Below are 113,110 nucleotides of genomic sequence, written 5' to 3'. Positions count from 1 at the left end.
AACTGCCCCGGGTCAAAGCCTGGCTGAGCGAACAGGAGCTGGATGAGCAGGGCGAATGCATTCTGCGCCGTACTCTGAGCCGCGAAGGGCGGTCCCGCGGCTATATCAACGGCACCCCGGTTCCCCTGTCTCAACTCAAGGCCCTGGGTGCCTTGCTTATCAACATTCATGGTCAGCATGCCCATCAGGCATTGCAAAAATCCGACTATCAGCGTGGCCTGCTGGATGCCTATGCCGGCCATCATCAGCTGATACAACAGGTCAGCAAGCAATATCAACAATGGCGCCAGCTCAGCAACGAACGCAAGCAACTGCAAAACGAGCAGGCCCAGTGGCAGGCCCAGCGCCAATTGCTGGAATACCAAGTGGCAGAGCTCGACGAGCTGGCCCTGGCCGAGGATGAATTCCCGACTCTGGAAGCCGAGCACAAACGCCTGGCCAACGGGGCCGAGCTGCTCAACGACTGCCAGCTGGCGTTGAACGTGCTGGCCGATGGTGAAGAAACCAACGCGCTGCAGCTGCTGCGCCAGGGGCTGAAAGTCGTTGCCGAGCTGACTCAGATGGACAACCGGCTCGGCCCGGTACAGGAAATGATAGAAAGCAGCCTGATCCAGCTGGAAGAAGGCCACGGCGAGCTGAGCCGTTACCTGGACCGGCTGGAACTGGATCCGGAACGGCTGCATGAGGTGGAAGCCCGGCTCGGCAAGGTGATGGAGCTGGCACGCAAGCATCACGTACAGCCGGTTGCACTGCATGAATTTCATCAGGAGATAAAAACCCGGCTGGCGGAGATGGATCATAACGACAGCCGCCTGCAAGAACTGGATGATGAAGTCGAACAGACCAAAGAACAATTTCTGCAGGCGGCCGAACGGCTCAGTCAGAGCCGACAGCGCTATGCCCAGTCATTGAATCAGCAGATCACCCAAAGCCTGCATCAACTGAGCATGGATCATGGCCGCTTTGAAATTACCGTGACCGCAGATAACGGTGCCGGTTATTCCCCGCTGGGTATCGACCGGGTCGAATTTCTGGTCAGCACCAACCCGGGCCAGCCCATGAGTCCGCTGGCCAAGGTGGCCTCGGGTGGCGAACTGTCGCGTATCAGTCTGGCCATTCAGGTGATCACCGCCCAGAAGGTCGAGACCCCTACCCTTATCTTCGACGAGGTGGACGTGGGTGTCAGCGGCCCGACTGCGGCTGTGGTCGGCAAGCTACTGCGTCAGCTGGGCGACTCCACCCAGGTACTGGTGATCACCCACCTGCCCCAGGTGGCCGGCAATGGCCACCAGCATTATTTCGTCAGCAAAGACAGCGCCGACAACGATACCCAGACTCGTATGCAGGAATTGGATGAGCACAGCCGGCTGCAGGAACTGGCCCGCCTGCTGGGCGGCGACAAAATCACCGCCAACACCCTGGCCAACGCCCGAGAGCTGCTGGTTGATTAAACGTGTGGGGGGTAGCTTGTAGCTTGTAGCTTGTAGCTTGTAGCTTGTAGCTTGTAGCTTGTAGCTTGTAGCTTGTAGCTTGTAAATTATAAGCCCGGTTTTAACCGGGTTACTTGAACTTTAAACGGTCCTAAACCAGACGGCGAGCGGCACCGATGACGATATCTATCGCCTGCTGCTCGGCCTGCTGCATGGTGACGTCGTCTGGAGTTTCCTGCTGGGTACGGTTGACGATCACCCCGGCGACACAACCCGCCTTCAGCCCCTGGCTGGAACACATGGTAAAGAGGGTAGCCGACTCCATTTCGTAGTTCAGCACCCCCATGCCCTGCCATTCTTTCATGCTGCCCTGAAACTTGCGCAACATACGGGCCGAATGAGTATCGTAACGCTCCTGGCCGGGGTAAAAAGTATCCGACGAGGCGGTGATCCCGACATGGGGCGTAATACCCAGATCCCGAGCCGCATCGACCAGTGCACAGGTGCAGTCAAAATCGGCGACCGCCGGAAACTCCATGGGGGCGAAGTGGCTGCTGGCGCCATCCAGCCGGACCGAACCCTGGGTTACTATCATGTCGCCAACATTGATATGTTTCTGAATTGCTCCCGTGGTCCCGATACGCAAGAAGGTCCTCACTCCCAGCTGAGCCAGTTCTTCCACCGCGATCGAAGTCGAAGGACCACCGATGCCGGTAGAACAGACCACCACCGGCTTGCCGTCCAGCTCTCCCAACCATGACGTGAACTCCCGTTTGCTGGCCAGGTGCCGGGCATTCGCCAGCTGGCTGGCGATACGCTCTACCCGTTCCGGATCCCCCGGAATAATGGCAAGCGTTGCGCCGTGCAGATCCTCATCGGTTATCCCTAAGTGAAAAACGTGCTTTGCCATTGGCTTACTCCCGAAAGAAAACGTTAAAAACGAAGATGATAGGACAGTGGTTGCCGGATGACCATCGCTGGCAGCACTGAACCTATGGCCTGTTGGAGGGTCAGACTCCCGTCGTCGGAATCTTGAGATGGTGTCGGCTTTTACAAGCCCATCGTCAGCAGCTATCATGCCCAACAAGGCACACAGGATATAATGCAGCCATGCAACTCAAAACCTTGATTTTACCCTTGTTGTTCACTATTCCTCTGGCCGGTTGTGGCCTGGTGTACAAGGTCGACATTCCCCAGGGCAACTACATTGAAGCCAAGCAGGTTGCCCAGCTGCGCCAGGGCATGAGCCAGGAACAGGTCCGCTTTCTGCTGGGCAATCCCATGAGCCTCGACGGTTTCAACCATGACCGCTGGGTATATCTTTATTACCTGAAGCCGGGTCGGGGTAAAGTGGAACAGAAACAACTGATCCTGGACTTTACCAATGATGCGCTGATCTCGGTCACTGGCGACTATCCGGCTCCCGCTGCCTTCGAGCAGGGTCTGTAACAGACCCGATGGCCATGTTGTTCACACCGCATGGCCTGTTACTTTTTGGCTCTCTTGGGATCGGGACGACCACCGGTGACCTTGTCCGCTCGTCCCTCTTCCTTGGCTTGCTCGGCGCGGCGCCGCCGAATTTCCTTGGGGTCGGCCAATAAAGGACGATAGATTTCGATTCTGTCGCCATCAAGCAAAGGTTGATCCAGCTTAACCTGCCGCCCGAATACCCCGACCATATTGCTATCAAGGTCAATTTCGGGATATTGCTGCAGAATACCGCATTGCTCTATTACCTGTCTGACGCTATCCCCCGCCGATACTTTCATGCTCAGCACCGTCTGTTGCTGTGGCAGCGCATACACTATTTCAACCCGAATAAGATTCACGGCCGTATACCTCTCTTGCCCGCTCGCTGAATGAATGCACCATGGCATTGGCCAGTTCTTTGAATACACCGCCAAAAGCCATTTCCACCAAACGGGAGGTAAACTCGAAATGCAGCTTCAGCTCGACTTTGCAGGCATCCACATCGAGCGGGGTGAAGGTCCATCCGCCGTTGAGCGTCTTGAAGGGGCCATCCACCAGCTCTACGCTGATATGCCGATGAGGTTGTAGTTCATTGCGCGTGGTAAAAGTCTTGCGGATCCCTACCTTGGCCACGTCCAACGCCGCCGTGATGGACGTGGCCGACTCGGACACAATACGACTGGCCACACATCCGGGCAAAAACTGCGGGTACGAGTCTATATCGTTTACCAATTCATACATCTGTTGTGCGCTGAACATCACCAACGCACTGCGGGTAATACTGGGCATAACCTCTCCTGGCAACAGAACGGCCTGATTTTAACATTAATCCAAGCTGGGCTCACCGTTACTATCGTACGAAAAACAAGCAGTTGCCGTATCGGCAATTCCAAACTTCCGACTGGGCCCGTATAATGGCGTCACTATGACAAAAAACAAAGCCAAGAAAAAAGTCGGTTCCAGCACCATCGCCCTCAACAAGAAGGCGAGACACGAATACTTTGTAGAAGAAAAATACGAAGTCGGGCTGGAACTGCAAGGATGGGAAGTAAAATCGATGCGTGCCGGCAAGGTAGACATCGGTGACGCTTACGTATTCATGAGAAACGGTGAAGCCTTTTTATTTGCTGCCACCGTTGTGCCACTCAACGTAGCCTCCACTCATGTGGTATGCGACCCACACCGCTCTCGCAAGCTGCTGATGAAGCGGCGCGAGCTAGATCGCCTGTCTGGCCTGCTTGACCGCGAAGGTTATACCTTGGTGCCCTTGGCGCTTTACTGGTCTAAGTCCTGGGTTAAGGCCGAGATCGGTCTGGTGAAAGGTAAAAAGCACCACGACAAACGCCAGGACGTGAAGGAACGCGACTGGAAGCGAGAAAAAGATCGGATGATGAAGCATAAGAATCGTTAACACTTGTGATTTGGCAGCAATTGCCATACCATAAGCGTACTTGGGGCTGATTCTGGATTCGACGAGATTCTCGAACTCCTAGGTGCATGCCGAGGTGCGATAGGCCTCGTTAAAAAATCGCAAAAAAATAGTCGCAAACGACGAAAACTACGCACTAGCAGCTTAATAACCTGTTAGAGCCCTTCTACCCTAGCTTGTCTGTGACTTAGGGAATTGGAAGGTCATCTTTCACAGAATCGCGTGGACGCCGTGCCTAACGGTTGAAGCGTTAAAACTAATTTAGGCTAGTCATTCTGTGGCGTGTCTGTCCGCAGCAGGTGGCGAATTCAATGACTGACTAAGCATGTAGTACCGACGATGTAGGTTTTTCGGACGCGGGTTCAAATCCCGCCAGCTCCACCAATCGATTGGAAAGGCCCCGCAAGGGGCCTTTTTATTGGGTAATCAACAGGTTAGTAAACCTTAGAAAAGCCTGAAATACTGAAAGAAATTCCTTAATTGTCACCCCTGTGCAACGGCAGAAGCACTTATCCTCACCCTATACTTAAATAAAACCATTGCAGTATAATTACAGTGCTAGATAGCAGCTATCCACTGCTCTGCTACACTGGGTTTCATTTGGTTACTATTGGGATATGGATATGGCAAGGAAGCGCCGTCAGTCCGCCGCAGAGGATATGATCGATATCGCGTCAAAACTGCCCTATTGGGTCAGCCTCAGTCTGGCACTCGTCAGCTACCTGATTCTTCACCATTATGCCGACCGCCCATTTCAGTTAGAAAAAGCACCAGGCTCCACTGTGCCTGCCAATCTGACTGAATTAATGCTCCATCCTCTGCTCTCGGCAATGCAGTACCTGATCCCTATGATCTTCGTCTTTGGCGCTGCCATCTCGGCTTTCAAGGCGTTTAGAGGGCGTAAACTGGCTCAAAAGTATGTTGCCACTTCCATTCAGAATCCCAGAACCGGAGCAGCAGCCAAGCCAACCGATGATATGAGCTGGCAGCAGTTTGAACTGCTGGTGGGACAAGCGTTCCGGCAGCAGGGTTATCGAGTCATAGATGGTGGTGAGGAAGGTGCAGACGGTGGTGTCGATGTTCATCTGAAAAAAGATGGTCTGACTTTCTTCGTGCAGTGCAAGCACTGGAAGGCGAAGAGCGTGGGTGTGTCCGTGGTTCGGGAACTATATGGCGTTATCGCTGGCGCTGGAGTAGAAGGAGGCTTTGTCGTCACCTCCGGGAATTTTACGGAAGAGGCCGAAGCGTTTGCCAGAGATAAACGCATCAGCCTGCTCGATGGCAAGGCACTGGATAATATGCTGCTTCACGCGAAGATGTCTCTGGCCGAAGACGCACTGAGAGCCTCCCAGCACACCGCAACAGCCGCGAAAGTTCCGCCAGCCACTACTACACCTACAGTAAGCTGCCCCAACTGTTCATCCTCCATGGTGAAACGCAAGGCCCGTCGAGGAGCCAATACAGGTCAGGAGTTCTGGGGCTGCTCGCAGTTTCCCAAATGCCGAGGAATACGCTCAATATAGAGGCACCACTGCATAAGCTATAGCCCCAGAAGCATCCGACGCCTATACGGATTCACGCAAGGTGGCATTACGTAAAAAGTTTCTCTAGAATATTTTTAAATAAAAACATCACCGTGTTCGGCTGCTTACTTACAGGCTTTTTCGTTCTAATACCCCTTACTTCCCTTCCGAAACTCAATCTCCGTAGCCTGATTCTGGCTCTGGCAGTGTTCAGTGTCCTGATCACCCTGGGCAACAGTTTTTATGCCACCTACAAGGTTCAGCGGGACCTGCTGATCAACAATACCCTCGAATCCAATCGGGACTATGCGGCCAAACTGGCCGAAATGACGGACGTATTCCTCAAGACCACTCAGGGCCAGCTTGCCTACAGCGCAAGTTTGCTCGGTTCGCAGATGGATGATAAAACCGCCTTGCTGAGCGAAGTCCGCCGCCTGCAGCAACAACCCGACACCTTCAACTCGGTGGGGGTCGTCGATGCAAAAGCGGTGATTATCGCTACTTCACCAGAGACACTTTCGGTTAAAGGCATGACACTGTCCGCTCCCGGTGCCCGACAATCCATTGAAGCCAAGAAGCCGCTGATCACCGACCCTTTTGTCTCGCCTGGCGGCAACTATCTTGTCAGCCTATCGCATCCTATTTTTTCCGACGATAGCCGGTATCTCGGCTACATCTCCGGCACCATCTACCTGCAGCAGGACAATATACTGGGTACCATCCTCGGCAGGCTTTATTACCATCTCGCTCGGCATATCTCACTGGCCCGGCTCTCCGGTTGTGATCAACGAGGCGCTAAAGCAGGCCGACAGGGCGCTTTATCTGGCCAAACAACAGGGCCGAAACCGCTCAATAGTGGCAGAGCAGGCCTGAACAGACCCCGCTCGCCGTTAATTCATAGAATGACAGGAATACGCCCGCTCAAAACGTCACCTATAATCGCCTACACTAGGGTCTGTTGACCTTTCGAGGTTAAATTTTGTTCGAGTTAAACGCGTTTTTATCGCGACGAGAGGGGTGTAGCCTAGTCATTCCAAGCAAAGCCCTCTCAACAAAGAGAAAAACGCGTTTAGCCGAACCCGCAGGGCAGCGCTTGTGGGGGCTTGCTACTGCGTTATCGCTTATTTATGTAGAGTGACTACATGCATAAGCGCTGCCTTGTATCAAGACCCCACAAACTACTGCAAAAATCATCTCGAAAGGTCAACAGACCCTAAGGCTGATTATTCTGCTAGCGGATAATTCATGGCGCTGCCATTACTGCAACTCGGCAGTCGTACAAAGTATGCTCCTGTGCTACCCGACTTAAAACAGAGCACACTGTTACTGCAGGAGGAGAGCCCCTTTGGTTCAACCCGCCAGCGTATCCGGCACCGTGCCCCTGATGCCCCGAGAGCAAGGCTGTGCCACTAGCTGGATATGCCTGCGCGGCCTGATGCGAGAACAACGCCACTGGGGAGCCTTTCCCGCGCTATTCCGGCAGCAGTTTCCACAAGACACGCTGATACTGGCGGATCTTCCCGGTTTCGGTACCGAGTATGCCAGCGGCAGTCCTGCAACCATCAAAGGCATCACCGAACGTCTGCGGCGACGATGGCAATCGTCATTACTGCAGCAACCTGTCTATCTGTTGACGCTGTCACTGGGTGGTATGGTAGCCATTGACTGGGCCAGCCGTTATCCACAGCAAATCGCCGGTATCGTGTTGATGAACAGCAGTCTAAGCAACTTCAGTCCTTTCTATCGTCGGCTTTCTCCTGCCGCCTACCTGCCCCTGTTGAAGTTGCTGTTGTGGCCACGTGACCCATGGCATCAGGAGGCTGCTATTCTTTCGCTCACCAGCCATCTTCATCCAGACGATCCCGAATTGCTGGCACACTGGGTACATTATGCCCGCCAGTATCCGGCCCGCCGGCTCGATATATTGCGCCAGTTACTGGCCGCACTGAGCTATCGCGCACCGAAACTTCCTCCTCCCGTACCCATAATGATGCTCGGCGGGCTACAAGACCGGCTGGTCAGCCCCTCTTGCAGTGAGTCCATCGCCACTCACTGGCTGCTACCCTTGCACTGCCACGCGCTGGCCGGTCACGATCTGACCCTGGATGCGGGTGACTGGGTCTGCGAGCAAATAGCAGCCTGGCTGAATGAAGCCTTACCTTCAACCGCTGGCTGAATGTTGATCTGGGCTGCAAACCTGTGGTTAATACGTAGACAAACTTGACGGCAGTGGGTCTCTGGCCAATAACTAGTTAGAGGAAAACACGGGCATAACCCGTTTTGACTCTTTGTTCGGCCACCTGGCAGGAGCCACCTGGCGCTGGAGATGTTTGAGGGGATCACGCTATGATTTTAAACCATATATGGGGTCTTTATGCACACCCCAAAGAAGAATGGCATACCATAGACCACCACCACGAGAGCCTGAGCTATAGCCTGGTACACCTGATGTTTATCGCGCTGATACCGACAATATCGGCCTATGTATCCGCAACCATGATTGGCTGGAACTTCGGATCCAGCACCAGCAGCACCATAATGCTGACCACCGAGAGTGCCCTTGTGATGTCGGTCGGTATGTACTTCACCCTGATCGGCGGTGTCTTTGCTCTCTCTTACCTGACGTTCTGGATGGCCAAAACCTTCGGTGCCAATCCGAGTTTTACCCAAAGCATGGAACTTGCCGCCTATACCGCCACCCCTCTGTTCATGACCGGATTGGCCCTGTTTTATCCCGAGCCTATCTTTCTGATGATGGTAGGGCTGGCGGGGCTGAGCTATTCGGTCTATCTGCTGTATTCCGGCGTACCCATCATCATGCATATTCCCGAAGAACGCGGTTTTATCTACGCCAGCTCGGTGGTGACCTGTGGCCTGGTGTTGCTGGTTTGTATCATGGTCGGCTCCGTTATCGTCTGGAGCTTCGGCTTCGGGCCCATTTACACACACTGAATCATGTTGTCGCAGCATTGAAAAAGGGGTCCGCAGACCCCTTTTTTTTGCTTTATTGTCCGGTCGTTATTACTACTGGCCTTCGTTATAGATTTCCAGATGACTGCTGTCGATGCTGTCATTCTGCTTGCTATTGTCGTTACGCAACGCATTCAGTTCATCCAGATATTCCTGGTTCACGTCCTGAGTAACGTATTCACCGGTAAACACCGAGGTCTCGAAGCGACGCAGCTCCGGGTTGAAGTGACGCACCGCATCTTCCAGATCTTCCAGTTCCTGGTAGATAAGGCCGTCGGCACCAATCAGCTGACAGATTTCTTCTACTTCCCGGCCGTAGGCAATCAGCTCGTTCACGGAAGGCATGTCAATGCCATAGACGTTGGGGAAGCGAATTTCGGGGGCTGCGGAAGCAAAATATACCTTCTTGGCACCCGCATCCCGCGCCATCTGAATAATCTGCTCGGAGGTGGTGCCGCGTACGATAGAATCATCTACCAGCAGTACATTCTTGCCGGCAAATTCCGACGGAATGGCATTGAGCTTGCGGCGCACCGATTGCCGACGCTGCTGCTGGCCGGGCATGATGAAGGTACGGCCGATATAGCGGTTCTTCACAAAACCCTGGCGATAAGGCAGTTTCAGGTTGTGGGCAATTTCCAGCGCTATGTCACAGGACGTTTCGGGAATCGGGATCACCACGTCGATATCCAGGTCTTCCCACTCCCGGGCGATTTTGGCACCCAGCTTCTGACCCATGCGTACCCGGGCACCATAGACAGAGACCTTGTCGATAAAGGAATCGGGGCGCGCAAAATACACATATTCAAAGATACAGGAGTGGTACTGCGGCTCGGCGGCACATTGCTGGCTGAACAGCTCACCCTGTTTGGTGATATATACAGCTTCACCCGGAGCCACATCACGGATCAGACTGAAGCCCACCGCATCCAGCGCCACGCTTTCGGACGCCACCATGTATTCGGTGCTGCCGTCTTCGGCTTCACGCTTGCCCAGTACCAACGGACGAATACCGTTGGGATCCCGGAATGCCACCATGCCATGGCCGATAATGACCGCCACGGCAGCGTAGGCACCACGCACCTGTTCATGCACCTTGCTCACGGCAGCAAACACATGGCCCGGCTCGAGGTGCAGGGTTTGCGTCTGCTGATCCAGCTCGTGCGCCAGCACGTTCAGCAGCACTTCGGAGTCGGAAGTGGTATTGATATGGCGACGGGCTACCCGGAACTGTTCTTCTTTCAGCTCCCGGGCATTAGTCAGGTTGCCGTTGTGGGCCAGAGCAATACCGAACGGTGAGTTCACGTAAAAAGGCTGCGCCTGGGCCACGCTGCTGCTGCCGGCGGTGGGATAGCGTACATGGCCAATCCCCACATTCCCGTTCAGGCGTTCCATATGACGCTCTTCAAACACGTCCCGTACCAGACCATTGGCCTTGCGCTGGCGTAAGGTATCCCCCGAAATGGTAACGATACCGGCCGCATCCTGACCTCTGTGTTGCAGTACCGTCAGGCCGTCATACAGCGCCTGATTTACCGGGGTCGTACCTTGAATACCGACAATCCCACACATGTCCTAATTTCCTCAATTCATTATGGCTTGGGGGGTAAAAAGCTGGATGAATTCTGCACCAGGCTGAAAAACCACTGGATCACGATACCAAACTCCGGGATCAACCGGGATTCGCGCCACCACAGACTCTGCGAGAAGGCGGTCATGGTATCGATGAATAACAGCAGGGCCGCTACGATAAGCACGCCCCGCACAGCCCCGAAACAGACGCCCAGTACCCGGTCGGTACCAGAAAGTCCGGTTTTGGTCACCAGCTCACCGATAACGTAATTAATCAGTGCGCCCAGAATCAGGGTTAATACAAACAGGATGGCAATGGCTGCGCCGTTGCGGAATAAGGGATCGGAGATATCGAGATGAATGGCCAGATCGGCGTAGAAACGACTGGCAACGAAGAAAGCGGCCAACCAGGTAGCGAGTGACATCGCCTCTTTCACAAATCCCCTGACCAGACTGATGAGTGCAGAGAGGCCGATAATGCCGAGAATTACGTAGTCTATCCAAACCATCATGTATTGCCGGTACCTCTTGAATGCCGCGCATTCTACCAAAGGAGTGCGGTAAAAGGCGAAGAAAAAGCGGATAAATTTCATTCAATATAAAACTAACTTCTGTCTGAATACCCCGTAAACAAACAAGCCGGGGCATAGCCCCGGCTTGTTTGGCTCAGGTCACCAGACTCAACCGATGAACTTCAGACCGCCCATGTAGGGCTGCAGGATCTCGGGCACCGCGATGCGGCCGTCTGCCTGCTGGTAGTTTTCCAGTACCGCCACCAGGGTGCGACCCACTGCCAGGCCGGAGCCGTTGAGGGTGTGCAGCAGCTGAGGCTTGCCGTCTGCACCACGTACCCGCGCCTGCATCCGACGGGCCTGGAAGTCGCCGCAGTTGGACACAGAGGAAATTTCCCGGTAGGTGTTCTGGGCCGGAAGCCACACTTCCAGATCGTAGGTCTTGGCGGCGCCAAAGCCCATGTCGCCGGTGCACAGTGCCATCACCCGATAGGGCAGATTCAGGCCCTGCAGTACTTTTTCGGCGTGGCCGACCATCTCTTCCAGGGTATCCCAGGAGTGATCCGGGTGAACCAGCTGCACCATTTCCACCTTGTCGAACTGATGCATACGCACCAGACCACGGGTATCCCGACCATAAGAACCCGCTTCGGAGCGGAAGCAGGGAGTATGGGCGGTGAATTTCAGCGGCAGCTCTTTGGCATCGAAGATCTCGTCACGGCCGATGTTGGTCAGCGGCACCTCCGAGGTGGGGATCAGCGAGAAACGACGCGTCTTGCCGGCTTCGTCCCCTTCGCCTTCGATAGCGGTATGGAACAGATCGGCAGAAAACTTGGGCAGCTGACCGGTGCCATACAGGCTGTCGCTGTTCACCAGATAAGGCACATAGCATTCGATGTAACCGTGCTCATTGGTGTGCAGATCCAGCATATATTGCGCCAGGGCCCGGTGCATGCGGGCAATCTGGCCCTGCATGATCACGAAGCGGGAGCCGGAAATCTTGACCGCACCCTTGAAGTCCAGACCGGCCAGGGCTTCGCCCAGCGCCACGTGATCGCGCGGTTCAAAATCGAAAGAGGTGGGCTCACCCCAGACGCGAACCTGCTGATTGTCGTCTTCGTTTTTACCGACCGGTACCGACTCGTCGGGCAGGTTGGGGATGGCGGAACAGAAGGCTTCAATCTCGTTCAGTAACTGGTCCAGATCGACCTTGCAACCGTCCAGCTCGTCGTTAATGGCCGTCACCGCCGCCTTCAGCGGGGCTATGTCTTCACCGCTGCGTGCCGCCTGGCCGATGGCCTTGGAGCGGGCATTGCGCTCGGCCTGCAGTTCCTGAGTACGGGATTGCAGAGACTTCCGCTTTTCTTCGAGGCTGTTGAACAAGGCAGTATCGAGTGTAAAACCACGGCTTGCCAGCCGCGCCGCCGTATCGGCGATATCGCCGCGCAGGTATTTGGAGTCCAGCATGAGTTACCTTATTTGATGCTTGTACTGCGTGTCACACGCAGGGTCGGAAGTCACTAAATCGACATCAAGTTTATCAGCTTAGCGGGCCGGGAGCCAACTAGCCACCGGCCTGCTCGTCCAGGCTTTTCAGGTAATCGAGCTTGGCCCCGACCTTCAGCTCGAAGCCCCGCTCGCTGGGCTGATAATAGCGCCGCTCAGCCAGGGCTTCCGGCATATAAGTTTCACCGGCAGCATAGGCACCCGGCTCGTTGTGGGCATAACGATATTCGGCGCCGTGGCCCAGCTCTTTCATCAGCTTGGTGGGTGCGTTGCGCAGGTGTACCGGCACCTCATAATCGGGCAGCTCACGGGCATCCTTCAGCGCCGCCTTCCAGGCGGTATAAAGGGCGTTGCTCTTGGGCGCGCAGGCCAGATAAACGATGGCCTGCGCGATGGCACGCTCCCCTTCCGCCGGGCCGACCCGGGTAAAGCAATCCCAGGCGGCCAGTGCCACGTCCATCGCCTTGGGGTCGGCCAGGCCCACGTCTTCCGAGGCAATGGCCAGCAGGCGACGGGCGATATAGAGCGGATCGCAGCCGGCACTGATCATGCGTGCATACCAATACAGGCCGGCGTCCGGGTTGGAGCCGCGAATCGACTTGTGTATCGCCGAGATCAGGTCGTAATAGAGATCGCCCTGATTATCGAACCGGGCCAGTCGCTCACCGGTCACTTCCGCCAGCAACGTCTTGTCGATGCGGCGAACCCCATCATGCTGCTCGGCCATGTCCGACAGCAGCTCCAGGTAATTCAGGGCCTTGCGACCGTCGCCGTCCACCAGTTCGGCCAGTGCCCGCTGCACGCCGTCGACCAGTGCAATGCCCTGCCCGACCAGCCCGCGTTCGTCGGTCAGCGCCTGGGCAATCATCTGCTCTATCTCCGCCGACTCCAGCCGCTTGAGCAGATAGACACGGGCCCGGGACAGCAATGCGTTGTTCAGCTCGAAGGAAGGGTTTTCGGTGGTGGCGCCGATAAAGGTAACGGTGCCATCCTCGATATGGGGCAGAAAGGCATCCTGCTGGGATTTGTTGAAGCGGTGTACTTCGTCCACAAACAGTATGGTGCGCCGACCGGCCAGCTTGTGCTCCCGCGCCCGCTCGATGGCGGCGCGGATCTCCTTGACCCCGGAGGTGACCGCCGATACCCGTTCTACCTGGGCATCACAATAATGGGCAATCAACTCGGCCAGGGTGGTCTTACCGGTGCCCGGAGGCCCCCACAGGATCATGGAATGACAGTGCCCGGCTTCCAGCGCCCGGCGCAGTGGCTTGCCCGGCCCCAGAATGTGCGCCTGGCCCAGGTATTGTTCCAGCCGTTGGGGTCGCATCCGCGCCGCCAGCGGGCGAAAGTCGTCCTGTTCGAAGTCCAGGCTCAGGGTGCTCATGTCATTTCATCCCCATAAAAACAAAGCCGTAAGCTTTAAGCGCTAAGCTGTCCGAATATTTCGCGAGTGCCGTTTCTCATGCGATTCTGCATCCGCGATGGTTTAGCCCCCTCCCCTTAGCCGCTTACTTGTCAGAATAACAGCGGGGAGCAACGCAAGGGGAGGGTTGGGGAGGGGTTACTGCCCCCCCCCAGCCTCCCCCTGGCCAAAATCCGCAGCGATGCCTGCTTCCCCGCTGCCAAGGGTGAGGAGCCGTTCGGTGTCAATGTGTCAACGCGGCGCCGTGTTTGCGCGATAACTACGATTCACTCAGCGTTGGTCGTCGACCATCACCCCGGCCGGGGGGGTAAAGGTAAAGGTATCGGCACCGGTGGCGGGCTTGGTATTCACCTGCTTCAGGGTAAATTCGCTGCGCTGACCGCCGGACTCGATTACCGTGAACCGCTTGATACGGTTGTTGCGGTCGAAGCTCAGGCTGAACTGACTGATCAGCTCACCCGGATCCTTGCTGGTCACCACATAATCGGCGCCCTTGCGGGCCACATCGTATTGCTGCCAGCGCCGCCCGTCACCGCCGGCAATCAGAAGAAAGGGTGTGTTCTGTATCGCCTGCTCCAGCGGCGCTATACTGACCTGCTCCACGAAGGGGTCGTACACCCAGACATCATTGCCGTTGGACACAATCAGACTCTCGTCCGGCGATACCGTATGCCAGCGAAAACGGTCGGGCCGGGCCAGCTGCATGGTGCCCTCGGCACTTTGCATCGGCGCACCCTGCTCATCGAATACCTGCTGGCTGAACCTGGCAGAAAATCGGTCGAAGGATGCCAGCTTCTGCTGCAGTTCGGCGCGCGCATCGGCCAGAGCCACGGCACTCACCGACCACAGCAGTATTCCTAAAGTTGCCAGTTTTTTCATGGTTACTCCCTGGCTGGCGGAGGTGCCAGCACTTCACGTTGACCGTTGCCGCCTGCGGAACTGACGATACCCTGGTATTCCATCTGTTCGATCATGCGGGCGGCCCTGTTGTAGCCTATTTTTAACTTACGCTGCACGCTGGAGGTAGAGCCACGACGACTCTCTACGACAAAAGCCACCGCTTCGTCGAACAGCGGGTCCAGCTCTTCATCGCCCCCTTCCGGCGCCTCGCCGGGCAGCAGGCCATCGGCGCCCACGTCGCCGCTTAGAATATCCTCGATATAGTTGGGCTCGCCCCGCTCTTTCCAGGCCGCCACCACCCGGTGCACTTCATGGTCATCCACAAAGGCGCCATGTACCCGGGTCGGGTTGCTGTCTCCAGCAGGCAGATAAAGCATGTCGCCCATGCCCAGCAGCGATTCGGCCCCCTGCTGGTCGAGAATGGTACGCGAGTCTATTTTGCTCGATACTTGGAACGACATCCGGGTCGGGATATTAGCCTTGATAAGGCCGGTGATCACATCCACCGAGGGCCGCTGGGTGGCCAGAATCAAATGAATACCAGCCGCCCGCGCCTTCTGGGCGATACGGGCAATCAGCTCTTCCACCTTCTTGCCGACGATCATCATCATGTCGGCAAATTCGTCGATCACCACCACAATATGGGGCAGTTTTTCCAGCGCCGGCGGATAGGTGTCCATCGACTGAGTCGGTTCCCACAAGGGATCCCGCAGCGGCTCGCCGGCATCTATCGCATCCTGCACCTTGGTATTGAAGCCCTTGAGGTTACGCACCCCCATGGCGGACATCAGTTTGTAGCGTCGTTCCATCTCGCCCACACACCAGCGCAGGGCATTGGCGGCTTCTTTCATGTCGGTGACCACTTCGGTCAACAGGTGCGGTATACCTTCGTAGACCGACAATTCCAGCATCTTGGGATCGATCATGATGAAGCGCACCTCGTCCGGCGTGGCCTTGTACAGCATCGACAAGATCATGACGTTGACCCCCACCGACTTACCGGAGCCGGTAGTACCGGCTACCAGCACATGGGGCATCTTGGCCAGATTGACGATCACCGGCTCGCCGGCGATATCCTGCCCCAGCACCAGGGTCAACGGATGCTCGTTGCGGGCGAAGGCTTCGCTGTCCATCACCTCGCGCAGATAGACGGTTTCGCGCCGGGTGTTGGGCAACTCCAGTCCCACGTAGGGCTTGCCGGGGATCACTTCCACCACTCGCACACTGATGGCGGACAGAGAGCGGGCCAGATCACGCGCCAGGTTGGTGATTTTGCTGACCTTGACCCCGGGGGCCAGATCCAGCTCGAAGCGGGTGATCACCGGGCCCGGATAGACTCCGACCACGTTGGCTTGCACGTTGTAATCCGCCAGCTTGGCTTCCACCAGCCGGGCAATGCGGTCGAGTTCCGCCTCGCTGACCGTATGTTGCCGGGGTTTGGGCAGATCAAGCAGTTCGACCGAGGGCAAGGGAGACAAGTCTCTGCGCTTCGAGGCCACCGGGACCGGTGCCGGCGTTCGTGGCGCCGGTACGGGGGCGGCCGGGGCTTCGCCCTCACTCAACCAGGGCAAATCCAGTTCCTCATCATCGTCATCATCCAGGGTCCAGCCGTTCGCCTCGGCGATCGTGCTCATGGCCATGTCGGGCGCGGAGGTCTCCCCCATCACCGGTTCTTTGCGTACCGGCGGGGTTTTCTTCTGTATCGGTGCCCGTTTTTCTGGCTTGGCGGTAACCGGAGCCAACAGGGGATCGTCCTGCTCGGCTTCCCACTCCGGCTCCAGATCCGCGTCTGACTCCAACTGACCACCGAGCCGATCCTTGAACCGGCGCCAGCCCACGAACCCCGCTTCGGACGGGATCGACTCAACCTCGGTCTCGGGTGCTGGGGGGGGCGGCATTTCACCGATCCCCTGACGGCGACGTCCGATGCCGCTCTGCCAGTCGACCAGTCGTTGCGGTATCTGACTGAACCAATGGGGAGTATTCAGCACAGCCGCGCCCAGACGCTCCACGATCAACAACCAGGACCAGCCGCTGAAGAAGGTGACACCGGTAGCAAAACCGCACAGCAGCACCAGGGTGGTGCCAAGGGAGCCAAACATCGAGTTCAGGGCCGACGCCAAAATATCGCCGATGAGGCCGCCGGAAGAAAAGTAATAAATATTGCCCACGTTCATGCTGGCCAGCGCCAGCAGGCTGAGTAACAACATCAGAAAACCGATAATGCGCAGGCTCAGGGTCAGATAACAGATATCGCTCAATGCCCTCGGCCGCCACAAGGTGACCCAGCCGATCAGCACCATGAAAAATGGCACCAGATACGCCGAGAAGCCGAAGGCGAACAGCAGTATGTCTGCCAGCCAGGCTCCCGCAGGCCCGGCGGCATTACGAATGTCTCCGCCCCATGCGGTTTGCGACCAGCCCGGATCCGAGGCATGGTAAGAAACCAGCGATAACATCATGAAGATCGCCAGCAAGATAATGGTGATCAATCCGGCCTCAAACAGACGCTGTAAACCAGACATGGGAGTAAACAGCTTTTTCTCCGCCAAACGCCCGCTCCTCGTTCTTATATGTTGTGTCACGCAATAGAAATAAATGCTGCGACAGGGAAAGTCGTCAGCCATCAAACGACAAACGAGCGGCCGGGGCCGCTCGCAGAGTCAGGTTCATCTCGGTCCCCGCCCGGCATAAAAATACCAGAGCCGGGCAGATTAGCACAGCTTATCGGGTATTTATCACCAGACGGTTGCTCTGCTTCACTTCTTCCATCACCACATAGGTGCGGGTGTCGTTCACCCCAGGCAGCCGCAGCAGGGTTTCGCCCAACAACTTGCGATAGGCAGACATGTCCGCCACCCGTGTCTTGAGCAGGTAGTCGAAATCACCGGACACCAGATGGCATTCCTGAATTTCTTCGAGCTTCTGCACCGCGTCGTTGAATTCGTCAAACACGTCCGGTGTGCCGCGGTTAAGAGTAATTTCGACAAAAACCAGCAGCGACGCATCCAGAAACTGTGGGTTGAGAATGGCAGTATAACCTTCGATATAACCCTGACGTTCCAGACGTCGTACCCGCTCGAGGCACGGCGTGGGGCTTAACCCTACGCGCTTGGACAGCTCTACGTTGGAAATACGGCCGTCTTGCTGCAGCTCATTGAGTATGTTGCGATCGATACGGTCGAGCTCTTTGGCCGGCCTGCTGTTCAAATCCAACACTTCATCCATCCTTTGACTCATTTTCGATACATTCCACTATGAACATTAAACCTATATGGCATAAAACCATACATCCATGCAATAGACCTTTAGCAAGAAGCACATTTTTCGACCGGGTGCCGATACTACGGCAGAGTCCAGCCTTGCATCCTTCAGGCTAAAAACTAAATAAAAAAACACAAAAAACGATTATATATACAATCGAGCTATTCAGTAGCTTAACATGTCAAATAGCAAACAGATAGCACATACGTTTGATATTCATATGAAATAACCATCATTGCCAAATTTTTATGCCTGCGGCTGGCTATTTTAACTATCAAGACACTAGTCCTGATTATTTTCGCCACAAAACAGGTTAAGTATCCGCCAACCACCACCACTACCGATTCTGCGCCTGTTAATTGACATAAAAAACCTATTTTATGTTGATTTACTCCCCTAACCAAGTTTCACTATGAAAAGGGCTATATTGCATAACTATTCGTTATAACCTTTCGTTTCCATAGTAATCCTCTCAAACGAAACCTTTCAGCATCATGCCGGTGGCGACAATCGCCTTGTTACGCTTTATTCCCTCAAGCCTATCCCCTACAATCGAGGCCACTTTTTATCTGCCTATTTGCCAAGGTTGGAGAGACAAATGAGCCAAGCCAAACACGCCAAACTGCTTATTCTGGGTTCTGGCCCTGCAGGGTATACCGCCGCCGTTTATGCGGCCCGCGCCAACCTTAATCCGGTACTGGTAACCGGTATTCAGCAAGGTGGTCAGCTGACCACCACCACAGAAGTGGAAAACTGGCCGGGTGACGCCGAAGGACTGACCGGTCCGGCGTTGATGGATCGCATGAAAGAACACGCCGAACGCTTTGAAACCGAGATCCTGTTTGACCATGTCAACAGCGTGGATCTGCAGCAGCGTCCGTTTCGGCTGAAAGGCGACGACGGCGAATACAGCTGTGATGCCCTGGTGATCGCCACCGGCGCCTCTGCCAAATACCTGGGCCTGCCTTCCGAAGATGCCTATCAGGGCCGCGGCGTGTCGGCCTGCGCCACCTGCGACGGTTTTTTCTATCGCAACCAGAAAGTCGCCGTGGTCGGTGGGGGCAATACCGCAGTGGAAGAAGCGCTGTATCTGTCCAACATCGCCGCCGAGGTACATCTGGTACACAGACGCGAGCAGTTCCGCTCCGAAAAAATCCTGATCGACCGGCTGATGGACAAGGTGGAGAACGGCAACATCACCCTGCATGTCAACCGTACCCTGGACGAAGTGCTGGGCGACGAAATGGGCGTGACCGGTGTTCGTCTGAGAGACACCCAGACCGATGAAACCGAACAGCTGGAGCTGGCCGGCGTTTTCATCGCCATCGGCCATCAACCAAACACCCAGATCTTCGAAGGCCAGCTGGAGATGGAAAACGGCTACCTCAAGGTGCAGTCCGGCCTGCATGGTAACGCCACCCAGACCAGCATCGAAGGCGTGTTCGCCGCCGGTGATGTCATGGATCACGTTTATCGTCAGGCCATTACCTCCGCCGGCACCGGCTGCATGGCGGCATTGGATGCCGAACGCTACCTCGACGGTCTGAAGTAAAACATCCAGCCATAAGCGATAAGCAAAAACGGCGCTGTTGATACAGCGCCGTTTTTATTGCTATCGGTAGCACCAACGGAAAGTAAAGCCAGCTTATCCGACTGCAGTCAGTGGTGCCTTGGCTACCTTCTCCACCGCCTCTTGCAGTGTGGAGTAAAAGGCCATCTCACCGGGAACAGGTTTTACCCCGGCTCTGGCCAGGGTCTTGAGCGGCTGATATTGCAGATCCGCCACTACTACTTCAATCTGTCGCTGTCGGCATTGATCCACGAAGCGGTTCAGGGCCGCCAGTCCGCCGGCATCCAGAATAGAAACCGCATCCATATACAGAATGATGCCCCCTTGTTGCCGACATAACCCCGCCAGTTCGCCGAACACCCGGTCGGCGGCGGCAAAAAACAAGGGGCCGTTGATTTTGAATACCGACCAGCCCTCCGGCAGCTCTGCACCCAGCAGTCGCCGATGGCCGGAAATATCCGTTACCCGGGTCATCTCGGCAATATCGCGCACGAACAGCACCGCCGCCACCAGCATGCCGACGGTAATCGCCAGCACCATGTCGAACAGTATGGTGAGCGAAAAACAGGTCAGAAACACCAGCACGTCACCCATAGGTGCGGTTTTCAGCAGCCGGACCGCCTTGTGGGCCTCACTCATGTTCCAGGCCACCACCATCAGCAGGGCGGCCATGGCCGGCATTGGCAGGTAGGCAAGCATGGGTGCCAGCAGCACCAACCCGGCCAGTACCACCAGCGCATGCACCATGCCCGCCACCGGCGACTCGGCCCCGGCCTTGAAGTTGGCGGCCGAGCGGGCAATAGCGGCAGTCGCAGTAATACCACCGAAAAACGGCGCCATTATGTTACCGATGCCCTGCCCCAGCAGCTCGCTGTTGGCGCTGTGGCGCCTGCCGGTCATGCCATCCAGCACCACGGCACACAGCAGCGACTCTATGGCTCCCAGCATGGCGATGGCGAAGGCCGCCGGCAGCAGATCACGCAACAAGTCCCAGTTCAGCGTCAACGCAGTACCATCTGGCCCCGGCTGTAGCCAGGGCCAGACCCACTGCGGCCACACAGAGGGAATACCTTGGCCAATACTGCCGTCTGGTAACAGGTAGCTGAACTGGCTGCTGATGGTGGCGATGTCCATGCCCTGCCGGTTCAGCAACAAGGTGATGAGACTGGCCAGGATCACCGCCGGCAAATGCGCCGGCACCCCGATTTTCAGCCGGGGCCAGAGTAGCATGATGGCCAGGGTGAGCAGCGCAATGGCCAGGCTGGGCCAGTGCATGTGAGGAAAGGCCGTCACCAGCGCCGTCACCTTGCCCACATAGTGCTCGGGCAGGCTGTTCAGCTCCAACCCGAGAAAATCCTTCAGTTGCAGGGTGGCAATCACTACCCCTATGCCGCCGGTAAACCCAAGGATGACCGGCTCGGGAATATACTCGATCAAGCGGCCCAGTCGCACTAGCGCCATGCCTACCAGGATCACCCCCGACATGACGGTCGCCAGCAGCAGACCACCCAGACCATATTGCTGGGCGATGGGATAGAGAATCACCACAAAGGCGGCTGTGGGCCCGGAAATGCTGAGCCGGGAGCCACCGGTCAGGGCGATGACAAAACCAGCGATGATGGCGGTATAGAGCCCATACTGAGGGGCCACCCCGCTGGCAATGGCCAGCGCCATGGCCAGGGGAATGGCAATAATCCCCACCGTGATCCCGGCCAGTACATCCTTAAGCAAGCGCCGACTATCGTACCGTTCCTGCAGGCAGCTTTCGCGAAGGGCATGGCCGATACGCAACGAAAACAGGTGGGCCCGATGCGGCATGCTTCTCTCCCGATGACAGATAATATTGGTATTATTCAATCGATTATATGCTCATCAATTAATCATTCAATGGTAATATGATTAACATGTTTTAGTGACTATCGGAGTCGTTATGGAACAAAGAACCGCTCGCCTGACCCTGCTGATCGATCCCAGAAAAAAGGCCCTGTTCGAACAACTTTGCGCCCAGGAAGACGTGACCCCGTCCCAGAAGGTACGCCAGTTTATTCGCGACTATATCGAGCAACAGACCGGCAGGGACTGGCTCGATGTGAGTCAGGACTGACGAAGGCGCCCCATGCTGACCCTACTCGACAAGAGGCTCTGGTTTCCGGATCCCACACTGGCGTTAACCGAACCCGATGGCCTGCTGGCCGTGGGCGGCGACTTGAGCCCGGAACGGCTCTTGCTGGCCTACCACATGGGCATATTCCCCTGGTTCGATCAAAGCCAGCCCCTGCTGTGGTGGTCGCCTGACCCTCGTGCCGTACTGGAACCAGATGCCCTGTATGTCAGTCGCAGCCTGGCCAAACTGGCTCGTCGTGGACTATATCGGCTGACCATCAACATCGCCTTCGAACAGGTCATCCGCGCTTGCCGCCAGCTGCGTGAAACCCGGGAAGGCACCTGGATCACCCCCGGCATAGAGCAGGCCTATTGTCGACTGCATCAACAAGGCCACGCCCACTCGGTCGAGGTCTGGCAGGGGGAACAGCTGGTGGCCGGGCTCTATGGCATCGGCCTTGGCAAGTTGTTTTGTGGCGAGTCGATGTTTCATCGGGTCGACAACGGCTCCAAGCTCGCCATGCTCGGCCTGTGCCGGCATCTGCACCGTCATGGCGGCGAACTGATAGACTGCCAGTTACCCAACCCGCATCTGATGAGTCTGGGGGTCACAAGTTGGCCACGCTCGCGTTTTTTACATAAACTCAAAGAGCTGCAACAGCAGTCGCTAGCACAAGGGTGCTGGCAACCGGATGAGCTGACGTTATGAGGGAAGTGAATCTCAAGGTGGGGCTGACGCCCAAACACCCCTGCAGTTACCTGCCCGAACGGCTGGAACAGCTGCTGGTTTTGCTCGACAAGGAATTGTTGTGCCTGGAAGGGTACGAACAATTGCTCAGTGCGGGCTTTCGTCGCAGCGGCTCGGACATTTATCGACCGCACTGCCAGCTATGTCGCGCCTGCGAGTCACTGCGCATCGACGTCGCCCATTTCACCCCTAGCCGCAGCCAGAAGCGCATCATCCGGCAGAACCGGGATCTGAGCATCAGCCTGAGTGAGCAGGAAAAGCCGGAGTATTTTCGGCTGTATCAGCGTTATATCAACGAACGGCACCAGGATGGCGCCATGTATCCCGCCAGCCGCCAGCAGTATGACGGTTTTCTGCTGTGCGACTGGTTACCGCCGGTATTTATGGAGTTCTGGCTGGATCAACAGCTGGTGGCGGTGGCGGTAACCGACCTGCTAGGTCAGGCGCTAAGCGCCATGTACACCTTTTACGACCCCGACCTGGAGCACAGATCTCTGGGGACTTTCGCTATTCTGAGCCAACTGGAACTGGCGGCCAGATTGAACAAGAGCTGGGTTTATCTGGGTTACCAGGTGGATGGTTGTAAAAAAATGAATTATAAACAACACTTCCGCCCACATCAGCGACTCGTAGCCGGACACTGGCAGGCGATGAAAGACTGAGCGGAAACTTTACACTCGAGGCGAAATCCGGCATGATCGATGCCGTTTTTATTGCCTGCGTTAACAAGAGGACTCAATGGCTAAAGAAGACAGTATTGAAATGCAAGGGACCATTCTGGACACCCTGCCGAACACCATGTTTCGCGTTGAGCTGGAAAATGGCCACGTGGTCACCGCTCATATCTCCGGCAAGATGCGCAAGAACTACATCCGTATCCTTACCGGTGACAAGGTCACTGTTCAACTGACTCCTTACGATCTGTCAAAAGGACGCATCGTCTTCCGCGCTCGCTAATCCGTTCGCCAGTCACTCCGAATGTTACATGGCGGCGTCAGCCCCCAATAGCTGTACCTTTGGGTGGTTTTTCGCGCCCCTGTTCCGTCAGGCATGCACCTCTTGGATAATAAAATGCCCGGCACCATCATGGTGCCGGGCATTGTAGTGCTGATTATGGTGCTATGCCCTGAGGCCTGAACTCAATGGGCCAGAGAGGCTTCCGACTGATAGTCAAAATGCAGTTTGTCGTCCTCTAGAGTGACTTTGACCGAGCCGCCACCGACCAGTTCGCCGAACAGCAACTCGTTGGCCAGCGGCTTTTTCAGTTTTTCCTGAATCACCCGCCCCATGGGCCGTGCGCCCATCGACTTGTCGTAGCCTTTCTCTGCCAACCAGTGACGCGCCTGCTCGCTGACCTCCATCGATACCCCTTTGGCATCCAGCTGTGCCTGCAGTTCAACGATAAACTTGTCCACCACCCGGTGAATCACTTCCATATTCAGGTGGTTGAACCAGATGATATGGTCGAGCCGGTTACGAAATTCCGGTGCAAAAGTCCGGTTGATTTCGGTCATGGCGTCATGGCTGTGATCCTGCTGCTGGAAGCCGATAGACTTGCGTATCGTCTCCTGCACCCCGGCATTAGTGGTCATCACCAGTATCACGTTACGGAAGTCCGCCTTGCGGCCGTTGTTATCGGTCAGGGTACCATTGTCCATTACCTGCAACAGCAGATTGAACACGTCCTGGTGCGCCTTCTCGATTTCATCGAGCAGCACCACCGCATGAGGATGCTTGATCACCGCATCGGTAAGCAAACCACCCTGATCGTATCCCACATAGCCCGGCGGGGCCCCTATGAGGCGTGACACCGTATGGGACTCCATGTACTCGGACATGTCGAAGCGAACCAGCTCGATACCGAGCACCCGCGCCAGCTGCTGGGTCACCTCGGTCTTGCCCACCCCGGTCGGGCCGGCAAACAGGAAGGAGCCGATGGGCCGCTTCTCGTTGCCAAGGCCGGAACGACTAAGCCGGATGGAGTCGGTCAGCACCTCTATCGCCTTGTCCTGACCGAAGACCACCATCTTGAGCTTGGGCTCCAGATTCTTCAGTGCCTCCTTGTCGGAGCTGGACACCGATTTCTCGGGAATACGGGCAATCTTGGCCACGATGGCCTCGATGTCGCCCACCCCTATGGTCTTCTTGCGCTTGGAGGGGGGCATCATGCGGATTTGCGCGCCCGCCTCGTCGATGACGTCGATTGCCTTGTCAGGCAGATGACGGTCGTTGATGTATTTGGCAGACAGCTCGGCCGCCGCCCGAATAGCCTTGCTGGTGTAGCGCACATCGTGATGTGACTCGTAGCGGCTCTTCAGCCCCAGCAGTATCTTGGTGGTGTCTTCCACCGAAGGCTCCAGAATGTCGATTTTCTGGAAACGCCGTGCCAGGGCCCGGTCTTTTTCGAAAATCTGGCTGTATTCCTGATAGGTGGTGGATCCCACACAGCGGATTTGACCGCTCGACAACATAGGTTTCAGCAGGTTGGCCGCATCCAGCTGGCCACCCGAGGCGGCGCCGGCACCAATGATGGTGTGAATTTCATCGATAAACAGGATGGCGCCTTTCTGCTTCTCGAACTGTTTGAGCAACGCCTTGAAGCGCTTCTCGAAATCACCGCGATACTTGGTACCCGCCAGCAGCGAGCCCATATCCAGCGAATAGATGGTGCTGTCAGCGATAATCTCCGGCACATCCTGATGCACGATGCGATAAGCCAAGCCTTCGGCGATGGCCGTTTTACCAACCCCGGCCTCCCCTACCAGCAACGGGTTGTTCTTGCGCCGACGACACAATACCTGGATGGCACGATTGACCTCATGATCCCGGCCGATCAGTGGATCGATACGGCCTTCCTTCACCCATTGGTTGAGGTTGATGATAAAGCCTTCGGTCTGGCTGCTTGCCGCCTCGTCGGTGTTTTCTTCCAACTGGGCGGGTGGCGCCTCTTCCTGCTGGCCGTCTTTGCGCACGCCATGAGACAGGAAGTTGACCACGTCCAGCCGGCCGATCTGGATCTTTTTCAGCAGGTAGGCGGCCTGCGATTCCTGCTCACTGAAAATGGCGACCAGTACATTGGCACCGGTTACCTCGGCGTTACCGGAAGATTGAACATGAAATACCGCCCGCTGCAGCACACGCTGAAAGCCGAGGGTGGGTTGCGTTTCTATTTCATCGTCCCCCGCCGGTATCAGCGGCGTGGTCTGCTCGATAAACAGGTGGGTTTCACGGCGTAGCTGTTCGAGGTCTGCGCCACAGGCCGTCAGGGCCTCTTTGGCAGACGGGTTGTCCAACAGCGCGAGTAACAGGTGCTCCACCGTCATAAACTCGTGGCGAGCACGGCGCGCTTCGTTGAAAGCGTCGTTCAATGTGCTCTCAAGGTCTTTGTTCAACATAGGCACCTCCCCTAAAAAACTGCGGTGTCCCGTTGCGGCGGGTACTTACTCATTCCTGCTCCATGGTGCACAACAGCGGATGTTCATGCATACGGGCAAACTTGTTCACTTGCGCTACCTTGGTTTCTGCAATCTCTGCGGTAAACAGGCCACAGACTCCTTTCCCCTGATAATGAACCGCCATCATCACCTGCGTGGCCTTATCCACATCCATTACAAAGAATTTTTGCAGTACCTCCACCACAAACTCCATGGGGGTGTAATCGTCATTGTTCAGGATGACCTTGTACATAGGAGGGGGCTGCAGCGCAGTTTCTTCCACCTCTTTTAACTGATCACCATCTGCCTGCTGTGTTCTCCTGCCCATATATTTACTCTAAATCACTGTTCCGGATCTCGCTACAGCAGTCGGCTCCGGATTTGGTGCCGCTGCCTGGCGTCGCTTTCAAGCCAGGGACTGACTCTTTTTGTCAGGATATCAGGAACGCTTTAGCTAGTCTTTCCTTCACACTACCGCTTACATCGACGCTGTCAACCGTCTTTCTGTGGCGGAATGCGATAACAAACAAACGCTTGACTCGCCCAGATGATTGGCTAGAGTGATTGATTGGTGACCATTGAATCAAGTGTCGTATGGCGCTTGCATTTCGGGTCGCCGCATCCGGCGGGGTTCACCTGTCGTAAAAATTGGCAGCTGCCAGTTACTCAATGTTGTTTTGGATGTTTGAGCAAAAGGATGCAGATGTATGACGACCGGTACGGTGAAGTGGTTTAATAATGCTAAGGGATTTGGCTTTATCTGCCCACAGGAAGGCGGTGATGATGTGTTCGCACATTTTTCCACCATCCAGATGGACGGATACAGAACCCTGAAAGCGGGCCAGTTGGTACAGTACAAGATACAAGAAGGACCCAAAGGTAACCATGCGATAAGTATAGTACCTGCGGCAGATAATAATTAAGCACGGATACACGATATCCATACATAAAGGCGCTTCGGCGCCTTTATTGTATCTGCCACACCGGCAGCAGCCGACGGTGTGGCATCGAGGCGAACAAAGGGATCTCCTTTCCCGCCGGAGCCGACTTTGCTAACGTAGTCGTACTTCCGACTGCAAGGATATCGCCGCCTCATGGACGCCAGCCTGCTCGCTCCGGCCCTGCTCGACCCCACAGAACTGACCCTGCCCAAGTGCAAGGAAATACTGGCTCGCCTGCAAGACTGGCTGGAACAACGCTTCAACGCCGGCGACGATATCATGGAGCTGGTGGTCACCCGCTCCCAGCACATGGACCAACTGCTGACCGGGCTGTGGCAGCGCCATGGGCTGGATAAGGATCAGCAACTGGCGCTGGTGGCGGTCGGCGGTTACGGCCGGGGCGAGCTGCATCCCTATTCGGATATCGACTTGCTGATATTGAGCAATGGCACGCCGGAGCCGGCCCTGAACGACCGTATCGGCAGCTTTGTCACCCTGCTGTGGGATCTGCGCCTGGAAGTAGGCCACAGCGTGCGTTCGGTGGCGGAATGCATCCGCCAGGGAAAAAAAGATATCACCATCGCCACCAACCTGATCGAAGCCCGGCTGATCACGGGCTGCTACGACACCTTTGCCGCCCTTACCCAGGCCACCCAACCCGATAAATTCTGGCCCAGCCAGGCCTTTTTCGAGGCCAAGCGAGAGGAGCAGGAAAGTCGCCACCGCCAGTTTCAGGACACCAGCTACAAGCTGGAGCCGGACATAAAGAGCAGCCCCGGCGGCCTTCGCGATATCCAGACCATCAGCTGGGTCGCCCGTCGCCACTTCGGTGCCGCCACCCTGAGTGAAATGGTCAGCCACGGCTTTCTGACCCGGGCCGAGTACCGTGAGCTGCTCGACTGTCAGAACTTCTTGTGGAAGCTGCGTTTTGCCCTGCACATGGCCATTCACCGCCCCGATAACCGCTTGCTGTTCGACCGCCAGCGGGCGGTGGCCACTGCACTGGGCTTTGCCGGCGAAGGTAACGAGCCGATAGAGCAGATGATGAAGCGCTTCTATCAGACGGTGCGGCGGGTAGCCGAGCTTAACGAAATGCTGCTGCAGCTGTTCGATGAGGCCATTCTTGGCCATATTGCCATGGACGTGAAGATGCTCACCCCCGAGTTTCGCCTGCGCGGCCGCCTGATCGACGTCATCAATCCCGAGCTGTTCAGAGCAGAACCTGCCGCCATCTTGCGGCTCTTCTACCAGATTGCCGCTCATCCCCAGATCACTGGCATTTATTCCACCACGCTGCGCCAGTTGCGGGATGCCCGCCGCCGCCTGCCCGTTTTTCTGTGCGAACGGGCCGACTGCCGACGGCTGTTCATGATGCTGATGCGCCATCCCCGTGCCTGTGGCCTGGCGCTGACCCTGATGCACCGCTACGGCATTCTCGCCGCCTATTTTCCCCAGTGGAGCAAAATCGTCGGTCAGATGCAGTTCGACATGTTTCACGCTTACCCGGTCGACGAACACACGCACCGGCTGCTCAAAAACATCTACCGGTTCCGCAAACCCGCCGCCAAACGCAGTCATCCATTGTGTTTTGAAATCTGCGGCCGCTTGCGCAAGCCCGAGCTGCTCAACCTCGCCGCGCTGTTTCACGATATCGCCAAGGGCCGGGGCGGCGATCACTCCGAGCTTGGGGCGGAAGACGCGCTGGCGTTTTGCCTGCAGCACGATCTCGACAAATCCGACGCCCGCCTCGTATCCTGGCTGGTGCGCCATCACCTCTTGATGTCGGTCACCGCCCAACGCCGTGACATCTACGATCCGGATGTGATCAGCGAATTCGCCGGCCTGGTCAGAGACGAGCTGCGTCTGGACTTTCTCTATAGTCTGACGGTGGCCGATATCTGTGCCACCAACGATCACCTGTGGAACGACTGGAAAGGCACCCTGTTGCGAGAGCTCTACTTCGCCACCCAGAAGGCGCTGCGCCGGGGCCTGGAAAATCCGCCGGATCTGCGCCTGCGCATCCGAGAGAATCAGCGCCAAGCCCGCCAGATCCTGGAACAGCTGGATACCCCCGTCGAGCAGATAAAGCCCCTGTGGGCCCGCTTTACCGCCGATTACTTTCTGCGCCATACACCGGAGCAAATCGCCTGGCACAGCCGCCATATTCTGGCCCACTGTGACAGCCGGCGGCCACTGGTACAAATCAGCCAGCAGCCGGGCCGGGGCGGCAGCGAACTGTTTATCTACAACCCCGACTCCCCAAACCTGTTCGGTCGGGTGGCGGCGGCGCTGGATCAGAAAAACCTCAACATCCACGATGCCCAGATCATGACCTCGAAAGACGGCTATGCCCTGGATACCTTTATCGTGCTCGAACCCGACGGCCAGCCGGTAAGTGGTGACCGGCTCAGCGATCTGTGCCACAGCCTGGGCGAGGTGCTGCTGATCCAAACGCCGCCCATGGTGCGCATTCGCCCGCCTTCGCGGCGGCACAGGGAATTTACCGTCACGACCCAGGTGAACTTTCTACAGCCCCAACGGCTGACCAAGCGCACCCTGATGGAGCTGGTGGCGCTAGATACCCCCGGCCTGCTGGCCCGCATTGGCTCCGTATTCAGTCGGTTGGGGCTGAACCTGCACGCCGCCAAGATCACCACCATAGGCGAACGGGTAGAAGATTTTTTTAGCCTCACCAACAGCGAAGATCGGCCATTAAACGAACAAGAACAGATATTGTTACGAGAAAAAGTGATCGAGGAGCTCAACCAGGGCGGCAAAATATGATAAAAGATGCACCAGAATTGAATCAAGAAACAGGGAAGTCGTTTTAGATGTCTGCACTGCAAGCCATTCTCGAAGCCGCTTTCGAGCGTCGCGACACCATTCGCCACTGAACTGTTCAACACACAGCAAGGCTCGGCCTGCAACTGATTAACACCCGGTTGGCCGCTATGCGCGCGCCGGCCGATTACGAATTCAAACCAAATTAACGGAGTTACCAAGATGGCAAACTTTGCTTTCGGTCTGGGTGTGGGCACCAAGTCCGCCAAAGGTGAATGGCTGGAGGTTTACTACAACCTGCCGCTGCACAACGCTGATGACACACTGGTTAACGCAGTTGCTGCGAAGACCGGTTACGAAGGCGGCAACGCTGTAATCGAAATCAGCGCCGCACAGCTGAACGATCTGGAAGCGGCTTTCCTGTCTGTCGGCGCCGAAGCTCAGGCCGAAATCGTTACGGCTCTGGAAGGCACCAGCCAGCCACTGGTTGTGACCATTCTGGACACCGACGCCGCACCTGCCAGCACCGCCGAGGTTTACCTGAAGCTGGCACTGCTGTCCCACCGACTGGTCAAGCCACACGGTCTGGACTTGTCCGGCATGTTCGGCCTGCTGCCAAACGTGGCCTGGACCTCCGAAGGCGCTATCGCGGTAGACGAACTGGCCAAACGCCAGCTGGCAGCGCGCGCCCAGGGTCGCACCATCAGCGTTAACTCTGTCGACAAGTTCCCGAAAATGACCGACTACGTGGTACCGGCTGGCGTGCGTATCGGTGATGCATCCCGCATCCGTCTGGGTGCGCACGTGGGCGAAGGCACCACCGTCATGCACGAAGGTTTCATCAACTTCAATGCCGGTACTCTGGGCGTCAGCATGGTTGAAGGGCGCATCTCTGCCGGTGTTGTGGTCGGCAACGGTTCCGACCTGGGTGGTGGTTGCTCCACCATGGGTACCCTGTCCGGTGGCGGCAACATCGTCATCTCCGTTGGCGAAGGCAGCCTGCTGGGCGCAAACGCCGGTCTGGGCATCCCGCTGGGCGACCGCTGCACCATCGAATCCGGTCTGTACATCACCGCCGGCGCAAAGGTGACCGTTCTGGATGATAAGAACCAGGAAGTGCAGACGGTTAAAGCCGCCGATCTGGCAGGCAAATCCGACCTACTGTTCCGTCGTAACTCCCAGACCGGCCGCATCGAGGTGAAAACCAACAAGTCTGCCGTCGAGCTGAACGCCGAGCTGCACAAGCACAACTAAGTCTGTGTCCATCTGATGGCGGCATCAGAACGCAACAAAGCCCTCGCATGCGAGGGCTTTTTGTTTAACTTATGGCCAAAAGACACCGCCCTTGCCGCTTTTCTGCTATGATGCGGCCCCGCCTTAGGGTCTGTTGGCCTTAGTGCGCCCCTATTTATCTGATATCAAGAGTTTCCCCGTGACCAACACCGAATTTTCCACCCTGTCCCTGGACCAGTCCCTGATCGCTAACCTGACCAGCCTGGAATACACCCGGATGACCCCTATTCAGGCCCAGAGCCTGCCGCTGATGCTGGAAGGCAAAGACGTGATCGCCCAGGCCAGTACCGGCAGCGGTAAAACCGTCGCCTTTGGCCTGGCGCTGCTGGCTCGTCTCGACGTCAACCGAATGGGCGTGCAGACCATGGTGCTCTGCCCTACCCGCGAGCTGGCCGATCAGGTCGCCCGCGAGCTGCGTCGTCTGGCCCGGGCCATGGCCAACGTCAAGCTGGTCGCGCTCTGCGGTGGCTCTCCGACTGCGGCACAAACCGCCTCGCTCGAATTCGGAGCGCACATAGTAGTAGGCACCCCGGGCCGTATACTCAAGCACCTGGAACAGGGCAGCCTGGTGCTGGACTCGCTCAATACCCTGGTACTGGACGAAGCGGATCGCATGCTGGACATGGGCTTTGTCGACGACATCGAGCGGGTGGTTGCCTTCGCCCCCAAGCAACGCCAGACCCTGCTGTTTTCGGCGACCTATCCCGAGGGCATCGCCGAACTGAGCCAGGGCCTGCAACAGCAGCCCGTGCGGGTATCGGTAGCCGATGAACTGCGGGCAGACACCATAGTCCAGCTGCTGTTCGAAGTGGTGCCCAACTTACGCAAGCAGGCATTGGCTACTCTACTCGCCCACTATGCGCCGCGCTCGGCGGTGGTGTTCTGCAATACCAAACGCGCCTGTCAGGAAGTGGCCGAGCACCTGACCACCCTGGGCTTTTCCGCCCTGGCGCTGAACGGTGATCTGGAACAACGAGAGCGGGATCAGGTGTTGATCCGCTTCGCCAACGGCAGCGCCAATATTCTGGTGGCCACCGATGTGGCGGCCCGCGGCCTGGATATCAAGGAGCTGGCTGCGGTGATCAACTACGACATCACCCAGGATCCGGAAGTGCATGTGCACCGTGTCGGCCGCACCGGTCGTGCCGGCCAGCAGGGCCTGGCACTGAGCCTCTACAGCCCGCAGGAAGCCTACCGGGTAAACATGATTGAACAATATCAGCAGGCTCCTATCGTGCAGGGGTCGCTGGCCGATCTGAACGGCAACACGGCGCCGCTGCAGCCGGAGATGGTGACTCTGAATATTGCCGGCGGCCGCAAAAGCAAGATTCGCGCCGGCGATATTCTGGGCGCCCTCACCGGTGAAGCCGGCATTGCCGGTGCTCAGGTGGGCAAGATTGATATCTCGGAAATGCAGTCTTATGTGGCGGTACACAGAGATGTGGCCAGGCAGGCGCTGAAGCACCTGCAGCAGGGTAAAATCAAGGGCCGTACCGTCAGGGCTCGCATGGTAGGCTAAGTCGATTCAATCCAACCCGATTGCTCTTTTGGGTGATCGGGTTGGATTTTTGCTGTGCGATATCGGCACAGGAGCGATAGCAGGACTCAATTACCTTGCTGGCGCTCGTTGTAATGGTGATGGATATAATCAATCTTCGCCATGAACTGCTCCTTCAGCGTGTCACTGGCGTAATCGAAACGATAACTCTGGTGGAAATTCAACTGCAAGGTAACCCCACTGCCAGACAATACGACGCTATAACCGTCAAAATCGCTGCTCGCCACTACTCCATCCAGAATATGCCCATCTTCATGGGGTTCACCAAAGCGCTGAATCTTGTCAAAGACCTCCAGCACGATTTTATTATTCAATTCGTTCTGCATCGTTAGCTCCTTCCGTACCCATTCTGTCCCGTTTACAACGGCCATACCCACAGTAACATGGGGATACTAATCACTACCACCAACAGCTCCAATGGCAGCCCCAGACGCCAGTAGTCGCCGAAACGAAAGCCCCCCGGCCCCAGGATCAGTGTGTTGTTCTGATGCCCAATCGGCGTCAGAAAGGCGCAGGAACCACCAATAGCCACCGCCATCAGGAAGGGATCCATGCTCACTCCCAGCTGAGCTGCGGTACCGATGGCGATAGGGCACATGACCGCCGCCGTCGCCGCGTTATTCATCAAATCCGACAGAGTCATGGTCACCACCAGGATCAACACCAGAGCGACAATGGCATGCCCCTGGGCCACTCCGTTCAACAACAGATTGGCGATCAGCTTGGCAGTACCGGTGGACTCCATCGCCTCAGCTACCGGGATCAGGGCGCCCAGTAGCACCACCACTGGCCAGTCAACGGCGGTATAAACCGAGCGGGGCGGCACGGTGCGCAGCACCATGGACGCTAGCACACCGGCGGCAAACGCCACTGCAGCCGGCAGCAGTCCGAAGGCGGCGGCGGCGACCGAGGCCGCCATGATGCCGGTGGCCATCAGCGCCTTGCGTTTATCGGGAATACGCAAGTCACGCTCGGCCAGGGGCACGCAGCCGGTGTTGGAGGCAAACTCGGCGATCGCCTCGGGCCCACCCTGCATCATCAGCAAGTCGCCGGCTCTGAAGGCCTGGGCCCGCAGTCGCTTGACCGAACGCTGTCCCTGGCGTGATACCGCCAGCAGGTTGACGCCGTAGCGGGTGCGCAGCTGAATGCCTCTTGCCGTGCGCCCCAGCAGCTCGGAGCTCGGCAGTATCACCAGCTCCATCAGCACCACTTCATCTGATGCATCTGATCCGCTTCCCTCGGCGTTGTCTTGTGCATCGGCCTTGGCAGCAACAGGGGTGACCGGGGCCTCGTTGCTGCCGTTTTCTTTGGTTTTCTCTTTTTCTTTCTCTTTTTCTTTCTCTTTTTCTTCTCGGGTCGCCTTGGCTTCTTCCAGTTTAAGACCCAGGCTGGAGAGGGCATGAGACAGGGTTTCCGCTTCCGCCTCCAGCATTAGAATATCGCCGGCCCGGGCCCGCCGGCGCGGACTGGGCGGCGCCATCCGCACTTCGTTGCGTACCAGTCCCAGCACCTGAGCATCCGCCTCCACCAATGCCTGCTCTATTTCTCTCAGGGTCATGCCTTCGGCCTTGCAGCCGTCCGGCACGCGCGCCTCTGTGATATAGGCGCCGGAATCGAAGCCCTCGACTCCAGACTGCTTACGTTCCGGCACGATACGCCAACCGATCAGGGCCACAAAACCCACCCCCAGCGCCGCCACCGCCAGACCGACCGGGGTGTAATCGAACATGCCGAACACGCCCTCACCGCTGGCCTGACGAAAGCCGGAGACAATCAGGTTGGGCGGTGTACCAATCAGGGTGGTCATGCCGCCCAGTATGGTACCGAAGGCCAACGGCATCAGTACCTTGCCGGGCGGCAATTGCTGGCGTCGGGCCATCTGAATTGCCACTGGCATCAGCAGCGCCAGGGCGCCGACGTTATTCATGAAGGCCGACAGTATGGCACCAAGCCCGGTGAGGGCGGCAATGGACAGAGTAGGTCCGGCCTGGGATGGCAGCAGCAGCCGGGTCAGCACGTCGACGGCGCCGGAGCTCTGCAAACCTTTGCTCAGCACCAGCACGCAGGCCACTGTGATCACCGCCGGATGACTCAGCCCGTCGAAGGCGGCGTCGGCGGGCACCAGGCCGGTCAGAACACAGGCTAGCAGAGCGCCCGCCGCCACCATATCGTGACGCCAGCGGCCCCACAGAAACATCAGTACGGTGGCAATCAGAATAGCAACGATGGTGATCTGTGATGGCGTCATACTATTTTCGGCTCCTGATCATAGCGGGAGTAGCTATCTGGAAGTGTGTACTGTAGCCCTGTCAGAATCACGCATTATCTTTATCCATCAACGCGGCCGCTCAGCCTCAGGAGTGTAGCAGTATTTTTATTGGCCTCGGCAACAAATAATTTATAATTGATTGAATTTAAAGGTTTAACCTCTAATCCAGGCGCCGAATACCGTGGTTAACAACGGTGGTCTTTATCGCCCGGTCAGGCTAAGATCGGTTTTTTTGCGAATACGGTAATTCTCATGATCAAGCTTGGCGATAATAACACCCTGCCCCTGTTGCGACTGGACGATAAAGGCGGCTGGCTGGATGCCGGAGAATACGGCGAGGCCTTCATGCCCCGTCGCCAGTTACCTGCCGGTTGTCAGCCCGGTGATGAGATAACGGTATTTATCTATCTGGACTCGGATCAGGAGCCAGTGATCACCACCGACACACCCAAGGCACGGGTCGGCCAGTTTGCCTCGCTGAAAGTCGTCACCATTAACCGCCTGGGTGCCTTTCTCGACTGGGGCATGAAAAAAGACATCTTCGTTCCTCAGCGTAGTCAGTCTCAGCCCATGCAGGAAGGCAGAAACTATGTCGTCTACCTGTATCTGGACCATGAGGGCCGCATGGTGGCCAGCAGCAAGCTGGACAGTTTCCTCAGCCGGGAACTGCCACCCTACCGCCCCGATCAGGAAGTGGACCTGCTCATTGCCGAGCATACTCCGCTTGGTTTCAAGGCCGTGGTCGAAAACCGTTTCTGGGGGCTGGTATTCAAGTCCGATATTGCGGGCCGGGTACCGACGGGACTGGCCACCAAGGGCTATATCAAACAGGTACGTGAAGACGGAAAAATCGATCTGACCCTGTTCAAGCCCGGTGCTGGCAAGGTGGACGATGCCGCCCAGGCGGTACTCGACAAGCTGGAGATGGCCGGTGGCTTCATGAAGGTCAACGACAAGACAGATCCCGACACCATCTTCCGCCTGTTCGGCATCAGCAAGGGTACCTTCAAGAAGGCCATCGGTGGTTTGTACAAGCAGGGCAAGATCCTGATTGAGGCAGACGGTATCCGAAAGCTGTAAACGGTAAACCTCTCCATACAAAAAAACACGGCGCCGTCTCTCTGACAGCGCCGTGTTTTTTTATCGCTTGCCGCTTATCGCTGACGGCTTTTTATACCAAACTGATTAAATAACTGATCTATTTGGTTGCTCTGTAAAGGTCGGACAAAGGGCCCGCTCCGCCGACACGCCGTGAATACCTCCATGTAGGCTCAGCCGCACCATCCTTGGTGCGGATGGTCGGCTGAGCAGATCCCTTTGTCCTCCCTGATGCCGCAGAGTCATCTGTTGGCACTGTCTACAGGCAACTCGAAGCTCAGGAAGAGGCAACAGAGACGACCTCCCACGACCGTGAAATGCCATGGATGGCATTTCCGAGCCCTCAGGGATGAGTTTATGGCGTGTCGTGGGAGGCGGCTGTGTTGCCTCTGAGTTCGGACTTTAGAAAGATCAGATTTTTATTCAGATTGGTATTAGATCTTCGCCATCCAGCCTTTGAGCCAGGCCAGTGCCGGCTCTTCCGGCTCCAGGGTTTCGGTGGCGTCCACCTGCAGCCGCTCGACCACCGCCTGAGCCTGCAGTTCTTGCAGCAGTTCGTCAAGCTGACGACCGGCACCACAGAAGTTGTCGTAACTGCTGTCGCCCAGCGCCACCAGCGCATAACGCAACTGCGGCATGGGTGGACAGCTTTCACGCATTTCTTCAAACAGCGGCAACAGATTGGGCGGCAAGTCGCCCTGACCCGTGGTCGAGGTGACGAACAACCAGAAATGCCCGGTATCCAGATCCGCCAGCACGGCGTCTTCATGCAACTGCACCTGATGCCCCGCGTCGGTCAACGTCTGCTCCAGAGTCTCGGCCACCAGCACCGCCGAGCCATACACACTGCCGATAATGATATCTACTGCCGCCATTTTCACTCCTGTTCATGCATCGATTGCGAAGAGATCATACACCTAAGCTACTGAAAACTGATGATAACCCGAGTTGTTCCCGTTAATCGAGTGCCGTTTGCCAGTCAAATTCATCCGCCAGCCGCTGCCAGTGCGCATCCAGCCCGGCTTCCAGCTGCAGGGGCGCGCCGCTGACCGGATGGGTCAGCACCAGCCGGTTGGCGTGCAGCATCATGCGCTCACAGCCGTATTGCTGGCGAAAGAAGCGATTATGACGACCGTCTCCGTGACTGGTATCGCCGACGATGGGATGAAACAGGTGCGCCATGTGCCGCCTCAGCTGGTGCTTGCGCCCCGTTTCCGGTTTAAGCCGCACCAGGCTGTAGCGGCTGGTGTCGTGTTTCTTCGACACCGCAAAGGGCAGCTCAATCTGCGCCAGCGCCTGCCAGTGCGTTACCGCCGGCTGCGGGGGCTTGTCGGTATCGGCAAACTTGTCGGCGATATCGTCCAGCTGGTGGCTCAGGGCATAATCGAGTGTGCCCTGCTCCGGCATGTAACCGCGCACCACCGCCAGATAATGCTTGTCGACCCGGCGTTCACCGAAGGCCTCTGTCAGGGTGCGGGCCACCTCTGCGCTCTTGGCAAACAGCAAGACGCCCGACGTCGGTCGGTCGAGCCGGTGCACCGGAAACACATGGCAACCCACGGCGTCCCGGGTCAGCTGCATGGCAAAACGGGTTTCGCCCTTGTCCAGCCAACTGCGGTGCACCAGCAAACCGGCATCCTTGTTGATGGCCACCAGCGACTCGTCTTCATAGATAAGTTCGACACTCATGCTTCGCGCCGCACCGGCTGGCCGGACAGGGCTTCATCCAGACGGGCGATGGCCTCCACCAGCGCGCCCGTGTCTTCGGGCAGCGACTTGAAGGTTTCGGTCGCCATCGGATAGAGGGAAATCCGGTTCGGCAGCGGCGCGCCGGCGTCAATCATCGCCTGCATCCGCGGCAGCAACACAAATTGCAGCCACTGGGCAAAACTCAGGGTATCCAGACAAAACGGCTCGGTACTGGCCAGCGCCCGGGCGGATGGGGGCGCACTTTCCCACCAGGACAGGGCTTTCAGTTCCCGTTCAATGGCATACAACAACTTTTGGGGTTCGGCAGGCATGGATAACATCCTCTTAAACAGCGCGCTACTATACCATCTTGGTCTGCGACTCCCTATAATTCGCCCCGGTTCGACAGGAGAAGCCGATGCAAATAGATACCTTGAGTGAATTTTTAACCCAGGCAGGCACCGAGTTTCGCCTTTACGATCTGGGCCGCCGCCTGCAACCCCTTGACCGGGACGACTTTGCCGCCATCGAAGCGGGCCAACGGCCCTACCCCTGGCCATTGCAGCGCCATGCCTGGCTGGCGGTCTGCTACTGGCAACGCCAGAGCCAGCCCCAGCCCTATGTCTGGTTTCTCAAGCTGCCGCTGGACGAACGAGGCCTGTTCAACAATGCCGCGGTCAAACACTTCCTCGCGGCACTGGTCGAGCAACTGGGTCAGGATCCGAGCGCACCGCTCAGCGACGAGCAACAAGAACGACTGGCCCAGACGCCCTTTACCTTTCAGCCAGCTCAGGACAAGCTGGCCGCCTTTCATGCCCGGTTACATCTGGAGCTGGAACTGCCGCCGTCCGCCTTCTATCAGGGTGTGCTCGACTACCTGGCCGCGCCCGATCAGCACGACTGGCAACAACTGGGCCTGCAGGGGCTGGCCGATGTGGCGGCACGCCTGAATAAGGACACCCCGTTAAGCGAGCAACTGGCATCCCGGCTGTTCAACCTGCCACAACCGGTGCAGCTGGCGCTGCTGAACCAGTGTGAGCATCATCCCCAGTCCACCGCCCTGACCGACCGCCTGCTTGACGGCATCAGCACCGAGCTGGAACACCAGAGTGCGGATCAGGAGCGCATCGCCCTGTTGCTGCGGGCCACCGCCGGCTGTGCGCCTTTTGAAGCGCGCCGCCAGAAAATCGCCACCCTGCTCACCCTGACACCGAGCCAACCGCTGATGCTGAGCCTGGCGGCGCGGCTGTGGCAGGAGCTGACCGACGAAACCCTGCTGCTGAACTATCTGGAGCAGCTGGCCGAACACCACGGCGAACTGTTCAACGGCCTGTTCGCCGAGCTGGTCTCGATCCCGGCCTTGCGCCCGCTAATCCTGACCAACCTGCATAATCCGGCGCTGTCTGTGCCGCTGAAAAACGCCATCGGCACCTTGTTTTCGGATTCAGCATCTTCCAGTTCACCACTGGCGAGCGATCGTGACTGAGCTGTTGGGGCTACTGGCCATCTGCCTGCTGGGGGCCGGATACTGGCATGTTCGTCGTCAGAGCGAGTTCGCCCGCCACTGGCTGGAGCGGTACTGTCGTCGGCAGCAGTTTCAGCTGCTGAGCGTCTATCGCTACCGTTATGTCTGGAAAAAAGGCCGGCTGCTGGCACAGTTTCGGTTCGAGTTCAGCCACGATGGCCTGCAGCACAACGAAGGTGATCTCTGGCTGCATGGCCTGAAGGTGCTGGATGTGTCGGTACCGGTGTTGCGCGAGCCCCCGTCACCTATGCTGTAATGCATGGGCGGTCGTTTCTTGTTGACTGCAAGAGTTACCCGCAGGCCACCACCCATGTAGTCTGTAAACAGCAGGTCTATAAACACCAAGTCAGTAAAAAAGGAGACGATAATGGAACATATCACTCACCCTTTCAGCGAACTGTTCGAACAACTGGGGTTGGACGCCAGCCATGAAGGCATAGATCATTTTCTCTCTTCTCATCGCCTGCCGCCCGAGGTAGAGCTGGTGGAGGCTCCCTTCTGGAGCAAATCCCAGGCCGGCTTTTTGAAAGAAGGTCTGCAAGACGACTCGGACTGGGCCGAAATCATCGATCAGCTGAACGTCAGCCTGAGATAACGCAACCGGAGCCATCATGCCCCAACAGGATATTATCAACGCCATTCACAGCCTGGTGCGAGAAGGCAAGGCCATCACCACCGCCGCCGTCAAGGCACGGGTCAGCGGCTCGGTCAACATGGCTCAGCTGCTGCAGCTGGTCAGCCGCTACAAATCCTCGCCCGGGCAATTGCCTGCGGCGACGGTAACGGCCGCCGCAACCGAACAGAACGCGGCACCGGATTTCGTGCAGCGCATCGCCGAGTTAGAGGCCCGAGTCGCCCGGCTGGAACAACTCTTGTCGCAGTCACCTGTCCAGCAAGCGGAGCAACTGGGCTGATGTGGGTTTGTGAGCTGAACTTCGATTGTTATCAGGACATAGAGCTGGCGGACGCCGAGCCGGCCATTCGCCAGTTTATCGATGCCCTGCGCTATAACGGCCAGATCCTGGGCCGGGAGTTTCCCACTTCAATGCATCAGGGCTGGCTAAGCGCCCGGGTGGTCTGTCCGGAAAAAGACAGCCTGCACCCGCGCTATCACAGCCGTCAGGTGGAGCTTGCCATAGAGCAGTTGCATCGGGCGGGGCTAACCAGCCCCAAGGTACAATTCAGGGGGCAGGATCTCAATTCTGATACCACGGATCATTGCGACCAGCGCCGCTGGCAGCTGCTGTATACCACCTACCTGCACAGTTGCTCGCCGCTACGCTGTGGCGACCATTTCACCCCGGTGCCGCTGTATCGGATACCGCCGGTGGCCAATGGCGACAGCAAGCAGATACTCAAGTGGCAGGAAGACTGGGAGGCCTGTGATCAGCTGCAGATGAACGGCTCCATTCTGGAGCACGGGGCCGTGACCGAGCTGAGCGAGCCAGACAGTCGCCTGAGCCGTCGCGGTCGGGATCTGGCCAAGCGTATCGAATATCTGACCGAGGTGCCGACCTTCTACTACCTGTATCGGGTGGGTGGCGACAGCCTGGAGGCAGAGCTCAACCGCACGTGTCCGGGCTGTGGCGAAGACTGGCGGCTGGCCGAGCCTGTACACGAGATTTTCGACTTCGTCTGCGAACCCTGCCGGCTGGTGTCCAACCTGTCCTGGGATTTCAAGAATTAATACCGTGTGAGGTGTGAGGCTCCTAACACTTCACTCCTCACTTGCCCTTGTTTCAGCCGCACGGTTTCAGCCGCACGGCTCCATCCGGCGCAGAAAGTGGGCCAGGTTTGGCGCCAGCACACCGATGCGGCCCTTGCCCAGGCGTTCCAGCAATACTTCGCCACTGGCGTTATCCAGGGTCACCAGCCGCTGCTCGTCGCGGCAACTGGCCAGAAACCAGCTGGCCGGCAACTTCAGCTTCTGCAACATCAGCTGATGGCCTATCTGGTTTTGCTGCAGCCGCTCGAAGTCCTGCTCATTCCAGGGTTGCAGCAGGGTCAGAAACAGCCCCTTGAAGCAGCCCGGCACATTGCCCGCATAATAATGACCGAAGAACGCGCCGAGATCCGGGTGTACCGGCATCGCCAGGGCGGTGGCTATATTGTCGAAACTGCCGGGCTCGGGCCGCTGCCAGGGCTGCCAGCCAACCCGGCCGGCCTGTGCCGGTAATTGCTCGGCCGGAGAAGCAAAATCGGCGTCGTGATCCACCAGCGGTATCCCCCCCAGCCGCCGCTGGCGTTCAAACAGCACAGCCAGCGCCATCACCACTTGATCTTGCATATTAAAGTCTCACAATAGGCTCAGTGACTCGCATTCTACCAACTGGATCCCGAAATGACACCAGAGCAGAAATACCAGGCTAGCAAGGCGCTGGATGACCTCCCCCTGGGCAAGCAAAGCAGCTACGTCTGTGAATACGATGCCGGCCAACTTCAGCCCGTGCCCCGCAGCCTGAACCGGGACGAGCTTGGGCTCAGCGCCGATGCCCTGCCCTTCGCCGGTGAAGACCTGTGGAATCTCTATGAGCTGTCCTGGCTGAACCGCAAGGGTAAACCCATGGTCGCCATGGGTGAGGTACGTGTGGCTGCCACCAGTGTCAACCTGATCGAGTCCAAGTCATTCAAGCTGTATCTGAACAGTTTCAATCAAAGCCACTTCGACAGCCTGGAAGAAGTAGAAGATATTCTGACCCGGGATCTGACCCTCTGTGCCCAAGGGCCGGTCAAGGTCAAGCTGTACGAACTGCAGGCAGCTCCGACCCAGTTTGGCATGCTGCCCGGTGATTGCATCGATGGACTCGATATAGAGATCCGGCATTACCAGCCCCAGGCCAATCTGCTCAATAACGCCACCGACCCCGAAGAAGTGAACGAGACCCTGCACTCCAATCTGCTCAAGTCCAACTGTCTGGTCACCGGCCAACCGGACTGGGGCAGCCTGATGATCCGCTATCAGGGTCCGCGTATCCGCCGCGAGGCACTGCTGCGCTACCTGGTGTCTTTTCGCCAGCACAACGAATTTCATGAACAGTGTGTAGAGCGGATCTTCATGGATTTGATGCAGCACTGCCACCCGAAAGAGCTGACCGTCTATGCCCGTTACACTCGTCGTGGCGGCCTGGATATCAACCCCTATCGCAGTAATGTGGCCGGCAAGGCCGCCAACGTCCGCCTGCAGCGTCAGTAACAAGCGAGTCCAGACTATCAATAGGGCCGGATCGCGTCAGAAGCTGGACTCCCTTCGGCCCGCTACGTAAACTGACGCCTCATCCGCATATTATATCGGTATTCATTATTGTGATTTTGTCTGCTGCCGTTCTGGTCTCGCATCTGGCGGGCGCTCCCGCGCTGTCGCCGTACCAACCCGAACCCGTTGAATTGCAACGGGCGCGGCAGCTGATGCTGAGCCGACCTAGCGAGTGTGTCGCCCTGACCAACTTTTTTCTGCAACGCAAAGAAGTCGACCCGGCGAAGATGGTCAACTCGCGTCAGGACTTCGATCACCAGGAACTGGCCAAACGCTATCGCACCCGGGAGCAGAGTCAGGCCGCCTGGCAAATTCAGGCCCTGTGTCAGGCCAATGAAGGGCTGTCGCTACCGGCCGATACCAGCATCAATCAGGCCATCAAGCTCGCCAAACGCTATCGTCAGCCCGACGCCGAGGCGGCCAGCCTTATCATCAAAGCCAAACTGGTGCTGGCACAGCAAGATACCGAGCAGGCCAACAGCCTGCTCGAAGAAGCCGGCCTCCTGCTGACGGTCAATGCCCCACCCTCACTGAAGGCGGCCTTACCTCTGTTTCAGGCCAGCGTGCTCTTGTATCAACATCGCTTCGATGAAGCCCGGCTGGCGTTCGAGCAAATCCGGGTTCAGGCCCAGCAACAAGGAGAATACATTCAGCAGGCCTGGGCCAACTATCTGCTGGGGGAATATTACCTCTTGCTGCAACAGGATGAGCTGGCCCTGTCACACTATGTGGAAACCCTGAACCTGCTGGGCAAACGTCGTCAGTACTATCTCAAGGCCATGGCCGCCGATAAGGCGGCCACCTTGCATGCCTCACTGGGCAAGGGCGAACAGGCGATGCATTACGCCAATCAGGCCACTACCGAATTCGAATTGCTGGGTAACCCGACCCTGCTGATAAGCTCGCTGCTTAACCTGGGTCGGGTCACCCGAGCCGGTAACGACGCCAGTCTGGCGCTGGTCTATTTTTTCAATGCGCTCGATCTGGTCAAAATTCAGGGCGATGCCAACCTGATGGCCCGGCTTTATCTGGAGATCGGCCATTCCTACCGGCTGCTGAAGACCTATGCCGAAGCACGCCACTATCTGACCCTGGCCCGGGCCAGCTTCAAGCGCAATCAGGATATTCCCCACCAGGTAGACACGCTGCTGCAACTGGGTCAACTGCACTTGGAACAGCAGGAACACGGCCTGGCCCTGATCCAGCTCGACCAGGCCCGGAAACTGGCCGAACTACAGGATGATGTGCCCCGCCTGATTGAAAGCCACCGACTGCTGGCGCTGTTGTTTGAAACCAGCGGGAGTCCGACCCAGGCGCTGGTGCATCACAAGGCCTTTCATGCCTATTACGAGAGAGCCAGCCAGCTTAACCGGCTGCTGACCCAGAGTCTGGTACAAGAAAGCGATCAACAGCTGCAGCAAGAACGAGAGCTGAGCGGACTACGCCGGCAGAATGAACAACTGCAGCAGGACAAACAGCGCTTTACCCTGCTCGCCTTCAGCCTGGGGCTGATTGCACCGCTGCTGCTTTACGGCTGGTTGCGTAATCATATTCGCAGCCGCCGCCTGCTGCAGAGTAATACCGAATTACAGCAGTCGTTGTTGCTCGAACCCAGAACCGGTTTACCCAACTGGCGCCAGCTGATGCTGCGTTTACCGCAGGAAATGGCCAAGCGCCAGCAGCGCTCCGAACAGTGGTATCTCAACGAAGCACAGGCTGAGCCATTCAACGATAAAATCTATTATTTGCTGCTGCACGTGCCCTTTATGGTCGACCTGAGCGAGCGGATAGGTCTGGCCCATGCGGCCACCCTGCAGAAAGAGCTGGGCGAGTACCTGCAAGGTCGCATTCACCCCAAGGCGCGACTTTATGACTTGCGCGAGGGGCAGTTCATTTACGTCATCTCGCAACGTCAGGTCAACTCACTGCAACAGACGGTCGCCAGCCTCGAGCGCATGTTTGCCGAGTTCCCCAGCCACTTTCACCTGGATCGCCGCCTGGCCATCGGCATTATCGGGCATCCGTTCCTGCCCAAGGCTCCCCATACTCTGGATGATATGCGCCTGGGAAATATTCTGTATCTGGCCATGGCCGCCGCCCACCAGCTGGTAGAACAAACCGGAGAAAGTGCCTGGGTGAAACTGCTGGCGGTCGACTGTCAGCAAGCCGCTTTTTTTAATGGCGATATTCGCCACTGTTGTATTCAGGCTATTCTGAAAGGACTGGTCAAGGTCAATAGTTCACATAAAAAACAACAGATTGACTGGAGTGCCTTGGCCTCTGAGCCGGCAATCTCGATATAATTTTACAGGCCCCCTGCGCTAGGGTGTTATGGTGAACCATGGACAATATCGACGATAATCTGATGTTAAAGGAACTGACATCCGTTATTGACAGGCTGGAAGACATTCTGAGCAGCCTGCAACAACAAGAGCAACAGTCGCCAACCAGCGCCTCCTGTGACACAGACTCAGAACCGACCGGTCGTTTCATCAGCCACTGGCAGAAACTGCTTGTCGAACAACCCGACTCAACTTCATTCGAGCCGGCGATGCCCGTTACGGCTCGGCTTTCGATCGAACTGGAGCAACAGCTTGCCCGCCTGCGGCAGGGGTGTATCCGGCTGTATTGTGCGCAACAACTGACCGGAAAGAAGCTGCAACAGGCGGTTACACTGCTACAACAATCCGCATTCCGCCCCTCTCAGACCGATACCCTGCTGGCAGAGCTGGAACCTAACAATGAGGGCCACGATAAAAAGATGTGGCTGTTGCTGGACTACTACCAGAGCGCCCTGAGCCTCTGCACCGAACAGCACAACCAACACCAGGCCCACTATCACGAATTATGTTCCCGGCTACAACAGCTGATCGAGGAGTTCAACTTCTCCGGAGAGGTGGCTACCGATCTGGTCAAGATACGGCGTCAGCTGTCACAACTGGCGGATGCCAGCCTGATGCCGGGGATCTGTCTGCGCCTGATAGAGCGCACCATCGAAGGCTGCCGGTTTGAGCGCAAAAACTCCACCCTGTTTCTGAGCAAACTCCACGGCAACCTGGGAGAGATGCAACATCACTTCGCTATCTCCCTGAGTGAAGGTCAGGCGTTATTCGATGCCCGCACCCACCATGGCCATCATATCGCCAGCGAGCTCAGGGCCATTGGCGAGCATCTGAGCAGCCAGGACAGCGAACATCTGAAAGAAGAAATTGAACTGCGCATGCGCGGCATCAACCACATTTTGGTGCAGCATGAACGACTGCAGGACCGAGAACAGTCATTGCTCAAACGAATGGGTGAGATGGACCAACAGATACAGTCACTCAAAAGCGACACTGAGCATTTCAAACAACAACTCAATGCGCAGAATGACAAACTGTTTATCGACAGCCTGACCCAGATCCATAATCGAGCCGGCATGGATGAACGGCTGGAAGTAGAATATCGCCGTTGGCTTCGTTATCAGAGTCCCTTGTGCATCGCCCTGATCGATATTGATTATTTCAAGGCAATCAACGACAAATACGGTCATCAGGCCGGAGACAAGGCATTGTGCCTGATTGCCAAAACCGTCCAGCAATCATTGCGGGACAGCGACTTCGTCGCTCGTTTCGGAGGCGAAGAGTTTATTATTCTGCTGAGCAACATCAGCCCGGAACACCTCAACACACCACTGGAAAAACTGCGCGAGCAAATCAAAAATATTCCATTTCGTTTTAAAGCAGAGCGCGTGACCATCACCGCATCCATCGGTGCCACCCTGTTTCGACAGGGCGACAGCATCACATCAGCCCTGGAGCGCGCCGATCAGGCCCTGTATCGTGCCAAGCACGCCGAGCGTGATCAGATAGTCATGGATTGACCTATAACAATATTCACGGGAGTGACTATGATCACCCATATTAATCCGGTCGGCAGCATGAACCTGCTGTCGCAAGTCGAAGTCGATAACCTCAAACAGTCTGCCTCCGGCGCCCTGTACCAGCTGTTTCGCAACTGTGCCTTGGCGGTACTGAACTCCGGTAGCAAAACCGACAGTTCCAAAGAAATTCTCGAGCGTTACAAATCCTTCGAGATCAACGTGATCCGCCGGGAGCGCGGGGTCAAGCTGGAGCTGTTCAACCCGCCGGATCATGCCTTCGTGGACGGTGAAATTATCCGCGGTATTCAGGACCATCTGTTTTCGGTGCTTCGTGACATCATCTACGTCAACAGCAAGCTGCAAAACGAAAATCAACTGAATCTGACCTCATCGCTGCACCTGACCGATCTGGTCTTCTCCATTCTGCGCAATGCCCGAGCCGTCAACCCCGGCGCCGAGCCCAACCTGGCCGTGTGCTGGGGCGGCCACTCCATCAACGCAGTGGAATATCAGTACACCCGCGAGGTCGGCAACGAGCTGGGTCTGCGCGAAATGAACATCTGCACCGGCTGTGGCCCTGGCGCCATGGAAGGACCGATGAAAGGCGCCGCCGTCGGCCACGCCAAGCAACGAGTAACCGGTAGCCGCTATATCGGCCTGACCGAGCCCTCCATCATCGCCGCCGAGCCGCCCAACCCCATCGTCAACGAGCTGGTGATACTGCCGGATATCGAGAAACGACTGGAAGCCTTCGTACGCCTGGGCCACGGTATCATCGTCTTCCCCGGCGGCGCCGGTACCGCCGAAGAAATTCTCTATATTCTCGGCATCATGATGCATCCGGAAAATCGGCATCAGCCCATTCCCATAATTCTGACCGGCCCCAAGGAAAGCGCCGACTACTTCCGCAGCGTGGACGAGTTTATCGGCAACACCCTGGGTCCCGATGCCCAGTCGCTGTACCAGATCATTATCGATGATCCGGCCGAGGTGGCGCGACGAGTCAAAAACGCCATGCCGCTGGTACGGGATTATCGCAAGTCGGTGGGTGACGCCTACTCCTTCAACTGGTCGCTGAAGATAGAGCCGGAATTTCAACTGCCCTTTACACCGGATCACGAAGGCATGGCCAACCTGAACCTGAGCAGCGATCAGCCACCTCAGCAACTGGCGGCCAACCTGCGCCGGGCCTTCTCCGGTATAGTGGCCGGTAACGTCAAGGAAGGCGGCATCAGAGCCATCGAGAAAGAAGGGCCCTTCCTGCTCAATGGCGAGCCAAAAATGATGCAAATGATGGACAAGCTGCTGCAGGAATTTGTGGAGCAGCAGCGCATGAAGCTCCCCGGTTCGGCCTATGTGCCCTGCTACCGTATCAAACGCTAGGGTCTGTTGGCCTTTCGCGATGATTTTTGCAGCAGTTTGTGGGGGCTTGATACAAGGCATCGCTTATGCCATGTAGTCACTCTACATAAATAAGCGATAACGCAGTAGCAAGACCCCACAAGCGCTGCCCTGCGGGTTCGGCTAAACGCGTTTTACTCGAACAAAATTTAACCGTGAAAGGTCAACAGACCCTAATAAGATGTACGCTGAATGCAATTACTGATCATCGATGCCCTGAACCTGATCCGCCGGCTGCACGCTGTGCAGGCCCAGCGGCATCAACATGAAGCAACGGCGCTGGCTGCCACCGGCGCCGCCCTCACTAATGCCACCAACCGCTTGCTCGCCCAGTTCAAACCCAGCCATGTGGTGGCGGTGTTCGACGGCGCGCCGGTCGGCTTTCGCCATCATCTGTATCCGGAATACAAAGCCGGGCGCAAGCCCATGCCCGAGGCTCTGGCCAATTACCTCGGTGAGCTGCAACAGCTGCTGTGGCAACAGGGTATCGACGCCTTGCTGTCCGACACCGACGAGGCGGACGACCTCATCGCTACCCTCGCCACCACCCTGGGTCGCCACGGCAAGAACAGCATCATCGTCTCTACCGATCAGGGATTTTGTCAGCTGCTGAGCCCGCATATCCGATTATGGGATCATTTCAATCAACGATGGCTTGATGACGATTTCGTGCAGCAACACTATGGGCTGAAAGTCGATCAGCTGGTCGATTACTGGGCGCTGACCGGAGTGTCAGGCAGCCAGATCAAGGGCGTACCCGGCATAGGTCCCAAGCGAGCCAAAGCGCTGTTGAAACAGAATAATACTCTGGACGAATTGCTTGCCACCGACCCTCAGGCAAAAGACGAAAATACCGTACATGCTCACCAGAACCATGCCTTGCTGTCGAGGCAGCTGGTCAAACTGGTGGATGATATAGAGCTGGGTTTCAACCTTCAGGATCTGCGTTATCCACCCTCGACTAAAGGGTCATAGGAAAATCACGGCGAAAATGCTATAAATACGGGGCAATAATACTTCCCCTCGACCTATAACTAAAAACGGAACGCTGCCCATGAACAAACGCAGTATTACCGTGATCCCGGGTGATGGTATCGGCCCAAGCATTATCGATGCCGCCCTGAAAATACTGGATCACGCTGGTTGTAACTTTCATTACGACTATGCCGACGCCGGCCTGATGGCCCTGGAAAAACACGGCGAACTTCTCCCCCAGTCCACCCTTGATCTGATAGCTCAAAACAAAATCACCCTCAAAGGTCCTCTGACTACCCCCGTCGGCGGCGGTTTCACCTCCATCAACGTCTCTCTGCGCAAACACTTCAGCCTGTACGCCAACGTGCGCCCGGTCGTGTCGTTTGAAGGCACCAAGAGCCGGTTTGAAAACATCGACATCATCACCATTCGGGAAAACACCGAAGGCATGTATTCCGGTGCCGGTCAGAAACGCTCCGACGACAATAGCAGTGCCGAGGCGATGAGCATCATCACCCGCGAAGGTGCCGAGCGTATTACCGTGTTTGCCTATGAGTTGGCCCGTAACGAAGGCCGCAAAAAAGTCACCATAGTCCACAAGGCCAACATCCTGAAGTCCACTTCAGGCCTGTTTCTGGAAGTGGCCCGGGAAGTGGCTTTACGCTATCCGGACATCGAAACCAACGAAATGATAGTGGACGCCGCCTGCATGAATCTGGTGATGTATCCCGAGCGTTTCGACGTGATCGTGACCACCAACCTGTTTGGCGACATTCTGTCGGATCTCTGTGCCGGCCTGATCGGTGGGCTGGGCATGGCTCCGGGCGCCAATATCGGTAAAGAAGCGGCTATCTTCGAGGCGGTACACGGTTCGGCGCCGGACATTGCCGGTCAGAACATCGCCAACCCCTGTTCGGTGATCCTCGCTTCCATTCAGATGCTGGAGCATCTCGGCATGCAGGACAAGGCCCGGCAGATCCGTGAAGCGGTACGCAAGACCATCGCCGAAGGCAAGACGGTTACCCGGGATCTGGGCGGTAACGCCAGCACCACCGAGTTTACCCAGGCGATCATCGCCAACCTGTAAGCGACTGACAAATCAGTTAAAGGGCCGAAAGGCCCTTTTTTAATGGGCGTTCGCCGACAAGACATCAGACCTGAACCCGGCAAAAATGTGCCCTTGATCACAAACAGCCGTCTATAGTTACTGTTACAGACGGGGGGAACAGGCTCATGGACGTTCGACCAATACAGCTGCTGGCACTCCTCTCTCTGCTATCGTTAGTCTATGCAACACCTAGCTCAGCCTACGAACAACCCGGCCCAAACTACCAGCTACCAACCGCCACTATCGAACAGCCTCTGCGCTTTACCCTGACACCCCCCAAGATACTCACAGATACCCCCAAGCCTTACGGGCTCGATATCGAGTTACATCCCACAGCGGATGGCAGTCGGCGCCTGGCCGCCTATCCCAGCCTGAAGCTGACGCCGCAAAGCTCGGTCAGCCTGTCACTGAAAAACTTCCGCCCCCGCCTGAATTTCGAACGGGGCGGTTTCAAAACCTCGCTGCGCCTGCGGGGAGACGGCATCAAGCTGAACATTCGCCCTTCCGACCCCGAAATCCGGCTGGAATTCGACATCAAGATCACCGACGACGAATCCAGACTGGATTGTAAATATCGGTTTTAAACGAAAGATGACCACAGAAAGTCGGACAAAGGGCACGACTCTGCCGACACGCCGTATGACATGACACTCGCGGTTTCAGCCTGCTGCGAATATTCACTGGATATTCGGTCAGGCGGAAACGATTCGTCACGGCGAGCAAGCTCGCCCCCTAGGGGCTCAGCCGCGCCATCCATGGCACAGATGGTCGGCTAAGAGACACCCTTTATCCTTCTCAAGGCCGCAGTCTCGTCTGATTGCATCTCCAACAGACAGCTCCGAGTCATGAAAAAGGCAACCTGCTGCTTATTTATTCAGCAAGCCCAGAACCACTACAAAGCCATTTTATCTTTCTCTTGTTCCATTTTACTTACCGCTACTTTAAGCTTGCGGTAACGAAGAAAGGGCCCTAAGGCCCTTTCTTTAATAGTTCACTATCGCGAACCCAGGTTGGCCAAACAGGCCGGTTTATTCCTTGGGTTTCAGCTTGGCGACCTTGCGCGGCTGATACACGTGTACGGTAATTTCTTCCCGGTCGTGATACAGCTGCTTGGCCTGCACCTGAAAACCGCCCAGCTCTGCCAGCTTGTCCTTGAGCTGCTGCAGATTATACACCGCCTCGCCATAGCGCTTCTTCATCGGCAATTTCAGGTTGAACATCGCTTCCTGACAGTCTTCATTCACCAGCCAGTCTGCCATGGTCGCCACCACGCGCGCCGGCTTTTCGACCATGTCGCAGACCAGCCAGTAGGTATTCTTGCGGGCCGGACGCCAGGTAAAACCGTCTTCCCGGTAATGCTTCACCTGTCCGGTGTCCATCAAGGCCTGGCTCATGGGGCCATTATCGATGGCCGTGACCATCATGCCACGGCTGACCAGCTGATGAGTCCAGCCACCGGGGGCGGCGCCCAGATCGACCGCACGCAAACCCGAAGTCAGCCGCAAATCCCACTCATGTCGGGGGACAAACACATGGAATGCCTCTTCCAGCTTCAGAGTAGAACGGCTGGGCGCATCGGCAGGGAAACGTAAACGCGGGATCCCCATGTGAAAAGGCGAGTTATTAAAGGTATAGGAATAGCCCAATATGGCGTGATTATTGGCCATAAAAAACAAGTGCAACACGGGCTTGGTGTCCGACTCGTTACGGGTTAGCAAACCTTTGCCACGTAAAGCCTGCCGCATGGGCACGGTAAACTTGCGGCAAAAACGCGACAGCTCCTTGCCGTCGTTGGTATCCGGGGTTTCTACCCGGATATCACCACACAGCTCCATGCCCTCGGCCGCAGCCAGCAAGGGGCTGATGCGATCGTCCAGCGGCAAGTCTTTTATTTCGGCACAGACAACCAGCATCTGGCGGGCAAAAATCAGCTCTCTAAACCACAACTTGCGCGCCATTAAATCGGCGTCGTCCGGCTGAAAGCATTCGTAAATAACAAAGCCGCTGTCGTCCTTGGTGCGAGCAAATCCAGGGCAGCCAAACTGCCCTGCTCTGTCCTGAATTTCCGCTGCCGCCTCTTTCTCAAACCCGGGGCGACAATATATTAATAAGTGTTTCATCAAGACCTCAACCAAGTGTGACCGGCCAGCAACAAGCTTAACCATCCAGCCATAAAACAAACTCCCCCAAGGGGAGTAATAAAGCCAATACCCTTGGTGCCAAAAAGCACCAAGGCATAAATACTGCCACTGAACAACAGGGTGCCCAGTGCAAAAAAAGCGGCCGCCACATGCAGCGCCCCGGCCGGCTTGAACCGCCAGGCCAACACCACCAGCAATAATGCCAGGGCATGATAGAACTGATATTGCACACCGGTGTTAAAGGCACTCACCAGGGGTGCAGACAAGCCACTGGCGGCCAGGCCATGAGCGCCGTAGGCACCTAGAGCCGTGGCACTCAGCCCGAACAGAGCCGCCAGATAAAACCAGAGATTAACAAGCAAGAACAAACCTCCTCATGCCGGCCACGATTGCCGCCAGATTGCGTTCCAGCGTGGTGCCCGACGACTTGCGCGGGCTGAAGCCGTGATCGCCGTCCTTCACCCATTGGGTGTTCACACCCGGTGCCAGATCATAAGCGGCCACCGCCGCCCGGTTACCGAAGTTGTCCCGCTCGCCTTGCGCCAGCAGGGTCGGCGTCGCGAGCGTGGCCAGATGCTGACCGCGAAAGCGGTCCGGCTTGCCCGGCGGCGTAAAGGGAAACCCCAGCAGGACAAGACCAGCCGGTGCCAGCTCATCGGCCACCAGGGATGCCATGCGCCCGCCCATCGACTTGCCCGCCAGAAACAATCGGGGATGGGCAAACTCGGCCGCCATCTCTCGCCAGCAGTTCAGCAGCGCCGGCTCCCGATCTGGTGGCCGTTTACGCCCGTCTGCCCGGGTTTTCTGCATAAAGGGAAACTCGAAGCGGATCACCTGAATTTGTTCATCGGCCAGCCCCAAAGCCAGGCTGTTCATCACCGAATGCTCCATGCCGGCCCCGGCACCGTGGGTCAGCAGCACCCGGTTGGGGGCATTGTCGGCTCCGTTTATCAACACATGACTCATCCGTTCAGCGCCTTTTGCTGCTCTTCTTTAATCACCAACGCCAGCATCCATTCCCGAAAGGCGGCAATCTTGCCCAGGGCCGCCTGGGATTCGTGGCACACCAGATAATAGGCATTCTTGGACATCAGCACCTGCTCGAAGGGGCATACCAGCCGGCCCGCATCAATCTCAGGCTGGGTCAGCACACTGTGCCCCAGAGCCACGCCCTGACCGTGAATCGCCGCCTGGATCACCATGGACGAATGGCTGAAGATGGGCCCCTGATTGACATTGGCCGCCTGAATGTCGAGTTGCTTGAACCAGGCTTTCCAGTCCCGCCGCGAGGTGTCGTGCAGCAGGGTATGTCGCGTCAGATCTTCGGGGGTCTTCAACGGCTTGGTGCCCATCAGCAGCATCGGAGAACACACCGGGATCAGGTATTCCGCGTGCAGCTTGTCGGCCCGCAGGCCCGGCCAGTTGTCCCGGCCATAATAAATCGCCACATCCACGTCGTCGGTGAGCGAACCTTCATCCAGATCCACCGCCTTGATGCGCACGTCTATGTCCGGATGCACCTCGCTGAAGCGCACCAACCGGGGCACCAGCCACTGAATGGCAAAGCTCGGTTGCAGGCTCACCGTCAGCGCACCCTTGGCGCTGCGCGCCAGCAGCCGCTCGGTGGCATCGGAAATACCGGAGAAAATATCCTTAATGTCCAGGAAATAGCTCTGGCCTTCTTCGCTCAACAGCAGGGAACGGTTGCGCCTGCGAAACAGCTTGATGCCCAGGTATTCCTCCAATCCCTTGATTTGATGGCTTATCGCCGCCTGGGTAACGAACAATTCTTCCGCCGCCCGGGTAAAACTCAAATTGCGGGCGGCGGCTTCAAATGCCTTGAGGGCATTGAGCGGGGGGAGTCGCCGGGACATCCATACCTCGATAAGCTTTTCTAATGGCGGGATTATAGGGGGCCGGCGAACGACAAGCCAGCGCCGCCACCATAATGCAGAACAATTATCGCCCACCCATAGCGTAGCCAGAACCAGCCGCCGAACATGCCGGTGCCGATATTCATTTTATGTCGCCGCCTCTGTTACACTGGGTGCCGATTTCTCTTATCTCTTTTCAGGCAGACCATGACCGACATGCTCCCCGTTTCCCTGCTCGACTGGCTGATGTTCAGCCTGGTCCTGCTGCTGATTTTGCTGGTTCTGTTCGTCCTGCTGCGGCGACTGTGGCGAGGTGCGCCCAAACAGCCCTATCAGCAGAAGTTACTGTTCAGCCCCGAGTCCACCGCCGCCCTGCAATTACTGGACGAGGCCATTGGAGCGCAACTGCGCGTCTTTGCCGCCGTCAGCCTGAGCGAACTGCTGGGACTCAATCCCAAACTGAAAAAGGCCCAGCGGGAGCAGGCCTGGCACGACATCTACGGCGAAAAAATGGACTTTGTGCTCTGCTCGCCCAAGGATCTCCGGGTCAGAGCCGTGGTTGCCCTGATCGACGACAGCCTGAGCAAGACCGACGGTCGCCAACGCCAGTTGCTGCTGCAACATATTCAGGACACCGGCCTGCCGGTTATCCATTTGTCGCCCAAAGAATGGCCGACGCCCGATGCCCTGCACGACGAGATACTGGCCACCCTCAAGCAGCAGCCCCCCGCCATCCCGGTCCCCGCCGCCGGACAAGGCCGCGTAGAGCCGGTACTCAGCCTGCCGGACGAGGAACAAGCCATTGATCACGACGAACCACGCTTTCGGTTGTGAGGCTGTTTTTCGTTCATCAATCGGCTTCCTGCGCAAAGAGGCAACAGGGTTGCCTCTTCCGACCCGCTTCAAGCACATCCATGTGACGCTCAGCACATGACATCCCTGTCATGTGATGGTCGGCTGAGGCAATCCCTGCCGCCTCTTCTTAATCCCGGAGCCATATGCTGACGATGTCAACCAACGGCTCCGGAGTCTTAAGGAGGGTAAAGGGATCAGCTCCGCCGACCTTCTGTTTCAGGGATGAAACAGGGAGCGTACAGGGATGTATTCATAGCGTGTCGGAGGAGCTGAACCCTTTGCCCGATTTACGCGCGCTTGGGCTTCATACCCCTCAAGGCTACAGTGTAATAAAAACCAATTTCATCAAACCCACAGATCGCCGATGGGTGTATCCGGGCTGAAATGGTGGGCTATCTGCGCCTGCAACAGCTCGGCGGTGGCCAGGGCATCGGTCTGGGCATGATGCGGATGGTAAAACGGCAGATGATAACGGCTACGGCTGTCGGCCAGCCGAATCGAGGCCGGTGTTTTCCCTCGCAGCCGGGCCCATAAACCCAGCGGCTTGCTCCGGTGCAGCCGGGCCTCCAGCTCCATGGTGTCCACCGCCGGAAACACGATACCTTCGTTCAACCGGGCCTTCAGCGCCCTGTCCAGAAAGCCGCGCTCTATGGTTCTGTGATGTACCACCACCACCCGTCCGGCCAGGGCGGTGAGCAAATCGTCCAGCACCAGCAGCAGGTCCGGCGCCGCCTTCACCTCGGAATGGGTAATACCGTGGATCACCACCGACTCTTCCGCCATTGGCCTGTGCGGGTTCAGAATCCAGTGTTTGGCCTCCCGACAGCGAATGCGCTGCAAGTCGAACGGCACCAGCCCTATGCTGACGATGGCGTCTTTTTTCGGGTTGAGCCCTGTGGTCTCGAAGTCCATGGCCACAAAGGGCACCTCGGCCAGAGGCGTATCCGCATTGATGGCGCCGGCACGGTAAAACCGCTCCAGCCGATAATCCCGCGCATGGCGGGCCAAATCGCCGAACAGCGTCTGCCACTCGGGCACCTCGGTGTTCTGCCTGATATCATCGGGTCTTAAATAAAACATGATGTTTCCTTAGCTCCGATTCGGCTGATAACGAAACTTCAGAAACTTCTGCGCATGGCTCAGGATCTGAAAGGCATCTTTCAGGTTGCGACGCTCGAAGTCCGACAGATTTTCGGGCTCGATATTGTTGTCCGGGTCAGAGCCCGCCTCCACATCCAGCGCCTGGTGACGAATGCGCACCGTGGCGATAAATTCCATGGCATCGCGCAAGTCCGGCCCCCGTCCCTTGGGCAGTATGTTCGACTCGATCACATCGTTCAGCCGGTCGAAGGAATTGTGCGCCTTGGAGCCCACCGCCAGCGCATGCACCCGGATCAGATCCGCCAGCGGTGCCGTGCCCCGCCGCTTGAGGTTGATCGAGTTGTTGTGCTTGCCGTCCTGCTCCATCACGAATTCCTTGAAAAAACCGAGCGGCGGCGTACGACCCAGGGCGTTACGCGCCATGCTGGCCAGAAAACGCGGGCTGCGCTTGGCCCGACGCGAAATCAGGGCATTCAATTGCTCGGCCCACTCGATTTTGCCGTAGACCCCGTCCAGATCGAAGAAAATCGAACTGTTCAGCAAGGTTTGCGGGCTGGGGTTGTCAATCCAGTCGCTGAAACACTGCTCCCACTGGCGGCGGGTTTTCTGCCACTCCACATTGGTGGCCATGATGTCCCCGGTGCAATAGCTGTAACCACAGGCGGCCAGGCCGTCGCAGACCCGTTTGGACAGGGCGGCAAAATAAGGGCCGTGTTGGGCGGCATCAAAGCGGTTATCGAGAATAATGGCATTGTCCTGATCGGTCACAATCAGCTGCTCGTCCCGCGCCATCGAGCCCAGCGCCAGAAAACAGTAAGGCACCGGCGGCGGTCCCAGCTCGGCCTCGGCCAGCTCCAGCAGTCGCTGCTTGAAGCTGCGACCAATGCCGGCCATGGCGGTGCCTATCATCTGCGAGTTGGCGTCTTCGTTCACCATGCGCACGAAACAGGCCTTAACATCATCGGCGATGGCCGCCAGCTCGTCGGCGTTCTGTGCCTGAAAAATATGCCGTACCACAAAAAGGCTGCTGCGCGACTCGTGGCGCATCACGTCCGACAGTGCAATCACCCCTACCGGCTTGCCCTTGTGCAGTATGGGCAGGTGGTGCAGGTTATAGCGCAGCATGATCAGCATGGCTTCAAACACGAACCGGCCGCTTTCGAGCGCCACCAGCTCTGTCGACATCACCTCCTCCACCCGGGTCTCGGCCGACAGGCCCGCCGCCAGCACCCGGGTACGCAGGTCCCGGTCGGTCAGAATACCGGCCACCCGTTCGTCGTCGGTCTGAGGGTCGGGGTGCAGCACCAGAATGGACGACACCCCTTCTTCGGTCATCTTCTGCGCCGCTTCCCATACCGTGGCCGATAGCGAAATGGTGACCGGCTCGCGGGAGATCAGCTCGCGCACCGTCGAGGTCAGCAATTCATCGCCGCCCTCCTGACGGGACACCGCCTGCCGCAGCCGGGTTCTGTCTTCCACTTCCACGAAGTCGGCAAAGGACTCAAAGCCCTCGTAGAGTTCGTTGAACAGCGCCTCGGGCAGGCAATAGACCAGGGTGTCTTCCAGCGCCGTGGCCGACATTCGCACCCGATTGTTCATCAGCAGCCCCATCTGGCCGAACAGGCTGCCCTCACTCAGGCGATTATGCAGCTCGCCACTACGACGATACATTTCCACCGCCCCGCTGCGGATCAGATACAAGTCATGCACCTGATCCCCATAGTGCAGAATCGCGGTTCCAGCCCGGTAATAGGCAATCTCTATCTGCCCGGCGATACGCTCCAGGGTGTCCTCCTCCAGCATATCGAAGGGAGGAAAGCGGCGAATAAACCCCAGTATTTCAAGTTGCTCAGCTTCCATAACCAGACTCACTCAATACAAAAAACGAAAAAGGCAGACGGGATGCCCCCGCCTGCCTTTATACCATCTATACCATCGGTCAGCTCAGAACTCAGCTACCTCTTGGCTCCGACGCCAGTCCCTTGATCAGGGACACACACGACACCAGCAGCACTATGGTGAAGGGGAAGCCGGTCGAAACCGCCATCGCCTGCAGCGCGGCAAGACCGCCGCCCAGCATCAGGGCAATGGCCACCAGGCCTTCGAAGGTACACCAGAACACCCGCTGCGGCTTAGGCGAATTGACCTTGCCGCCGGAGGCGATGGTGTCGATAACCAGAGAGCCGGAATCGGACGAGGTCACGAAGAACACCACCACCAGTATGATACCGATAAAGGAGGTTATCTGCGCCAGCGGCAACGCATCCAGCATGATGAACAGCTGCAGCGGCACAGCGGCCTCGGCCACCGCCTGATAACCGTCGTTCACCAGCTGGGTGATGGCGGTGCCGCCGAAGGCGGTCATCCACAGCACACAGGCGGTGGAAGGCACCAGCAGCACCGACACCAGAAACTCACGCACGGTACGGCCACGAGACACTCGGGCGATAAACATGCCGACAAACGGAGACCAGGAAATCCACCAGGCCCAGTAGAAGGCAGTCCAGCCCTGAGAGTAGTTGGCATCTTCACGCTCGAACGGCATCGACAGCGCCGGCAGATGTTCCACATAGGAAGCCAGGTTGGAGAAGAAACCGCTCAGAATGAGCAGGGTCGGCCCGACGATAATCACGAACAGCAGCAGCAGGGCCGCCAGCGCCATGTTGATCTCGGACAGTCGTTTCACCCCAGCATCCAGCCCGGCCAGCACCGACACCAGAGCGATGGCGGTAATGACGATCACCAGCACGATTTCGGTGGTGGTGCCCGTCGGCAGTCCAAACAGAAAGTTCAGGCCGGCACTGGCCTGAGAGGCCCCGAAACCCAGTGACGTCGCCAAACCAAACATGGTGGCAATGACCGCCAGTATATCAATTAAATGCCCCGGCCAGCCCCAGACCCGCTCGCCCAGCAGCGGATAGAACACGGAACGCACCGTCAGCGGCAAGCCCTTGTTGAAGGAAAAAATCGCCAACCCCAGCGCCAGTACCGCATATATCGCCCAGGGATGCAGCGCCCAGTGATAAATGGTGGCCGCCATGCCCAGACTTCTGGCGGCATCGGCATCCCCCAGCGCCGCACCCAACGGCGCCCAGTCGGTACGCACGCCGTTTTCGACGCTGATGCCGCCGAACGAGCTGCCGAAATGAGACAGCGGCTCGGACACACCGTAGAACATCAGGCCGATACCCATACCGGCGGCAAACAACATGGAGAACCAGCCGATATAGGTAAAGTCGGGCGTGGCTTCGGTGCCGCCGATGCGCACCTTGCCCAAGGGAGACACAATCAAGCCCAGGCACACCAGCACGAAAATATTACCGGAGCCGATAAAAAACCAGTCCAGGTTGGAGGTCAGCCAGCCGCGTAAATCAGCGAACAGCGGCGCCACCTGGTTCTGAAACGCCAGCGTCAGAAACACGAAGGCGACGATGGCCAAACCGGATATCATGAACACCCGGTTATGAATATCCAGCCCGAACGGACCTATCTTTAGCGCAATGTTATCTTGCCCCACCTGATAGTCGGTATCGATGGGATTCACCTTGCCTTCCGGGGCGATCACATCATGATTGTCTTTATCTGTCATTGCTCAGATCCCTTGCACCCCAAGTCATTAGGGTTGTAATGAAACACTCGGTAAAGTTAACACAAAAAACCCGGCAACTGCTTGAATACAGGGCTAAACGGTTACTTTACAATCGTTATGAAGCGAAAAACAACACCGGCGAGCTACTGTGCAAGCCTGGTCACCGTTGCCAAACGCGCCCCTTATAACACATAGTCACCTCAGAATAGCCGAGAAAACAGCATCCTATGGAGCCGGCATGGGAGAATTCAGCAATATGTCGTACAGCGCCTGAGCGGCCACCGACAATTCATGATCCGCCCGGGTCACCATGCCGACCGATCGTTCCATTACCGGCTCCTGCAATCGGACACAATGCGCACCCAGTTCATGCATCTGTTTTATGCACAACGCCGGCACCACACTCACTCCGAGACCACAGCCCACCATGCGTCCTATGGTGGCAAGCTGATGACTTTCAAAGGCCACCGGCAGAGTCAGCCCCAGCTGGCGTAGCTGTTGTTCCAGCATCAGGCGCAACGCCGAGGGCCGCTGCAAAGCGATAAAAGGCTGTTCCAGCAATTGCCGCCAGCTCAGGGCCTCGAGCTGCGCCAGCAGCGAACCACCGGGTACCACGGCGACGAAGCGATCCCGATACAGCGGCGTAAACGCCAGACCGCAGTCTGCGGTCGGCTCGAAGGTGATGCCCAGCTCCACATGCCCCTCTCGCACCAGATCGATTACCTGCTCGTTGATCACATCGTTGATGGTGACGTTGATACCCGGATGACGGGCACGAAACTCCCCCAGCAAGGGCGGCAGCAGGTTACCGGCAAAAGAGGGCATCGCCGCCAGCACCACCCGGCCCCGTTGCAGGGTAAACCGCTGGCGCAGCTCGTCTTCGGTATTGTCCCACTCCACCAGCAGACGTCGGGCCAGAGGCAGCAAAGCCTCGCCCTCGGGCGTGAGCCGCACCTGCCGGGTGGTGCGGCTGAACAGTCGGCCACCCAGATCGTCTTCCAGCCCCTTTATGGTCAGACTCAGCGCCGACTGGGACAGAAACAGCCGCTCGCCGGCCTGGGCAAAATTCAGGGTCTGTGCCACCGCCAGAAACGCCCGCAATTGTTTAACCGTCATTCCTGCCTCCGTCTTTGCTCATCCCTACTCCTCACCGGCCACAATCGAAGCTGACATTCATTTGAAAAACTCATCAATTAATCACAAAATCAAACTTAACAAATAAATAACCCGTGCGATACTCAACAGTAACAACTCATGCTCGACGGCGCACAACAAGAGGGAACTGTGATGGCAGGTTTCGATAAACGAGTAAGCAGCTACCAGGAAGCCCTGGCAGGGCTGGAAGATGGCATGACGGTACTGGCCGGTGGTTTTGGTCTCTGCGGTATACCCGAAAACCTGATCGCCGAGATCAAGCGAAAGGGCACCCGGGATCTCACCATAGTGTCCAACAACTGCGGCGTAGACGGCTTTGGTCTGGGGCTGCTGCTCGAAGACCGGCAAATTCGCAAGATGGTCGCCTCTTACGTGGGCGAAAACGCCTTGTTCGAGCAGTTGCTGCTCAGCGGCGAACTGGAAGTGGAGCTGACGCCTCAGGGCACCCTGGCAGAAAAAATGCGCGCCGGTGGCGCCGGCATTCCCGCCTTCTTTACCGCCACCGGCTACGGCACCGCCGTGGCCGAAGGCAAGGAAGTGCGCGAGTTCAACGGCCGTCCCCATATTCTGGAACCGGCCATCACCGGTGACTTTGCCATCGTCAAAGGCTGGAAGGCCGACCACTACGGCAACGTAATTTATCGTCACACCGCCCGCAACTTCAACCCGCTGGCCGCCACCGCCGGCAAAATCACCGTGGTGGAAGTGGAAGAAATCGTCGAGCCCGGCACCCTGGAGCCCAGCCAGATCCACACGCCCGGTATCTATGTGAATCGCATTATCTGCGGCCAGTTCGAAAAACGCATCGAGCAGCGCACCCTGCGCGCCTGATCCCGGCGTTCGTTTCTTTCACCGACTACACCAAGGAGACCACCTAATGGCTCTAACCCGCGAACAAATGGCCCGGCGCGTCGCCCGCGAATTGCATGACGGCTTTTACGTTAACCTGGGAATAGGCATTCCCACCCTGGTCGCCAACTATGTGCCCGAGGGCATGGAAGTGATGCTGCAGTCCGAAAACGGCCTGCTCGGCATGGGTTCCTTCCCCACCGAAGCGGAACTGGATGCCGACATGATCAACGCCGGCAAACAAACGGTCACCGCCCGAGTTGGCGCCTCTATTTTCGACTCGGCAGAATCCTTCGCCATGATCCGCGGCGGTCATGTGGACCTGACCGTGCTCGGCGCCTTCGAAGTGGACGTACAGGGCAACATCGCCTCCTGGATGATCCCGGGCAAGCTGGTCAAAGGCATGGGCGGCGCCATGGATCTGGTGGCCGGGGCCGATAACATCATCGTCACCATGACCCACGCCTCGAAAAACGGCGACTCCAAGCTGTTGTCCCATTGCAGCCTGCCGCTGACCGGCGCCGGTTGCATCAAACGGGTGCTGACCGATCTGGCCTATCTGGAAATCGAAGACGGCGCCTTTATTCTTAAAGAAAGAGCACCCGGCGTCAGCGTAGAAGAGATCGTCGCCAAGACCGCCGGTAAGCTGATTGTGCCCGATCAGGTACCCGAAATGCACTTTGCCGACTGATACCGGCATCGGCAGAGATAACGCCATGGCCAAAGAAGGCTATCCAAATTAACAACACCCGGTCATCGCCCAAACTCGGACGTGACCACCATGACCATCGCCCCTATCTTTATGGCGTAACAGGCGGCCGATAAAACGAATGGAGCAGGCTTGCTGGCCTGCTCCATTATCAACAGGCGTGACTATAGCTTGTGGGCCTGGCATCGGTTTGCCATTATCGAGGGCGAAACCCTTGTTTTGGGTGAAACCATCGTTGCCAGAGGAACCGAAGCCATGCCCGTACTATTGCAAATCGATTTCAAATTCCCCAAAGAGATGATGGGCGACGCCCTCACCGAAGGAGCTCGGGAGCTGGCTCATTCCATTAATCAGGAACCCGGCTTCATCTCCAAGACCTGGACGGAAAATGCCGAAACCGGCGAAGCAGGCGGTATCTATGTCTTTACCGACAAGGCGCTTGCCGAACAGTATGCCCAGATGCACAGCCAGCGTGTGGCGGCCATGGGTGCCAGCGACATACGGGCAAAAATCTTCGATATCAACACCACGCTCACCGATATCAACCGGGGTCATTATCGGACCTAACCCTCAGGAATGGCGAGCTCGAACTAGGCCCATAACCGATGACAAGCTGCTACCGGGAGCCAAGGAGGCGGCCGAGGCAGGGCCGCCATACTGCGCTTGAGCGTACGCCAGCAATGGGCGTTATCTGGGCTTATACCCAGAAGCGCCTGACGGCGCTTCTGGGTAAATCTCATTTCTTGCTGGTTAGGGTCTGTTAGCCAATACGGCATCGATATCGGCCGCCGAGTGACGCTCGGCCAGTCCCTCTCCCGGCACATCACTGGTGCGATTGACGATACGCCCCCTTTGTACTGCGGGCCGTGCGGCAATCTCTTTCGCCCAGCGTTGCACATGGGTATAACTGGCGGCATCAAGAAACTCGGCGGCATCATACGCCCGCCCCAACACCAGGTTGCCGTACCAGGGCCAGATGGCGATATCGGCAATGCTGTATTCATCCCCGGCGATATAAGGCTTATCTGCGAGTTGCCTGTCCAACACATCGAGCTGACGCTTGGTTTCCATGGTGAAGCGGTTAATGGCGTACTCTATTTTCACAGGCGCATAAGCATAAAAATGGCCAAAACCACCGCCCAAGTACGGTGCCGAGCCCTGTAGCCAAAACAGCCAGTTCAGGGTTTCGGTGCGCTCGGCAATGTTGGCCGGCAAAAAATGACCAAACTTTTCTGCCAGATACAGCAGTATGTTGCCGGACTCAAACACTCGGACGGGATCATCGGTCGAGCAGTCCAGCAAGGCGGGAATTTTGGAATTGGGATTGATCTCGACAAAGCCGCTGGAAAACTGGTCCCCGTCACCAATGCTGATCATGTATGCATCGTATTCGGCATCGGTAATACCCAGTGCAAGCAGCTCTTCCAGCATAATAGTGACTTTCTGGCCATTGGGCGTGCCCATGGAATGCAGCTGCAGCGGATGCTCACCTTTGGGTAAGGTTTTCTCGTGGGTGGCGCCCGATATCGGCCGATTGGTTTTTGCCCAGGTGCTGCCGTCGTCTTTGGGCTCGGTCCACACCTTGGGGGGGTGATATTCACGCGTCATATCGTTTCCTCATCTTAATATACCGGTTCATCAATGGGCGCTATGCCTAACATGATCATGCCTCACTGTAATCAATATTGGCCACTACGCCCAGCATCCCCCTTTTGGGGATGAGTCGGTTTACTTCTGCTCTATGCCCTGCGCCATAGGCAGCGCCGAGGGTATGGAAGCGGCCCTCATAGACAGGAATCTTAAGCAGTAAGAGCATGAGTTTGCTGATCTTGCTGCTGAAACAGCTCATCGTGAACTCGGCTTCGCCGGGATTACCGCTGTTCAAGGCTGCAAAAAATGCAGGTGTCTGGCTTTGCCTAAAGATGATTCCGATAAGCCAACGGGAGATGCAGGAAATAGAGCATCCCTGGACTGGGCTTTCCAATATTTACGACGAAACGCTCAACCGCCACAGCAAAGTAAATTCAATAAGGTCAAGGAGTTACGTTGCATTCACGTGTTTTTAATGCTTAAGAACCTGGCTATGTGCAGCGGTTGCTTATACCCTGCGCCCCATTTGTGGCGCGAAACTCCATGGCCGAATATTCTTCAGCTGCTCCTCAAGGGTACTTTCCGCCATCTCGGTATCGTAAGCCACCTGAGCCCGTAACCAATAACCATTGGGCAAACCAAAGAAGCGACAGAGCCGGAGGTCAGTGTCTGCGGTTATTGAACGCTTGCCGGCGATAATCTGTCCGATGCGCTGTGCCGGGATCCCTATTTCTTTTGCAAGACGGTATTGAGAAATACCGATGGGTTCTAGATATTCTTTTTTCAGTTGCTCGCCAGGCGTAACCGCATCAATAATTTGCATGCGTGACCTCCTAGTTGTAATCAATAATTTCAACGCCTTCCGCACCAGCTTTGCTCCAGCGAAAGCATGCACGGAACGGCTTGTTGACTCTAATCCGCAGCTGACCCAACGGTTACCTGAGAAAGCACCAACTTATTACCGAGTGATACTTTCGGAACATCGGGTTTCCTGCCTGATTGTGCAGCGAGCAAGTCGAAGCCCCACTTCATGAATGACGGGTTTTCGCCTCATGGTGCCAGGGTCTGCTGACATCTTAGAGTCAGCATGATGACTTGTGCTCGTTTTAGCCCGGTACTTCCGTGGACAAATCAGCCAGAGATCCCGCCCCCCAATATAACATTCCCGATTTTTTCCCCAGAATCCTTGCCGAAATATGGGTATCACTGGGCTTTTCCGCCAGCCCATAACAGATGTGCAGAGGCAGAAGGTGCTCTTCCCGAGGGTGACAGAATCTGGCATAGGGTGCGCGATCCCAGTGCGCCAATCGCTCCGCCCGCTCCGATTCCTCCATACCCGCATTAGTGCCGGTCTCCTCAAGCCAGTCTTCGAAAGCCTCGTTGCCGGCCTGAATTTCCGGGGTATTTGGCGCAAAGAACGCTCGCATATTATGGAAGGAAAAACCGGAACCAATCACCAGAAGATTATCGTAATCCAGAGCCTGTAAGGCACGGCCGATCGCGAGGTGAGTAGTCGCATCCAGACTGTTGACCAATGACAACTGCACACACGGAATATTCGCCTGCGGATACATCAGTTTGAGTGGTACAAACAGGCCGTGATCAAAGCCCCGCCGATCATCGAGCCGCGCAGAAATCCCGGCCTTTTCCAGCACATCGTAGACCTGCCCGGCCAGGATAGGCTCACCGGGGCATGGATACTTTATTTCGTAGGACTCAGGCGGAAAGCCGAAGTAATCGTAGATAAGAGACGGGTTGGCCCCCGAGGTGATGGTCGGTACTGTTTCTTCCCAGTGGGCACTGATAAGCAGTATTGCGGAAGGCTTGCGCAGTATGCCTGCGATCTCCATGAGCCGTACCACCAATTCGTGGTGGCCCGGATCCCCCAGCAATGGCATAGGGCCGCCGCCATGAGAAATGAACAGAACATCCGGTTTTACATTCATGGCGGTTACTCTCTTAGCGTCGGGTAAGGATTCCAGTGACCAAGGTTATATTGCACCGGGCCCTGCCGGCACAATCCCGGTGGGGTTCAGGGCTTTGATGGAATAATACCCCGCCTTGATATGATCGATATTCACCGTGCTGGCGATACCCTCAAGCGCCAGGATCCGCTGCATGTAGGCGTGCAGGCGCGGCATGGCCCGCAGAGTATTACGGTTACATTTGAACAGCCCGTGGTAAGCGGCATCGAAACGCACCAGAGTCACGAACAGGCGCACATCGGTTTCCGTCAGACGGTCGCCAAACAGGTAGACGTTCCCATCGGCCAGCCGCGACTCGAGATAATCCAGCGCGGAAAACACTTTGCCGTAAGCCTCGTAATAAGCCTGCTGGCTGGACGCAAAACCGGCCTGATAAACACCGTTATTCAGATCCGTGTAAATATAGTCGTTCAGGGTGTTGATCTCGCCGGCAAGGTCCTCTGGATAAAGATCCGGACCCTGCTCCACAATCCCTGCGAAGGCGCTGTTCAGCATCCGCACTATATCTGCGGACTCATTATTGACGATGCTCCCGGTCTGCTTGTCCCATAGCACCGGCACTGTGGCACGACCGGCAATCTTCGAGTCCGCACGGGTGTACAGCTCATGCATGTAGCGTGCGCCATTAAGCGTATCCTCGTCGGCACCTGGGTAGCCGCCGAACTGCCAGCCCTGCTCGGTTAGCCGCGGATTGACGACGGTAACACCGATAATATCCTGCAACCCTTTCAGCTCGCGGACCATCAGCGCCCGCGACGCCCAGGGGCAGATATAGGCGACATAAAGATGATAACGCCCTTTCTCGGCCTTGAAGCCACCAGAGCCGGTGGGGCCAGGCGTACCATCCGGCGTGATCCAGTGCCGAAACGGCGAGGTCTGGCGAATAAACCGCCCCTCATCGTCTTTGGCCTGTACCGGCTGCCAATTCTCTTTCCAAACACCGTTAACCAACATAATCAATATCCCTGTACATTACAGAAGCGCGCTCCACTAATGAGAGCGCACCAGTCCAACCGCTATTGCCGTGTCGTGATCACGCCAAGGATTATGATGCGTCTGTACGCAGCCCGTTGCCCGCACCAGAGAAACGCTCCAGCAGTACCTTGTCCAGCGCGAACCGTCCTGCGCCCTGAACAGCGAGGGCCAACGTGACCGCGAACAGGGCCAGGGCATACTCGTAGCCGTTGTTGGACATGAACAGGCCATTACCAATATGCACGGCGAAAATGGCCACCAGCATGGTAAAGGCCGACACCAGTGCAGCCGGACGGGTCAGCAGGCCCAGCACCAGCGCCAGACCGCCGAAGAACTCGGCACCGCCGGCCAGCAGAGCCATCAAATAGCCCGGTTCCAGACCGATGCTCGCCAGCCACTGTCCGGTCCCTTCCAGACCATAGCCACCGAACCAGCCGAAGAGTTTCTGAGCGCCATGTGCCGCGAGAATGAGCCCGACCGGTACCCGCAACACCAGGGCCGCATAACCACCGGTACTGCTGAACAATGTCCGTGCAAATTGATTTTTCATGGGGGTTCCTCGAATAAAGGTAATGTTTGAGTGTTGCTGAAAGTAGATATTCAGGTATGAGACACACTTTACCCCCCCCAACTGTAAAGATTAATACCGTTCTTATTGTCTAATTATAAACAAATTGTTGATAATAAAGTTTTCATTCTCGTCAGGAGCTTTCATGGACCGTATCGAAGCTATGCGTGCCTTTATTACCGTGGTGACCGAAGGCAGCTTCACCCGTGCGGCAGATCGGCTGGGCATGTCGCCGCAGCTGGTCAGTAAATATGTGTCGCGACTGGAAGAGCAGCTCGGCGCACGCCTGCTCAATCGCACCACTCGCAAGGTACATTTGACCGAAGCCGGTGACCGTTATGCCCTGCGTGTCCAACAGGTACTGGATGATATCGACGACATGGACAGTCAGCTGAATGACCTGCAGCAAGATGCTCGAGGACAACTGCGCATCAGCGCGCCGGTGTCTTTTGCTACCCTGCATCTGGCTCCCCTTATCTGTCACTTTCAGCGCGCTCATCCGGCGGTGAGTATCGATTTACAGCTGAATGACCGAAAGGTCGATATTGTGGAAGAAGGCTTCGATATAGCATTGCGCATCGGCCATTTGAAAAGCTCGTCGATGATTGCCAAATTAATCACTCCGGTCAGGCTGGTCATGTGCGCCTCTCCTGTTTACCTGGCACAGCACGGCATGCCCTCGACGCTGGATGAACTGAAAAATCACCGCTATCTGCGCTACAGCTACATGGAAGACAACGCCAGCTTTCCCGCCCATGAGTGGCTACGGACGACCGGGCATGAACCGAGAGGCGACATGGTCAGTAACAACGGGGAGGTGCTACTCAAGGCTGCCATTGAAGGCGCCGGTATTATTATTCAGCCGACCTTTATCTGCGGTGCGGCCATTGCCGAGGGCAAACTTCGGGTAATACTCCCGGAATATGAACCGGATGCCATGGGCCTCTACGCCGTGTACGCGCACCGTAAACTGCTGGCCAGCAAGGTCAGGTGCTTTATCGATTTCATGACGAAATACTTCGGCACCCAGCCTAACTGGGACAACTTCGATCTAGAGGCCCGCCAGCGCCCTTGATAACAAAAAGCGCTGGCGAGTCTGAAGGCGAGACTTGTCGGCCTGAACAAGCAGGCCGTAGGTGCTGCTTCAGGCCGAAATAGCACGCGTCATCGACGACGTTTATCGCGGGTCTTTCCTGTTGCCAATATGCGCCAGCAACTGGCGACCAAATGCGAGCGGTGCTTCAACCGAAGGCACATGGCCCACCTGTTCTAGAATCACCGGCTCACCCGCACCACAGCATAGCGCCAGAGTCCTAAGTGATGCCGGTGGCGTAGCCACATCGTCACTGCCGCCGATCAGCAACAGCGGCACCTCATGATCCTTGAGGTGCTCACTGAAGTCGGCACGCCCCAGCATCTCACACAGCAAGGAATAACTATTGGCATCGCCCCGCCCCATGATGATGTTCCAGCCTTTGACTAAGGCTGGATGCGCCTCACAGGCGGCGGGGCCAAACCAGCGCGGCACTATGTCTACCGCCATAATGGCCAGTCCCTGTTCGCGTACTGCGGCGGCGCGGGTTTGCCAGGCCTGGGCGGTGCCGATGACGGCACCAGTGTTGGTCAGGGTCGCCGACAGCAGCCGTTCGGGCGCCTGGCCAAGCAACTGCTGACCGATGACGCCACCGATGGAAGTACCAACAAAATGAAACTGCGCTATGCCGACCTGATCAATCAATGCCAGCAGCTCATTCGCCAAACTGGCAGGCGTGATTTCCTCACCGCGCCAGGCCGCACTGCAGCCATGGCCGGGCAGATCCCAGCTCAGCACCCGGTAATGGGGTAACAGAATGGGGAGCAGATCGTCCCACACCGCCTGACTCATGCCCAGCGGATGGGCCAGTACCACCAGCGGCAACGCCGGATCACCCAGCAAACGGTAACCGACCGTACGACCATCAATTTCCAGAAACGACATTCAGCCTCCAAATAATTATACCAAACAGCTTAAATAACTGAGCTGTTGAGTTGCTATGCAAAGGTCGGACAAATGGCCAGCTCCGCCGACACGCCGTGAATCCCTCCCTGGAGGCTCCACCGCGCCATCCTTGGCGCGGAGGGTCGGTAGAGCTGATCCCTTTATCCTCCCTGATGCCTGGGAGCCTCCTGTTGACATCGCCTACAGGCAGCTCGGAGCGAAAGAAGAGGTAACAGAGAACGGTTCCCACGACCGTGACATGCCATGGATGGCATGTCCGAGCTTACATGGAAGTACTCGTAGCGTGTCGTGGGAGACGGCTGTGTTGCCTCTGATCTCGAGTTCAAAATCGTTCAGATCTTTATACTAAATAGGTATTAAAGCCCAGACTCTTAAACTCGCTCAATCAGGGTAGCGATACCCTGGCCGACCCCCACACACATGGTACACAGGGCCAGCCGCTTATTCTGCCGATGCAGCTCGTGAGCCGCAGTCTGTAGCAAACGGGCGCCGGACATGCCCAACGGATGGCCCAGAGCGATGGCGCCACCGTTGGGGTTGACCCGGGGATCGTTGTCGTCCAGCCCCAGCTCGCGCATGCAGGCCAGCGCTTGGGCGGCAAAGGCTTCGTTGAACTCGAACAGGTCGATATCATCCATCGACAACTGGTGGCGCTCCAGCAGCTTTTGCACCGCCGGCACCGGGCCTATGCCCATGATGCGCGGCTCAACGCCGGCGGTGGCCATGCCCAGAATACGGGCCATCGGCTTGAGGCCGTGGCGCTGCACCGCCTCTTCGCTGGCGATCAGCATGGCGGCGGCACCGTCGTTCACGCCCGAGGCGTTACCGGCCGTGATACTGCCGCCGGCGCGGAACGGCGTCGGCAAGGCGGCCAGTTTCTCGAGCTTGGTGCCCGGGCGCAGATGTTCGTCATCGGCGAACAGCAGCGGCTCCTGCTTGCGGCGGGGAATTTCTATCGCCACTATTTCTTCGGCAAAACGGCCGGAACCTTGAGCCTCGGCCGCCTTCTGCTGGGAGCGCACCGCGAAGGCATCCTGATCTTCCCGGGAGATAACGAACTGTTCGGCGACGTTCTCTGCCGTTTCCGGCATCGAGTCCACACCGTACTGCTCCTTCATCTGTGCATTGACAAAGCGCCAGCCAATGGTGGTGTCTTCAATTTTCTGACCGCGGGTAAAGGCCGAGTCGGCCTTGCCCATCACATAGGGCGCACGGGACATGGACTCCACGCCCCCGGCCAGCACCAGATCCAGCTCACCGGCCTTGATGGCGCGCACCGCCGTACCCACCGCATCCATGCCCGAGCCGCACAGGCGGTTGATAGTGATGCCGGGCACGCTCACCGGCAGACCCGCCAGCAACGCCGACATGCGCGCCACGTTACGGTTGTCTTCACCGGCCTGGTTACCACAGCCCATGATCACTTCGTCGATGGCGGCCGGATCCAACGCCGGGGCCTGGGCCAATACCGCCTTGAATACCTGGGCGGCAAGATCATCGGGGCGCACCGTCGCCAGGGTACCGCCGAAGCGGCCGATGGCGCTTCGTCTGGGATGACAGAGATAAACCGGCTTCATGATGCGGCCTCCTGGGAGATGGGCTTGGCATGGTGGGCGGCGGTCTTGGCCTTGAGCTCACGCAAAATAACCAGTTCCTCTGCGCTGGGCTCCGGGGTCAGCGCCAGCGGCTCGGCAAAGCGCACCGGCCAGCCGGTGGCTTCGGACACCTGCTCCCGGGTCACGCCCGGATGCAATGAGGTCACCACCAGCTCCTTGCTGTCCACATCGGGCTGGAGTACGCACAAGTCGGTAATCACCTTGGTCGGTCCGCGACCGATATTGGGTACGCCGTCACGGCCTTTGCCATCGCGGCCAAAACCCAAGGTGGTGATGAAATCCACCGCCTCGACAAAGGCCCGCGACGAATGCTTGAGGGTGATGAATACTTCCCTGGCATTGCTGGCGATTTCCGGCGCACCGCCGCCACCGGGCAGCCGCACCTTGGGTGCCTGATAGTCACCGATCAGGGTGGTATTGAGGTTGGCGAACTTGTCTATTTGCGCGGTGCCGAGGAAACCCACATCGATATGGCCGCCCTGCAGCCAGTAGCGAAACATCTCGGGCACGGCCACCGTGGTCAGCGCCGAATCACACAGCTCGCCATCGCCGATGGACAGCGGCAGTATCTCGGGTTTGGTCTGCAGGGTGCCGGATTCATAGATCAGCACCACCTCGGGAGCATGAGTCAGTCGGGCCAGGTTGGCCGCCTCGCTGGGCAGGCCGATACCAACAAAACAGGTCATGCCGTTGCTCAGCGCGCGGGCGGCGGTGACCGTCATCATTTCGGAAGAAGTGAATTCGAGTGTCATTATGCTTGCCCTCCTGCGTTGTAGACATTCTCTTGCAGCCAGTTATTGAAGCTGTCGCGATCCCGTGCGATAGCGTCCCATTCCTTGTAGAAGCTGTTGTTGCGCGGGTAATAGCCGTGCGCGTAGGACGGCGAGGCGCCGCCTTTCACTTCGGCGATGGCATCGATGGCCCAGCCCGGGATCACACAGGCATTGGGCTCGGCCTGCAGGTCATCGACGATTTCCTCGACGGTCACAATGCTGTGCTTCGCCGCCAACACGGCCTCTTTTTGCACGCCGACGATGCCGGTTACCAGCACGTTGCCCTGCCTGTCGGCGCGCTGGGCATGCACAATACTCACATCGGGCCGCACCGACGGCACCGCCGCCAGTCGTTCGCCGGTGAAGGGGCATTCGATAAAGCGGATCTGCGGGTTGACCTTGGGCAGATCGCTGCCGATATAACCGCGCAATACCGCCAGCGGCAGACCGGCGGCGCCCGCTTCATAGGCACAGGCCATGGCTGCGTGACTATGTTCGAAAATCTCGAGCGGCTGGGGGTAGCCCTTTTCCACCGCATCGCGCAGACGATGCAGGGAGCCGACACCGGGGTTGCCACCCCAGGAGAAAATCAGCTGCTCGGCACAGCCGGCACCAATCAACTGGTCGTAGAGGATATCTGGTGTCATGCGGATCAGCGTCAACTTGCTCTTTTCCTGCCGAATGATTTCATGACCCGCCGCAAAGGGGATCAGATGGGTAAAGCCTTCCATGGCGATGGTAGCGCCATCCTGGACATAACGAGCAACTGCGTCATGCAAGCTCATGAATTGGGCCATGAGTGTTTGCCTCCCTGAGTGAACTAAAAAGTTCGCATCGCGAACTATATGTTTGCATTGCGAACATAATTACACTCTTTGCTCGGTCTCGCAAACTAAAAAATTCAACTTCAGTCGAATAAATAAACTAACTACTTGTAAAATAAATAATTATTTTTTACCTGAAAGAAACGTTTTAAACTCGGAGTAAATAACGCATGAAACATGTTCGTATTGCGAACTTTTGCTACCATGGGTAACACCTTTATCCAGCAAGACCGCAACAGGAAACACCGCATGAACCAGGACGACAAACTCAACCCGGACGATCGCGACTTCGTCACCGCGCTGGCCAGCGGACTGGAGGTATTACAGGCGTTCGATCAGAACAGCCCGCGTATGACCCTGAGCGAAGTGGCGGCCAAAACCGGCATGAACCGGGCCAAGGCCAGACGCTTTCTGCTGACCCTGCATGCGCTGGATTATCTGAAAAAACAGCACCGTCATTTCGAGCTGACTCCCAAGGTGCTGCAACTGGGTCATGCCTTTCTGTCGGTCAACCGCTACGGCACCATGATCCAGCCTTATCTGGAAGACATCACCCGCCAAATCAACGAATCCACCTCGCTCGGTATCCTCGACGGCGACGAAGTGGTTTATATTGCGCGTTCTGCGGCGGAACATCGCCTGATGACAATACAGTTGTCGGTGGGCACCCGACTGCCCGCCGCCTATACCTCGATGGGCCGGGTGCTGCTGGCCCAGCTGCCGGCCGCCGAACAGAGCGCCTTCCTGGCTCAGGTCCGGTTGCAGGCACACACAGAGCGGAGCATCGTCGAACCCGATGAGTTACAAAAACAGCTGGAAGAAGTGCGCCGGCAAGGGTATGCCATCGTCGATCAGGAGCTGGACTCCGGCCTGCGTTCTATCGCGGTGCCGGTGTTCGATCAGCAGGGCTTCCTGCTGGGGGCAATCAATATCAGCACCAACGCGGGTCGGGTAAACATGGAAACACTGATCGGGCGCTTCCTGCCGTTACTGCAGGAAAAAGCCAGTCTGATACGAATGGCAGTGAGTTGAGACAAATCAGGGATAACGTCCGCTAAGTCGGTTTTCTACCAACTCCGCCAGTATGGTGTTCACCAGCCGCATCACCGCATTGGGGTTTTCACCGCGACGACGCTAGGCGATCACAGTGGTGGTGAGCTGGTCGTCGGCGACCGACACGAAATCCACGCCATCCCGGCGCAGCTTTTTCACCTGTTCGGGCACCTGGGCAAAGCCCATGTTCGAGGTCCGAGGCTCGGGTCAGGTTCAACTCTTGTGCCACCACCACGAAATATCGCAGGTGCCTCATCCATATCTACAGAGTATTACTCATGACCTAATCAATATTGGTTCACATCACCTCGACATCGTAACCTTTCCGTAACAAAGCGCCATCCGGCAAGTTCAGGTGATTACATGTCAGCAACCATTCAGTCTATCGAAGCGATGCTGGTCGACATTCCGACCATACGCCCGCACCAACTGTCCATGACCACCATGGCCGTTCAGACCATGGTTATCGTGCGCATGAAAGGCTCCGATGGTCTGGAGGGAATCGGCGAAGCCACCATCGGCGGCCTGGCCTACGGGCCGGAAAGCCCCGAAAGCGTCAAGCTGACCATAGATACCTACTTCCCCCCCCCTGCTGCTCGGTCAGCCGGCGGACAACATCAATACCCTGAGGGTAAGGCTGGACGCCAGTACCCGTGGCAACAACCTGGCCAAGTCCGCCATCGAGACCGCTCTGCACCTGTTGTTCGACCTGGCAGAAGCAGATGGCATTGGCAGCTTTATCGAACTGGTTCCCAACCTGGACGATCCACGGGATCTGTTCACCCTGACCCGGGGCGGACAAAAGCACAGTCGTCTGCGCAAGGCAGCCTGGCCTGAACCAAGATTAACAGGCAGCCCAACCCCTACTTAATACGAGGAACTCATCATGAAAGCGATCCCGTCATTCAAGCGCGCCGCCCTGGCCTTGGCCCTGAGCGGTATGTTTGCCCTGTCCCTGCCGGGCATGGCAAACAACCACGATGTCCTGTCCGATGGCGTTCAGCAACGCATTGAGCAGCTTACGCCTCAGGTGGTGTCCTGGCGGCGGGATATTCACCAGCACCCTGAGCTCGGCAACCGGGAATTCCGTACCGCCGGCCTGGTGGCGGAACACCTCAAGGCTCTCGGCATGGAAGTACGCACCGGCATCGCTCATACCGGGGTGGTGGGCATTCTCAAGGGTGGCAAGCCAGGCCCCGTAGTGGCGCTGCGCGCCGACATGGACGCCCTGCCGGTTACCGAAGACACCGGGCTGTCCTTTGCCTCCACCGTGCGAACCCAGTTCAACGGTGAAGAGGTCGGTGTGGCCCACTCCTGTGGTCACGACATGCATGTGGCCATCCTGATGGGCGCCGCCCAGGTGTTGGCCGAAATGAAGGACGAGCTGACCGGGACCGTGATCTTCGTGTTCCAGCCCGCCGAGGAAGGGGCGCCCGCCGGTGAGGAAGGCGGCGCCAAGCTGATGCTGAAGGAAGGCCTCTTTGCCGACCTGAAGCCGGATGCCATGTTCGGCCTGCATGTCATGACCAGTCCGCTGGGCGAGATCTCGGTACGCGCCCAGGGACAACTGGCATCCTCGGATCAGTTCAATATCACCATCCAGGGCAAACAGACCCATGGTGGCATGCCCTGGAACGGGATAGACCCCATCGTGACCGCCAGCCAGGTGGTGATGGGCCTGCAAGCCATACCGGCCCGCCAGCTGGACGCCACCCGGACCCCCTCGGTGATCTCCATTGGCGCCATCAAGGGTGGTGTACGCGGTAACATTGTGCCCGACACGGTGGAAATGGAAGGCACCATACGAACCTTCGACAATACCACCCGGGAGGAGATCCATGAGCGCATGGAGCGGACCGCGGTGAACATTGCCGAAAGCGCGGGGGCCACCGCCGAAGTAAAAATCACTCGGGGTTATCCGGCTACCATCAACGACATTGAACTGACCAAGGCCATGAGCCCCACCCTGCAGCGGCTGGCCGGTGACAAGTTCCGTGAGGCCAGACGCAGCATGGCGTCGGAAGATTTTGCCTATTTCGCCGGTGAAGTGCCCAGCATGTATATCTTCCTGGGTACCCGCCCCGAGGGTGTCCCCCTGGCCTACCCCAACCACTCGCCGAAATTCAACCCGGACGAAGGGGCCCTGCCAATCGGCGTCAGCGCCATGACCGCCCTGGTACTGGACTACACCAAGAGTCATTAATACTCGGGATGGCGTCATCAAGACCGCATGACGCTACCTTTTTATCGTGATGGAGAAGAACCAACCTCAATAGCTAAATCAATATTCTGCCAACACAACTTCAAGGATGAAGACGCTGCCCTTTCCCGCCGTACTCTACTGTACGGAGGACTTTTTCGTCCTGTTATATGAAACCACCGACAGATACCAGGGCGTGTTCTCAATTACGCTAACCAGATAACCGTTGATACGAGACTCAGCATCAACTGGTAGTTTTTCGCCAGTCGTTCGTACCTCGTTGCTAGGCGACGAAATTGCTTCAACTTTTGGAAAAAACGCTCTACCAAGTTGCGATCTTTGTAGACACCTCGATCAAGCGGCCTTGGGTGTAGGCGGTTTTTTCTTGATGTTTCGTTGTCAGTCCACCTCTGGACTTTCCCATGACTTCGATGCCTTGCGCTGTTTTTTGCAGCCCCGTGCTGATGAACACGAACGATGCCGCCATCGACCATAAGCTATTCAAAATCAGCCTCTTTGGATAACTCTTCCATTACCTTGAGCCAGACGCCCTTGTGAGACCAACGACTATATCGAACGTAAACGCGGTGCCAATGGCCATAAAACTCGGGTAAATCCCGCCACGGTGAGCCGGTTCGAGCAATCCAGAGCACCGCTTCAACGAACTTGCGGTTATCACGTGCTGTCACGCCTCTATCGCTTGCTTTACCAGGAAGCAGTTCCTTGATCCGCCCCCATTGATCATCTCGTAGCCAGTAGTACCTCATCAGCCGTTACCCAAAATGCAATAAAGGTATCGATGAGGCTTGAAATATCAAATGAGAACATCCCCTAATGAAATTGGTATGAATTGGAGGTAAACGCCTCCCATACCGGTAATCAGGGATAACGTCCGCTGAGTCGGTTTTCTACCAGCTCCCCCAGTATGGTGTTCACCAGCCGCATCACCGCATTGGGATTTTCACCGCGGCGACGCGAGGCGATCACCGGCGTGGTGATGTTCTCATCGGCCACCGTCACGAACTCCACTCCCTCCCGTCGCAGCTTCTTCACCTGCTCGGGCACCAGCGCAAACCCCATGTCCGATGCAACCAATGACAACGCCGTCTGTAGATCGTTGACTTGCTGAATCACCTGTATCTTCAGGCCACGACGATGAAACAGCCCCAGTGCCACATCGGAAAAGTTGGGACCACTGCCGGCAGGAAAGGTCACTATCGGCACCTCGGCCAGTTGCTGCATGGTCGGCTGCTTTCCGGTCAGGGGATGACCCGCAGGCAGGGCGGCAATCAGGGGTTCATTGAACAGCATTTCCTGCTCCACGTCCGGATCGTCGATACGTATCCGGCCAAAACCGATGTCGATCTTGCCGCTCTTGAGTGCTTCTATCTGTTCCCGGGTTTTCAGCTCGTGCAACACGATTTCCAGATTCTTGTTACGGCGCAGACGACGCACCATCAAGGGTAACTGACCGTAGAACACCGACGGTACAAAGCCGATGGAAAAGACCGTCTTGCGATGCTGGGCCACCTGACGCGTGCCTTCGATGCTGGCGTCGAGCTTGTCCATGATGGTATGCACCTGCTGCAGAAAATACTGGCCGCCCTGGGTTAGCTCCAGCCCCCGGGGCTTGCGAATAAACAGCTGTACCTCCAGCTCCTCTTCGAGCTGCTTGATCTGCCGGGTCAGTGGCGGCTGGGCAATAAACAGCTTCTCGGCGGCTCGGGTCAGGTTCAACTCTTGTGCCACCACCACGAAATACCGCAGGTGCCTTAACTCCATCCATACCTCCAGGGTATCACTCGCAACTTAATCAATATTGGTTCACATTCATTCAACATCGTAACCTTCCAGCAACAAGGCACCGACCGGTAATACCAGGAGATTACATGTCAGCAACCATCCAGTCCATTGAAGCTATCCTGGTCGATATTCCGACCATACGCCCGCACCAGCTTTCCATGACCACCATGGCCATTCAGACCATGGTTATCGTACGTATGAAAGACTCGAACGGTATCGAAGGGCTGGGTGAGGCGACCACCATAGGCGGCTTGGCCTACGGCCCGGAAAGCCCCGAAAGTGTCAAACTGACCATAGATACCTACTTCGCCCCCCTACTGCTCGGCCAGCCGGCGGACAACATCAATACCCTGAGGGTAAGGCTGGACGCCAGCACCCGTGGCAACAACCTGGCCAAGTCCGCCATCGAAACCGCCCTGCTGGATATGCTGGGCAAGCGGCTAAACCGCCCCCTGTCCGATCTGCTGGGCGGCGCCATTCATCAGCACATCCCCGTGCTCTGGACCCTGGCCAGCGGCGATACCGCGAAAGACATCGATGAAGCCCAGAGCCTGATCGCCGCCAAACGTCATTGTGACTTCAAACTGAAAATCGGCTCTCGTGCGCTGATGGACGATGTGCGCCACGTGGCCGCCATCAAGGCCGCCGTGGGCGACAGCGCCAGCGTACGCGTCGATGTCAACCAGGCCTGGGATGAAGCCACCGCCGCCAAGGGCATGGCCGAGCTGCAGGCCGCCGGCATCGACCTGGTCGAGCAGCCCACCCCGATGAAGGATCTGGCGGCGCTGGTACGCCTGTCCGTAAAATTCCATCTGCCCATTCTGGCCGACGAAGCCGTATCCGATGCCACCGACATGTTCAGCCTGGCGTCCGCCGGCTTTGCCGGGGCCGTGGCCCTGAAAATTTCCAAGGCCGGCGGCCCGCTCCGGGCGCTGGAAGTAGCCACCGTGGCCAGTGCGGCCGGTATCGGTCTCTATGGTGGCACCCTGCTGGAAGGCACCATCGGCTCCGTTGCCGCGCTGCATGCCTGGTCTACGCTCGAAAAAATTCATTGGGGTACCGAGATGTTCGGCCCGCTGCTGATGAAGGACGACATAGTGGTCAATCGATTGAACTTCCATGACAACGGCGTTGCGCTGCCCACCGGCCCGGGCCTCGGCGTCGATATCGACGAAGACAAACTGACTTACTATCGCCGCAAATAACCCAGCCGCACTCATTACCAAACGGAGAAAAAACCATGCTGTTCAAAGTCGAGATGAAGGTAAATATCCCCCATGACATGCCGGCCGACGTCATTGCCGACATCAAGGCGCGGGAAAAAGCCTACGCTCAGGAGTTGCAGACTCAGGGCAAGTGGCGCCACCTGTGGCGGGTAGCCGGCAGCTACGCCAACGTCAGCATCTTCGATGTCGCCGACAATACCGAACTGCAGGACCTGATAAGCGCCCTGCCCCTGTTCCCTTTCATGGACATCAGTGTTGCCCCCTTGTGTCGGCATCCCTCGTCCATTCACGAGGATGACCGCTAAGCATCCGAACGCCCTTCGACCAAATAAAACAAAATAAAGACACGCAAGGAGTCAGAGCAATGTCAGTCAAAACCATGGAAACGCAGGAAGTTATCGAGCTGCTGGAAAAAGTGGCAGGATTCAATCAGACCGGTGGTAACGATAGGGTCAAGACCATCATTCACCGTGTGATGCACGATGTGTTTCAGATCATCGAAGATCTGGACATCAGCCCGGAAGAATTCTGGAGTGCCGTTTACTACATCAACGAGCTGGGCAAAAACGGCGAAGCCGCCCTGCTGGCCCCGGGCCTGGGGATGGACAAGTATCTGGATATCCGCATGGATGCCGAAGACGAACTGGCCGGCCTGGCCGGTGGCACGCCGCGCACCATCGAAGGTCCGCTGTACGTGGCCGGCGCACCCCTGAGCGAAGGTTTCGCCCGCATGGACGACGGCACCCAGAACGGTGAAACCATGATCCTCACGGGTTTGGTCACCGACCAGAACGGTCAGCCCCTGGCCGATGCCATCGTCGATATCTGGCACGCCGACCTGAAAGGCGCCTACTCCTACTTCGATCAGTCCCAGAGCGAGTACAACCTGCGCCGCCGCATCAAGACCGACGCCGAGGGTCGCTACACCGCCCAAAGCATCATTCCGTCAGGTTACGGCTGCCCGCCAGAAGGCTCAACCCAGGCACTGCTCAACCAGCTGGGTCGTCACGGCAACCGCCCTGCACATATCCATTACTTCGTTTCCAAGCCGAACTACAAGCACCTGACCACCCAGATCAACCTGGCCGGTGACGAATACACCTTTGATGACTTCGCCTTCGCCACCCGCGACGAGCTGGTAGTAGACGCCGTTCGTGTCGAGGATGCCACGGCAGCCGAGCAGTACGGCCTGAGCAAGCCGTTCACCCGCGTGGAATTCAATATCCAGCTGGTGTCGACCGACAAGACCGAGCTGCAGAGCCGCCACGAGCGCCTGCGCGCCCTGGAAAGCTAACCGACCAAGACTGCCTCCCGACAGCAGAGCCAGCCCGTCACACGCGGGCTGGCCCGGGGAGACTCACGCCCGAAAAAGGGCAACAGCATCACATGGAGTGACGAAACATGACTCGCCAACTCGACCGACTCGAAAAAAAAATCCGCGGTGCGGTAGAAGCCGACCCGACTACCGGCCACTATCGCTGTGACCGTGGCGTCTTCACCGATCAGGAACTGTTCGACCTGGAGATGAAACACATCTTCGAAGGAAACTGGGTTTACCTGGCGCACGAAAGCCAGCTGGAAAATCCCGGTGATTATTACACTACTACCGTAGGTCGCCAGCCGGTGGTGATCACCCGCACCAAGGAAGGTGAACTGCAGGCATTGCTGAACACCTGTTCTCACCGTGGCGCCACCCTGTGCCGCAAGAAGCGCGGCAACAAGGCCTCCTTCACCTGCCCCTTCCATGGCTGGACCTTCAAGAACGATGGCAAGCTGCTGAAAGCCCGCGATCAGAAGAAGGGTGGCTACCCGGAAAACTTCAACACCGACAGTTCCCACGATCTGAAGCACCTGCCGAAGTTCGAGTCTTACCGTGGCTTCCTGTTCGGCAGTCTGAATGCGGACGTGCTGCCGCTGACCGAGTATCTGGGTGAAACCACTAAAGTCATCGATAACATGGTCGATCAGGCCGAAGATGGCATCGAAATTCTGCGTGGCACCTCTACCTATACCTATGAAGGCAACTGGAAGCTGACCGCCGAAAACGGCGCCGACGGCTATCACGTAGGCACAGTGCACTGGAACTACCTGTCCACCATGGGCCAGCGCAACTATGACAAGGGCGGCACCGAGGCCGTGGATGCCAAGAGCTGGTCCAACGAGGGCGGTTTTTACGGCTTCGAACACGGTCACATGATGCTGTGGACCCGCTTGACCAACCCCCAGGTGCGCCCGGTTTACAGCCAACTCGAGCGGTTGCAGGAAAAAGTGGGCGAGGCCCGGGCCGACGCCATCGTCAACACCACCAAGAACCTGTGTGTGTATCCCAACGTCTATCTGATGGATCAATTTTCCACCCAAATCCGTGTGTTGCGCCCGATTGCCGTCAACAAGACCGAAATCACCATTTACTGCTGGGCACCGAAGAACGAACCGGCAGCCGATCGCGCCAAGCGTCTGCGCCAGTACGAAGACTTCTTCAACGTCAGTGGTATGGGTACGCCGGACGATCTGGAAGAATTCCGCGCCTGCCAGCAGGGTTACGAGGCCAGCGGCCTGAAGTGGAACGACATGAGCCGGGGCGCCGCCCACTGGATTGAAGGCCCGGATGCCGGCGCCGATGCCATCGACCTCAAGCCGATTCTCAGCGGCACCAAGCCGGAAGATGAAGGCTTGTACGTGACCCATCACCAGCACTGGGTAAAAGAGATGCTGCAGGCGGTTGAAACCGAACGAGCCCAGCTCATTTCCATCACTTCCATGGAGGCATCAGAATGAACTTTGAACAGATTCAGGCGTTTATCTACCGCGAAGCCCGTCTGCTGGACGACCGCCAATGGGACGAGTGGCTCAAGTGCTACAGCGAGAACGTCGTCTACTGGATGCCGGCCTGGGACGACGAAGATCAGCTGACCGAGAACCCCCAGACCGAAATTTCGCTGATCTATTATCCGAACCGTGATGGCCTGGAAGACAGGGTGTACCGGATAAAGACCGAACGCTCTGGTGCCAGCTCCATGCCGGAGCCGCGCACCACTCACCAGACCTGCAACCTGGAGATCCTGTCCCGGGAAGGCAACGAGGTGAAACTGCGCTTCAACTGGCAGACCAACAGCCATCGCTACCACAAGACTGAAAGCTTTTTCGGTACCTCCTTCTACACCCTGGATATCAGCGGCGAACAGCCCCTGATCACCGAGAAGAAGGTAGTTCTGAACAACGATTACATCAATCAGGTGATTGATATCTATCACCTGTAAGGGGTGGGGAGAAACCAACATGAGTTACAACATCGCGCTCAACTTTGAAGACGGCGTTACCCGCTTCATCAGCTGTAATGAAGGGGAAACCGTACTGGATGCGGCCTACCGCAACCAGATCAACCTGCCGATGGACTGCTCCGACGGCGTATGCGGCACCTGCAAGGGCAGCTGCCACCAGGGCAAATTCGACCTGGGTGACGAGTACATCGACGAAGCACTGACCGACGATGAAGTCGATCAGGGCCTGATATTGACCTGCCAGATGGTGCCCGCCAGCGACTGTGTGGTGGACATCCCCGTCGCGTCCAGTATGTGCAAGACCGGCATCGCCAGGGTTCAGGGTAGTGTGCTCGAGGTGAACCTGATTTCTCCCACCGCCATCGAACTGAACGTCACCGCAGACGACGATATTGCCTTTCTGCCGGGCCAGTATGTGAATATTCGAGTGCCGGGCACCGAAGAGGTCCGTGCCTATTCGTTCAGCTCCAGGCCTGGCAGCCGGGAGCTGAGCTTCCTGATCCGCAACGTGCCCGGCGGCCTGATGAGCAGTTATCTGATCGGTCAGTGCAAGGCCGGAGACGCGCTGACACTCACCGGTCCCATGGGCAGCTTTTACCTGCGCCCGGTGGAACGTCCGGTGTTGATGTTGGCCGGTGGCACCGGCCTGGCGCCCTTCCTCGCCATGTTGGAGCACCTCAAGGCCAAGGGTGCCGAGCAGCCGGCTCACCTGATCTACGGTGTTACCAACGATGACGATCTGGTGTGTGTCAAAGAACTGGAGCAGTTTGCCGCGGAAATAGAGAACTTTACCTTCAAAACCGTGGTGGCCAGCCCCGACAGTGCTCACCCGCTTAAAGGCTACGTGACCAACCATATGCAAGATGCGCCCATCCATCACGGCGAGGTGGATGTCTACCTGTGTGGACCGCCCCCCATGGTGGACGCCGTACTGGGCTACTTCCGCGAGCAGGGCATCAAGCCGAACTCCTTCCATTACGAGAAGTTCACCCCCAGCGTCGCCGCCGTTGCCGGGGCGGTAGCATGAAGCCGCGCTTCAGTAACAAGGTGATGGTGATCACCGGCGCCGCCCAGGGTATCGGCCGGCGCGTGGCCGAACGAGCGGCGGAAGAAGGGGCCAGGCTGGTGCTGGTGGATCTGGCCGACCATGTGTTCGAACTGGCAGCCGAGTTTAACCAGCAGGGCGTAGAGGCCATCGCCGTCAAGGCCAACCTGGAGACCTGGGACGGCGCAGACAGCGTCATGACCCAGGCCGCCGAGCATTTTGGGGGGATCGACATTCTGGTCAACAACGTAGGCGGCACCATCTGGGCCCAACCCTACGAGCATTACAGCCCGGAACAGATCGAGAAAGAGGTACAGCGCTCGCTGTTTCCCACCCTCTGGTGCTGCCGGGCCGTGTTGCCCCACCTGCTGAAACGTGAGGGAGGCGCCATCGTCAACGTGTCTTCCGTGGCCACCCGTGGCCTGATGCGGGTGCCCTATGCCGCGGCCAAGGGCGGAGTCAACGCCCTGACCGTGGCACTGGCGTTCGAATATGCCGAGCACGGCATTCGGGTCAATGCCACCGCCCCGGGTGGCACCGAAGCCCCGCCCCGGCTGACCCCGCGCAACACCGAAGCACAAAGTGAACGCGAGCAACAGTGGTACCAGACCCTGGTGGATCAGACCAAGGCCACCAGCTTGATGCATCGCTACGGCACCCTGGACGAACAGGCCGGCGCCATTCTGTTTCTCGCCAGTGACGATGCCAGCTACATCACCGGCACCATACTCCCCGTCGCCGGCGGGGATCTGGGCTGATGTAAAGAAGGCTGCCCAACGGAAAGAGCAGCCTTTTGTGTGAACGGAAGGGATACATTCCCCCGGACTCCAGACTTAAGGACAATATTCGGAGTAATACCGCAATGAGAAATATCGATGTCAATGCAACCATAGACAACGCCAGCTTCACCCCCTTTCACTGGAAGGTGCTGTTCTGGTGTTCCCTCATCATTATTTTCGACGGTTACGACCTGGTGATCTACGGCGTGGTGCTGCCACTGCTGATGGACCAATGGGCTCTCAACCCCTATGTGGCCGGCCTGCTCGGCAGCAGTGCCCTGTTCGGCATGATGTTTGGCGCCATGGGCTTTGGCATGCTGTCGGATCGACTCGGACGCAAGAAAACCATCCTTATCTGCGTGGTGCTGTTCAGCCTCACCACCTGCATCAACGGCCTGGTTACCAATCCCTGGCAATTCGGCATATTGCGCTTTATCGCCGGCCTGGGAATAGGTGGCGTCATGCCCAACGTGGTGTCCTTGATGAGTGAATACTCGCCGAAGAGAAGCCGCAGCACCCTAGTAGCGCTGATGTTCAGCGGCTATGCGGTGGGCGGCATGATGTCTGCTGGTCTGGGTATCTGGATAGTGCCCAACTACGGCTGGCAGATCATGTTCTATCTGGCGATCGTACCCATGCTGTTGTTGCCGCTGATGATCAAGTACCTGCCCGAATCCGTGGCCTTTTTGATGGCGCAAGATCGCAAGGAAGAAGCCCGCGCGCTGCTGCAAAAAGTCGATCCAGACCAGCAGATCACTCGCCAGGACAAGCTGGTCGTCCCCCCTGCCAACGTGCAAAAGGCGCCGGTACTGGAGCTGTTCCGCGGTGGTCGCAAGCTGAGCACCCTGATGTTCTGGACCGCTTTCTTCTGCTGCCTGCTGATGGTGTATGCGCTGGGCTCCTGGCTGCCGAAACTGATGTCCGCGGCCGGTTACAACCTGGGATCCAGCCTGATGTTTCTGATGGTACTGAACATCGGCGCCATCGTCGGTGCCGTGGGCGGTGGCTGGCTGGCCGACCGTTTCTCGCTGCGATCCGTGCTGGTGAGCTTCTTCCTGCTGGCGTCCGCCTCGCTGGTGTCGCTCGGTTATCCGCATCCGATGTGGCTGCTGTATAGTCTTATGGCCGTGGCCGGGGCCACCACCATCGGCTCGCAGATCTTGCTGTATGCCTATGTAGCCCAGTTCTATCCGGCCAACATTCGCTCCACCGCACTGGGCTGGGCCTCCGGTATCGGCCGTAACGGTGCCATCGTCGGTCCCATGCTGGGGGGCACCCTGCTGGCATTGGCTCTGCCCCACCAGATGAACTTTCTGGCTCTGGCCGTACCCGGTGCGATCGCCACCGTGGCCATCGCCCTGGTTGGCCGCCGAAGCGCTCGTCTGGAGGCCAGCCAGGCTGGCCAGGAAACTCGCGTGGCGGCGAACGGCTAACCAGCTGCGGTTTCACCCTAGCCCCGGCCCCTGTGCCGGGGCTCTTTTATATGTGTTTCTCGATACAGGAGCAGAGCCTTGAACACTTTTCTGCGTGACTTGTCATTGCCTGCCGTTGTGGCCGGCTTTTTGGCCGTGCTGGTGTCCTACGCCGGGCCTCTTGCCATCTTCTTTCAGGCCGGCGCCAGTGCCGGGGTATCGGAACAGATGATGACCTCCTGGGTCTGGGCCATTTCCATGGGCGCGGCCCTCTCCGGTATTCTGCTGTCGCTCTGGCTCAGGGCCCCCATAGTGACCGCCTGGTCGGCACCGGGCACGGCGCTGCTGGTCACCCTGTTTCCCGAGTTGTCCCTGAACGAAGCGATCGGCGCCTATATTACCGCCGCAGCCGTCATGCTGTTGATTGGCGTCTCCGGTCTGTTCGATACCGTGGTTCGCCTCATTCCCAAAGGCGTGGCGGCCGGCATGATGGCCGGTATTTTGTTTCAGTTCGGCGTCGGCGCCTTCACCACCATGGAAAGCTCGCCTGCGCTGGCCATCGGCATGCTGATCACCTATGTCGTCTGTCGCCGGTTCTGGCCGACCTATACGCTGATCCTGCTGTTAATCGCCGGTGTGGTACTGGCCATGGTGCTGGAGGGGGCTTCCCTTGCCACCGTGCACTGGGAACTGGCCACGCCGCAGTTCATCAGCCCGGAGTGGACGCTGTCATCGACCCTCAGCCTGGCCCTGCCGCTGGTGCTGGTGAGCCTGACCGGGCAATTTTTGCCGGGCATGGCCGTGTTGCATAACGCCGGTTATCGGGTGAATGCCAGACCGGTGATCGGGGTCACCAGCCTGGTGTCTCTGCCCCTGGCCTTGTTCGGCGGCATCAGCATCGTCGTCGCCGCCATTACCGCCGCCATCTGCGCCGGTAAGGATGCTCACGAAGATCACGCCCGCCGCTATGTAGCCGGCGTATTCAATGGCGTCTTCTATCTGGTGGGCGGACTGTTCGCCGGTACCATTGTCAGCCTGTTCACCTCCCTGCCCTCGGCCTTTGTCGCCGTCTTGGCGGGCCTGGCCCTGCTCGGCGCCATCACCGGCAACTTGTTGACCGCCCTGGAAAATGCCCGCGAGCGCGAAGCCTCGTTGATCACCTTTATCGTCACCGCCTCCGGCCTGTCTTTATACGGTCTGTCATCGGCATTGTGGGGAGTGATCATCGGCTATGGCGTGCACCTGGTGCTGACCCACAGCTTGAACATGACTGACAAAAACCGGTGGTGGACGACACTGATCAGAAACAAGAGAGAGGCAATAAAGCAGAAAACAAAACCGCTTGAAAACGGCGGTGAGGTGTAATAACCCGACCTGGCCTTAATAGGCGGACACTGCTGAACGAGGCAATGCTGTGAACCCGGTTCAACCAAACGCGGCATCGCCCTGCCGGACAGCATTGCTGTCATGATAGCCAGCTGTTCCCCGCCATCTCATACTGCCTTAATCCACAGCTATCATGGCCAGCGGATGCTGACACCGTCTGCCAGTGAACTGAAACTTGACAGTCGATTTTCTGCCAATCCCTGAGTTACCTGACGGGCATCCTGGGGATAGTCAGATGACGGCGGTTCACCGATAAATTTCAACCCAATCCAGGTATTGCGGCCGCAGTGCTTGGCGGCATAGAGAGCCAGATCCGCCACCTTGAACATGGCGAGCCACTCATGTGCCGATTGCCGTGTGGCGGCCCACGGCAGGGTAAAGAAACCAATCGAGCAGGTCATGCTGAATGGAGCATGCTCAAGACCAAAGTGGAACCGAGCAACCTGCTGGCGGATCCGTTCTGCTATGGTACAGCCTATCTGTTCATCGATATTTTTACAGATGATCACAAACTCCTCGCCACCATAACGAACCAGAACATCCTCCCGGCGACTCAGTTCCTGCAGCAGACCGGCGATCTGCTGCAACACCAGATCGCCTACATCATGACCATGTACATCATTAATCCGCTTGAAATGGTCCAGATCCAGTGCCATTAACAACCAGCTGTGGGTTTCCGCCGATTGCATCCCGGTTTCCAGATACTGTTCCATGTAACGCCGGTTTTTAAGCGAAGTCAGGGAATCTGTCAGGCTGGCATCCATAAACTGCTGCCGCTCTGTCTTCAATAGCCCCAGGCTGACTTCCAGCTTGCGGGCCATCTTATAAAAACTCCTGGATAGCTGACCCAGCTCATCATGCCGACGCACCGGTTTGAAATGGTACAAACGATTGTCGTTGCCGAAGACCTCGGCCTGATGTTTCAGCTGCAAGATTGGCTTGATCAGCGACAACTGCAGGAAGCCATACGCCACCAACGCCACCAGGCTCCCGATGCCGAGGATGATGGCAATGGCATAATTCATTAACCGCAGCACCTGCTGATAGAAAGGCCGATCCCGATGAATAATCAGGCATAATTCCCTCTCTGGATTGTTGAGCAACGGAATAAAGCCGTGAGCAAGGCTTTCGGTGTCCGAGAGAAAAAGCACCTTCGATCCACCGTCGCCGGCAGCCGCCAATTTAAACTCCACCGGCAAGCGGATTCGATCGACCAGCTGCTGCCGGTAACCGGTATCGATAAACTTGCCGAAGAACAGAGTCCCGCGCAAGCGCCCTTCGCCATTGGAAGGCAGGATAGGGCTCGCCGCCAGTAAAAGGGGGCCAGCCGGGGTATCCAGGATGGCGGTTCCCCCTTGGTTGACCACCATATTGAAAGGATGCTCCGCCGAGAGTCGTGGTTGGTTCAGCAGCTTGCTGCTGGCCAGCAGCTCCGATGTCGCCGGCCCAGCTAACACGGTGTTGAGAATTTGGCCGTCGCCGTCGCTAATCAGAAACAGGTCTGCACCGATAATGTCCAGCTTGAGTCCTGTCAGGTTCGACACTGTGTATTCAGGATTGAGAGTCTGCACGTAATGATAAGTGTCATCCCATATCCCCCAGTCGAGGGAAAAACTCTGCAGCCGGTTTAGATCCCGCTGTATCGCCTGCTTGACACGTTCCAGATCCATATAGCGATACTTCATCTCGGTCGCTTCGATCTGAGGCAGGATAAACAGCTGAACGGTCAGCCATATCGCCAGAGTAATACCGGAGAGGAGCAATAACAGCCCCAGGATTAATTTGCTGCGGATTTGCATGAAGCCCCTCACTTGCAGTGAGTAGGATATCAACAAAAAAGCCCTGACAGAACTGTCAGGGCTTTAAAATGTGGCGGAGCGGACGGGACTCGAACCCGCGACCCCCGGCGTGACAGGCCGGTATTCTAACCAACTGAACTACCGCTCCGATGCCTGAAGCTGTTCGCTTCAGGCAGGGCGATAATAGAATCGTCCGGGCTGGCGGTCAAGACCGAAATAACCCCTTTTTCACCATTCGACCATTTATTATGCACTAACCCCGATAATGCAGGGTTAACCTGCCTGTTCCGGGCTGTTTTTCCGCCTGCTGATTATTATTTTGCGTAAAAATCAGACAGTGGACTTTCCAGAGAAACAGGGGGCTTTTCTGAGAAAAGCGAAAGCGCGCCTATTCTCCGCGCCACAGGCAGCTGCCTCCTTTTTTCATCACCAGATCCAGCCTGGCCTCGTGGGCCTGCAGCTCCTGCTCGCCGGCCCGGATCACCTTCAGCGGCGCCCGGTTGGCACTCAGGCGGCGGATGCCGCTGGCATCCCCCTGCTGGTCGCTATTGTTCTGAAGATTGAGCTTGGTCTGGCCACCGGTCATCAGCAGGTAAACGTCGGCCAGGATCTCCGCATCCAGCAAGGCGCCGTGCAGGGTTCTGTGGCCGTTGTCTATGCCGAAACGGTCACACAATATATCCAGGTTGTTGCGCTTGCCGGGGAACATCTTGCGCGCCAGCGCCAGGGTATCGGTGACCTTGCACAGGGCCGCCATGCGTTCCGGCCGCCCCAGCAACTGCAGTTCATGATCGAGAAAGCCGACGTCGAAGGGCGCGTTGTGCGCCACCAGTTCGGCGCCGTCGATAAACTGCAGAAATTCGTCGACCTTGGCGGAAAAAGGCGGCTTGTCGGCAAGGTAGTCATCGGTAATGCCGTGCACCCGAATCGCTTCTTCGTCCACCTTTCTGTCCGGCTTAAGATAGACGTGAAAATGTCGCCCGGTCAGGCGGCGGTTCACGACTTCCACACAGCCGATTTCAATCACCCTGTGCCCAAGATAGTGAGGGCCGGTATCCATGTTCATACCGGTGGTTTCTGTATCCAGGACTATTTGCCGCTGGTGACTTTGCTGGCTCATCGATGCGTTCTCCACTCAATTCGGTGCTCAGTATAAATAACTGCCTCTGCCAACGCCACCGGGCTCAGGTTACCGCTGCCGTTATTGGCACAATCGCGCGGGTGACTGGTGAGCGCCGCCACGCTGTGGCAGACTTCCGGTTTGCTTGTTCCAACACGGATAACGATGAAACAGATTCAGATGTACACCGATGGTTCCTGTCTGGGAAATCCGGGCCCGGGTGGCTATGGTACCGTGCTTATCTACAAACAGCACCGCAAGGAGCTGAGCGGTGGCTACCGCCTGACCACCAACAACCGCATGGAGCTGATGGCCGCCATTGCCGGACTGGAAACGCTCAGCGACGATTGCACCGTGGACCTGACCACCGACAGCCAGTATGTGCGCCAGGGCATTACCCAGTGGATCACCGGCTGGAAGCGCAATAACTGGAAAACCGCCGCCAAGGCGCCGGTAAAAAATGTCGATTTGTGGAAACGGCTGGATGAACTCTGTCAGCGCCACCAGGTAACATGGCACTGGGTAAAGGGACATTCGGGCCATCCGGAAAACGAACGCTGTGACGATCTCGCCCGGGAGGCGGCCCTGAACGACGCCAACCACGACGATACCGGCTATTCTCGCTGACAGGCCATGCCCGGCTGTAGAGCTCTGGGTGCCGGCTGGAGCTTGCGGATGGGCGTGAGCGGATAACGCCGTTTGCGCGCCATTATGATATAGACCGCCGCCAGCGACGGGCAAAAACGGGGGCAGTACTGGCGCCGCCACTGACCGAGCAGGGGAAACTCGAACAGGCCAGTCAGGCTCAGGTCATCGCGCTCAATCACCTCGAACCCCAGTAATTTCAGCCAGTCTTCGAGCCGTCCCGGCGCCAGCATACGCTGCCAGGGCGGCAGCCGATGGCGTAACGTCGGCACCAGGCAGGCTAGCCCCGCGCTGCTGTAGGGATTGAAACCGGCGATAATCAGCCAGCCATCCTCGCGCAGCACCACTTCGGTTTCGCGCAATATGGCATGGGGGTGTTTGCTGTAATCCAGCACATGAGCCAGCAGGCAGGCGTCCAGGCTGCCCGGGGCAAAGGGCATGGCGGTGGCGTCGCCCTGCAGTTCCATCCCTTCAAAGCCGGACTGTCCCATCAGCACCGAATGCAACAACCGGCTTCGCTCCAGCGACAAGGCCGCACTCAGGGCGTCGACTTTCAGCAGGGTAAACCCAAACAGCGACGGCGCCCACTCGTCCAGACGCAGCTGTAACTGTTCGGCAAGATGACGGCCTCGCAACAGCCGTTGCCAAGCGGCCGGAGCGGCAACCGTACTGGCTGATTTCATGGCGCCTCTGATAAGCTATTGCAGAATATGATCATAAGGACAGTACCATGCTTAACGTTAGTCCCATCCCTGCATTTCAAGATAACTATATCTGGCTGATAACGAATAACAACCATGCGGTCGTGGTCGACCCCGGCGCGGCGGCACCGGTCGAGCAAGTGCTGGCCGAACGTGGTCTGACGCTGGAGGCCATATTAATCACCCACCACCATCATGATCATACCGGCGGGGTCAAGGCGCTGCTGGACCAGTGGCCCAATGCCCGGGTGTATGCTCCGGCGGCCGAACGGCTGCCTGCACCCGGCAGCATTGCCCTGAGCGATGGCGACAATGTTTCGCTCCCCGAGCTGGGGCTGGAGCTCGAGGTGATGTCGGTGCCCGGTCATACCCTGGGTCATATCGCCTACTATGCGCCGCCTCAGGATCAGGCGCCTCAGGGCCAGCCACTGCTGTTTTGCGGCGACACCCTGTTTTCGGGCGGTTGCGGCCGGTTGTTTGAAGGTACGCCCGGGCAGATGTACCAGTCTCTTTCCCGCCTCGCCGCCCTGTCGGACGATACCCGGGTGTATTGCACCCACGAGTACACCCAGGCAAACCTGGCCTTTTGCCATGCTGTGGAGCCAAATAACCCCGAATTGAAAAAATACCTGCAAAATGTGGCCAAATTACGCCAGCAGGGCGTGCCCACTTTGCCCAGCCCCATCGGCCTGGAAAAAGCCGTCAATGTCTTCCTGCGCGCCCATCTGGCGGGGGTCAGAGCCGCTACTCAGGCCCATGAAGGAGTGGAGTTGATCGAGAACATTGATGTGTTCGCTGCACTTCGCCGCTGGAAGGACGATTTTTAACGAACTTGATTAAGTTGCTCACAAAGCATACACTGGCCGCCGTTTTTGTGAGACGCAGACACCATGAGAAGACTCTGTTTATTATCCAGTGCCTTGCTCCTGGCGGGCTGCCAGGCGATGTCGACCGACTCGGTTCGACATCCCTATGGCCATCAGGAAACAGCTGGAGAGCAGGCGAATAGCCAGCTCTACCCCAAGTCAGCGACCTATTCGTCGCTGCGGATACAAAGTAAAACCGCCACCGACAGTGGCCGTACTTACAGCACCGTATCCCATTCATCAACCAATCGGCAGCAGCAGCAACAGCAACAGCGCCAGAAAGTAGAAGCGCAGCAACCCGATTTGTGGCTCGATCTGGCTGCAAACATGCAACTTGATATGCCCCTGGATCATCCCAGGGTAGTGGCCCAACGGAACTGGTACCTGAAACACCCGGCTTATATGCGTTCCGTATCCGAACGCGCCAGACCGTTTCTCTATCTCATCAAGGAAGAGATAGAAAAACGGAACATGCCCATGGAGCTGGTATTATTACCGGTGGTGGAAAGTACTTTCGATCCGCGTGCCTACTCCCATGGCCACGCCGCGGGCCTGTGGCAGATGCTGCAGGGCACCGGCAAGCAGTTTGGTCTGCATTACGACAGCTGGTATGACGGCCGTTACGATGTGATGGCTTCAACCCGGGCCGCGCTCGACTATCTGGAATACCTGAACGGTTTCTTCGATGGCGACTGGGTGCTGGCACTGGCCGCCTACAACTCGGGCGAAGGCCGGGTGCAACGCGCCATGAAAGCCAATCGTCGCCAGGGCAAGCCGACCGACTACTGGTCGCTGTCGCTGCCGAAGGAAACGCAGAATTATGTGCCCAAGCTGCTGGCCCTGGCCGATATTCTGAAGCAACCCGGCCACTATGGTATGGAAGTGCCGGCGGTGCCCAACCGGCCCCAGCTGGCGGTGGTGGAAGTGGAAGGTCAGGTTGATCTGAACATGGCCGCCGATCTGGCCGGCATGAACCGGAGTCAGCTAAAGCAGCTGAACCCGGCATTCAAGCGTACCTCTACCTCGCCGGCGCGCAACGCCGAAATTCTGGTGCCGGTGGCTCATGCCCAGGGCTTTGAAATTGCCATGGCCGATCTGCCCGAGCAGGAACGCAAGTCGTACCAGCGTTATCAGGTCAGGGGCGGTGACAGCCTCGGCAGAATCGCTAGTCGCAACGGCACCAGCATCGAAGCCATCAAACAGGCGAACAACATGCGCGGTAGCGCGATTCGGGTAGGTCAGACGCTGATGCTGCCCAGGGCGAACGGGCCAGTGGCCTCCTCGACCGGCGATGGGGTTTATCGGGTACAGTCAGGGGATTCCCTGTCGGCTATCGCCAGCCGTTTCAGTGTCAGCATTACCGATCTGCTGCGCTGGAACCAACTGGCTGACAAGCACAGCCTGCGCGCCGGACAGAGTCTGATCGTGGCAGCCAACGCCGGGTAATCAACTCAGCGTTAAGCCATCAGCTGGAAGCTATAAGTGAACACCAAGAGCCGCAATTTCAATAATTGCGGCTCTTTTTGTTTCCACGCCTTCCACAGCCACGATTGTTTGTCTGACCGCTGCCGTCTTACGGCTTGTCGCTGCTTTTAACCCTGAAACTGACCTGCAAGGGTCCGTGATCCGACGCTTGCGATCGCATGCTCTGCGCACCATCCAGCTCCAGCCCCCGATAATACACAGCGTCCAGCGGGTAGCCGATAAAACGGGTGCGATGATCCGGCGTGGGCACCGCCTCGATCAGCTGTTCCCGCTCGGCCCAACTCTGTAACAAGCGCTCTCGGCGCGGGTTCCAGCGGTTGAAATCACCGGCCACGATCACAGGGCCACCATAGTTTTCGATAAAGCCGCTGATCCTGTCCAGCTGTTCCTGATAGGTTCGGCCCCGCAGCGAAAAATTCACCGCATGCAGATTCACCACCAGCAACTGCTGTTCCGCGCCCTCGAGATGGTAATAACTGAACAGCAGCGATTTGGGGATCCGGGTCGCCGGCTCCCTTATTCGTTGCCCGCAAACCCGGGACGCCTGCCCTGCCGCCGCTGTCAGCACGCCGTTGGCTTTCTCTTGCCAGGTGAATGCGGCCACCTGAAACCAGTGATAATCCCGAGCCTGCAGCCAATCGTGCAACTCATCGCTGCTTTGGGCTTCCTGCAACAACAGCAGATCGCTGTCATCGATCCAGCGATTCAGCTCCGCCTGCCAGTCACCCTGCTGCTTGTAGATATTCCAGCTCAGCAGCGAAAACGAAGACGGCAACGGCTGAATGATATTCACCGAGGGATACAGACACTCTGCGGCCACCGGCGCGAAGCCATCACTCAGCAGTATCGTCTTCGGCACTTCGGGACACCCGCTCAGCAGCAGCGTGCTGGCCAGCAGTCCGGCTTTAAGCGTCGGGCTGAGCTGCACGGGGGCGTCCGTTCTCGTCGATGGCCACGTACACAAACTGCGCGCCGGCTACCCGGTAGCGGGGGCCGCTTTCCGGCACCAGTACCGGCTTGACCCAAACCTCGACCTTGACGGTAATGGAGCTGCGACCCACCTTGACCAGCTCGCCATAGCAGCACACCACATCTCCCACCTGTACCGGTCGCAGAAAGGTCATGTCGCTCACGGCCACGGTGCACACTCGTCCCAGGGCAATTTCGTTGGCCAGCAGGCTGCCACCCAGATCCATCTGCGACATGATCCAGCCACCGAAGATATCGCCATTGGCATTAGTGTCGGCCGGCATGGCCATGGTGCGCAACAGCAGTTCTCCCCTGGGGGTTTGTTGATCGGTCATCGCGTTCAAGTCTCCTATCGGACTAGTAAAGTGGGCATAATAATCAGCCGGCTCGCCGGCCGCAATTTTCAACGTAAAAAGGGGTTCCATGAAGGTCATAGTCGCATCGCTTAACCCGGCCAAAATAGAGGCCGCCCGTCTGGCTCTTGAGCAGATATTTCCGGATAATCGCTGTCAGGTCAGCGGCCTGGCCGTGCCTTCTGGCGTGGCCGAGCAGCCGATGAGCGATACGGAAACCCTTACCGGCGCCCGCAACCGGGCATTGGCGGCCCGTGCGGCCCGGCCCGAGGCCAGCCTATGGATTGGCATGGAAGGCGGTATCGACAGGATACAACAGCAGAGCATGACTTTCGCCTGGATTCAGGTACTGGGCCCGGGGCTGGACAACGCGGCCCGCAGCGCCAGCCTGACGCTACCGCCCTTCGTCGCCCGGGCGGTGGCCGAGGGTGAAGAGCTGGGTCACGCCATGGACAGGCTGTTCAACCTCAGCAACTGCAAGCAACAGGGCGGGGCCATCGGGGTACTGACCCGCCACCTGTTGGACCGGCGCCGGGTGTATCGAGATACGCTGATCCTGGCGCTGGCGCCCTTGCTCAGTCCTGCGCCTTACGCGCTGCCAGCCACGCAAACCAGTCCGTTACCCGGTAGTCGAGATTCAGCCAGCGACTGAGGGCGCTGCCGTCGATGCGCTTGCCCTCGCCGCCGCCGTCGAATTGCGGCGGGGGCAGGTCGCGCAGCTGGGCCGCCCGGGTATAAAACTCACGCCGGCTGGGGTGGTGCGGCGCGCTGGCATTGAGCACTTCCGGCCAGTCGTGACGGGCCATAATAGCGGGAATAAAACGCAGCAGGTCTTCCTGAGCCACCAGATTCACCGGCTCGTTACCGCCCTCGAAGCTGCGACCGGCCAGAAAGCGCCCCGGCTCCCTGTTGCCGCCGACCAGGCCGGACAGCCGCAAGCACAGCACCAGCGGGATGCCACTGTGGCGTACCGCCTGCTCTGCCGACAGCATGCGCTCGCCTCGGGCCGAGTCCGGCCCGGCATCTGCCTCGGTCTTGCTGCCGAGTCCTCCATAGACAGAGGTAGCGCTGGTAAACAGCAGCCGCGACACCCCCGCTTTGGCGGCAAGCGCCGCCACCCGCTCCAGGGTCTCCGCATAATCATCTACCTTGCCCGGCGGCACGCACAGCACCAGGGTGTCTGCCGCCAGCCCAACGGGCCAGGCCGACGGCAGTGGCTCGTTGATGTCCCACACCAGCGCATTGATGCCCTCTGAGCGCAGGCGTTCGGCCTTGGCCTCGGTCGTGGTGGTACCGGCTACCCGCCAGCCCAGGGCTTGCAGTGCCTTCGCCAGCGGCTCACCCAGCCAGCCCAACCCTATGACGGCAACTCTTGGTGCAACTCTCGGCTCAGTAGACATCATTCAGCTCCGCCGGTTTGAGAAAGGTTTTTTTCTGCCCCAGCATATCCTGATAAATCACCGAAAATGCCAGCACGTTCTGTACATAGCCCCGGGTCTCCCGATAGGGAATGTTTTCTACCCATACATCCATCGGCCGGCTGCCACTTTCTTTCAGCCAGCGATTAATCCGGGAGGGGCCCGCATTATAGGCGGCAATGGCCGGGACCCGGTTGTTGTCATAGCGCCCCAGCAGCTCCTTGAAGTAACTGGAGCCCAGTTGCACGTTCACCTCGGGGCGATAGACATCGGACGGATCCTGATAGCCACTGATACCATGCTTGCGCGCGGTTTCTCTGGCGGTGGCCGGCATTAGCTGCATCAGGCCACCGGCGCCGACCGGCGAACGCGCCTGTTCATAAAAGGCGCTTTCCTGGCGGGCGATGGCAAACAGCGTGGCTTCATCCACCCCCAGCTTCCGGGCCTGCCGCTGGAATAGTTCCCGATAGACCACCGGAAAACGCAAGTCCAGATGATCCCAGGCGCGCACCTGAATGCTGGCCACGATGGATTTATCGTACCAGCCCCGGCTCAGGGCCAGACTGCCCAGCGCCAGCCCATCGGCTTCATTTACTCGGCCCAGCAGGTGATACCACTCGGTACGTGCCGCTGTCTTGTCTCCCAGCGCCAGCCACTCTTCCACTCGCGACAGCGCCGGCCATTGCAGTCGGGCCTGGCTCAAAGGCGGCGCCGAAACCAGGGGTTTCTTTTGCAGTGAAAAATTGTGTCGGCCCTGTTGCGCGGCCAAAAAGCCGTAGTAGTCCCGGTTCTGCGCCGCCTGCTGCCAGGCCTTGTCGCCCTCGGCATGGCGGTTCTGGGCCTTCAATGCCCTACCCCGCCAGTATTGCCAGCGGCTGTCCTGTTGCGCCGCCACCGGCAGCCGGTCAATCCAGCCGGGCAAAGTGCGCCAGTCCTGCTCCCAGATGGCCAGGCGGGACCGTAGCTCGAACAAGTCCGCATCGCCCACCACCGGCAGGCGGCTGTCGAGCCAGCCGCGATAATCCTGGGTACGATTGAACATCAAGCGCCGGGCCAGTTGCCGCTCTATGCCGGCAACCAGCGGCTGGCTCAAGCCTGACTGACGCTGATATTTGGGATAAAGGCTCATCACCAGCTCGGGTTTGGTATCCGCGAGGCGAGACAGGGCCTGGGCAAGCGCCGCCTTATGGCGCTCAGAACCGGCAACCAGCAAGTTGGAGCCGGCCAGCAATTCGGGATCCTTGTCGAGAGACAGCAGGAAGTCTCCTGCCGGTCTGGCGGACGAACTCAACTGGCGACCAAGGTGGGCGAGCAACCCATCCTGACGATGTTCGAATGCCAGCAGCATCCGCTGCCAGATGTGTTCATCGTTACGCCCGCCGATGCTGCTCCAGGCGTCAAACAGGGGGTTACAGATATCGGGGCGGGAGTAGCCGTGCAGCCACAGCCGCTCGGCACCGGCAATGGCCGTGGCCCTGCCTCCTGTTGCCCACCTGGCTCTGTAGTGAGCGCATTGCAATTCAACGCTGTTGGGCAAGGCGGGATAGAGTGCCAGAAATTCCTGCCAGCGCTGTTCCCGCGCCAGCCGGAACAGATAACGGCGCTCTAGCCGGTCTGCCAGCAGGGAGTCTGAATAACGGGTCATGAACCGGATAACCTGTGCCGTGGTCAGGTGCTGCATCCGATCGTCAAGATATTGAAAATCCAGATAAACTGTCAACGGATAAGCATCCAGCCCCTGGCGCAGCCGCTCATAAAGTGCCAGGTCATTTTTTTTCAGCGCCTGCTCGGCCTGTCGATACTGCTCACGCAGTGGCGAGGCCTGAACGCTCACACCCAGGCTTAACAGCAGCAGTCCCACTCCCAACCAGCCTCTCACGGCGCACTCCCTCAGATGACGATATAGAGAGCTATCCTAAGGAATAGTGACAACACTGCCAATGGGGGGCGATAAATTCTCTTTTTGCGTCAGGCAAGGCCTGATTGGACGAGACAATACGGGACGTAGCGGCACATGCAGTGGGCACGTTGCGCCAGCATTGAACGAGAGTTGAAGTGCATATGGTTGGGCGAGAATCGAGACCGTCTGTAACCAGAGTAGAGGAGAGAACGGAACAACTTATCCGATCGAGTCTGGCCCGTTTCACCCATCCCTGACAAGGGCTTTTTGGTGGTAGCGGCGACCCGATCACAGATTTTGGCCGCAGAGAAAGATAGGCCAGAAAATGTTGATCAAGATCACGAAATTAAACTACTGTCAGGGTAATCTGAAGCGGTACACAAACAAAGAAACACCTCAGGGGGTCTATATGTCCATTACCATTACCAGCAACGTTATCGACATCTCTCCCGCTATTCGTGAACGGATTGAAAGTCGCTTCGAGAAGCTGAGCCGGCGCCAGGTTGCGCTGATCAGCCCCCATGTGATCATTCAGAAAGAGGGACAAAATTACCTGGTGGAAGCGACTGCAGGTGTTCCTAACGATACCCTTTTCGCTCAAGCTGAAGATGAAAACCTGTACGCCGCCATCAAGGAACTGGGGCAACGGCTGGAGCGCCAGCTGAACCGTTATGCCGACAAGCCGCTGGCCCAACGAGCCCATGCCGGTCAGCCGATCACCGAAAGTGAAAGCGAAAGCGAAGAAGCGGAATAACCTTCCTCCCGGGGGCCAGACCATGGCTCCCGAAGTCAACGCCGGTTTCGACACGGAACGCCGGCCGGAAAATGGCAATAACAGCCATTTTCCGCTTTTTGCCTGCCAATACAGCCTGTTTACCAAAAATCCCGGGAAAAGGCTTGCCCTCGCCGCCGCTTTTCAGTATTTCTAAGAGGGTATTAACCAACTTTGAGAACTGCCATGTCTGTTTCCCTGTTTTTCTTTCGCTTCTTTTTCGCATCCTGCTTGTTTAGATCATAAACGGGGCGGCATCTGGTCTGGTAAGAGATAAGCGAAAGACGAACAGACAAGCCTCCCACCGGGAGGCTTTTTTATAGGGTCTGTTGACCTTTCGAGATGATTTTTGCAGCAGTTTGTGGGGTCTTGATACAAGGCAGCGCTTATGCAATCAATGTAGTCACTCTACATAAAAAGCGATAACGCAGTAGCAAGACCCCACAAGCACTGCCCTGCGGGTTCGGCTAAACGCGTTTAACTCGAACAAAATTTAACCGCGAAAGGTCAACAGACCCTAGGTGACACTTTTTTTAGGTATAAGGGAAACCAAATTCATGAATCTGGATGAGATCAGAACCCACATCAGCCGCCTCGACAAGGAACTGCTGACCCTGCTGGCCAAACGCAAAGGCCTGAGTCTGGAAGTGGCCCGTAGCAAGCTGGAAAACCCGAGGCCGATTCGGGATCAGGTACGGGAGCAGGCACTGCTGGTGGCGCTGATCAACCAGGGGCGCCAGCTCGGTCTGGACGCCCATTACGTCACCCAGCTCTATCACACCATTATAGAAGACTCGGTGCTGTCGCAACAGGCGCTGCTGCAGGACTTGCTCAACCCCCAGGATGAAGTGCCGGCCATCAGCGTTGCCTTTCTCGGTCTGCGGGGCTCCTACTCCAACATGGCCGCCCGCAAGTATCTGTCCCGCTTTCAGGCCACCATGGTCGAGCATAACTGCGAAACCTTTCAGCAGATCTTCGATACCGTCGAGTCCGGTCAGGCGCAATACGGTATTCTGCCCATCGAAAACACCAGCTCGGGCGCCATCAACGACGTGTTCGATCTGATGCAGCACACCAGCCTGTCCATCGTCGGCGAACTGACCCAGCCGATAGAACACTGCCTGCTGGTGGCGGTAGACACCGACGTCAGTAAGCTGAAAACCCTTTACACCCATCCCCAGGTGTATCAGCAGTGTTCCCAGTATCTGAAGACGCTGCCGGGCGTCAAAGTCGAATTCTGTGCCGCCTCCTCCAACGCCATGGAACTGGTCTCCAACCTGAAGCGCGCGGATATCGGCGCCATGGGCAGCGCCGACGGCGGTGAGCTGCACGGTCTCAAGCCGCTGGTGCGCGGCCTGGCCAACCAGAAGCAGAACATGACCCGCTTTATCGTGGTGGCGCGCAAGCCGGTGGAAGTGGCGGCGCAGATCCCTGCCAAAACCAGCTTCATCATGTCGACCGGCCAGCAAAGCGGTGCCCTGGTGGAAACCCTGCTGGTGCTGCGCAGTCATCACATCACCATGACCAAGCTCGAGTCCCGTCCCATTATCGGCAATCCCTGGGAAGAAATGTTCTATGTGGATGTGGCGGCTAACGTCAACAGCGACGAGATGCAGGCGGCGCTGAAAGAGCTGAAAGACATAGTCCGCTTCATCAAGATTCTGGGCTGTTATCCCAGTGCCGAGGTGGCGCCAACCCGTATTCCGTCCCGAGCGCTGAGCCATGGTAACGGCGGCACCTTGACACCGCCGCCCCACAAGCAGGCCGCCAAGAACGCCGGCATGCCACTGCAGATCGGCCGCTTTTACATGAGTCGTCAAGAGCCGTTGCTGGCGGCCACACTGGCGACCTGGCCCGAGCGCTCCGCCTTGCAGGAAGCGGCGCGCCGTCTGAAAGAACACGGCGGTCAGGTGCTGGCGGCCCCCTGTTTCGGACAGGGCGACAGCCAGCAGGAACAACAGCGCCTGCAGCAGTTGCGTGAAATTGCCGCCCAGTTCGATCTGGCCTCCATGACTCTGGTCCACACCCCGGAACAACTGAGCCAAGCGGCGGAGTCGCTCGACCTGCTGCTGCTGCAACCCATAGAGGGACGACGCGACGAGCTGCTGAACGCCGCCGGTCGCAGCACCCGCCCGGTATTGCTGCCGCTGGCAGACAATCTGGAGCAAACCCTGGCCGAGGCCGAGCAGATACTGACCGAAGGCAACCAGCAGCTGGCGCTACTCGACACCCGGAGCCGCTCCCTGCCCGAGTTACTGCGTCTGCAACAACAAAGCCGCCTGCCCCTGCTCAGCCAGCTGCAGGGTCAGGACGGCCTGCTACCCGAACTGGGCCATGCCTTGAAGGGAGCGGGCATTCAGGGGTTCTGCATTACCCTGAACGACGTGGATGATATAGCCCCGCTGCAACAACTGGCCCAGCGGCTGTATCAGGATTAAGGAGCGTGAGGAGGGGTACCTGCAGTAACCCCTCCCCAGCCCTCCCCTTGCGTTGCACATCGCCGTCGTTCTGAAAATTCGAAGTTAAGGGGAGGGAGCTTGTTGCCCCTCCCCCTTGGCAGCGGGGATACAGGCATGGCTACGGGGTCTCGCCAGGGGGAGGCTGGGAGGGGGTGTCGCTTCGGCGTTTCCCCCTTACACCTTACCCCTCACATTTTTCAATCAGCATGATGACGGCTGTCGTTGGCCTGGGCCAGCAAGTTGCGGCTTTCCTTGAGGAAGGTGTCTGCATAGTCGCCGAAAAACTCGCTAACGGTAGAGAACTGTTGCACGAAGGCGTCACGCTTGCCCTGCTCCAGCTGCTCCAGCAGCTCGCCGAAGCAGCGATGGTAACGACGGATCATCTCCAGGTTGCCGGGTGACGACAAAATGATGTCGGCGTAAAGCACAGGATCCTGGGCGAACAGGCGACCGACCATGGCCAGCTCCAGCCGATAGATGGGAGAGCTCAGGCGCAGCAATTGCGCCAGATCTGCCTGTTCGGCGCAGAGGTGGGCGCCATAAGCAAAGCTGGTAAAGTGACGCAGCGCCTGCACCAAACTCATGGCCTTGTCATGCTCTTCGGCACTCACCGCCTGCAGGCGGGCACCCCAGATGCGCATCTGGGCCAGCAGCCATTCATACTGCTCGGCGCTGCGGCCTTCGCTGTAGATGATCACCTGTTTGGCCAGACTGGACACATCGGGCCCGAACATGGGGTGCAGCCCCAGCACGGGACCGGCGTGCACCTTCATCATGGCCGCCAGCGGCTCGGCCTTGATGCTGGTCAGGTCGACCAGCAGGCAGTCGTCGGCCAGGCGAGGCAGACGCTCTATGACCGCCACCGTCTGATCGATAGGCACCGCCACCACTACCAGACCCGCACCGGTCAGTAATTGGTCGGCCCGTGCCCAGTCGTCTTTTTCCAGGATCTCGACCGAATAACCGGACAGGGTCAGCAAATGAGCGAACAGGCCGCCCAACTGACCGGCGCCACCGATCACCACCGCCTTGCCAAGCGAGGGGTTCATGCACTTGAAGCCGGTGTCTTTTTCGCTGGCGTAAGACTCACGCATGGCCCGGCGCAACACATCTTCAATCAGATCCGGCGGTACGCCACGCGCCTCGGCTTCGGCCCGGCGTCGGGCCAGCATGGCCGCCTCTCTGTCGGGGGCATAAATAGGCACCCCCTGGCGGCTCTTGACTTCCCCTACTCCCGCCACCAGTTTCAGGCGGCGGGCAAACAGCTCAACCAGCTGCTGGTCAACTTCGTCTATCTGATCCCGCAGGACAGCTAATTCATCTACCATGGTCCCATCCCAATTACAAAAGCACCGGCCCTTCCCGGACGCGGTGCTCTATTATGCCTGTGAACCGCCGGCGGGGACAGTCACCCCGAGGCGTCAGGCGGCTCTATTCAATCACTCGGCTCAATCACGAAGGCGCGACACTCAGCCAAGCCGGTTCTTTAACGGTGTTGCCAGCTGCTGATGGCAACGGGCCAGCAGGTCGGCGGTAGTGTCCCAGTCGATGCAGGCGTCGGTGATCGATACCCCATAACGCATGTCGCTGCGCGGCTGTTCGCTGGACTGGTTGCCTTCAAACAGGTGCGATTCCAGCATGATGCCGAGAATGGACTTGTTGCCTTCCTGGATCTGATGCACCACGTTTTCGGTGACCAGCGGCTGCAGGCTGTAATCCTTGTTGGAGTTGCCGTGACTGCAATCCACCACCAGGCTGGGTGCCAGACCGGCGGACGTCATCGCCTTTTCGGCCAGAGAAACATTGACCGAGTCGTAGTTGGGGTGCTTGCCGCCACGCAGTATTACATGGCCGTCCGGGTTGCCCTGAGTCACCAGCAAGGCCACCTGCCCTTCCTGGTTGATGCCCATGAAGGCATGGGACTCGGCCGCCGCCTTCAACGCATTGATGGCGGTGCCCAAGTTGCCGTCGGTACCGTTCTTGAAGCCCACCGGCATCGACAGACCCGAGGCCATTTCTCTGTGGGTCTGAGACTCGGTGGTGCGGGCGCCGATGGCCGACCAGGAAAACAGCTCGGCCAGATACTGGGGGCTTATGGGATCCAGTGCTTCGGTCGCCAGCGGCAGTTCCAGCTCGGCCAGCCAGCACAACAGCTCGCGTGCCTTATGCAGACCCTGTTCGATGTCGAAGGTGCCGTCCAGGTGAGGATCGTTGATAAAGCCTTTCCAACCGACGGTAGTGCGCGGCTTCTCGAAATAGACGCGCATCACGATATAAAGGCTGTCACTGTAGTCATCATGCAGTTTTTTGAGGCGGGTTGCGTACTCTTTGGCTGCGTCGATATCGTGAATGGAGCAAGGACCGCAGATCACCAGCAGGCGGTGATCCTTGCGCTGAATAATATCGGAAATGGTCTGCCGGGCCTGGCCGATGTATGACAGCGCCTGGCCGGAGATCGGCAACTTGGCTTTCAGCTCCGCCGGGGTGATCATCACCTTTTCGGATCGGATATGGATATTATTCAGTGTGTCTTTCTGCATGATGACATCCTCACTTGTAAACAAATCATTACAACCAAATAGAAAGAAAAATAGCGTCATATTTGACATCAAGTTATTTCTTTCTTACGCAACCACTTTCACCTTACCAAGGCCGGGCCGCCTTGCAAAGCCTGATAGTGCGCAAAAATCGGTTATTTTATGTTGCCGGGGCCAAGTGCGTATAAAAGAGTCAGAATGCCGCAGCCGTCGGGGCGGCATATACTCAGGGAAGCGAGGAGATTTCATGGATCAACATCAATATCAGCAACTGGTGGCCAGCTTTCGCCGCATTCTGGACCACTACGCGGTGGATTATCGCCAGAGTCCGCCGTCTTATAACCACGACACCCTCTACGATCACCAGTGCCGGCTGATCATGGATGAAGTCAGTCAAAGCTGGGAGCGGCATTATGGCCAGAGGCCCAGCGCCATGCTGCTGCACAAGGCGCTGTTTGCCGCCGAGCAGAGCCGTCACTTCCGGCCGCCCTGGTATCGAAAATGGCTGTGTTTCTTTCGCCGGTTCAACGCCGGCCGCTAACCCCTGGGTCCGCACGACTTCGCCTGACACAGCACCGTTGATTTCAGCTGTTATTCCTCTTCGGATCTGCCATGATGCCGCCCCTTTTACTGGAGCCTGATGATGCAACGACTTCTCCGTTTTTTCTTTCAGGGTCTGTTGATCCTGCTGCCCTTCGTACTGACGGTGTATCTGGTTTATCTGATTTTCAACGTACTTAACGAAACCCTGTTTTCGGCCCTGGGCTCGGTGCTGCAATTGGTGGTTCCGGGGCTGGAAACGGGCTGGATTGCCGATCTCGCCGGTGGCCTGCTGACTCTGGCGGTGATCATCATGACCGGCATGTTCGCTTCTTTTTATCTCGGCCGTTTTTTCCTGTCGCTGTTCGACAGCGTACTGACCCGGATCCCCCTGGTCAAACTGCTCTATAACTCGCTGCGAGATCTGTTCAATGCGCTGATCGGGGATAATAAAAAGTTCAACAAACCCGTGGCGGTCAGCCTGATGGGCGGAGAAATACAGCTGCTGGGCTTTATCACCCGGGAAGACATGAAAGAGTTCGGCCTACCGGGCAAGGTCGCCGTCTATCTGCCCCAGTCCTATAATTTTGCCGGCAATCTCATCGTGGTAGACAAGGACAAGATCCAGATTCTGGATGTGGCCGCCAGCAAGATGACCACCTTTATCGTCAGCGGCGGTATTACCGGAAAACCCTGATTGGAATGTGAGGCGTGAGGCGATTAAAAACACCGTACCGCTTTGCTCCCTCCCCTTAGCCTCGGATTTGCAGAATCACGACGAGGTGCAAGGGAAGGGCGGGGGAGGGGTTACTGCCAAAGTCCGAAAATGACACCCCCACCCCGCCTCCCCCTGGCGCCGAAACCGCAGCTCTGTCTGTGACGCCGCTACCAAGGGGGAGGAGTAGACCGGCGCTTCCCCAAGACCCTGAGTTTCATTATTTACCCGTCAATCTCGTCCATGAAGGCTTCCAGCTCTTCGTCGGAGGCCGGCTCGAATTCCTTGCCTATCTTGGTATCCTGATATTGCAGATAGAGATCCTTGGTCAGTCCATAAGGATCGAGGGCATTATCGATGATGGCTTCACGCTCTATCAGCTCGCTGCGCTGATAGAGGCCGTCGAGCGCCCATTTACCGGTTCGCAGGGCCAGGCTCATCACGTCGTAGGGAAAATAGAGGCTGTCGACCATGTCGCCGGAAAGCTGGCGCAGCGTGGTCGGTCCCAGTACCGGCACCATAAGGAAGGGGCCGTCGCCGACGCCCATCTGGCCCAGTACCTGGCTGAAATCCTTGGAGCGACGTGACAGCGTCATTTTTTCCGCCACGTCAAAGTAACCCAGCACCCCGACGGTACTGTTCACCCCGAAGCGAGCCAGGTTGGTACCGGCTCCGGGAAAATCGCCGGTCACCAGATGGTTGACGAAGCTGGCCGGCTCTTCCAGGTTGAGCACCACGTTCTGCAGCCCGTCTCTGACCGGCTTGGCCACATAATCCGCATAGGCATGTGCCGCCGGACGCACCACATAGGGATCCAGCACATCGTAGTTGATGACCCAGGAGGCACGGTTGACCGGCTCGAAAGGGTCACGGGCATCATTGGCCGTCGCCTTCACGTAATCGGCCGGTATAGCCGGTGAGAAAGGATCGTTCGTCCGAGGAACGTCCACGCCCTCGTGAGCGGCACAACCGGTCAGGGCAATGCCCGCCGTCACTATCAAGATTCGCCACATAATCTAAACCTTATCGATTTTGTTATTATCTTATTATCGCTCACGACCAGTTGGCGTGGCCGCTGCTACTCCCTTACAGCGGCGTATCGATGAAGATGGACAACTGACTATCTTCATCGGTGCTCATCACGCCGCTGCGACCTTCCCAGGCGTCGGTGGCATAGGTCACGTTGCCACTGGGGGCAATCCGCGCCTTGATCACGACCGCATCCCGCCCGCTCATGTTGTTGCTGGCCACCATGGCGTCCGCATTGGACAGGGTAACAGTCAGCGGAAACGAGGGCCGCTCGATACGTCGAGCCACCAGCGGCATTTCGCCACCCTGGGCGTCTACCGCATACACAAAGAGCACGGCACCCGGATGATAAGGCACGGCGCTTGCGGCATTCACCTCTACCTCGAAGCGCGGGCCGGTCACCGGCGCCTGGTCGGTTTCTGCCAGGCGACGCTCGGCAAAGGCAACCGAACGTTCAATCATGGCATAGCGGGGGCTATCCGGCGACATGCGCTGCAGAATCTGCTGCCAGCGGGCGATGGCTGCGGTCAGGTTATCCTGCTGCAAGGCCATAAAGGCAAATACGGACCAGGCTTCCAGATTGTCCGGGTCCCGGGACAGCACCTGTTTGATCATGTTTTCGGCGCGCAGCGCCTCGCCGGTCATGGCCAGCGCCTCGGCGTAAGGCACTATCACCGTATCCGGGGTATCGGTCAGCTTGAGCGCCTTTTCCAGCGCATCGCGGGCGGTTTCGCCGTCGCGCATTTCTAGGGTCAGGCGTCCCAGCAGCAACCAGCCACGGAAATCATCGCCGTCCTGATGTAACTTGGTACGCAACGACTGGATCAGATCCATCATGTCCTGCTCGGTCACCTCGCCATCCGGCTCAATCAGTACCTTGCGCGACAACTCGCTCAGCCGGGCGGCGTTATCCTGCCACTGCACCACCTTGGGATAGGCTCCCAGCTGCCAGTAACCGGCGTAAGCTACAGCCACGACTATCAATACCGCCGGCAGCCATAACCAGATACCGCGGCGATACTGCTGCGGTTTTTCGGTGACTACGTCGTCCAGCAGGCTTTTCTGCAGCTCCTGTGCCGCCGACTCACCCTCTTCCAGCAGGCCCTGATCCCGGTCCTGCTCCAGCTCCTGCAACCGTTGCCGATACAACTGGGTATTGAGTTGATTACGGCTATGGCTGGACTCGGCCCGACCTCGGGTCAGGGGCAGTATTATCACCAGTGCCAGCAGCAGCGTCAGCAGGCCGCTGAGGATCCAGAATAAGGTCATATCAGCTCTCTTTGTCTTTGTTCAGCAGTTCGGCCAGGCGCCGTTGTTCTTGCTCACTCAAGGCGCTATCCGCACCATCTGGGCTATTTCGCGATTTTTTTCGGGTCCGTACCAGTACTATGACCAGTCCCAGCAGCATCACCAGCACGGGGCCGAGCCACAGGATCAGGGTCGACGCCATCACCGGCGGCTTGTAGAGAATGAAGTTGCCGTAGCGGGCCACCATGAAATCGATGATTTCTTTCTTGCTGCTGCCCTCGCGCAACATGGTGTAAGTCTTTTCGCGCAGATCCTTGGCCAGCTCGGCGTTGGAGTCGGCAATATCCTGGTTCTGGCACTTGGGGCAGCGTAACTCCCGGGTCAGCTCGCGGAAGGTCTCTTCCTGCCGGGGAGAGTCGAACTCATAGACATCGATGGCGGCCGTGGCCGGCGGCAGCCATAAGCCTGCCAGTAATATCAGCACAGAGCATAAACGCATCGCTTTACTCCATCCGCTCGAAAATCGGTTTCAGGGTCTGCTGCCACACCTGCTCGTTCACATCACCAACGTGGCGGTAACGAATTACCCCCTGGCTGTCGATGAGAAAAGTCTCGGGAGCACCGTAAACGCCCAGATCCAGCCCCAGCATACCGCGAGGATCGTACAGATCGATGGCATAAGGGTTGCCCAGGTTCTTCAACCAGCGCAGGGCCTTGTCCCGCTCGTCCTTGTAGTTCATGCCGACAATGTAAATACCCTCTTTCGCCTTCAGCTCATTAAGGTATTCATGCTCGGCATAACAGGTCGGACACCAGGTCGCCCAGACGTTGAGCAACATGGGCTGGCCGGTAAAAATTTCCCGGCTGAACTGCTGGTCCGGGTTCTGTAACGACGTCAGGCTGAATTCCGGTACCGGCTGGTCCAGCAGCGCCGACTCCAGCTTGCGCGGATCCGAAAACAGTCCCTTGTACAGGAAGGCGCAGGCCCCCAGAAAAATCAGCAGGGGGATGGACAGGATCAGGACTCGACGATTCATGCAGCCTCCTGCGTAGTTTTACCACCGAAACGATAGCGTTTGTCGACCATGGAAATGACACCGGCGATGGCCATCAGCACGGCGCCGAACCAGACCCAGCGAATAAAGGGCTTGTAATAGAGTCGTACCGCCCAGGCGCCGTCATCCAGCTCCTCGCCCAGCGCCGCATAGAGATCGCGGGTAAAACCGGCGTCTATGGCCGCTTCGGTCATCGGCATGCGCTGCACCAGATAGAGTCGTTTCTCCGCCTTGAGCTTGGTCAGCTCCCGACCGTTTTTGCTGACACCAATCACGCCCTTGAAGCCTTCATAGTTGGCGCCGTCGGCCTGACGGGTTCCTTCGAAGGTAAAGGTATAACCGGAGAAGGTCACGCTGTCGCCGGCGCTCATGCGCACGTCCCGCTCTATGCTGTAAAGCTGGGTGCAGCTGATGCCGATGATGGTCACCGCCAGGCCGATATGACCGGTGAACATGGCCCAGTGGCTGTTACCCAACTTGCGTACTCCCACACCAAATGAATGGCGATGGGTGGCACGCACCCAGGTTTCCTGCAGGCTGGTGATCACGATAAAGGCCCCCAGGCCCAGACCGACCGCCGCCCAGACTTCGAAATTGTCGGCAAAGTACCAGGGCAGGAAGGCCCCGATAGCCACGCTGGCCACGGCCGCAAACAGCAGCTTGCCGTTGATTTCCTTCATGCTCTGACGACGCCAGCGGAACAGGGGGCCAGCACCCAGCAACAGCGCGAAGGGGATGATCAACCAGGCATAGAGGCTGTTGAAGAAAGGCGCGCCTATGCTAATACTCCCCAGGCCCAGCTCCTTGTGCACCAGAGGCAACAAGGTGCCGATCAGCACCACCACCAGACCGGCCATCAGCACTATGTTGTTGCCGAGCAGCATGCTCTCGCGGCTGGCCAGCTCATGCTTGCCATGGCTTTTGACCTCGGCGCCCTTGATGGCGTAAAGCAGCAGCGAGGCGCCGATCACCAGCATCAGGAACACCAGAATAAAGAGTCCGCGGGTTGGGTCCGAGGCGAAGGCATGCACCGATACCAGCACCCCGGAGCGCACCAGAAAGGTACCGAGCAGGCTCAACGAGAAGGCCATGATCGCCAGCAGTACCGTCCAGGCCTTGAAGGTGGCCCGTTTCTCGGTCACCGCCAGCGAGTGGATCAGCGCCGTACCGGCCAGCCAGGGCATGAAGGAGGCATTTTCTACCGGATCCCAGAACCACCAGCCGCCCCAGCCAAGCTCGTAATAGGCCCACCAGGAGCCCAGCGCTATGCCCAGCGTCAGAAAGATCCAGGCGGCCATGGTCCAGGGCCGTGACCAGCGAGCCCAGGCCGCGTCCAGTTTGCCGGTCATCAGAGAGGCGATGGCAAAGGCAAAAGCGACTGAAAAGCCCACGTAGCCCATATAGAGCATGGGCGGATGGAATATCAGCCCCGGATCCTGCAGCAGAGGGTTAAGATCCCGGCCATCGACAGGAAAGAACGGCAGGGTGCGCTCGAAGGGGTTGGAGGTCACAATCACGAACAGCAGGAAGCCGACGCCAATCATGCCCATCACACTCAGCACCCGGGCCACCGCATCCAGCGGCAGCGCACGACTGAAGCGGGCCACGGCCGCCGTCCAGCCAGCCAGCGTCAGTACCCACAACAGCAGAGAGCCCTCGTGAGCGCCCCACACCGCGGAAATTCGATATTCCAGCGGCAACAGGCTGTTGGAGTTAGAGGCCACATAGAGCACGGTAAAGTCGTGATCGATAAAGGCCCAGGTCAGGCAGCCGAACGACAGAAGCAAGAAGCCGAACATGGCGTAAGACAGGGGCCGTGCCAGCAGCATCATGCCGACGTTGCCGCGAGCGGCCCCAAGCAGCGGATAAATACTCAGTATCAGACTCGCCGCCAGGGCGAGGATCAGGGCAAACTGCCCTATTTCTGGGATCATGACCGGCTTCCTTTCAGCTGCTCCTGGGAATATTCGGGTTTGACGTGCTCTATTCCCTTGAGCGCTTCGGCCACTTCCGGCGGCATGTATTCTTCATCGTGTTTGGCCAGCACCTCGAAGGCGGTGATGGTGCGCGCATCGTCCAGGTGGCCCTGGGCGACAATACCCTGCCCTTCCCGGAACAGATCCGGCAATATGCCGTCGAAAATGACGGTAATGACTTCACCGCCTGCATCCACCAGATCGAAGCTGACCTTGAGGCTTTGCTGATCACGGCTGACCGAGCCCGGCACCACCATGCCACCGATGCGCAGGCGCTGGCCCACTTCCGGCTTGAGCTTGGTTTCGCCCTTGCCCTGCACCAGTTCGGTGGGGGTATAAAACAGATCGATATTCTGCTGCAGGGCATAGAGTACCAGCCCGGTCATCACCGACAGCCCGACCACCACCGCCAGCAGCAGGGCCATGCGCTTTTTACGTCTAGGGTTCATAAGGTATTCTCCAACTTCTGGGCGGCTTTACGACGGGCCGCCCGGGCCTGTTTCTGTTTTACTGCGCGCAGCAGGCTCTTTCTGGTGGTCATGGTCGACACCACCAGCGCCAGCAGTGCAAAAATGGTCAGAGCAAAAGACAGCCACACATAAAAGCCGTAGCCGCCCATGGCCCAGAATGCGGACCAGCTATCAAATTTCATCCTGTTCCTCCACCAGTTTCAGTACCCAGGGACGATGGGACTCGCGCCGGATCAATTCGTTGCGCAGCCGCATCAGGGTCAGCGCCCCCAGAAAACAACTGAAGGCCAGTATCATGATCAACAAGGGCCAGAGCATCTCGTTGGAAATGGACGGCCGGTCAAACTTGGTGATGCTGGCACCCTGATGCAGGGTATTCCACCACTCCACCGAGTAATGGATGATGGGCAGGTTGATCACCCCCACCAGTGCCAGAATACCGGCGGCACGGCCGGCCAGCACCTTGTCGGAAATGGCGTTATAAAGCGCGATAACCCCCAGATAGAGGAACAGCAGTATCAGTTCGGAGGTCAGGCGCGCATCCCATACCCACCAGGCACCCCACATGGGTTTACCCCAGGCGGCGCCGGTAAAGAGGGCGATGGCGGTAAACACGGCACCTACCGGTGCGATGGCCGCCACCGCCATGTCGGCGGTCTTGATTTGCCACACCAGTCCGATAAAGGCGGCGATGGCCATCGAGGAATAGGCGCCCATGGAGAGAATGGCGGCGGGCACATGAATATAGATGATGCGAAAGGAGTCGCCCTGCTGATAATCGGCCGGCGCAAAAGCCAGCCCCCAGGCCAGACCGATGATAAAGGACACCATACTGAACACGGCAAACCAGGGTAACCAGAGGCCCGCCAGCCGGTAGGCTTGCTCTGACTTGGCATAGGGATGTAACCATTTCCACATGTTGCTCACAGACCTTTTTTGTATTACACGTTATAGAGAATGTTATAGAAAACGTTATATAAGTTGTTCACAAAAACCGGGTACACAAGGGCCCAAGATATCCCAAATCCGTCGTTCAAAACACCTTGACGTCCGTTAGTTGACACTCACTCGCAACGCCGAGGCGATGGCAAAGGGCGCCAAGGTAATGCTGCCTACCAGCATGGCCGCCAGAATCGCCAGCTGACCGTCGTAAGGCGCACCAAACGCCGCCGCCTCTATGGCCGAGGTGGCAAAAATCAGTACCGGAATATACAACGGCAGGGTCAGCAGGCTCAACAATACGCCCCCCTTGCCGATGCCCACGGTCAGTGCCACCCCTATGGCACCGAGCAGGCTCAGAATCGGCGTGCCCAGCAACAGGGTCCAGAACACGGCCTGAAACCCCACCATGTCCAGGCTCAGCAGCACCGCCACCAGGGGCGACAGCAGCAGCAGTGGCAAGCCGGTCAGTAACCAGTGTGCCAGTACCTTGGCCAGCACCAGTACCCCTAAAGGACAGGGCATCAGCATTAATTGTTCCAGGGTACCGTCAATAAAGTCGTCTCTGAACAGTCGCTCCAGCGCCAGCAGCGACGACAGTAGCGCCGCCACCCAGACGATGCCGGGAGCGATACGCGCCAGCAGGGTCGGCTCGGGCCCTATGCCTAACGGAAACAGGCTGATGACGATAACAAAAAACCACAGGGGATTGAGAATATCGGCGCGCCGCCGCAGGGCCGAGACCAGCTCGCGACGCAGTACCCCGGTAAACATGGCTCTCATGCCGGCTCCTCCTGATAAGGGGTCAGCAGCAGGGTGCGTGCCCGGTCGGCACAGAGGGATAAATCCTGATGGGTGGTGATCAATACCATGCCGCCGGCGTCGGTATGATCCAGCAGCAGTCGTTCCAGTACCCTGATGCCGTGTTTGTCGATGGCGGTAAAGGGTTCATCGAGGATCCACAAACGAGGACCGCCCAACCACAGCCGGGCCAGCGCCACCCGCCGTTTCTGGCCGGCAGACAGCTGACCGGCAGCTTGATCTTCGAGGCCCGCCAGACCCACCGTGGCCAGCACCTCCCACAGATTGGCGGTACTGTCGGCATGATGCATGCGGCAAAAGAAGGCCAGGTTCTCGAAGGCGGTCAGTTCGTGTTTGATGCCGGCCTGGTGGCCGAGGTAGAGCAGGTCCTGATGATAGTCGTCTCTATGCTGCTCTATGTTCTCGCCCTGCCAGTACACCTCGCCGCCGTAAGGGCGAGACAGGCCAGCCAGCAAGCGCAGCAGACTGGTTTTACCGACGCCGTTGGGCCCAGCAACCTGTACCAGTTCGCCGGGCGCCACCGTCAGAGACAAGTCACCGAATAAGGTGCGCTCTTCACGGACACAGGTCAAGGCTCTGGCTTCAAGCATAATAGTTGTAAATTCAGACCATTAAAATGGGCGCCAGTCTAGCACATAGCACCCATTTATGCAGAAAGAAAGCGGAAGGAAAAGCCGCCCTGTTGGCCAGAGGCACATACCTCGATGATTTTATCGCTTGGCGTTATAAAGCAAAGGGAGCGAGAGCAAACTAAAAAAGCAGCGCTTTTTCCGGTCGTGCTTCGCCCACCTTTCACAGTTGGGAAATCGCTGCGCTCGCTGAATCTATCTTTGCCATGTGAAATGGTGTGACCTGCAGACGTAAAAAAGCCCTTCACATCAGTGAAGGGCTTTTTAA

The 113,110-nt window shown here is 57.6% G+C and carries 112 protein-coding genes, 1 tRNA gene, 1 other RNA gene, 2 pseudogenes and 1 other annotated feature (1 of these 117 cut by a window edge); of the genes and pseudogenes, 57 read left to right on the top strand and 59 right to left on the bottom strand.

Going from position 1 to position 113,110, the window contains the following annotated elements:
- Positions 1-1,451: the 3' portion of a DNA repair protein RecN gene (gene recN, locus UN63_RS00590; RefSeq protein WP_104484849.1), read on the top strand. It extends 214 nt beyond the left edge of the window; only the last 1,451 of its 1,665 coding nucleotides appear in the window; its start codon lies off the left edge, out of view; its stop codon occupies positions 1,449-1,451.
- Between the two features lie 130 nt (positions 1,452-1,581).
- Here the strand turns inward: recN and udp are convergent, their stop codons facing one another.
- A complete protein-coding gene (gene udp / locus UN63_RS00585) occupies positions 1,582-2,340 on the bottom strand; it encodes a uridine phosphorylase (RefSeq protein ID WP_104484848.1) in 759 nt (252 codons plus the stop codon).
- A gap of 200 nt (positions 2,341-2,540) precedes the next feature.
- Between udp and UN63_RS00580 the strand changes: the two genes are divergently transcribed.
- Entirely contained in the window at positions 2,541-2,879 is a 339-nt protein-coding gene (locus UN63_RS00580) for an outer membrane protein assembly factor BamE (RefSeq protein ID WP_104484847.1), read from the top strand.
- A 38-nt stretch (positions 2,880-2,917) separates the two neighbouring features.
- On the opposite strand, the gene UN63_RS00575 is transcribed toward UN63_RS00580, so the two are convergent.
- Together UN63_RS00575 and UN63_RS00570 are read right to left on the bottom strand one after the other, a co-directional pair.
- Positions 2,918-3,307, bottom strand: a complete 390-nt coding sequence (locus UN63_RS00575) for an RnfH family protein (RefSeq protein ID WP_104484961.1) — start codon at positions 3,305-3,307, stop codon at positions 2,918-2,920.
- Positions 3,240-3,689, bottom strand: a complete 450-nt coding sequence (locus tag UN63_RS00570) for an SRPBCC family protein (RefSeq protein WP_104484846.1) — start codon at positions 3,687-3,689, stop codon at positions 3,240-3,242. Before UN63_RS00570 ends, UN63_RS00575 begins: the two co-directional genes overlap by 68 nt.
- 136 nt (positions 3,690-3,825) lie before the next feature.
- On the opposite strand from UN63_RS00570, the gene smpB reads away from it, so the two are divergent.
- From smpB to UN63_RS00525, 6 genes are all read left to right on the top strand, one after another.
- The gene (smpB, locus tag UN63_RS00565) at positions 3,826-4,311 is read left to right on the top strand and encodes an SsrA-binding protein SmpB (protein ID WP_104484845.1); all 486 of its coding nucleotides are present in this window, start codon (positions 3,826-3,828) and stop codon (positions 4,309-4,311) included.
- Between the two features lie 42 nt (positions 4,312-4,353).
- Positions 4,354-4,713, top strand: a transfer-messenger RNA (tmRNA) gene (ssrA, locus tag UN63_RS00560).
- A gap of 275 nt (positions 4,714-4,988) precedes the next feature.
- Positions 4,989-5,852 (top strand): restriction endonuclease, encoded by an 864-nt coding sequence (locus UN63_RS00555; RefSeq protein ID WP_181068130.1) that lies wholly within the window; start codon positions 4,989-4,991, stop codon positions 5,850-5,852.
- A gap of 206 nt (positions 5,853-6,058) precedes the next feature.
- The gene (locus tag UN63_RS17255; protein ID WP_229793554.1) at positions 6,059-6,814 is read left to right on the top strand and encodes a PDC sensor domain-containing protein; all 756 of its coding nucleotides are present in this window, start codon (positions 6,059-6,061) and stop codon (positions 6,812-6,814) included.
- A 383-nt stretch (positions 6,815-7,197) separates the two neighbouring features.
- Positions 7,198-8,028 (top strand): alpha/beta fold hydrolase, encoded by an 831-nt coding sequence (locus UN63_RS00530; protein WP_104484841.1) that lies wholly within the window; start codon positions 7,198-7,200, stop codon positions 8,026-8,028.
- A gap of 170 nt (positions 8,029-8,198) precedes the next feature.
- The gene (locus UN63_RS00525) at positions 8,199-8,804 is read left to right on the top strand and encodes a Yip1 family protein (RefSeq protein WP_104484840.1); all 606 of its coding nucleotides are present in this window, start codon (positions 8,199-8,201) and stop codon (positions 8,802-8,804) included.
- Positions 8,805-8,876: 72 nt separating this feature from the next.
- Here UN63_RS00525 and purF read toward each other — a convergent pair whose 3' ends face one another.
- The 7 genes from purF to lrp form a co-directional block, all read right to left on the bottom strand.
- Positions 8,877-10,394 (bottom strand): amidophosphoribosyltransferase, encoded by a 1,518-nt coding sequence (purF, locus tag UN63_RS00520; RefSeq protein ID WP_104484839.1) that lies wholly within the window; start codon positions 10,392-10,394, stop codon positions 8,877-8,879.
- Positions 10,395-10,414: 20 nt separating this feature from the next.
- On the bottom strand, positions 10,415-10,903 hold the full coding sequence (locus tag UN63_RS00515) for a CvpA family protein (RefSeq protein ID WP_104484960.1): 489 nt from the start codon (positions 10,901-10,903) through the stop codon (positions 10,415-10,417).
- A 171-nt stretch (positions 10,904-11,074) separates the two neighbouring features.
- Complete coding sequence (gene serS / locus UN63_RS00510) at positions 11,075-12,373, bottom strand: serine--tRNA ligase (protein ID WP_104484838.1); 1,299 nt, start codon at positions 12,371-12,373, stop codon at positions 11,075-11,077.
- A gap of 97 nt (positions 12,374-12,470) precedes the next feature.
- Positions 12,471-13,796, bottom strand: coding sequence for a replication-associated recombination protein A (locus tag UN63_RS00505; RefSeq protein WP_104484837.1), 1,326 nt, complete (start codon positions 13,794-13,796; stop codon positions 12,471-12,473).
- A 309-nt stretch (positions 13,797-14,105) separates the two neighbouring features.
- The gene (lolA, locus tag UN63_RS00500; protein ID WP_104484836.1) at positions 14,106-14,714 is read right to left on the bottom strand and encodes an outer membrane lipoprotein periplasmic chaperone LolA; all 609 of its coding nucleotides are present in this window, start codon (positions 14,712-14,714) and stop codon (positions 14,106-14,108) included.
- Between the two features lie 2 nt (positions 14,715-14,716).
- Complete coding sequence (locus UN63_RS17400) at positions 14,717-17,287, bottom strand: DNA translocase FtsK (RefSeq protein ID WP_104484835.1); 2,571 nt, start codon at positions 17,285-17,287, stop codon at positions 14,717-14,719.
- Positions 17,288-17,459: 172 nt separating this feature from the next.
- On the bottom strand, positions 17,460-17,963 hold the full coding sequence (gene lrp / locus UN63_RS00490) for a leucine-responsive transcriptional regulator Lrp (RefSeq protein ID WP_239552505.1): 504 nt from the start codon (positions 17,961-17,963) through the stop codon (positions 17,460-17,462).
- A gap of 634 nt (positions 17,964-18,597) precedes the next feature.
- Here lrp and trxB point away from each other — a divergent pair.
- Entirely contained in the window at positions 18,598-19,551 is a 954-nt protein-coding gene (gene trxB / locus UN63_RS00485; protein WP_104484834.1) for a thioredoxin-disulfide reductase, read from the top strand.
- Positions 19,552-19,644: 93 nt separating this feature from the next.
- On the opposite strand, the gene dauA is transcribed toward trxB, so the two are convergent.
- A complete protein-coding gene (gene dauA / locus UN63_RS00480; RefSeq protein WP_104484833.1) occupies positions 19,645-21,387 on the bottom strand; it encodes a C4-dicarboxylic acid transporter DauA in 1,743 nt (580 codons plus the stop codon).
- A 112-nt stretch (positions 21,388-21,499) separates the two neighbouring features.
- Here dauA and UN63_RS00475 point away from each other — a divergent pair, with 112 nt between their 5' ends.
- From UN63_RS00475 to infA, 4 genes are all read left to right on the top strand, one after another.
- On the top strand, positions 21,500-21,673 hold the full coding sequence (locus UN63_RS00475; RefSeq protein ID WP_104484832.1) for a CopG family transcriptional regulator: 174 nt from the start codon (positions 21,500-21,502) through the stop codon (positions 21,671-21,673).
- A 12-nt stretch (positions 21,674-21,685) separates the two neighbouring features.
- Positions 21,686-22,381: a leucyl/phenylalanyl-tRNA--protein transferase gene (aat, locus tag UN63_RS00470; RefSeq protein WP_104484831.1), complete on the top strand. Its 696-nt coding sequence runs from the start codon at positions 21,686-21,688 to the stop codon at positions 22,379-22,381.
- Positions 22,378-23,082, top strand: coding sequence for an arginyltransferase (locus UN63_RS00465; protein WP_104484830.1), 705 nt, complete (start codon positions 22,378-22,380; stop codon positions 23,080-23,082). The genes aat and UN63_RS00465 overlap by 4 nt, the downstream gene beginning before the upstream one ends.
- A gap of 76 nt (positions 23,083-23,158) precedes the next feature.
- Positions 23,159-23,377, top strand: coding sequence for a translation initiation factor IF-1 (infA, locus tag UN63_RS00460; protein ID WP_007419779.1), 219 nt, complete (start codon positions 23,159-23,161; stop codon positions 23,375-23,377).
- A 182-nt stretch (positions 23,378-23,559) separates the two neighbouring features.
- Here infA and clpA read toward each other — a convergent pair whose 3' ends face one another.
- Both clpA and clpS read right to left on the bottom strand, forming a co-directional pair.
- The gene (gene clpA / locus UN63_RS00455; protein ID WP_104484829.1) at positions 23,560-25,815 is read right to left on the bottom strand and encodes an ATP-dependent Clp protease ATP-binding subunit ClpA; all 2,256 of its coding nucleotides are present in this window, start codon (positions 25,813-25,815) and stop codon (positions 23,560-23,562) included.
- Between the two features lie 49 nt (positions 25,816-25,864).
- A complete protein-coding gene (clpS, locus tag UN63_RS00450; protein WP_104484828.1) occupies positions 25,865-26,182 on the bottom strand; it encodes an ATP-dependent Clp protease adapter ClpS in 318 nt (105 codons plus the stop codon).
- A 379-nt stretch (positions 26,183-26,561) separates the two neighbouring features.
- Between clpS and cspD the strand changes: the two genes are divergently transcribed.
- The 4 genes from cspD (at position 26,562) to dbpA (ending at position 32,388) form a co-directional block, all read left to right on the top strand.
- On the top strand, positions 26,562-26,777 hold the full coding sequence (cspD, locus tag UN63_RS00445) for a cold shock domain-containing protein CspD (protein WP_104484827.1): 216 nt from the start codon (positions 26,562-26,564) through the stop codon (positions 26,775-26,777).
- Positions 26,778-26,948: 171 nt separating this feature from the next.
- Positions 26,949-29,579, top strand: a complete 2,631-nt coding sequence (gene glnD, locus UN63_RS00440; protein WP_104484826.1) for a bifunctional uridylyltransferase/uridylyl-removing protein GlnD — start codon at positions 26,949-26,951, stop codon at positions 29,577-29,579.
- Positions 29,580-29,798: 219 nt separating this feature from the next.
- Positions 29,799-30,830, top strand: a complete 1,032-nt coding sequence (dapD, locus tag UN63_RS00435) for a 2,3,4,5-tetrahydropyridine-2,6-dicarboxylate N-succinyltransferase (RefSeq protein ID WP_104484825.1) — start codon at positions 29,799-29,801, stop codon at positions 30,828-30,830.
- A 178-nt stretch (positions 30,831-31,008) separates the two neighbouring features.
- The gene (dbpA, locus tag UN63_RS00430) at positions 31,009-32,388 is read left to right on the top strand and encodes an ATP-dependent RNA helicase DbpA (protein ID WP_104484824.1); all 1,380 of its coding nucleotides are present in this window, start codon (positions 31,009-31,011) and stop codon (positions 32,386-32,388) included.
- An 86-nt stretch (positions 32,389-32,474) separates the two neighbouring features.
- On the opposite strand, the gene UN63_RS00425 is transcribed toward dbpA, so the two are convergent.
- Together UN63_RS00425 and UN63_RS00420 are read right to left on the bottom strand one after the other, a co-directional pair.
- Positions 32,475-32,753 (bottom strand): DUF3081 domain-containing protein, encoded by a 279-nt coding sequence (locus UN63_RS00425; RefSeq protein WP_104484823.1) that lies wholly within the window; start codon positions 32,751-32,753, stop codon positions 32,475-32,477.
- A gap of 32 nt (positions 32,754-32,785) precedes the next feature.
- Entirely contained in the window at positions 32,786-34,675 is a 1,890-nt protein-coding gene (locus UN63_RS00420) for an SLC13 family permease (RefSeq protein ID WP_104484822.1), read from the bottom strand.
- A gap of 273 nt (positions 34,676-34,948) precedes the next feature.
- Here UN63_RS00420 and UN63_RS00415 point away from each other — a divergent pair, with 273 nt between their 5' ends.
- Positions 34,949-35,776, top strand: coding sequence for a CvfB family protein (locus UN63_RS00415; RefSeq protein WP_104484821.1), 828 nt, complete (start codon positions 34,949-34,951; stop codon positions 35,774-35,776).
- Positions 35,777-36,228: 452 nt separating this feature from the next.
- Here UN63_RS00415 and UN63_RS00410 read toward each other — a convergent pair whose 3' ends face one another.
- From UN63_RS00410 to UN63_RS00400, 3 genes are all read right to left on the bottom strand, one after another.
- On the bottom strand, positions 36,229-36,669 hold the full coding sequence (locus UN63_RS00410; protein ID WP_104484820.1) for a flavodoxin: 441 nt from the start codon (positions 36,667-36,669) through the stop codon (positions 36,229-36,231).
- 82 nt (positions 36,670-36,751) lie between these two features.
- Positions 36,752-37,483, bottom strand: coding sequence for a tRNA pseudouridine(65) synthase TruC (gene truC, locus UN63_RS00405; protein ID WP_104484819.1), 732 nt, complete (start codon positions 37,481-37,483; stop codon positions 36,752-36,754).
- Entirely contained in the window at positions 37,480-37,815 is a 336-nt protein-coding gene (locus UN63_RS00400) for a YqcC family protein (RefSeq protein ID WP_104484818.1), read from the bottom strand. The genes truC and UN63_RS00400 overlap by 4 nt, the downstream gene beginning before the upstream one ends.
- Positions 37,816-37,901: 86 nt before the next feature.
- Between UN63_RS00400 and UN63_RS00395 the strand changes: the two genes are divergently transcribed.
- The 5 genes from UN63_RS00395 to UN63_RS00375 all read left to right on the top strand — a co-directional run bounded on the left by UN63_RS00395 (position 37,902) and on the right by UN63_RS00375 (position 40,695).
- Complete coding sequence (locus UN63_RS00395) at positions 37,902-38,969, top strand: DUF3549 family protein (RefSeq protein ID WP_104484817.1); 1,068 nt, start codon at positions 37,902-37,904, stop codon at positions 38,967-38,969.
- A complete protein-coding gene (locus tag UN63_RS00390; RefSeq protein ID WP_104484816.1) occupies positions 38,962-39,264 on the top strand; it encodes a DUF3301 domain-containing protein in 303 nt (100 codons plus the stop codon). The genes UN63_RS00395 and UN63_RS00390 overlap by 8 nt, the downstream gene beginning before the upstream one ends.
- Before the next feature lie 111 nt (positions 39,265-39,375).
- On the top strand, positions 39,376-39,603 hold the full coding sequence (locus tag UN63_RS00385) for a DUF2789 domain-containing protein (protein ID WP_104484815.1): 228 nt from the start codon (positions 39,376-39,378) through the stop codon (positions 39,601-39,603).
- Positions 39,604-39,619: 16 nt separating this feature from the next.
- Positions 39,620-39,922 carry a hypothetical protein gene (locus tag UN63_RS00380; protein WP_104484814.1) on the top strand — a complete coding sequence of 101 codons (303 nt, stop codon included), beginning with the start codon at positions 39,620-39,622 and terminating at the stop codon, positions 39,920-39,922.
- Positions 39,922-40,695, top strand: coding sequence for a Zn-ribbon-containing protein (locus UN63_RS00375; protein ID WP_104484813.1), 774 nt, complete (start codon positions 39,922-39,924; stop codon positions 40,693-40,695). The genes UN63_RS00380 and UN63_RS00375 overlap by 1 nt, the downstream gene beginning before the upstream one ends.
- A gap of 66 nt (positions 40,696-40,761) precedes the next feature.
- On the opposite strand, the gene UN63_RS00370 is transcribed toward UN63_RS00375, so the two are convergent.
- Positions 40,762-41,295, bottom strand: coding sequence for a SecY-interacting protein Syd (locus tag UN63_RS00370; RefSeq protein WP_104484812.1), 534 nt, complete (start codon positions 41,293-41,295; stop codon positions 40,762-40,764).
- A gap of 54 nt (positions 41,296-41,349) precedes the next feature.
- On the opposite strand from UN63_RS00370, the gene queF reads away from it, so the two are divergent.
- From queF to UN63_RS00335, 7 genes are all read left to right on the top strand, one after another.
- The gene (queF, locus tag UN63_RS00365; RefSeq protein WP_104484811.1) at positions 41,350-42,201 is read left to right on the top strand and encodes an NADPH-dependent 7-cyano-7-deazaguanine reductase QueF; all 852 of its coding nucleotides are present in this window, start codon (positions 41,350-41,352) and stop codon (positions 42,199-42,201) included.
- A 110-nt stretch (positions 42,202-42,311) separates the two neighbouring features.
- A complete protein-coding gene (locus tag UN63_RS00360; RefSeq protein WP_104484810.1) occupies positions 42,312-44,564 on the top strand; it encodes a tetratricopeptide repeat protein in 2,253 nt (750 codons plus the stop codon).
- 38 nt (positions 44,565-44,602) lie between these two features.
- Positions 44,603-46,123 carry a GGDEF domain-containing protein gene (locus tag UN63_RS00355; protein ID WP_104484809.1) on the top strand — a complete coding sequence of 507 codons (1,521 nt, stop codon included), beginning with the start codon at positions 44,603-44,605 and terminating at the stop codon, positions 46,121-46,123.
- 27 nt (positions 46,124-46,150) lie between these two features.
- Positions 46,151-47,506, top strand: a complete 1,356-nt coding sequence (gene ppnN / locus UN63_RS00350; protein WP_104484808.1) for a nucleotide 5'-monophosphate nucleosidase PpnN — start codon at positions 46,151-46,153, stop codon at positions 47,504-47,506.
- Between the two features lie 210 nt (positions 47,507-47,716).
- Positions 47,717-48,499, top strand: a complete 783-nt coding sequence (gene xni / locus UN63_RS00345) for a flap endonuclease Xni (RefSeq protein WP_104484807.1) — start codon at positions 47,717-47,719, stop codon at positions 48,497-48,499.
- A gap of 79 nt (positions 48,500-48,578) precedes the next feature.
- Entirely contained in the window at positions 48,579-49,586 is a 1,008-nt protein-coding gene (locus UN63_RS00340) for an isocitrate dehydrogenase (protein ID WP_104484806.1), read from the top strand.
- Between the two features lie 146 nt (positions 49,587-49,732).
- Entirely contained in the window at positions 49,733-50,191 is a 459-nt protein-coding gene (locus UN63_RS00335; RefSeq protein ID WP_104484805.1) for a hypothetical protein, read from the top strand.
- Between the two features lie 444 nt (positions 50,192-50,635).
- On the opposite strand, the gene rlmM is transcribed toward UN63_RS00335, so the two are convergent.
- Genes rlmM through UN63_RS00315 form a run of 4 tightly spaced genes read right to left on the bottom strand, consistent with a single transcriptional unit; the run spans position 50,636 to position 53,622 of the window.
- Positions 50,636-51,727, bottom strand: a complete 1,092-nt coding sequence (rlmM, locus tag UN63_RS00330) for a 23S rRNA (cytidine(2498)-2'-O)-methyltransferase RlmM (protein WP_104484804.1) — start codon at positions 51,725-51,727, stop codon at positions 50,636-50,638.
- Positions 51,727-52,110, bottom strand: coding sequence for a DUF423 domain-containing protein (locus tag UN63_RS00325; RefSeq protein WP_104484803.1), 384 nt, complete (start codon positions 52,108-52,110; stop codon positions 51,727-51,729). Before UN63_RS00325 ends, rlmM begins: the two co-directional genes overlap by 1 nt.
- Positions 52,100-52,714 carry an alpha/beta fold hydrolase gene (locus UN63_RS00320; RefSeq protein WP_104484802.1) on the bottom strand — a complete coding sequence of 205 codons (615 nt, stop codon included), beginning with the start codon at positions 52,712-52,714 and terminating at the stop codon, positions 52,100-52,102. The genes UN63_RS00325 and UN63_RS00320 overlap by 11 nt, the downstream gene beginning before the upstream one ends.
- Positions 52,711-53,622, bottom strand: a complete 912-nt coding sequence (locus UN63_RS00315) for a transcriptional regulator GcvA (RefSeq protein ID WP_104484801.1) — start codon at positions 53,620-53,622, stop codon at positions 52,711-52,713. The genes UN63_RS00320 and UN63_RS00315 overlap by 4 nt, the downstream gene beginning before the upstream one ends.
- A 207-nt stretch (positions 53,623-53,829) precedes the next feature.
- On the opposite strand from UN63_RS00315, the gene UN63_RS00310 reads away from it, so the two are divergent.
- Positions 53,830-54,456, top strand: coding sequence for a DUF2726 domain-containing protein (locus tag UN63_RS00310; protein WP_104484800.1), 627 nt, complete (start codon positions 53,830-53,832; stop codon positions 54,454-54,456).
- A 366-nt stretch (positions 54,457-54,822) separates the two neighbouring features.
- Here the strand turns inward: UN63_RS00310 and UN63_RS00305 are convergent, their stop codons facing one another.
- From UN63_RS00305 to UN63_RS00290, 4 genes are all read right to left on the bottom strand, one after another.
- Positions 54,823-55,557 (bottom strand): 3'-5' exonuclease, encoded by a 735-nt coding sequence (locus tag UN63_RS00305; RefSeq protein ID WP_104484799.1) that lies wholly within the window; start codon positions 55,555-55,557, stop codon positions 54,823-54,825.
- A gap of 9 nt (positions 55,558-55,566) precedes the next feature.
- Positions 55,567-57,438, bottom strand: a complete 1,872-nt coding sequence (locus tag UN63_RS00300; RefSeq protein ID WP_104484798.1) for a DUF294 nucleotidyltransferase-like domain-containing protein — start codon at positions 57,436-57,438, stop codon at positions 55,567-55,569.
- A 91-nt stretch (positions 57,439-57,529) separates the two neighbouring features.
- The gene (locus UN63_RS00295; RefSeq protein WP_104484797.1) at positions 57,530-59,167 is read right to left on the bottom strand and encodes a BCCT family transporter; all 1,638 of its coding nucleotides are present in this window, start codon (positions 59,165-59,167) and stop codon (positions 57,530-57,532) included.
- Between the two features lie 225 nt (positions 59,168-59,392).
- Entirely contained in the window at positions 59,393-60,283 is an 891-nt protein-coding gene (locus UN63_RS00290) for a LysR family transcriptional regulator (RefSeq protein WP_104484796.1), read from the bottom strand.
- Between the two features lie 171 nt (positions 60,284-60,454).
- On the opposite strand from UN63_RS00290, the gene UN63_RS00285 reads away from it, so the two are divergent.
- The 3 genes from UN63_RS00285 to UN63_RS00275 all read left to right on the top strand — a co-directional run bounded on the left by UN63_RS00285 (position 60,455) and on the right by UN63_RS00275 (position 62,447).
- The gene (locus UN63_RS00285; protein WP_104484795.1) at positions 60,455-61,153 is read left to right on the top strand and encodes a CoA transferase subunit A; all 699 of its coding nucleotides are present in this window, start codon (positions 60,455-60,457) and stop codon (positions 61,151-61,153) included.
- Positions 61,154-61,199: 46 nt separating this feature from the next.
- The gene (locus tag UN63_RS00280; RefSeq protein ID WP_104484794.1) at positions 61,200-61,862 is read left to right on the top strand and encodes a CoA transferase subunit B; all 663 of its coding nucleotides are present in this window, start codon (positions 61,200-61,202) and stop codon (positions 61,860-61,862) included.
- Positions 61,863-62,012: 150 nt separating this feature from the next.
- Positions 62,013-62,447 carry a monooxygenase gene (locus UN63_RS00275; protein ID WP_229793553.1) on the top strand — a complete coding sequence of 145 codons (435 nt, stop codon included), beginning with the start codon at positions 62,013-62,015 and terminating at the stop codon, positions 62,445-62,447.
- Between the two features lie 183 nt (positions 62,448-62,630).
- Here the strand turns inward: UN63_RS00275 and yghU are convergent, their stop codons facing one another.
- Positions 62,631-63,488, bottom strand: coding sequence for a glutathione-dependent disulfide-bond oxidoreductase (gene yghU / locus UN63_RS00270; protein WP_104484793.1), 858 nt, complete (start codon positions 63,486-63,488; stop codon positions 62,631-62,633).
- Positions 63,489-63,694: 206 nt separating this feature from the next.
- Between yghU and UN63_RS00265 the strand changes: the two genes are divergently transcribed.
- Entirely contained in the window at positions 63,695-63,946 is a 252-nt protein-coding gene (locus UN63_RS00265) for a hypothetical protein (protein WP_104484792.1), read from the top strand.
- A gap of 32 nt (positions 63,947-63,978) precedes the next feature.
- Here the strand turns inward: UN63_RS00265 and UN63_RS00260 are convergent, their stop codons facing one another.
- The 4 genes from UN63_RS00260 to UN63_RS00245 all read right to left on the bottom strand — a co-directional run bounded on the left by UN63_RS00260 (position 63,979) and on the right by UN63_RS00245 (position 66,980).
- Entirely contained in the window at positions 63,979-64,293 is a 315-nt protein-coding gene (locus UN63_RS00260) for a HigA family addiction module antitoxin (protein WP_104484791.1), read from the bottom strand.
- A 283-nt stretch (positions 64,294-64,576) separates the two neighbouring features.
- Positions 64,577-65,416: a DODA-type extradiol aromatic ring-opening family dioxygenase gene (locus tag UN63_RS00255; RefSeq protein WP_104484790.1), complete on the bottom strand. Its 840-nt coding sequence runs from the start codon at positions 65,414-65,416 to the stop codon at positions 64,577-64,579.
- A 45-nt stretch (positions 65,417-65,461) separates the two neighbouring features.
- Positions 65,462-66,409 carry a glutathione S-transferase family protein gene (locus UN63_RS00250; protein WP_104484789.1) on the bottom strand — a complete coding sequence of 316 codons (948 nt, stop codon included), beginning with the start codon at positions 66,407-66,409 and terminating at the stop codon, positions 65,462-65,464.
- 91 nt (positions 66,410-66,500) lie between these two features.
- Positions 66,501-66,980: a DoxX family protein gene (locus tag UN63_RS00245; protein ID WP_104484788.1), complete on the bottom strand. Its 480-nt coding sequence runs from the start codon at positions 66,978-66,980 to the stop codon at positions 66,501-66,503.
- Positions 66,981-67,143: 163 nt separating this feature from the next.
- Here UN63_RS00245 and UN63_RS00240 point away from each other — a divergent pair, with 163 nt between their 5' ends.
- Positions 67,144-68,073 (top strand): LysR family transcriptional regulator, encoded by a 930-nt coding sequence (locus UN63_RS00240; RefSeq protein WP_104484787.1) that lies wholly within the window; start codon positions 67,144-67,146, stop codon positions 68,071-68,073.
- 102 nt (positions 68,074-68,175) lie between these two features.
- On the opposite strand, the gene UN63_RS00235 is transcribed toward UN63_RS00240, so the two are convergent.
- The 4 genes from UN63_RS00235 to UN63_RS00220 form a co-directional block, all read right to left on the bottom strand.
- Positions 68,176-68,976: an alpha/beta fold hydrolase gene (locus UN63_RS00235; protein WP_104484786.1), complete on the bottom strand. Its 801-nt coding sequence runs from the start codon at positions 68,974-68,976 to the stop codon at positions 68,176-68,178.
- Between the two features lie 392 nt (positions 68,977-69,368).
- Positions 69,369-70,574, bottom strand: coding sequence for a 3-oxoadipyl-CoA thiolase (gene pcaF, locus UN63_RS00230; RefSeq protein ID WP_104484785.1), 1,206 nt, complete (start codon positions 70,572-70,574; stop codon positions 69,369-69,371).
- Entirely contained in the window at positions 70,571-71,365 is a 795-nt protein-coding gene (locus UN63_RS00225) for a CoA-transferase subunit beta (RefSeq protein WP_104484784.1), read from the bottom strand. Before UN63_RS00225 ends, pcaF begins: the two co-directional genes overlap by 4 nt.
- Positions 71,365-72,183, bottom strand: a complete 819-nt coding sequence (locus tag UN63_RS00220) for a CoA transferase subunit A (RefSeq protein ID WP_104484783.1) — start codon at positions 72,181-72,183, stop codon at positions 71,365-71,367. The genes UN63_RS00225 and UN63_RS00220 overlap by 1 nt, the downstream gene beginning before the upstream one ends.
- Positions 72,184-72,459: 276 nt before the next feature.
- Between UN63_RS00220 and UN63_RS00215 the strand changes: the two genes are divergently transcribed.
- The 3 genes from UN63_RS00215 to UN63_RS00200 all read left to right on the top strand — a co-directional run bounded on the left by UN63_RS00215 (position 72,460) and on the right by UN63_RS00200 (position 75,466).
- Positions 72,460-73,242: an IclR family transcriptional regulator domain-containing protein gene (locus tag UN63_RS00215; protein WP_104484782.1), complete on the top strand. Its 783-nt coding sequence runs from the start codon at positions 72,460-72,462 to the stop codon at positions 73,240-73,242.
- Positions 73,243-73,626: 384 nt separating this feature from the next.
- Positions 73,627-74,100, top strand: coding sequence for a hypothetical protein (locus UN63_RS17350; RefSeq protein ID WP_280530378.1), 474 nt, complete (start codon positions 73,627-73,629; stop codon positions 74,098-74,100).
- A gap of 49 nt (positions 74,101-74,149) precedes the next feature.
- Positions 74,150-75,466 (top strand): amidohydrolase, encoded by a 1,317-nt coding sequence (locus UN63_RS00200; RefSeq protein ID WP_104484781.1) that lies wholly within the window; start codon positions 74,150-74,152, stop codon positions 75,464-75,466.
- Between the two features lie 203 nt (positions 75,467-75,669).
- Here UN63_RS00200 and UN63_RS00195 read toward each other — a convergent pair.
- Positions 75,670-76,230: pseudogene (locus UN63_RS00195) on the bottom strand (IS5 family transposase).
- Positions 76,231-76,342: 112 nt separating this feature from the next.
- The gene (locus tag UN63_RS00190; protein ID WP_104484780.1) at positions 76,343-77,245 is read right to left on the bottom strand and encodes a LysR family transcriptional regulator; all 903 of its coding nucleotides are present in this window, start codon (positions 77,243-77,245) and stop codon (positions 76,343-76,345) included.
- 107 nt (positions 77,246-77,352) lie between these two features.
- On the opposite strand from UN63_RS00190, the gene UN63_RS00185 reads away from it, so the two are divergent.
- The 9 genes from UN63_RS00185 to UN63_RS00145 all read left to right on the top strand — a co-directional run bounded on the left by UN63_RS00185 (position 77,353) and on the right by UN63_RS00145 (position 86,374).
- Complete coding sequence (locus tag UN63_RS00185) at positions 77,353-78,471, top strand: muconate/chloromuconate family cycloisomerase (protein WP_104484779.1); 1,119 nt, start codon at positions 77,353-77,355, stop codon at positions 78,469-78,471.
- A 35-nt stretch (positions 78,472-78,506) separates the two neighbouring features.
- On the top strand, positions 78,507-78,797 hold the full coding sequence (gene catC, locus UN63_RS00180; protein ID WP_104484778.1) for a muconolactone Delta-isomerase: 291 nt from the start codon (positions 78,507-78,509) through the stop codon (positions 78,795-78,797).
- Positions 78,798-78,856: 59 nt separating this feature from the next.
- The gene (catA, locus tag UN63_RS00175; protein ID WP_104484777.1) at positions 78,857-79,786 is read left to right on the top strand and encodes a catechol 1,2-dioxygenase; all 930 of its coding nucleotides are present in this window, start codon (positions 78,857-78,859) and stop codon (positions 79,784-79,786) included.
- Positions 79,787-79,893: 107 nt separating this feature from the next.
- A complete protein-coding gene (locus UN63_RS00170) occupies positions 79,894-81,270 on the top strand; it encodes a Rieske 2Fe-2S domain-containing protein (protein ID WP_104484776.1) in 1,377 nt (458 codons plus the stop codon).
- On the top strand, positions 81,267-81,752 hold the full coding sequence (benB, locus tag UN63_RS00165) for a benzoate 1,2-dioxygenase small subunit (RefSeq protein ID WP_219821040.1): 486 nt from the start codon (positions 81,267-81,269) through the stop codon (positions 81,750-81,752). Before UN63_RS00170 ends, benB begins: the two co-directional genes overlap by 4 nt.
- 19 nt (positions 81,753-81,771) lie before the next feature.
- A complete protein-coding gene (benC, locus tag UN63_RS00160; RefSeq protein ID WP_104484774.1) occupies positions 81,772-82,800 on the top strand; it encodes a benzoate 1,2-dioxygenase electron transfer component BenC in 1,029 nt (342 codons plus the stop codon).
- Positions 82,797-83,576 (top strand): benzoate diol dehydrogenase BenD, encoded by a 780-nt coding sequence (gene benD, locus UN63_RS00155; protein ID WP_104484773.1) that lies wholly within the window; start codon positions 82,797-82,799, stop codon positions 83,574-83,576. The genes benC and benD overlap by 4 nt, the downstream gene beginning before the upstream one ends.
- Before the next feature lie 104 nt (positions 83,577-83,680).
- Positions 83,681-85,030: an MFS transporter gene (locus UN63_RS00150; protein ID WP_104484772.1), complete on the top strand. Its 1,350-nt coding sequence runs from the start codon at positions 83,681-83,683 to the stop codon at positions 85,028-85,030.
- A 78-nt stretch (positions 85,031-85,108) separates the two neighbouring features.
- Complete coding sequence (locus UN63_RS00145) at positions 85,109-86,374, top strand: benzoate/H(+) symporter BenE family transporter (RefSeq protein ID WP_104484771.1); 1,266 nt, start codon at positions 85,109-85,111, stop codon at positions 86,372-86,374.
- A gap of 152 nt (positions 86,375-86,526) precedes the next feature.
- Here the strand turns inward: UN63_RS00145 and UN63_RS00140 are convergent, their stop codons facing one another.
- The 3 genes from UN63_RS00140 to dnaQ form a co-directional block, all read right to left on the bottom strand.
- Positions 86,527-88,194 carry a sensor domain-containing diguanylate cyclase gene (locus tag UN63_RS00140; protein ID WP_104484770.1) on the bottom strand — a complete coding sequence of 556 codons (1,668 nt, stop codon included), beginning with the start codon at positions 88,192-88,194 and terminating at the stop codon, positions 86,527-86,529.
- Between the two features lie 71 nt (positions 88,195-88,265).
- Positions 88,266-88,342: transfer RNA gene (locus UN63_RS00135), tRNA-Asp, on the bottom strand.
- A 240-nt stretch (positions 88,343-88,582) separates the two neighbouring features.
- Positions 88,583-89,314 (bottom strand): DNA polymerase III subunit epsilon, encoded by a 732-nt coding sequence (gene dnaQ / locus UN63_RS00130; protein WP_104484769.1) that lies wholly within the window; start codon positions 89,312-89,314, stop codon positions 88,583-88,585.
- Positions 89,315-89,479: 165 nt separating this feature from the next.
- On the opposite strand from dnaQ, the gene rnhA reads away from it, so the two are divergent.
- On the top strand, positions 89,480-89,941 hold the full coding sequence (gene rnhA, locus UN63_RS00125) for a ribonuclease HI (protein ID WP_104484768.1): 462 nt from the start codon (positions 89,480-89,482) through the stop codon (positions 89,939-89,941).
- Here the strand turns inward: rnhA and UN63_RS00120 are convergent.
- A complete protein-coding gene (locus tag UN63_RS00120) occupies positions 89,929-90,642 on the bottom strand; it encodes a class I SAM-dependent methyltransferase (RefSeq protein ID WP_104484767.1) in 714 nt (237 codons plus the stop codon). The genes rnhA and UN63_RS00120 overlap by 13 nt on opposite strands.
- Positions 90,643-90,689: 47 nt before the next feature.
- On the opposite strand from UN63_RS00120, the gene gloB reads away from it, so the two are divergent.
- Together gloB and UN63_RS00110 are read left to right on the top strand one after the other, a co-directional pair.
- Positions 90,690-91,487, top strand: a complete 798-nt coding sequence (gloB, locus tag UN63_RS00115) for a hydroxyacylglutathione hydrolase (protein WP_104484766.1) — start codon at positions 90,690-90,692, stop codon at positions 91,485-91,487.
- 63 nt (positions 91,488-91,550) lie between these two features.
- A complete protein-coding gene (locus UN63_RS00110) occupies positions 91,551-92,972 on the top strand; it encodes a LysM peptidoglycan-binding domain-containing protein (protein WP_104484765.1) in 1,422 nt (473 codons plus the stop codon).
- A 127-nt stretch (positions 92,973-93,099) separates the two neighbouring features.
- On the opposite strand, the gene UN63_RS00105 is transcribed toward UN63_RS00110, so the two are convergent.
- Both UN63_RS00105 and yciA read right to left on the bottom strand, forming a co-directional pair.
- On the bottom strand, positions 93,100-93,939 hold the full coding sequence (locus UN63_RS00105) for an endonuclease/exonuclease/phosphatase family protein (RefSeq protein WP_181068128.1): 840 nt from the start codon (positions 93,937-93,939) through the stop codon (positions 93,100-93,102).
- A complete protein-coding gene (gene yciA / locus UN63_RS00100; RefSeq protein WP_104484763.1) occupies positions 93,917-94,315 on the bottom strand; it encodes an acyl-CoA thioester hydrolase YciA in 399 nt (132 codons plus the stop codon). Before yciA ends, UN63_RS00105 begins: the two co-directional genes overlap by 23 nt.
- Before the next feature lie 88 nt (positions 94,316-94,403).
- Here yciA and yjjX point away from each other — a divergent pair, with 88 nt between their 5' ends.
- Complete coding sequence (gene yjjX / locus UN63_RS00095; RefSeq protein WP_104484762.1) at positions 94,404-94,985, top strand: inosine/xanthosine triphosphatase; 582 nt, start codon at positions 94,404-94,406, stop codon at positions 94,983-94,985.
- Here yjjX and UN63_RS00090 read toward each other — a convergent pair.
- Complete coding sequence (locus tag UN63_RS00090; protein WP_229793575.1) at positions 94,909-95,736, bottom strand: NAD(P)-binding domain-containing protein; 828 nt, start codon at positions 95,734-95,736, stop codon at positions 94,909-94,911. The genes yjjX and UN63_RS00090 overlap by 77 nt on opposite strands.
- The gene (locus tag UN63_RS00085) at positions 95,723-97,630 is read right to left on the bottom strand and encodes a transglycosylase SLT domain-containing protein (RefSeq protein ID WP_229793574.1); all 1,908 of its coding nucleotides are present in this window, start codon (positions 97,628-97,630) and stop codon (positions 95,723-95,725) included. The genes UN63_RS00090 and UN63_RS00085 overlap by 14 nt, the downstream gene beginning before the upstream one ends.
- A gap of 430 nt (positions 97,631-98,060) precedes the next feature.
- Here UN63_RS00085 and hpf point away from each other — a divergent pair, with 430 nt between their 5' ends.
- From hpf to UN63_RS17250, 3 genes and pseudogenes are all read left to right on the top strand, one after another.
- Positions 98,061-98,405, top strand: a complete 345-nt coding sequence (gene hpf, locus UN63_RS00080; RefSeq protein WP_104484957.1) for a ribosome hibernation-promoting factor, HPF/YfiA family — start codon at positions 98,061-98,063, stop codon at positions 98,403-98,405.
- Positions 98,406-98,427: 22 nt separating this feature from the next.
- Entirely contained in the window at positions 98,428-98,580 is a 153-nt protein-coding gene (locus UN63_RS17010) for a hypothetical protein (RefSeq protein WP_181068127.1), read from the top strand.
- 28 nt (positions 98,581-98,608) lie between these two features.
- Positions 98,609-98,745 (top strand) — a sequence feature (Phe leader region).
- A 235-nt stretch (positions 98,746-98,980) separates the two neighbouring features.
- A pseudogene (locus tag UN63_RS17250) lies at positions 98,981-100,129 on the top strand (chorismate mutase); the annotation flags it as partial.
- A 950-nt stretch (positions 100,130-101,079) separates the two neighbouring features.
- Here the strand turns inward: UN63_RS17250 and tyrA are convergent.
- Together tyrA and UN63_RS00065 are read right to left on the bottom strand one after the other, a co-directional pair.
- Entirely contained in the window at positions 101,080-102,210 is a 1,131-nt protein-coding gene (gene tyrA, locus UN63_RS00070; RefSeq protein WP_104484759.1) for a bifunctional chorismate mutase/prephenate dehydrogenase, read from the bottom strand.
- A 141-nt stretch (positions 102,211-102,351) separates the two neighbouring features.
- Complete coding sequence (locus tag UN63_RS00065; protein ID WP_104484758.1) at positions 102,352-103,422, bottom strand: 3-deoxy-7-phosphoheptulonate synthase; 1,071 nt, start codon at positions 103,420-103,422, stop codon at positions 102,352-102,354.
- A gap of 244 nt (positions 103,423-103,666) precedes the next feature.
- Between UN63_RS00065 and UN63_RS00060 the strand changes: the two genes are divergently transcribed.
- Together UN63_RS00060 and UN63_RS00055 are read left to right on the top strand one after the other, a co-directional pair.
- Entirely contained in the window at positions 103,667-103,960 is a 294-nt protein-coding gene (locus tag UN63_RS00060; RefSeq protein WP_104484757.1) for a hypothetical protein, read from the top strand.
- Positions 103,961-104,062: 102 nt separating this feature from the next.
- Positions 104,063-104,656: a DUF502 domain-containing protein gene (locus UN63_RS00055; protein ID WP_104484756.1), complete on the top strand. Its 594-nt coding sequence runs from the start codon at positions 104,063-104,065 to the stop codon at positions 104,654-104,656.
- 242 nt (positions 104,657-104,898) lie between these two features.
- On the opposite strand, the gene UN63_RS00050 is transcribed toward UN63_RS00055, so the two are convergent.
- From UN63_RS00050 to UN63_RS17155, 11 genes are all read right to left on the bottom strand, one after another.
- Complete coding sequence (locus tag UN63_RS00050) at positions 104,899-105,687, bottom strand: MlaA family lipoprotein (RefSeq protein WP_229793573.1); 789 nt, start codon at positions 105,685-105,687, stop codon at positions 104,899-104,901.
- Between the two features lie 73 nt (positions 105,688-105,760).
- Positions 105,761-106,972 carry a c-type cytochrome biogenesis protein CcmI gene (gene ccmI, locus UN63_RS00045; RefSeq protein WP_104484754.1) on the bottom strand — a complete coding sequence of 404 codons (1,212 nt, stop codon included), beginning with the start codon at positions 106,970-106,972 and terminating at the stop codon, positions 105,761-105,763.
- A gap of 1 nt (position 106,973) precedes the next feature.
- The gene (locus tag UN63_RS00040; RefSeq protein ID WP_104484753.1) at positions 106,974-107,450 is read right to left on the bottom strand and encodes a cytochrome c-type biogenesis protein; all 477 of its coding nucleotides are present in this window, start codon (positions 107,448-107,450) and stop codon (positions 106,974-106,976) included.
- Positions 107,451-107,454: 4 nt separating this feature from the next.
- Positions 107,455-107,988, bottom strand: a complete 534-nt coding sequence (locus UN63_RS00035; protein ID WP_104484752.1) for a DsbE family thiol:disulfide interchange protein — start codon at positions 107,986-107,988, stop codon at positions 107,455-107,457.
- Positions 107,985-109,940: a heme lyase CcmF/NrfE family subunit gene (locus tag UN63_RS00030; protein ID WP_104484751.1), complete on the bottom strand. Its 1,956-nt coding sequence runs from the start codon at positions 109,938-109,940 to the stop codon at positions 107,985-107,987. Before UN63_RS00030 ends, UN63_RS00035 begins: the two co-directional genes overlap by 4 nt.
- Positions 109,937-110,431 (bottom strand): cytochrome c maturation protein CcmE, encoded by a 495-nt coding sequence (gene ccmE / locus UN63_RS00025; RefSeq protein WP_104484750.1) that lies wholly within the window; start codon positions 110,429-110,431, stop codon positions 109,937-109,939. The genes UN63_RS00030 and ccmE overlap by 4 nt, the downstream gene beginning before the upstream one ends.
- On the bottom strand, positions 110,428-110,634 hold the full coding sequence (gene ccmD, locus UN63_RS00020; protein ID WP_104484749.1) for a heme exporter protein CcmD: 207 nt from the start codon (positions 110,632-110,634) through the stop codon (positions 110,428-110,430). The genes ccmE and ccmD overlap by 4 nt, the downstream gene beginning before the upstream one ends.
- A complete protein-coding gene (locus UN63_RS00015; RefSeq protein ID WP_104484748.1) occupies positions 110,624-111,370 on the bottom strand; it encodes a heme ABC transporter permease in 747 nt (248 codons plus the stop codon). The genes ccmD and UN63_RS00015 overlap by 11 nt, the downstream gene beginning before the upstream one ends.
- Positions 111,371-111,505: 135 nt before the next feature.
- The gene (ccmB, locus tag UN63_RS00010; RefSeq protein ID WP_104484747.1) at positions 111,506-112,174 is read right to left on the bottom strand and encodes a heme exporter protein CcmB; all 669 of its coding nucleotides are present in this window, start codon (positions 112,172-112,174) and stop codon (positions 111,506-111,508) included.
- The gene (gene ccmA, locus UN63_RS00005; RefSeq protein WP_219821041.1) at positions 112,171-112,806 is read right to left on the bottom strand and encodes a cytochrome c biogenesis heme-transporting ATPase CcmA; all 636 of its coding nucleotides are present in this window, start codon (positions 112,804-112,806) and stop codon (positions 112,171-112,173) included. Before ccmA ends, ccmB begins: the two co-directional genes overlap by 4 nt.
- A gap of 53 nt (positions 112,807-112,859) precedes the next feature.
- Positions 112,860-113,110, bottom strand: a 251-nt coding sequence (locus UN63_RS17155) for a hypothetical protein (RefSeq protein WP_219821039.1), incomplete at its 5' end; no start/stop codon positions are given.

It is taken from the genome of Oceanisphaera arctica (assembly GCF_002936955.1).
Taxonomy (GTDB): Bacteria; Pseudomonadota; Gammaproteobacteria; order Enterobacterales; family Aeromonadaceae; genus Oceanimonas; species Oceanimonas arctica.
The sequence above is the reverse complement of the archived record's forward strand: the minus strand, read 5'-3'. Positions and strand labels throughout refer to the sequence as shown.

What these genes read in the sequence shown, in the direction of transcription:
- dapD (WP_104484825.1), top strand. Translation starts at nt 29,799, where the DNA reads ATGGCAAACTTTGCTTTCGGTCTGGGTGTGGGCACCAAGTCCGCCAAA.
- UN63_RS00475 (WP_104484832.1), top strand. Translation starts at nt 21,500, where the DNA reads ATGGAACAAAGAACCGCTCGCCTGACCCTGCTGATCGATCCCAGAAAA.
- dnaQ (WP_104484769.1), bottom strand. Translation starts at nt 89,314, where the DNA reads ATGAGCCAGCAAAGTCACCAGCGGCAAATAGTCCTGGATACAGAAACC.
- UN63_RS00465 (WP_104484830.1), top strand. Translation starts at nt 22,378, where the DNA reads ATGAGGGAAGTGAATCTCAAGGTGGGGCTGACGCCCAAACACCCCTGC.
- glnD (WP_104484826.1), top strand. Translation starts at nt 26,949, where the DNA reads ATGGACGCCAGCCTGCTCGCTCCGGCCCTGCTCGACCCCACAGAACTG.
- smpB (WP_104484845.1), top strand. Translation starts at nt 3,826, where the DNA reads ATGACAAAAAACAAAGCCAAGAAAAAAGTCGGTTCCAGCACCATCGCC.
- benC (WP_104484774.1), top strand. Translation starts at nt 81,772, where the DNA reads ATGAGTTACAACATCGCGCTCAACTTTGAAGACGGCGTTACCCGCTTC.
- purF (WP_104484839.1), bottom strand. Translation starts at nt 10,394, where the DNA reads ATGTGTGGGATTGTCGGTATTCAAGGTACGACCCCGGTAAATCAGGCG.
- yghU (WP_104484793.1), bottom strand. Translation starts at nt 63,488, where the DNA reads ATGACGCGTGAATATCACCCCCCCAAGGTGTGGACCGAGCCCAAAGAC.
- xni (WP_104484807.1), top strand. Translation starts at nt 47,717, where the DNA reads ATGCAATTACTGATCATCGATGCCCTGAACCTGATCCGCCGGCTGCAC.
- trxB (WP_104484834.1), top strand. Translation starts at nt 18,598, where the DNA reads ATGAGCCAAGCCAAACACGCCAAACTGCTTATTCTGGGTTCTGGCCCT.
- UN63_RS00215 (WP_104484782.1), top strand. Translation starts at nt 72,460, where the DNA reads ATGAACCAGGACGACAAACTCAACCCGGACGATCGCGACTTCGTCACC.
- UN63_RS00280 (WP_104484794.1), top strand. Translation starts at nt 61,200, where the DNA reads ATGGCTCTAACCCGCGAACAAATGGCCCGGCGCGTCGCCCGCGAATTG.
- UN63_RS00575 (WP_104484961.1), bottom strand. Translation starts at nt 3,307, where the DNA reads ATGCCATGGTGCATTCATTCAGCGAGCGGGCAAGAGAGGTATACGGCC.
- UN63_RS00580 (WP_104484847.1), top strand. Translation starts at nt 2,541, where the DNA reads ATGCAACTCAAAACCTTGATTTTACCCTTGTTGTTCACTATTCCTCTG.
- UN63_RS00310 (WP_104484800.1), top strand. Translation starts at nt 53,830, where the DNA reads ATGACCGACATGCTCCCCGTTTCCCTGCTCGACTGGCTGATGTTCAGC.
- serS (WP_104484838.1), bottom strand. Translation starts at nt 12,373, where the DNA reads ATGCTGGACTCCAAATACCTGCGCGGCGATATCGCCGATACGGCGGCG.
- hpf (WP_104484957.1), top strand. Translation starts at nt 98,061, where the DNA reads ATGTCCATTACCATTACCAGCAACGTTATCGACATCTCTCCCGCTATT.
- UN63_RS00185 (WP_104484779.1), top strand. Translation starts at nt 77,353, where the DNA reads ATGTCAGCAACCATCCAGTCCATTGAAGCTATCCTGGTCGATATTCCG.
- UN63_RS00515 (WP_104484960.1), bottom strand. Translation starts at nt 10,903, where the DNA reads ATGGTTTGGATAGACTACGTAATTCTCGGCATTATCGGCCTCTCTGCA.
- UN63_RS00190 (WP_104484780.1), bottom strand. Translation starts at nt 77,245, where the DNA reads ATGGAGTTAAGGCACCTGCGGTATTTCGTGGTGGTGGCACAAGAGTTG.
- UN63_RS00050 (WP_229793573.1), bottom strand. Translation starts at nt 105,687, where the DNA reads ATGTGGCGAATCTTGATAGTGACGGCGGGCATTGCCCTGACCGGTTGT.
- aat (WP_104484831.1), top strand. Translation starts at nt 21,686, where the DNA reads ATGCTGACCCTACTCGACAAGAGGCTCTGGTTTCCGGATCCCACACTG.
- ppnN (WP_104484808.1), top strand. Translation starts at nt 46,151, where the DNA reads ATGATCACCCATATTAATCCGGTCGGCAGCATGAACCTGCTGTCGCAA.
- UN63_RS00320 (WP_104484802.1), bottom strand. Translation starts at nt 52,714, where the DNA reads ATGAGTCATGTGTTGATAAACGGAGCCGACAATGCCCCCAACCGGGTG.
- UN63_RS00370 (WP_104484812.1), bottom strand. Translation starts at nt 41,295, where the DNA reads ATGCAAGATCAAGTGGTGATGGCGCTGGCTGTGCTGTTTGAACGCCAG.
- UN63_RS00030 (WP_104484751.1), bottom strand. Translation starts at nt 109,940, where the DNA reads ATGATCCCAGAAATAGGGCAGTTTGCCCTGATCCTCGCCCTGGCGGCG.
- UN63_RS00295 (WP_104484797.1), bottom strand. Translation starts at nt 59,167, where the DNA reads ATGACAGATAAAGACAATCATGATGTGATCGCCCCGGAAGGCAAGGTG.
- UN63_RS00395 (WP_104484817.1), top strand. Translation starts at nt 37,902, where the DNA reads ATGCAAATAGATACCTTGAGTGAATTTTTAACCCAGGCAGGCACCGAG.
- UN63_RS00055 (WP_104484756.1), top strand. Translation starts at nt 104,063, where the DNA reads ATGCAACGACTTCTCCGTTTTTTCTTTCAGGGTCTGTTGATCCTGCTG.
- UN63_RS00355 (WP_104484809.1), top strand. Translation starts at nt 44,603, where the DNA reads ATGGACAATATCGACGATAATCTGATGTTAAAGGAACTGACATCCGTT.
- UN63_RS00225 (WP_104484784.1), bottom strand. Translation starts at nt 71,365, where the DNA reads ATGACACTCGAATTCACTTCTTCCGAAATGATGACGGTCACCGCCGCC.
- benD (WP_104484773.1), top strand. Translation starts at nt 82,797, where the DNA reads ATGAAGCCGCGCTTCAGTAACAAGGTGATGGTGATCACCGGCGCCGCC.
- UN63_RS17010 (WP_181068127.1), top strand. Translation starts at nt 98,428, where the DNA reads ATGGCTCCCGAAGTCAACGCCGGTTTCGACACGGAACGCCGGCCGGAA.
- UN63_RS00285 (WP_104484795.1), top strand. Translation starts at nt 60,455, where the DNA reads ATGGCAGGTTTCGATAAACGAGTAAGCAGCTACCAGGAAGCCCTGGCA.
- UN63_RS00400 (WP_104484818.1), bottom strand. Translation starts at nt 37,815, where the DNA reads ATGCCTGCCGAACCCCAAAAGTTGTTGTATGCCATTGAACGGGAACTG.
- tyrA (WP_104484759.1), bottom strand. Translation starts at nt 102,210, where the DNA reads ATGGTAGATGAATTAGCTGTCCTGCGGGATCAGATAGACGAAGTTGAC.
- UN63_RS00200 (WP_104484781.1), top strand. Translation starts at nt 74,150, where the DNA reads ATGAAAGCGATCCCGTCATTCAAGCGCGCCGCCCTGGCCTTGGCCCTG.
- UN63_RS00260 (WP_104484791.1), bottom strand. Translation starts at nt 64,293, where the DNA reads ATGCAAATTATTGATGCGGTTACGCCTGGCGAGCAACTGAAAAAAGAA.
- UN63_RS00060 (WP_104484757.1), top strand. Translation starts at nt 103,667, where the DNA reads ATGGATCAACATCAATATCAGCAACTGGTGGCCAGCTTTCGCCGCATT.
- UN63_RS00015 (WP_104484748.1), bottom strand. Translation starts at nt 111,370, where the DNA reads ATGTGGAAATGGTTACATCCCTATGCCAAGTCAGAGCAAGCCTACCGG.
- catC (WP_104484778.1), top strand. Translation starts at nt 78,507, where the DNA reads ATGCTGTTCAAAGTCGAGATGAAGGTAAATATCCCCCATGACATGCCG.
- yjjX (WP_104484762.1), top strand. Translation starts at nt 94,404, where the DNA reads ATGAAGGTCATAGTCGCATCGCTTAACCCGGCCAAAATAGAGGCCGCC.
- ccmD (WP_104484749.1), bottom strand. Translation starts at nt 110,634, where the DNA reads ATGAAATTTGATAGCTGGTCCGCATTCTGGGCCATGGGCGGCTACGGC.
- UN63_RS00220 (WP_104484783.1), bottom strand. Translation starts at nt 72,183, where the DNA reads ATGGCCCAATTCATGAGCTTGCATGACGCAGTTGCTCGTTATGTCCAG.
- UN63_RS00090 (WP_229793575.1), bottom strand. Translation starts at nt 95,736, where the DNA reads ATGATGTCTACTGAGCCGAGAGTTGCACCAAGAGTTGCCGTCATAGGG.
- UN63_RS00505 (WP_104484837.1), bottom strand. Translation starts at nt 13,796, where the DNA reads ATGAGCACCCTGAGCCTGGACTTCGAACAGGACGACTTTCGCCCGCTG.
- UN63_RS00525 (WP_104484840.1), top strand. Translation starts at nt 8,199, where the DNA reads ATGATTTTAAACCATATATGGGGTCTTTATGCACACCCCAAAGAAGAA.
- UN63_RS00555 (WP_181068130.1), top strand. Translation starts at nt 4,989, where the DNA reads ATGATCGATATCGCGTCAAAACTGCCCTATTGGGTCAGCCTCAGTCTG.
- UN63_RS00570 (WP_104484846.1), bottom strand. Translation starts at nt 3,689, where the DNA reads ATGCCCAGTATTACCCGCAGTGCGTTGGTGATGTTCAGCGCACAACAG.
- gloB (WP_104484766.1), top strand. Translation starts at nt 90,690, where the DNA reads ATGCTTAACGTTAGTCCCATCCCTGCATTTCAAGATAACTATATCTGG.
- catA (WP_104484777.1), top strand. Translation starts at nt 78,857, where the DNA reads ATGTCAGTCAAAACCATGGAAACGCAGGAAGTTATCGAGCTGCTGGAA.
- UN63_RS00035 (WP_104484752.1), bottom strand. Translation starts at nt 107,988, where the DNA reads ATGAATCGTCGAGTCCTGATCCTGTCCATCCCCCTGCTGATTTTTCTG.
- UN63_RS00245 (WP_104484788.1), bottom strand. Translation starts at nt 66,980, where the DNA reads ATGAAAAATCAATTTGCACGGACATTGTTCAGCAGTACCGGTGGTTAT.
- UN63_RS00340 (WP_104484806.1), top strand. Translation starts at nt 48,579, where the DNA reads ATGAACAAACGCAGTATTACCGTGATCCCGGGTGATGGTATCGGCCCA.
- dauA (WP_104484833.1), bottom strand. Translation starts at nt 21,387, where the DNA reads ATGCCGCATCGGGCCCACCTGTTTTCGTTGCGTATCGGCCATGCCCTT.
- ccmE (WP_104484750.1), bottom strand. Translation starts at nt 110,431, where the DNA reads ATGAACCCTAGACGTAAAAAGCGCATGGCCCTGCTGCTGGCGGTGGTG.
- lrp (WP_239552505.1), bottom strand. Translation starts at nt 17,963, where the DNA reads ATGGATGAAGTGTTGGATTTGAACAGCAGGCCGGCCAAAGAGCTCGAC.
- queF (WP_104484811.1), top strand. Translation starts at nt 41,350, where the DNA reads ATGACACCAGAGCAGAAATACCAGGCTAGCAAGGCGCTGGATGACCTC.
- UN63_RS00065 (WP_104484758.1), bottom strand. Translation starts at nt 103,422, where the DNA reads ATGCAGAAAGACACACTGAATAATATCCATATCCGATCCGAAAAGGTG.
- UN63_RS00240 (WP_104484787.1), top strand. Translation starts at nt 67,144, where the DNA reads ATGGACCGTATCGAAGCTATGCGTGCCTTTATTACCGTGGTGACCGAA.
- UN63_RS00040 (WP_104484753.1), bottom strand. Translation starts at nt 107,450, where the DNA reads ATGCGTTTATGCTCTGTGCTGATATTACTGGCAGGCTTATGGCTGCCG.
- rlmM (WP_104484804.1), bottom strand. Translation starts at nt 51,727, where the DNA reads ATGAAACACTTATTAATATATTGTCGCCCCGGGTTTGAGAAAGAGGCG.
- UN63_RS00300 (WP_104484798.1), bottom strand. Translation starts at nt 57,438, where the DNA reads ATGGAAGCTGAGCAACTTGAAATACTGGGGTTTATTCGCCGCTTTCCT.
- clpS (WP_104484828.1), bottom strand. Translation starts at nt 26,182, where the DNA reads ATGGGCAGGAGAACACAGCAGGCAGATGGTGATCAGTTAAAAGAGGTG.
- UN63_RS00235 (WP_104484786.1), bottom strand. Translation starts at nt 68,976, where the DNA reads ATGTCGTTTCTGGAAATTGATGGTCGTACGGTCGGTTACCGTTTGCTG.
- UN63_RS00315 (WP_104484801.1), bottom strand. Translation starts at nt 53,622, where the DNA reads ATGTCCCGGCGACTCCCCCCGCTCAATGCCCTCAAGGCATTTGAAGCC.
- yciA (WP_104484763.1), bottom strand. Translation starts at nt 94,315, where the DNA reads ATGACCGATCAACAAACCCCCAGGGGAGAACTGCTGTTGCGCACCATG.
- UN63_RS00265 (WP_104484792.1), top strand. Translation starts at nt 63,695, where the DNA reads ATGAGTTTGCTGATCTTGCTGCTGAAACAGCTCATCGTGAACTCGGCT.
- UN63_RS00410 (WP_104484820.1), bottom strand. Translation starts at nt 36,669, where the DNA reads ATGGCGGCAGTAGATATCATTATCGGCAGTGTGTATGGCTCGGCGGTG.
- UN63_RS00380 (WP_104484814.1), top strand. Translation starts at nt 39,620, where the DNA reads ATGCCCCAACAGGATATTATCAACGCCATTCACAGCCTGGTGCGAGAA.
- UN63_RS00375 (WP_104484813.1), top strand. Translation starts at nt 39,922, where the DNA reads ATGTGGGTTTGTGAGCTGAACTTCGATTGTTATCAGGACATAGAGCTG.
- UN63_RS00420 (WP_104484822.1), bottom strand. Translation starts at nt 34,675, where the DNA reads ATGACGCCATCACAGATCACCATCGTTGCTATTCTGATTGCCACCGTA.
- UN63_RS00425 (WP_104484823.1), bottom strand. Translation starts at nt 32,753, where the DNA reads ATGCAGAACGAATTGAATAATAAAATCGTGCTGGAGGTCTTTGACAAG.
- UN63_RS00335 (WP_104484805.1), top strand. Translation starts at nt 49,733, where the DNA reads ATGGACGTTCGACCAATACAGCTGCTGGCACTCCTCTCTCTGCTATCG.
- UN63_RS00150 (WP_104484772.1), top strand. Translation starts at nt 83,681, where the DNA reads ATGAGAAATATCGATGTCAATGCAACCATAGACAACGCCAGCTTCACC.
- UN63_RS00305 (WP_104484799.1), bottom strand. Translation starts at nt 55,557, where the DNA reads ATGTTTTATTTAAGACCCGATGATATCAGGCAGAACACCGAGGTGCCC.
- lolA (WP_104484836.1), bottom strand. Translation starts at nt 14,714, where the DNA reads ATGAAAAAACTGGCAACTTTAGGAATACTGCTGTGGTCGGTGAGTGCC.
- UN63_RS00250 (WP_104484789.1), bottom strand. Translation starts at nt 66,409, where the DNA reads ATGTTGGTTAACGGTGTTTGGAAAGAGAATTGGCAGCCGGTACAGGCC.
- clpA (WP_104484829.1), bottom strand. Translation starts at nt 25,815, where the DNA reads ATGTTGAACAAAGACCTTGAGAGCACATTGAACGACGCTTTCAACGAA.
- rnhA (WP_104484768.1), top strand. Translation starts at nt 89,480, where the DNA reads ATGAAACAGATTCAGATGTACACCGATGGTTCCTGTCTGGGAAATCCG.
- ccmI (WP_104484754.1), bottom strand. Translation starts at nt 106,972, where the DNA reads ATGACCTTATTCTGGATCCTCAGCGGCCTGCTGACGCTGCTGCTGGCA.
- UN63_RS00140 (WP_104484770.1), bottom strand. Translation starts at nt 88,194, where the DNA reads ATGCAAATCCGCAGCAAATTAATCCTGGGGCTGTTATTGCTCCTCTCC.
- UN63_RS00110 (WP_104484765.1), top strand. Translation starts at nt 91,551, where the DNA reads ATGAGAAGACTCTGTTTATTATCCAGTGCCTTGCTCCTGGCGGGCTGC.
- UN63_RS00170 (WP_104484776.1), top strand. Translation starts at nt 79,894, where the DNA reads ATGACTCGCCAACTCGACCGACTCGAAAAAAAAATCCGCGGTGCGGTA.
- UN63_RS00415 (WP_104484821.1), top strand. Translation starts at nt 34,949, where the DNA reads ATGATCAAGCTTGGCGATAATAACACCCTGCCCCTGTTGCGACTGGAC.
- infA (WP_007419779.1), top strand. Translation starts at nt 23,159, where the DNA reads ATGGCTAAAGAAGACAGTATTGAAATGCAAGGGACCATTCTGGACACC.
- UN63_RS17350 (WP_280530378.1), top strand. Translation starts at nt 73,627, where the DNA reads ATGTCAGCAACCATTCAGTCTATCGAAGCGATGCTGGTCGACATTCCG.
- benB (WP_219821040.1), top strand. Translation starts at nt 81,267, where the DNA reads ATGAACTTTGAACAGATTCAGGCGTTTATCTACCGCGAAGCCCGTCTG.
- cspD (WP_104484827.1), top strand. Translation starts at nt 26,562, where the DNA reads ATGACGACCGGTACGGTGAAGTGGTTTAATAATGCTAAGGGATTTGGC.
- udp (WP_104484848.1), bottom strand. Translation starts at nt 2,340, where the DNA reads ATGGCAAAGCACGTTTTTCACTTAGGGATAACCGATGAGGATCTGCAC.
- UN63_RS00385 (WP_104484815.1), top strand. Translation starts at nt 39,376, where the DNA reads ATGGAACATATCACTCACCCTTTCAGCGAACTGTTCGAACAACTGGGG.
- UN63_RS00290 (WP_104484796.1), bottom strand. Translation starts at nt 60,283, where the DNA reads ATGACGGTTAAACAATTGCGGGCGTTTCTGGCGGTGGCACAGACCCTG.
- pcaF (WP_104484785.1), bottom strand. Translation starts at nt 70,574, where the DNA reads ATGAAGCCGGTTTATCTCTGTCATCCCAGACGAAGCGCCATCGGCCGC.
- ccmB (WP_104484747.1), bottom strand. Translation starts at nt 112,174, where the DNA reads ATGAGAGCCATGTTTACCGGGGTACTGCGTCGCGAGCTGGTCTCGGCC.
- UN63_RS00255 (WP_104484790.1), bottom strand. Translation starts at nt 65,416, where the DNA reads ATGAATGTAAAACCGGATGTTCTGTTCATTTCTCATGGCGGCGGCCCT.
- UN63_RS00120 (WP_104484767.1), bottom strand. Translation starts at nt 90,642, where the DNA reads ATGAAATCAGCCAGTACGGTTGCCGCTCCGGCCGCTTGGCAACGGCTG.
- truC (WP_104484819.1), bottom strand. Translation starts at nt 37,483, where the DNA reads ATGAGTGTCGAACTTATCTATGAAGACGAGTCGCTGGTGGCCATCAAC.